This is a genomic window from Brenneria goodwinii, assembly GCF_002291445.1.
Lineage (GTDB): Bacteria > Pseudomonadota > Gammaproteobacteria > Enterobacterales > Enterobacteriaceae > Brenneria > Brenneria goodwinii.
Map to the genome: position 1 here is coordinate 403,573 of NZ_CP014137.1, position 115,343 is coordinate 518,915.

Sequence of the window (115,343 nt, forward strand, 5' to 3'; positions counted from 1 at the left end):
AAATTTATCATGATTTGAATAATCGTTAGTAATGCAATAATAGCAATCAAAAGCATTAATTTTAAATTAATATACCTATCTATATATCATCATAATGTTTATTTCTGGTACCGCAGTGCGGTTTCGGTATCAGATAGAATTCGTTCATAAGTATAGCTTGGGGAAATCCCTCTTTTCCATGCTATGAAATTATTAATGTGCTTTTTAACTTAATTGTTGCCGTAACGTTTATTGCGGCAGCATCAAAGATAACGTTGTTGATATGAATTATAGATATTACTGGTGTCGAAGGGAACTAAATTGAATAAATTTTCACTATATATAGGGCATAGTAAGAATCGTGTCATTATCCGTGTATATAGTCGGGTATAAGGTGAATCCCTTGTCTCTCATTGACGCTAAAATAGTTATGTTTGTTAATAATTATTAAATATTTCTAATGTAATGTTTGCATGTAAGTTGTTTCGTTAATAGCATAATGGTTTCATTTTGTCTTGCATATATTTGTGATGTTCATCAAATTTTAATAAAAACTTAACTCAAATTTATTGAGTTAAGTCCCGAATTTAGATTAGGATTCGCTTTGTCTTGAGAGGGTAACATAAGGGGAATTTCATTATTACCCTTGGGCATTAAGTATAAGCAAATAATCTGATCCGGCGCTCTGTTGAATTATTTACCCAGCGGTGCGGGTTGATTGTGTGCGGATATTTTTTAACTAATATTAATTTTTAAGGAATGAAAAATGATACGTAAATTATTTAAGTCATTAAAGAAGGATGAGCGCGGCGTATCGGCTCTGGAATATGCCATTCTGGCAGGTGTAGTTGTAGTTGTGGTTGTCGCTGCTCTTGGCAAGTTTGGGACCAAGCTTGAAACAGCATTCGATAATCTGGGTACTAAGGTTGTGACTCAGGTTAACGAAAAATAGTTTAATTGTTATTAATGCTTTTATTAAAGCTAATTATTACCGCGTTATTAATAGCCCTGTTCGGGCTATTAATGCGTGCCGATTTGACGCGACGATGTTTGCCTAACCGCTGGATAGGTTATTACGCTCTGTTATTTCCTATTTATGCCTGGATTCAGGAATTGAATTGGGTTCAATTTGCTATTCACGGTTTATTCGCCATCGTTATTTTTCTGCTGTTGCTGTTGCCTTTTTTACGCGGCGGCATCGGCGGTGGCGATGTCAAGTTGGGCGTGGTAGTGATGTTGTGGGCGGGGCCGCAGTCGGCGGCCTCCGTACTGGTGGCGATCGGTCTGGTGGGTGCGCTGCTGGGCATTGCCGGATGGCTGGCGGACCTGCTGGCGGATAGAACGCCGCAAGTTACGTCTGATATTCCAGCTACAAAACAGCCCTTGTCGCCTGGCTATGTTCTGTCGGCGCGGCGCGGGGTGCCTTATGGCGTCGCATTGGTGGCCGGAGGGATAACGGCGTTAATCAGCCATGGCTGGGGTTTAATGCCTTAGCCCATCTTCCATCCGACCGTAGGTTTTGTTAACGACAGGTCGCTTTCTTCAGCCATCTGATCATCAAGCCGGGAGTGGCCTGTTGATGTCTTCAGTATTGAAATTTGCCTTAATTCTGCTTGCGGCGGCAATGCTGGCCGCGGTTGCCCGCATCTGGTTTGTCAGTAGTCAGAATGCTGCCGCGCCGCAGGAAAAGCAGGTGCAAGTACGCGTTGCCGCTGCCGATTTGCCGGCCGGATTGCTGCTGCGCGAAGGGGATCTGAGCTGGAAAGCCTACTCCGAGGGAGAAGAGCCTAAAGGTGCGCTGCGTGAAGGCAGTACCAGCGCCAATCTCAATGGCGCGTTGGTGCGCAAGCCGTTGTCAACCGGCGCGCTGATTCTGGACAGCGATGTTATCCGCCCCGATGCCCCGGGTTTTCTGGCTGCGGTATTAAAGCCGGGCATGCGCGCCGTTTCCGTGCCGGTGGATGAGGTTTCCGGCAATGCCGGACTGATTCAGCCGGGGGATTTTGTCGATATTATTCTGACCCAGAAGCTGAACCAGCAGGAAAACAATCACAACAGCAATACGCGGCAGGTGGTGAGTGAAACGGTGGTGGAGCGGGTGCGCATCATCGCCGTGGGGTCGAGTATCCAGCGCCAGACTGAGGATAACGGTAAAGCCAACCGCGCCAGAACAGTAACCGTCGAGGTGGCGCCACGTGCCGCCGAAGCCGTTACCGTGGCGGCACAGTTGGGCAATCTCTCCATGGCGCTACGCAGTTTTGCGTTGAAAGATCGGGATGCGGGAGATCAGGATGATGCGCTGAACGCAACGGCCTCGGTCGTGGCGTGGGACAGTACTCGCGGTAAGGAAAGTCGTCCGGTTTGGGGCGGCGATGTTTCCCGCGCGTTAGGTGCCGGAGAACATGGGGCGCCAGCATCAGATTCGGAAGGGAAAATCACTCCGCCGCGATCACAACGGGTGATCATCATGCGCGGCAGTCAACGTCAGGAACAGGAGTTTGACACCTATGCTCGCTAGAATTTCATGGCATATGTTGGTGCTGGCGCTGGCCGGCTTATTATTGGGCGTGTCTGTTAAGACGCAAGCGATGACGCTGTCCGTTGGCGCGGGAGAATTGATTAACGTATCCGGCGATATGGCGTCGGTATTCGTGGCCGATCCGGATATCGCCGATGTTCAGTCGCCGACGCCCGGCTCGGTGCTGGTGTTGGGCAAACGAGTGGGCACCACATCGCTGTACATACTGGATAGCGCCGGTAAGCAACTGGCAAGGCGTACCATTGTGGTAAGGCATAATCTGTCTGAGGTACAAACCACATTACGCCAGCGTTTTCCGAAACTGCGTCTGACGCTGACCTCGTCGCCAGGTTCGATCATGGTGGCTGGCCAGGTGCCTAACGCTGAAACGGCTGAGGCGATTGCCCGTACCATTCGTCCCTATCTGAGTGAGAAAGATGAGCTGCTTAACCAGTTGGCGATCGCCAGCCCGGTGCAGGTGCATTTGCGGGTTCGGGTCACCGAAGTGTCGCGTTCGGTCACGCAACAACTGGGGGTGAACTGGGAAGTGCTTTCCAGTCCGGGGAACTTCCTGCTCGGATTGGGGGGATTAAGGGATTTTGCTTCAACCAACACAACTACAGGCGTAACGACCTATACTCGCGCCTCCAATAATTATGGTGTCATCGGCGGGTTCAAGTCGGGCAGTACTTCGGTTGAGGCCATGGTTGACGCGTTAGATCAAGAGGGACTGATCAGTATTCTGGCTGAGCCCAACCTGACCGCGGTTTCCGGTCAAACCGCCAGTTTCCTGGCCGGTGGGGAATTCCCGGTGCCGGTTAGACAGGAGTCGGATACCACCACCGTCGAATTCAAACCGTTTGGCGTCGCGCTCGATTTTACTCCCACAGTGTTGGGGGACGATCGCATCAGTCTCAAGGTTCGTCCTGAAATCAGCGAGATCGATACCAATAACAGCATTGTGGTGGATGGGCTGAGTGTTCCCGGCATCTCCGTGCGACGGGTGGAAACCACGGTTGAGCTGGCCAGCGGGCAGAGTTTCGCCATCGGCGGGTTATTACAGAACAACGTCAGCGATGTGCTTTCCAAAGTTCCCGGCCTGGGCTCTATTCCGGTGCTGGGCAAGTTGTTTTCCTCTTCGGATTATCAAAACAATAAAAGCGAACTGGTGGTTATTGTGACGCCGTATCTGGTGCGTCCGACCGCCGCCAACCAACTGGCGACACCGCTGGATAGCATGAGAGCCAATTCCGATATCGAATATATCGTGAATAAAAAGACCGGCGTCGATCCTTTGCAGAATAAGGTTCCCCGTTTGACGGGATCGGCCGGTTTTGTCTATTAGCGCTTCACTGTCGCAGATACCAAAGGGAGTATGAGGATGGTTATGTTTAGCGAACTGCGTCGATATCTCGTTTTACTGTTTATCGGCGGGGCGATAGGCGTGCTGGCCGGCTGTAGCTCATGGCAGCAGGATAATGACGGTATGCCGGATGTTTCCTCTATCAAGCTGCAACAGCGAGGTAAAGCGTGGGTGGCGGTTCCCCCGGATTGTCAGAGCATGCTGCAACCTAAGCGTGACTGGCGGGATAACGATCGCTGGCGGATCGCGTTTGGCTGCGCGACTTACACCAATCTGGCGGTTAGCCTGGCGCGTCCGCAGGATCTGGCGGCGCCGCGGCGGTATAGCGGTATGCAGGCGGATGCGGCGGCGCTGTCGGTAACACGCTATCGCGAAAATAAAGTTGAACCACTGCGGGAAACCGAGTCCACAGAGAAAACCAGCGATTAAAACGGATACGAACATATGAGTGTTCTGGGTGATAAAGAGCGTGGTGAACTGCGCGTAGTGAATTTTGCGGCCTTTGTGCTGGATGCGGACAGTAAAGAGGAATTAACTCGTTTTCTCAAAACCAGTACGGTAACCGATAGCCGGGTCGAGCGCGGCAATATTGACGATGCCATCGACTGGCTGAAGAAAATGGGCCGTTCGCCCCAGCGTCTGCTGGTGGATATATCCGGTTCCAGCGGACCGCTGGATGAACTGGATCGGCTGGCCAATGCCTGCGAGCCCTCAGTGCAGGTGTATGTGGTGGGGGATCGTAACGATATCGGGCTTTATCGCAATCTGTTGCAGCGCGGCGTGCAGGATTATCTGGTGAAACCACTGGGAACCGAATTGCTGCGCCGGGTGTTGGAGGAAAACGATCATAATCCGGTACGGCAGCGGCGGCTGGGCAAATCTATCGCGGTCGTCGGTACCCGTGGCGGCGTAGGTACGACCAGCGTTGCGGTGCATTTAGCCAGGCAGCTATCCGCCGGCGGCGCTCATCGGCGCGTGGTTTATATCGACCTCGATTTTTACGGTGGTTGCGGCATTAGCATGTTAGGCCTGGCGGGAGGAAACGCGCTGGTTGAGATCCTGGGAAATGTCAGTCGGCTGGATCTCCAGTATCTGGAACGAACGCTCAGCACCGCGGATAACCGCCTATACGCGCTGGGCGCCGAACTGGATTATATGGAACCCTATGAGGCGACGGAAGGGGTTTTGGGGGAATTGCTGACGACGCTGAGCCAGCATTTTCACTATGTCGTTCTGGATGTGCCGCAGCGGGGCGGAAGTCTGGCGTCAGAGGCTTTTTACCATGCCAGCTTGGCCTGTATCGTTGCGGAGCAGTCGGTCTATTCGGCCAGAACCCTGGTTCGGCTGGCGCGCCATATTGAGGCACACCCTAATCCGGCGACGGTCTACAACATTTTGAATCAGCCACAGCCGTTGAATCGCAATAAAGTTAATAACAACGATTTTATTAAGACGGTGGATCTGCCGGTTGCGGTACAGATCGGCTATGACGCCCAGTCCTTGTCGCTGGCGGAAAATCTGGCGGAAGACCTGCCGGAGCGCAGCGAGTTCGCCCAGGGAATAAAACAGCTTGCCAGCATCTTGACCGGCGAAGCGCAAGGTAAACCCAAAACGGCATGGTGGCCGTCTCTGAGTCTCAAGAGGTCTTCATGAGTTTTGGCCGTAAACCCGTAGAGCAGGTCAATGTATCGCCGCCAGATGAAATCATACCGGCAACGGATGTTCGCGAGCAGAGCAAACCAGCTAATGATGTTCTGACCGATCGGGAGACGCTGTTAGACAAGGAACCGCCGGTGGCGACTTACCGTTTGTCGGGCAATGCGGATACGGTGGTGCGCTCCGTACATTATGCCCAGATACGGCAGACCGTCTTTGCCACCATCGATGTCTCCAGCGCACTGCAACGTACCCGTGATGAGGTGCGGCTCGATGTGGAAACGATCATCGCGGAAACCGTGGTTGCGGAAGGTCTGGCGATGACACAAAGCGAACAGAAGCTAATGGGACAGGAGATCCTCAATGACATGTTCGGCGTCGGGCCGATTGAGCCATTGTTACAGGATGACACCATTTCCGACATTATGGTAAATGGTCCGGATCAAATTTATGTGGAGCGCTTTGGCAAACTGGAGCTGACGCCGCTGAAATTTCGCGATAACGCGCATGTGGTCAGCGTCGCCCAGCGTATTGCTTCATCGGTGGGGCGGCGGGTGGATGAAAGCAGCCCGATGGTGGATGCCCGTCTGGCTGACGGCAGCCGGGTCAACGTGATTTTACCGCCGTTGGCGATTGATGGCGCGTCGATCTCGATTCGTAAGTTTTCGCGTAAAAATCTGACGTTGCAACGGCTGGCGGCGAAAGGCAGCCTGTCCCCGGCGATGGCGCGGGTGTTGGAAATTGCGGCGGCCAGTCGGCTCAATATTCTGATTTCCGGCGGAACCGGGTCGGGGAAAACCACCTTGCTCAATGCGCTATCGCGTTTTATCTCGGTTTCCGAACGCATCATTACCGTGGAGGATGCGGCGGAACTCCAGTTGCAGCAGCCGCATGTATTACGGCTGGAAACGCGGCCGGCCAATCTGGAAGGCAGCGGCAAAATAACGCAGGGAGACCTGGTGCGTAATGCCCTGCGTATGCGGCCGGACAGAATCATTCTGGGGGAAACCCGCGGCGCCGAGGCGCTGGATGTGTTACAGGCGATGAACACCGGCCATGATGGTTCGATGACCACCCTGCACGCCAATAATCCGCGCGATGCCCTGATCCGTCTGGAAAGCATGGTGATGATGGCAAACGGCAATCTGCCGCTCTATTCCATCCGTCGCCAGATTGCCAGCGCGGTACATATGATTGTTCAGGTTGAGCGTATGCGCGACGGCACAAGGCGCATTACCAGTATTACCGAACTGGCGGGCATGGAGGGCGATGTTATCGTGATGCAGGAACTATTCCATTTCAGCTATGACGCCGGCGCTTACGACGATGAAGTCCGAGGCACTTATGATAGCAGCGGCATGCGGCCCATTTTTGCCGAGCGTGCCCGCTATTTCGGCATGGAAACGGCACTATTGGAGGCGATGCATCCATGAGCGTGGCCGATGTTATCACCCTATTATGCTTTGCCTTTGCTGTGCTGCTTGGGCTGGCGATAATGATATTGATGGATGTGCTGCACCGCCGATCCGCCGTGCGTATCCGCCAGAGATTGAAAGAGATCACGGGTTTATCGCGCCATGTTTCACGTCAGAAAATATTGCAGGATCTGGAACGAGCGCAGACGGAGGCGCGCCGCTATCGGCGGCGCAAGGCGATGGGAACCTTGGGTTACTATTTTAACCGGCTCGATACCGTTGGCGGGCATCAGGGTAGCCGGGTATTGTTTGGCGCCGTACTGGCGACGCTGTTGTTGATGATCCTGTTGTTATTTCTCGGTTTTATCCCTACCACATGGTGGAGCGTACCGGCCGTGCTGTTGCTGGCGCCGCTGGCGGTTGCCGTTTTCCTTTACCGTAGACAGGTGGCGCGTTTTCAGGTCAGGTTCCTTAGTCAACTGTCGGATGCCATGGATTCGATTACCCGCGCCAGTCAGGCCGGGATCCCGGTGGTGCAATCCATTCGCAACGTCGGAGAGCACTTCAATGCCCCGCTTGGGCCGGAGTTTCGCCGCATGGGTGATAGCCTGCTGCTGGGCAATGATATTCAAGAGGTCATGGATGATGCGGTGCTGCGTATTGAATTGCCTGATTTTGCTTTTTTCGCCGTTTGCCTTTCCCTACAGCGGGATACCGGCGGCTCGCTGGTAGAAGCGCTGGATAACTTATCCGGCATTATCCGCGCCCGGCGCGACCTGCGCTTGAAAACCAAGGCCATGACGGCCGAAGGGCGCTTATCCGGTATGGTTTTAACCATGCTGCCTTTCTTTATCGCCGGCGCTTTGTTCGTGCTTAATCCTAATTATATTAGTGTGTTATTCGAAACGCCGACAGGACAGAACCTGCTGTGGGCGGCGGTGATTATGCTATTGCTAGGGGTGATCTCGATTCGCAAGATTGCCAGCATGGAGGTCTGACATGATTCTGCTGCAACTGAGTTCCCTGCTGTTTGCCGCGTTAGGCGTTGGGTTGTATCTGTACGCCCGTACCAGTCGCCGGGCCAGACTCACGGAACGTATGCGTAGTGAAGTTATACGCAAGAGTACGCAGCAATCGGTATTGACGCCGGCAGGGCAGCGCCGACGGCTGGCCCAGCGTTTTATGAGCGCACTGAATTCGATCGGCCGGTCTGTCCCTCTGTTCAGCGCCGCCCAGCGCACGGAAATTGCCGGAAAACTGGTATCCGCCGGATTTCGTAACCCACAGGCGTTGATGGTAATGATTGCGTTGGCGCTGCTATCAACATTGGTATTGCTGACGTTGGTGGCGGTGTTTGTCTGGCCTTTGCTGGAGGAGCAGCGAATTTACGGCATATTGCTCTGCCTGGTGGCGGTCTACCTGGGCCTGCTGTTGCCGCGTGTGCTGCTGGACAAGATGGTGGTGCGGCGTCAGCGCATGATTCAGCAAGGGTTGCCGGATGCGCTCGACCTGTTGGTGATCTGCACCAATGCCGGGCTGGGGCTAAACAGCGCGATCCATCGGGTGGCGGTGGAAATCGAAGCCGTCTGTCCGGCGCTGGCGGATGAGTTGCGTTTAACCTCGGGCGAATTGCAGATCAGCAGTGATATCGAAACTGTACTGAAACGGCTGGCGCAACGCACGGGGCTGGAATCGATTCATACCCTGGTGAATACCTTGCTGCAATCCCGCCAGTACGGTACGGCGATCACCCAGGCGCTGCGTATTCTGGCTCGTACCGAACGTACCGCCAGGATGATGAGGCTGGAAGAGATTGCCGCCAAACTGGCGGTAAAAATTACCTTGCCGATGATGCTGTTTATTCTGCCCACGGTGTTGATTGTGGCGGCGGGACCGGCGGTATTGGGATTGATATCATTTTTTGCACAGCAACAATAATGAAAAAACAATGGAAAGGGGAATACCGATGGACGGTAAATACCGAACGGTGATGGTGCTGGTTTTAGTGACGTTGCTTACGGGGTGCTCGGCTTTTTACCAATCTGCACAGCGAATCGATAAGCGTGTTCAAAGCCAGTCTGAGTTGGAGTCCGGCGATTTGCGCATCGCTTCCAGCGCGTTGCAGAGCGGGGATTTTACTATGGCGATGTCGATTTATAGCCGTTTGGCGCAGAGCAATCCAGGCGTTGTCGCTGTCTGGATGGGGCTGGGGGATGCCCATTTCCTCCAGGGGGAATTTGGCGCGGCCAATAATGCCTATGTTAAAGCGCAACAGTTGGATCCGAAAAATATCGATGCCTGGTTAGGACCAGCTCGGATCTTGGTTCGGCAACGTAATCTGCCGGAAGCCATCGCCCGTTATCAGTCAATTCTCACGCGTTTTCCCAATAATTCCCGGGCGTTGTCCGGATTGGGGGTCAGTTACGATCTGACTGGCGAGCACAATCAGGCGCAGAGCACCTACCGACGAGGGCTACAGATTTATCCCGACGATACGGCGCTACGCAATAACCTGGGATTATCGCTGGCGCTTGATGGCAAACCGCGCGAAGCGATCAATGTCCTGTTGGGGACTAATGGTGTGTCCGGCAAGCTGCCGCAGGAGCGGGATAATCTGGCGCTGGCCTACGGCATGCTGGGACGGGATGACGCCGCCGAAGATATTCTGATGAGCAGCCAATCACAGGATAGGGTGCAGGATAATCTGGCGTTTTATCGCTACCTGCGCCAGAGCATGGGGCAATCCGGCGCGGTGGATAGCTATGAATAGCCTGCGTCAGTTACGCTCGCGTTTGCGTCGTAACCAGCAGGGCGTCACGGCGCTGGAGTACGCGCTGGCGGCGCCGCTGTTGCTTGCGGTAATCTTCGTCGCCATTGAGGTGGCGTTCATTATGCTGGCGGACGCGCATCTGGATGTGGCCGCCAATCGGGTGGCGCGTATGGGGCGCCTCGGTATCACTGGGGAGTGCCGGCAGGCGGTGCGTAAGGTGATGAAAGATACCCTGTCAGTCTGGGTCAGCAGCGACAGTGCGATGTACACCGATGTCAAGATCTATACCCCTGAGGGCGATAATTCGTTCAGCGATATTGATAGCGACAATTATACCCCGGAGTGCAATAGCGGGGGGCGGGGGGACATGGTGATCTACCGTCTGGGGTTCGATCGCCCCGGCCTGACCGGGTTTATTTCCTGGCTGGGGTTGAGCAAGGTGCGATTCGAGCGGGTCGTCCTGATCCAGAATGAGTGAGAAACTTAGTAATGAACATTTTTTCCCATTTTTGGCAATGTAGTATTCAACCGATAGTACGGCGTTTCCGGCGTGACAACCGGGGCGTAGTGGCGGTTGAGGCAGCATTACTTATTCCTATTGGGGTATTTGTCATTATCGCCTCATGGGAGTTGTACCAATATTTCAGAACCGCTGCGGTGGTGGACCGCACCGCATTTCTGGTGGCCAACAGCCTGTCCATGCAGCGTGAGCTACATGGCGGTACCGACTGCACGCTGGCAAATTCTGTGTGCACCTATAACACCATTGCTTCCGATTTAATGACGCCGCTCGATTATAAAAGAAACGGCGGCATAGTTATTAGCCTCTATGCGGTTGAAACCGATGACGAAGGTGATAATCCGGCATGGAAAACTAAGCCTGAGTGGCCTTCAAGAATCTATCGGGGGAGAGAGAATACACGCAACGTGGCTTCACTGCTTACGCCTCCGGCGGGGTTCCCTGCTCCTGCCGTTAACGATACGGTGATCGCGGTGGAGATTTTTTATGACTACACCCCGTTTGCCATCAGTTCGGCATTCTGGCAGGCGCTGGGCGGTGAAAAGCAAATTGTCAGCACGGTATTTTATCGTCCGCGTTTCAGTGCGTTGCGTGATCTGAAATGACGACGGAAGGGAGGGAACCATGATCATACTAAAGCGGTTTTTGCTTACCCTGCAACGGGATCAGCGCGGGGCGGCCGCCTTGACCTATCTGCTCTGTTTCCCGCTGATATTACTAGCGTTGCTGGGTTCTATCGACTTTATCCGCTATAGCATGGCGCAGGGTAAATTGCAGAACGCGTTGGATACGGCGGTGATTTCCGCCGGGCGTAATCTGGACACTTTTACGCCGTTTCCCACCGGTTCTGATGAAGAACTTAAGTGGCGCGCCGACGCCAAAAGTTACTTCTTTAGCAATATGCCGCAGGGCTTTCTCGGTAGTTCCATTACGGAAGATAATGTGGTCATCAACTACAGTGTGGAAACTGATGGATCAGGTAACGCCACTGGAGCACAACTTGTTTCGATGACCGCTACCGGCACCCTGCCTCTGCTGGTGACGGGGATGATTAAGAAAACCGCGTTTAACCTATCGGCGACCAATGGGGCGGTACGCCGTACCCGCAGCGATCTGGAGATGGTGCTGGCATTGGATAATACCGGGTCAATGGCGAATGAGAATCGTATCGCCACGCTGAAAACCTCCGCGGCGCAACTGGTGGATACCGTATTGGGCGCGGCGCAAGCTCAGGGGGGCAACAGCCAATCCTTTATTGGCATCGTTCCATTTGCCGACACCGTATATATCGGTCGGGAAAAAGTTCGTTGGTTGTCGTCTGATGCTCGGTCTCTTCCTTATATTGCCGCCGACGAGCTCTGGGGCGGTTGTGTGGTAGAACCTTATGTTAATAATACTTTTAAAGCCGAGTCAGGATTGCCGGGCAGTTTGGAGCCGTTGATGACCGTTGGGACATTAAGTGAGGCCAATGGGTTAAAGACAACCGCTTATCTAAAAAAGCTTGATGCGCCTGATGCCAAAGACTATCGAATTTTGCCAGGTTCAAAGCCAAAGATTAGCGGCAATCGCAGTATCAGCGCGGAGCTTGAAGATGAATCTGGCAATATTATCCCTAAGTTCGCCTTTAATTCGGAGTATCTACAATGGCAGTATGGTTTCGTCAGAAGTAATAACTGTCCGCAGAGCCGGGAGATGCTGTTCCTGTCTAATAACGTTGGCGAGTTAAAGAATAAAATCAATGCAATGACAGTGGATGGACGCACAATTATCCCGCTGGGATTATTGTGGTCGTGGCGCATGCTGGACCCCAGCTGGCGCGGCGCTGATGGCTGGGGAAATAACGACATGCCGCGCGATGCCGCGATTGGTCTCAATAAAGTGATTGTTCTGCTGACCGACGGCAATAACGGCCTCGATCCGATAACCAATAAAGCCAGTACCAGCGTCGGTGTGGTGATTGACGGCGAAAGGGATATACCGGTGGATTACACCATCAGCTATCAATACCAGTTTAAAAAATCGAAAAATAGCGCGTGGTCGACAGACTCTGCCAGTCACACCTTTCATATTGACAAACTGAATGACGATAATACCCCTTACTTTACCTGCGGGCCCATTTGTGCGTACGCCAACAGCTCTGACTTCAACTCACTTCGCGTCGGCGGCGAAACCGAGTTGAGCAACAGCAGTACGGAAATAAAACCCTATGGCAAACTGTTTCAGTCTGGGAGCGATTGGCAGGTAGGTAACACCACCCTGAATAATCTAACCGCTCAACTCTGCAACAATATCAGAGCCGGGGGGATTACCATCTACACGGTGGTGCTGGGCAGCGGCACCAATGCTAGCACGCAAACACTGATGCAGAATTGTTCCAGCGGTACTGGCAGCCATTATTTTAACGCCACTAATGTGAACAATTTGCCGGCGGCGTTTGCCGCCATCGCCGCGTCCCTCACCGAACTGCGGCTTACTGAATAAGTCATTAAAAGGAACGTTATCAAATTCAAGCCGCGTTCGCTCAGAAGGCGGCTTTTATCAGACGGCTGACAAAGTAGCCTTTGTAATACCGAATCCCAATCCGCCATTCCTGCGTAGGCAGGAATCAGTTAATGGCTGTTTACGGTTCCAGTAGGAGATCCCCGCCTACTGACGCGGGGATGACCGGATGGCGCGTCATTCCTGCATAGGCAGGAATCTCTTGTACATATACACCAAGTCGTCAGCAGACGCCGATTCCCGCCTACGCCGCGGGAATGACGGGGATCGTGCTGACAGAGGGATGCCGATGGAAGCGGGAGGTTTGTCAGTAACCTCCTTTTTACTTATCTCTCCCGCAGTGCTTCCGCTCTGGCGCGCAGGATCGGTTTTAGCAGGTAGCTGAGGATGGTTTTCTTGCCGGTGATGATGTCGACCGTTGCCACCATGCCCGGAATAATCAGCAGGGGTTTCTCTGCGCTGCCCAGATAGTTTTTATCGGTACGTAAGCGGATGATATAAAAACTGTTGCCATCTTTATCGGTTACCGTATCCGGACTAATTTGCTCCAGATGACCTTTTAACCCGCCATAGATGGTGTAATCGTATGCGGTGAGTTTAATAATGGCTTCCTGACCGGGATGCAGAAACGCGATGTCCTGCGGACGGATCCTGGCCTCGACCAGCAGCTTGTCATCCAGCGGAACGATCTCCACTAAATCGCTGCCTGGCTGAATAACGCCGCCAATGGTATTCACCAGAATTTGTTGCACGATACCGCGTACCGGTGAAACCACCAGCGTACGATTAACCCGGTCTTCCAACGCCTTGCCGGTGGCGGCAAGTTTGTTCAGGTTGGTCTGGGCCTCGTTCAACTGCGCTAATGCCTCGCTTTTATAACGTCCGCTGGTTTCCTGGATCTTGTTTTCGATCTCTTTGATGGCCGATTCGGCGCGGGGGATCGACAGCGTAACGGAGTCAAGCTGACCTTTGGTCTCTACTTCCGCACGGCGCAGGCGCAGCACCTCCACTTTGGAAATCGCGCCCTCGGCGATAAGTGGTTCCGACATCCTGATTTCTTGTTGCAGCAAATTGAGGCTGTTGCGGAACTGGATCTGTTTGGCCGAGAAATCCCGCAGTTCCTGCCGGCGCTGTATCAGCTGTTCTTCCAGCCCGGATATCTCATTGTGAAATTGTTGACGCCGGCTGTTATATAACTCTTGCTCACCCTTGGCCACTTCCGGCGAGCGGGCGGCAATGTTTGCGGACAAGGTTAAATCCCGATCGTTAATTTCGGCATTCAGGCGTTCAATCCTCAGGGTTAGCGCCAGACGGTCGGCTTCCGTTTCCCCTACGTTGGATGCAAAACGGGTATCGTCAAGCCGTAGCAAAGGATCGCCGGCCTGAACGATCTGACCTTCACGTATAAACAGTTCGGTAATGATACCGCCTTCAAGGTTCTGGACCTTTTGTAACCGGGATGAGGGTATCGCTTTGCCGTTACCTCGGGTGACTTCGTCAATGTTCGCAAATCCTGCCCATAAAATAAAAAACAGGAAAAAGGCGCCGATGCTCCACAGCGTGATGCGAATGATTCTGGGGGAGTCTTCCACTATGGCGCGGCTGACTTCAGGCATGGTATGAAGATTGTCTTCATCGCGTCCGACAAAATAACGCCTAACGCGTTTAGCATACTCAACGAGACGCATTGATCTGTCCCTTTTTTAAGGCATCCATCACGATGGCTTTCGGACCATCGGCAATAATTCGCCCTTTATCAACAATAATTAACCGATCGACTAACGCCAGCATCGATGCCCGATGCGTCACCAGCAACAGCGTTTTGTTGGCGATCACCGGAACGAGCGCCTTTTTCAGCCGATCTTCACTGGAGTTATCCATGGAGCTGGTTGGCTCATCAAAAATCAGAATCGGCGGATCAAGCAGTAAAGCCCTGGCGACAGCGACCGCCTGACGTTGACCTCCGGATAATTGCTGACCGCGTTCACCAACCTGAAGGTTATAACCATCAGGATGCAGACGGGCGAATTCATTAACGCCCGCAATTTCGGCCGCTTGCAGCATGCTTTCATCTTCAACGTAACGTGCGCCGATAATCAGGTTATCGCGCAGCGATCCGCTGAAAAGTTGAATATCCTGTGGCACATAGCCGATGTTATGCCGCAGATCGCCGACATCCAACTGGCGCACGTCTACGCCATCAATAAGGATATTGCCTGAATCGGCCTGGTAGAGATTAACGATCAGCTTCTGCAGCGAGCTCTTGCCCGATCCGCTTCGTCCGATAATGCCGACTTTTTCACCGGCGGCGATGGAAATATTTATTCCCTGCAGCGAGCTATTTTTCTGCTCGGGGTAATGAAACGTCACATCGCGAAACTCGATGCCGCCACGAATACTTTCCCGCTTTAACGGGTGTTCATTATCATTGCGCTCCTGAGGAAGCTGCATCATTTGCTCGGTCGTGGCCATTGTCAGACGGGCCTGCTGATAACGAGTAACCAATCCTGACAGTTGTCCCAGTGGGATGAGCGCCCGGCCGTTAAGCATATAGCAGGCGATTAATCCCCCCATACTGAGTTTGCCGTCAATCAGCATATATACGCCGACCACAATCATGGCGACACCGGCAAATTGCTGGATCCATTGGGTCAGATTGACCGCCAGCGATGACAAAGTTTTGGCCCGCATTTCCAACCGGCTGAGGCTGCCAATGGTTTGCTCCCACAGGTATTGCCGTTCGCTCTCTGCGTTGTTGACTTTTATTGCGTCCAGGCTACTTAGTGTTTCGATCAACGTTGCTTGCCGCTCGCTGGCCAGGTGCATCGTTTTTTCAATCGCCGCCGTTAGCGGTTTTTGTAACGCCCAACTGGCAAGCAAAGCAACAGGATAGGCGAGTATGGAAACCCAGACCAATGGCCCGCCGATAATCCCGATAACCAATAGCAGCAACAGAGTGAAAGGGAAATCAATAAGGGTGGTCAGCGTTAATGAAGAAAGAAAATCCCTGAGCGATTGAAACTCATGGATATTCTGGGCAAAGTTACCTACCCGCGCCGGGCGGGCTTTCATCGACATACCGGTGATACGTTCAAACAACGTGGCTGAAATAATCAGATCGGTTTTTTTGCCTGCAATATCAAGACAAATACCGCGCAGCGTCTTCAGTATCAAATCAAAGATAAACGCCCCGGTAATACCCGTCGCCAGTACCCATAGGGTTGCCGTTGCCTGATTGGGCACCACCCGGTCGTAGACATTCATGATAAACAGCGGGGTTGCCAGGGCGATGATATTAACCAGCAAGCTGGCGAGAACGGCATCCATGTAAAGAAAACGCGATAATTTAAGCGTATCTTTGAACCAGGATTTAGTGCGGGGAATGAGGGAGTCGGACTGAATATCAAACTGGTGGCGGGGTTGGGCAAACATCACCAGCCCCAGGTAGTTCTGTTGTAGCGTATGACGATCGACGGTAATTTCTCCGCCTTCCGTTTCGCTGGGCATGATGCGGGCATCGCCATCGGCATTCCAGCCCAGTAAAATTGCGGCTCTTCCCTCGCGCAATAACAACATCGCCGGGAGCGACATCGCAGCAATTTTGTCCAGTGGCCGCTTAAGCACTCTGCCTTGCAAGCCTGCGCGCGCCGCCGCTCTGGGGAGTAATTTCACCGACAGCCGTTGAGCGGCGAGCGGCAATCCGGCAGTCAGCGTTGACCTGCTGACCGATTTCCCCTGCAAAGAACAAAGAATCAGTAAGCTATCCAGCAGCGGATCGTCGTGACGGCTGCGAGGGTCGCTATGTTCCTGGACAACCGATTCGTCAGGATTATTAGTATCGTGAACAGAATGCAACTTCATTTAGCTGGGTTTTTCCTTTCGCAACGCTATCCCTGCAGCATGACAAAATTAATTGTGTAAGCAAACCGACAGTTCTCCGCCTGGCGCGGCGGAGAACCGGCATATCAACATGGCTTGTTAATTCAATTCAGGTAACTCTGCGTGAGTTGCCACGTTAGTCAGGCTATTGCCTGCCGCCGGTGCTGGAATTGATAAACTATTCAGTAAATCCCCCATGCGTGATTTTATCCGATATTCGGTAAATAGCGCGATAAATCGGACTTCCACCAGACGGCGCTGCGCGGTAAATAACTCATTTTCACTGTCCAGCAAATCCAGTAGCGTTCTTTCGCCCAGGCTGAACTGTTTCTGGTAAGCGGTACGCACTCGCATGCTGCGATCGGCATACTCTGCGGCAATAGGAAGTTGCTGACGAGCGTTATTTAACGCAGACCAGGCCAGACGAAGCTCTTCATTAAGCAGACGCAGGGCATTATTTCTTACGTCCTGCGCTTCTTTGATTTGATAAGCCTTCGATTCCACACTGTTTTTGCTGCTGCCGCCTTCGTACAGGTTATAACGCATTCTTAGCATTGCCTGCCATTCGTTGTTGTGACCGCGAACACCATCAATGTTGTTATCCATATTGCGTGCCAGCTCAATATCTACCCGCGGATAAAAGGAGGATTTTGCCGCTTCGTATTGCTTTTCAGTTGCTTCAATGTCGGATTCGGCGGATTTCAACGACGGGTTATTAGCCAGCATGATGCGCCGCGCTTCTTCCAGCGAAGCTGGCAGAGTAATAGTGGACGCGCCGGGAATAGTCAGGTTCTCCGGTTCCTTACCGATTACGCTGTAGTAATTGGTGCGGGCATCATCAAGATTGGTTTTTTCTGTCAATACATTATTGCGCGCCTGAGCCAAACGGGCTTCCGCCTGTTCCATATCGGCAAGGCGACCGACGCCTTGTTCGCTGCGCAGTTTTATCTGATCGTAAATACGTTCATGGCTGGCGAGATTAACTTCCGCAAGACGTACAAACTCCTGGCGCTGCAGCACATCAAGATAAACCTGCACGGCATTCAATGCGGTGCTTTCGCTGGCGGTTAATACTTTATAAGCGCGGGAATTGACCGTAGCGCGTTGCCGTCCGACCTCGCTAGGGGTGGCAAAACCGTCAAAAACCATCTGGTTTACGCTGATGCCGGATTCACTGCGATTCAGCTCGACGCGGTGATCTCCGCTGGCGCGAGTGGTGGCGCTGTCCGTTTGTTCGCGACCCGTCCCGGCGTTTAACGTTATAGAAGGGAGATAGCCCCCTTTGGCGGCGCTTAAGTCATGTTCTGCAGAGAAACGACTATTAATTGAGGCGCTGACTTCAGGGTGGGTGTTGAGCGAATGTTTAATTGCATCCTGAATAGTATCAGCATGGGCGTAATGACTAAAAACCGTAACGAAAAGAAAAGTAGATAATCTATATTTATTATAAGGCATGGCATTATTTTCCTGCGCAAATGTTGATTTGTGATTTTTCCTATCTTTACTAAAGATTAATTATATTTATAAGTCGATCGCCAATTAATAACAACGTGAATAATATCAATTGGTTATGATTTATGGGGAAATGAAAATCATTTTAAACATCTTGTTTAATCAATGTGAGTAAAGTTCTGGAAAGAATATGCCGGATTTTTTATTATATTGGTCATTGAGTCAAGAGATTGGCACATAAGAAAGTCAGTTTACGGATACTATAATCAATTCTACAGTATGCCTGTACAGCAAGATCAACGCATCAGGATGATGTCGCAATCTATTACTAAATTATTTGCATCATAAAATAATAACTAGATAGCAAGGGGAATTATTTTGAATAACGTAATCGGTATCATTAAATTCGTTATCGGTCAGGTTTTTGTCGTCGCTTTGGATGGCAGTCAACGGTTATTAGTTGCAGGTGAGCGTATCTACAGCGGTGAAGAAGTCGTTACGGGAGATAATGGCGCTGTTTCGATAACGTTACCTGATGGACGCACATTGGATTTAGGTCGCGACAGCAACTGGAGTGGCGTTGCTGGCGTGAATAATGAAAATACTACCTCGGCGAACAATAATAGTGACGTCGAGTCCTTGCAATCCGCCATTGCTCAAGGGGAAGACCCGACGCAAATATTAGAGCCAACGGCTGCCGGGAATAGCGATATTGGCGAGGCCGGAGACGGCGGCGGCAGCCATACGCCGGTGGTGTTGGAATTGACCGGTCAAATTGTTGATCCCCTCGTTGGTTATGATACCGCGGGACTGACTGCTGGCACGGCCTCATCCTCTGAGGAAAACAATCCCGCGGGCATGGCGTTAGCTGCGTCAAATGCAGAGACAACGGATAGCACGACATCACCTTCTGTGGCCATCACCATTAATGGTGATGGTACGGTTAGTTTTTCGTTTACCAAGCCTCCGGCGGGTTTCGATGGAAATGATATTACCGTTGCTAATGGAACGCTGAGTGCATTGACTCAGGATCCGAACGATCCTACTCATTGGTCGGCGGTACTGACGCCTCGTTCTGATTTTGAGGGCGAAGTTGTCATCAGTGTTCCTGATGGCAGCTACACAGATGAGAACGGAACGCCGGGCACTGGCGCCAGTAGTTCGATAACGGTTGATACATTGGCGCCAGATGCGGCGATTAGTATTGATCCTATCACCGCCGATAACGTGGTCAATGCCGACGAGTCTAATCAGACTATCAGCGTGACCGGTCAGGTGGGCGCGGACGTCCACGCGGGCGATATAGTCGCCGTCACTGTCGGCGGGCAGTCTTATCAGACTACCGTCAATGCCGATGGCAACACCTGGAGCGTCGATGTACCGGGCAGCGTACTGGCGGGCAATACGGCAATTAGCGCCAGCGTCACCACGTCCGATGCGGCGGGAAATTCGACCACCGCGCATGCGAGCCGGACCTACGGCGTTGATACGGTGGCACCGGAAGCCAGCATCACCATCGATCCAGTGACTACGGATAACGTCATCAATCAGGCAGAGTCGACCCAGCCGCAGACGATCACTGGCCGTGTCGGCAATGATGTGCAGGTGGGCGATACGGTCACTGTAACGGTCGGCGGCCACAGCTATCAAACGACGGTCACGGCGGCCGACGGCGGCAGCATGTGGAGCGTGAGTGTGCCGGGCAGCGTGCTGGCGGGTAACTCGCAGATCCACGCCGAAGTGATCACCAGCGATGAGGCGGGTAACTCGACTACCGCCACAGCAGACCATAACTACACGGTTGATGCCGTAGTGCCGCAAGCCAGCATCACCATCGATCCAATCACTGGCGATGACATCATTAATCTCGCTGAGTCCAACCAGCCGCAGAGCGTTACCGGCCGTGTCGGCAACGATGTGCAGGCAGGTGATACGGTGACCGTGACGGTAGGCGGTCAGTCTTATCAGACCACCGTGACCACGGCCGCGGACGGCAGCCATATCTGGAGCGTCAGCGTACCGGGCTCGGTGCTGGCCGGCAATTCGCAGATCCATGCGGAAGTCACTACATCGGATACGGCGGGTAATCCGACCACTGCAACCGCGGATCATAGCTATGCAGTCGACACCGTGGCACCAGAAGCGACTATCACTATCGATACCATCACCGCAGATAACGTGGTGAACGCTGCCGAGTCCAACCAGACGATCAACGTCACCGGTCAGGTGAGTGCGGACGTCCAAGCCGGTGATACGGTCATCGTGACGGTAGGCAACGAGACCTACCAGACCACGGTTAACACCGATGGCACGACCTGGAATGTCGGCGTGCCTGGCAGCGTGTTGGCAGGCAATAGCACCGTCAATGCCACAGTCACCACGGTGGATGCGGCGGGTAATACCGCCACGGCCAATACCAGCCACGGTTATGAAGTGGATGTCACTGCGCCGGAAGCGGCGATTAGCATCGACACCATTACCGCCGATAACGTGATTAATGCCGCCGAGTCTGGTCAGACGATTTCCGTCACTGGTCAGGTGGGCGCCAACGTTCAGGCCGGTGATACGGTCACCGTCACTGTAGGCGGTGAGTCTTATCAGACCACGGTTAACGCCGATGGCGGCACCTGGAGCGTGAATGTGCCCGGCAGCGTATTGGCGGGTAATAGCAGCGTCAATGCCACAGTCACCACGGCCGATACGGCAGGAAATACGGCTACCGCCAATGCCAGCCATGGTTATGAAGTGGATGTCACCGCGCCGGAAGCTAGTATCACTATCGATCCGGTGACTTCTGATAACACCATCAATCTGGTTGAGGCGAACCAGCCGCAGACGATCTCTGGGCATGTCGGTAACGACGTCCAGGTGGGCGATACGGTAACGGTGACGGTTGGCGGTCAGTCCTATCAAACCACCGTCACCGCAGCCGATGGTGGCAACATCTGGAGCGTAAGCGTGCCGGGTGATGTTTTGGCCGGTAATACGCAGATCCATGCGGAAGTTACTACGTCGGATGCAGCCGGTAACCCGACTACTGCAACAGCGGATCATAGCTACGCGGTTGATACCGTGGCACCGGAAGCTACCATTACTATCGATCCGGTGACCGCTGATAACACCATCAACCTGTCCGAGTCGAATCAGCCGCAGAATATCACTGGTCGCGTTGGTAACGACGTTCAGGCTGGCGATACGGTAACCGTGACGGTTGGCGGTCAGTCCTATCAGACCACCGTCACAGCCGCCTCCGATGGCAGCAACATCTGGAGCGTAAGCGTGCCGGGCGAGGTGCTGGCGGGTAACACGCAGATCCATGCGGAAGTTACTACGTCGGATAGCGCCGGTAACCCGACTACGGCAACAGCGGATCATAGCTACGCGGTTGATACCGTGGCACCGGAAGCTACCATTACTATCGATCCGGTGACCGCTGATAACACCATCAATCTGGCTGAGTCGAACCAGCCGCAGACTATCACTGGCCGTGTCGGTAGCGACGTCCAGGTGGGCGACACAGTGACGGTGACGGTCGGCAGCCAGTCCTATCAGACCACTGTTACCGCCGCCGATGGTGGCAATATCTGGAGCGTGAGCGTACCGGGCGAGGTGTTGGCGGGAAATACGCAGATCCATGCGGAAGTCACCACGTCGGACGCGGCCGGTAACCCGGCCACCGCAGCCGCGGATCACAGCTACGATGTCGACAGCGTGGCGCCGGAAGCGACTATCACCATCGACACTATTACCGTCGATAACGTGATCAATGCGGCCGAGTCCAACCAGACGATTAGCGTCACCGGTCAGGTGGGCGCCAATGTTCAGGCGGGGGATACCGTTACTGTTACGGTCGGTAATGAGACCTACCAGACCACGGTGAATGCCGATGGCACGACCTGGAGCGTGAATGTGCCCGGCAGCGTATTGGCGGGTAATAGCAGCGTCAATGCCACAGTCACCACGGCCGATACGGCAGGAAATACGGCTACCGCCAATGCCAGCCATGGTTATGAAGTGGATGTCACCGCGCCGGAAGCTAGTATCACTATCGATCCGGTGACTTCTGATAACACCATCAATCTGGTTGAGTCGAACCAGCCGCAGACGCTTTCTGGGCGGGTCGGCAACGACGTTCAGGCGGGTGATACGGTTACCGTCATGGTGGGCAATGAGACCTACCAGACCACGGTTAACGCCGACGGCAGCACTTGGAGCGTCAATGTGTCGGGCAGCGTGTTGGCAGGCAATAGTACCGTTAATGCCACGGTTACTACCTCGGATGCGGCGGGTAACCCGACTACGGCAACAGCGGATCACAGCTACGATGTCGACACGGTGGCACCAGAAGCGACAATCACCATCGATACCATCACCGCCGATAACGTGGTGAACGCTGCCGAGTCCAACCAGACGATCAGCATCACCGGTCAGGTGGGCGCCAATGTTCAGGCGGGCGATACGGTCATCGTCACTGTGGGCAGTGAGACCTATCAGACGACCGTCAATGCCGATGGTACAACCTGGAGCGTCAATGTGCCCGGCAGCGTGTTGGCAGGCAACAGCACCGTCAATGCCACAGTCACCACGGTGGATGCGGCGGGTAATACCGCCACGGCCAATACCAGCCACGGTTATGACGTGGATATCGCCGCGCCGGAAGCCAGCATCACTATCGATCCGGTAACCGCTGATAACACCATCAACTTGGCTGAGTCCAACCAGCCGCAGACTATCGCTGGTCGCGTTGGTAACGACGTCCAGGTGGGCGATACGGTAACGGTGACGGTCGGTGATCAAAGCTATCACACTACCGTCACAGCTGCTGACGACGGCAACATCTGGAGTGTAAGCGTACCGGGCGAGGTGCTGGCCGGTAATACGCAGATCCATGCGGAAGTCACCACGTCGGATATCGCCGGTAACCCGACTACTGCAACAGCGGATCACAGCTATGCGGTTGATACCGAGGCACCAGAAGCCGAGATCTCTATTGATACCATTACCGCCGATAACGTAATCAATGCTGCCGAGTCCAATCAGACAATCAACGTCACTGGTCAGGTAGGCGCCAATGTTCAGGCGGGCGATACGGTCACCGTGACGGTCGGTAATGAGACCTACCAGACTACGGTGAATGCCGACGGCAGCACTTGGAGCGTCAACGTACCCGGCAATGTACTGGCGGGTAATAGCAGCGTGAATGCCACGGTCACCACGGCCGATGCGGCAGGTAATACCGCATCGGCCAATACCAGCCGTGGTTATGACGTGGATATCGCCGCACCAGAAGCGACTATCTCCATCGATACCATCACCGCCGATAACGTAATCAATGCCGCCGAGTCAGGTCAGACGATCGCCGTGACCGGTCAGGTGGGCGCCAACGTCCAGGCCGGTGATACGGTCACCGTCACGGTGGGCAGTGAGACCTACCAGACCACCGTGAATGCTGATGGCAGCACTTGGAGCGTCAATGTGCCGGGCAACTTACTGGCGGGTAATAGTTCCGTGAATGCCACGGTTACCACCGCGGATGCAGCAGGTAATACCGCTACGGCCAATACCAGCCATGGTTACGACGTGGATGTCACCGCACCGGAAGCCAGCATTACTATCGATCCGGTAACTTCCGACAACACTATCAATCTGACTGAGTCCAACCAGCCGCAGACGATCTCTGGCCGCGTCGGTAACGACGTCCAGGTGGGCGACACAGTAACGGTGACGGTCGGTGACCAGTCCTATCAAACCACCGTCACCGTAGCCGATGGTGGCAATATCTGGAGTGTAAGCGTACCGGGTGAGGTGCTGGCCGGTAATACGCAGATCCATGCGGAAGTCACTACGTCGGACGCCGCCGGTAACCCGGCCACCGCAGCCGCAGATCACAGTTATGCGGTCGATACGGTAGCGCCGGAAGCCGAGATCACCATCGATACCATCACTGCGGATAACGTGATTAATGCCGCCGAGTCCGGCCAGACGATCAACGTCACCGGCCAGGTGGGCGCCAATGTCCAGGCGGGTGATACCGTTACCGTAACCGTTGGTGGTGAGTCTTATCAGACCACGGTTAACGCCGATGGCACGACCTGGAGCGTCGGCGTGCCGGGCAACGTGCTGGCGGGTAACAGTTCAGTTAACGCTACGGTGACTACGTCCGATGCGGCAGGGAATATGACGACCGCCGAGTCCAGTCGTGGTTATACAGTTGATACCGTGGCGCCAGAAGCCAGCATCACTATCGATCCGGTGACCGCTGATAACACCATCAACCTGTCCGAGTCCAACCAGTCGCAGATGATCTCTGGCCGTGTCGGTAACGACGTTCAGGTGGGCGATACGGTAATGGTGACGGTCGGTGATCAAAGCTATCAGACCACCGTTACCGCAGCCGATGGCGGCAACATCTGGAGCGTAAGCGTGCCGGGCGATGTGCTGGCCGGTAATAGTTCCGTGAATGCTATGGTGACTACGTCTGATGCAGCTGGCAACACGACCACTGCGGATGCAAACCGTCCGTATGGTGTGGATACGGTGGCACCGGAAGCGACTATCAGCATCGACACTATTACCGCCGATAACGTGATTAATGCTGCCGAGTCCGGCCAGACGATCAACGTCACCGGTCAGGTGGGTGCCAACGTGCAGGCCGGTGATACGGTCACCGTCACGGTTGGTAATGAAACCTACCAGACCACGGTTAACACCGATGGCACGACCTGGAGTGTGGGTGTGCCTGGTAGCGTACTGGCGGGTAATACCGCAGTCAATGCTACGGTGACGACTGCGGATGCGGCAGGCAACACGGCTACCGCAAATACCAGCCACGATTATGGAGTGGATGTTACCGCACCAGAAGCAGCAATCAGCATTGATACCATCACTGCCGATAATGTGGTGAATGCAGTCGAGTCCAACCAAAACATCAGCGTCACCGGTAAAGTGGGCTCGGACGTCCAGGCTGGCGATACGGTTACCGTGACGGTGGGCAGCGAAACTTACCAAACTACGGTCAATGCTGATGGCACTACCTGGAGTGTCAACGTGCCGGGCAGCGTGCTGGCGGGTAATAGCTCGGTGAATGCTACGGTGACAACTGCTGATGCGGCGGGAAATACGACCACGGCCGAAGCGAGCCGTCCGTATGATGTCGATACGGTAGCGCCGGAAGCAGCAATTAGCATTGATACCATCACTGCGGATAACGTGATTAATGCCGCTGAGTCGCAGCAGGATGTGGCTGTGACTGGTCAGGTGGGCGCCAACGTCCAGGCCGGTGATACGGTCACGGTAACCGTTGGTGGTGAGTCTTATCAGACCACGGTTAACGCCGATGGCATGACCTGGAGCGTCAATGTGCCGGGCAGCGTGTTGGCAGGCAATAGCACCGTAAATGCCACAGTCACTACGGCGGATGCGGCGGGTAACCCGACCACTGCAACAGCGGATCATAGCTACGCGGTGGATACCGTGGCACCGGAAGCCAGCATTACTATCGATCCGGTAACCGCCGATAACACTATCAATCTGGCTGAGTCGAACCAGTCGCAGACTGTCTCTGGCCGGGTCGGTAACGACGTTCAGGTGGGCGACACGGTAACCGTGACGGTCGGTGATCAAAGCTATCAGACCACCGTCACCGCAGCAGATGGCGGCAACATCTGGAGCGTCAATGTGCCGGGTAGCGTGTTGGCAGGTAATAGCGCTGTGAATGCTACAGTGACCACAACGGATGCAGCAGGAAATACGGCCTCCGCCAATGCTAGCCACGGTTATGAAGTGGATGTCACCGCACCAGAAGCGACGATTAGCATCGATACTATTACTGCGGATAACGTGATTAATGTGGCCGAGTCTGGTCAGACGATCTCCGTCACTGGTCAGGTAGGCGCCAATGTTCAGGCGGGTGATACCGTTACCGTAACCGTTGGTGGTGAGTCTTATCAGACCACGGTTAACGCCGATGGCACGACCTGGAGCGTCGGCGTGCCGGGCAACGTGCTGGCGGGTAACAGTTCAGTTAACGCTACGGTGACTACGTCCGATGCGGCAGGGAATATGACGACCGCCGAGTCCAGTCGTGGTTATACAGTTGATACCGTGGCACCGGAAGCTACCATTACTATCGATCCGGTAACCGCTGATAACACGATCAATCTGGCTGAGTCGAACCAGCCGCAGACTATCACTGGCCGGGTCGGTAACGACGTTCAGGTGGGCGACACCGTCACGGTGACGGTCGGTGGTCAGTCCTATCAAACCACCGTTACTGCCGACGCTGATGGCGGCAATATCTGGAGCGTAAACGTACCGGGCGCGATGCTGGCGGGTAATACGCAGATCCATGCGGAAGTCACTACGTCGGATGCGGCGGGTAACCCAACCACCGCAGCCGCAGATCATAGTTATGCGGTCGACACGGTAGCGCCAGAAGCGACTATCACCATTGATACCATCACCGCCGATAACGTGATTAATGCCGCCGAGTCCGGCCAGACGATCAACGTCACCGGTCAGGTGGGCGCTAATGTGCAGGCCGGTGATACGGTCACCGTCACGGTGGGCAGGGAGACCTACCAGACCACGGTGAATGCCGACGGCAGCACCTGGAGCGTCAATGTGCCGGGTAGCGTGTTGGCAGGCAATAGCGCTGTGAATGCTACAGTGACCACAACGGATGCAGCAGGAAATACGGTCTCCGCTAATGCTAGCCACGGTTATGAAGTGGATGTCACCGCACCAGAAGCGACGATTAGCATCGATACTATTACTGCGGATAACGTGATTAATGTCGCCGAGTCTGGTCAGACTATCTCCATCACTGGTCAGGTAGGCGCCAATGTTCAGGCGGGCGATACGGTTACCGTCACTGTGGGCAGTGATACCTACCAAACCACGGTGAATGCCGACGGCCGCACCTGGAGCGTCAATGTGCCCGGCAGCGTGTTGGCGGGTAACACGTCGGTCAATGCGACGGTGACCACCGCGGATGTGGCAGGCAACACGACCACTGCCGATGCGAGCCGTCCATATGGTGTAGATACGGTAGCGCCGGAAGCGACTATCACCATCGACACTATTACTGCCGATAACGTGGTGAATGCCGCTGAGTCGCAGCAGGATGTGACTGTGACCGGCCAGGTGGGTTCCAACGTGCAGGCCGGTGATGTCGTTACCGTGACGATAGGCAATGAGATTTACCAAACTACGGTGAATGCCGATGGCAGCACCTGGAGTGTCGGCGTGCCCGGCAGCGTGCTGGCGGGCAATAGCTCAGTCAATGCTACGGTGACGACTGCCGATGCAGCAGGCAACACGACCACTGCAAATGCCAGCCACGGTTATGAAGTGGATGTTACCGCACCAGAAGCGGCAATTAGCATTGATACCATCACTGCCGATAATGTGATTAGTGCCGCTGAGTCCAATCAAAACATCAGCGTCACCGGTAAAGTGGGCTCGGACGTCCAGGCCGGCGATACGGTCACTGTGACGGTAGGCAACGAAACTTACCAAACCACGGTCAATGCCGATAGCAGCACCTGGAGCGTCAACGTGCCGGGTAGCGTGCTGGCGGGCAATAACGCGGTGAATGCCTCAGTGACAACAGCCGATGCGGCAGGCAATACAACCACCGCCGATGCTAATCGTCCGTATGGTGTGGATACGGTAGCACCGGAAGCCGAGATCTCCATCAATATCATTACCGCCGATAACGTAATCAATGCCGCCGAGTCCGGTCAGACGATCTCCGTGACCGGTCAAGTGGGCGCCAATGTTCAGGCGGGGGATACCGTTACTGTTACGGTCGGTAATGAGACCTACCAGACCACTGTCAATTCCGATGGAAGTACCTGGAGTGTCAACGTACCGGGTAGCGTGCTGGCGGGTAACACGTCGGTCAATGCTACAGTGACCACCGCGGATGCAGCAGGGAATACGGCCACCGCCGAGTCCAGTCGTGGTTATACAGTTGATACCGTGGCGCCAGAAGCCAGCATCACTATCGATCCGGTGACCGCTGATAACACCATCAACCTGTCCGAGTCCAACCAGCCGCAGGCTATCACTGGTCGCGTTGGTAACGACGTTCAGGTGGGCGATACGGTCACCGTCACTGTAGGCAACGAGACTTATCAGACCACGGTGAATGCTGATGGCACGACCTGGAGCGTCGGCGTGCCCGGCGGCGTACTGGCAGGTAATAGCACTGTAAATGCGACAGTCACCACGGCGGATGCAGCCGGGAATACGACGACCGCCGATGCCAGCCGTGGTTATACGGTGGATGTCACCGCGCCGGAAGCGACGATTAGCATCGACACTATTACCGCCGATAACGTAATCAATGCTGCCGAGTCCAATCAGACAATCAACGTCACTGGTCAGGTAGGCGCCAATGTTCAGGCGGGCGATACGGTCACCGTGACGGTCGGTAATGAGACCTACCAGACTACGGTGAATGCCGACGGCAGCACTTGGAGCGTCAACGTACCCGGCAATGTACTGGCGGGTAATAGCAGCGTGAATGCCACGGTCACCACGGCCGATGCGGCAGGTAATACCGCATCGGCCAATACCAGCCGTGGTTATGACGTGGATATCGCCGCACCAGAAGCGACTATCTCCATCGATACCATCACCGCCGATAACGTAATCAATGCCGCCGAGTCAGGTCAGACGATCGCCGTGACCGGTCAGGTGGGCGCCAACGTCCAGGCCGGTGATACGGTCACCGTCACGGTGGGCAGTGAGACCTACCAGACCACCGTGAATGCTGATGGCAGCACTTGGAGCGTCAATGTGCCGGGCAACTTACTGGCGGGTAATAGTTCCGTGAATGCCACGGTTACCACCGCGGATGCAGCAGGTAATACCGCTACGGCCAATACCAGCCATGGTTACGACGTGGATGTCACCGCACCGGAAGCCAGCATTACTATCGATCCGGTAACTTCCGACAACACTATCAATCTGACTGAGTCCAACCAGCCGCAGACGATCTCTGGCCGCGTCGGTAACGACGTCCAGGTGGGCGACACAGTAACGGTGACGGTCGGTGACCAGTCCTATCAAACCACCGTCACCGTAGCCGATGGTGGCAATATCTGGAGTGTAAGCGTACCGGGTGAGGTGCTGGCCGGTAATACGCAGATCCATGCGGAAGTCACTACGTCGGACGCCGCCGGTAACCCGGCCACCGCAGCCGCAGATCACAGTTATGCGGTCGATACGGTAGCGCCGGAAGCCGAGATCACCATCGATACCATCACTGCGGATAACGTGATTAATGCCGCCGAGTCCGGCCAGACGATCAACGTCACCGGCCAGGTGGGCGCCAATGTCCAGGCGGGTGATACCGTTACCGTAACCGTTGGTGGTGAGTCTTATCAGACCACGGTTAACGCCGATGGCACGACCTGGAGCGTCGGCGTGCCGGGCAACGTGCTGGCGGGTAACAGTTCAGTTAACGCTACGGTGACTACGTCCGATGCGGCAGGGAATATGACGACCGCCGAGTCCAGTCGTGGTTATACAGTTGATACCGTGGCGCCAGAAGCCAGCATCACTATCGATCCGGTGACCGCTGATAACACCATCAACCTGTCCGAGTCGAATCAGCCGCAGACGATCTCTGGCCGGGTTGGTAACGACGTTCAGGTGGGCGACACGGTCACCGTGACGGTCGGTGATCAAAGCTATCAGACCACCGTCACCGCAGCCGATGGCGGCAACATCTGGAGCGTAAGCGTGCCGGGCGAGGTGCTGGCCGGTAATACGCAGATCCATGCGGAAGTTACTACGTCGGATGCGGCCGGTAACCCGACCACTGCAGCCGCGGATCATAGCTACGCGGTTGATACTGTGGCACCGGAAGCGACTATCACCATCGATACCATCACCGCCGATAACGTGATTAATGCCGCCGAATCTGGTCAGACGATCAACGTTACCGGTCAGGTGGGCGCTAATGTGCAGGCGGGTGATACGGTTACGGTAACTGTTGGTGGTGAGTCTTATCAGACCACGGTTAACGCCGATGGCACGACCTGGAGCGTCGGCGTGCCTGGCAGCGTGTTGGCAGGCAATAGCACAGTAAATGCCATAGTCACCACGGCGGATGCAGCGGGGAATACGACGACCGCTAATGCCAGCCACGGTTATGAAGTGGATATCACTGCACCAGAAGCGACAATCACCATCGATACCATTACCGCGGATAACGTGATCAATGCCGCCGAGTCTGGCCAGACGATCAACGTCACCGGCCAGGTGGGCGCTAATGTTCAGGCGGGCGATACGGTCACCGTCACGGTGGGCAGTGATACCTACCAAACCACGGTGAATGCCGACGGCCGCACCTGGAGCGTCAATGTGCCGGGCAGCGTGCTGGCGGGTAACACGTCGGTCAATGCGACGGTGACCACCACGGATGCGGCAGGTAATACCGCCACCGCCGATGCCAGCCACGGTTATGAAGTGGATGTCATCGCACCGGAAGCCAGCATTACTATCGATCCAGTAACTTCCGACAACACTATCAATCTGGTTGAGTCGAACCAGCCGCAGACGATTTCTGGCCGGGTTGGTAACGACGTTCAGGTGGGCGACATGGTAACGGTGACGGTCGGTGGTCAGTCCTATCAGACCACCGTCATTGCCGACGCCGATGGGAGTACTATCTGGAGCGTAAGCGTACCGGGCGAGGTGCTGGCCGGTAATACGCAGATCCATGCGGAAGTTACTACGTCGGACGCCGCCGGTAACCCGACCACGGCAGCCGCAGATCATAGCTACGCGGTTGATACCGTGGCGCCAGAAGCCAGCATCACTATCGATCCGGTGACTTCTGATAACACCATCAATCTGGCTGAGTCGAACCAGTCGCAGACTGTCTCTGGCCGTGTCGGTAATGACGTTCAGGCTGGTGATACGGTCACCGTGACGGTAGGCAGTGAGACTTACCAGACCACGGTGAATGCTGATGGCAGTACGTGGAGCATAAGCGTACCGGGTGAAGTGCTGGCGGGTAATACGCAAATCCATGCGGAAGTTACTACGTCGGATACCGCCGGTAACCCGAGCACCGCCGCCGCAGATCACAATTATGCGGTCGACACCGTGGCGCCGGAAGCCAGCATCACTATCGATTCGGTAACCGCTGATAACACCATCAACCTGGCTGAGTCGAATCAGCCGCAGAATATCACTGGTCGCGTTGGTAACGATGTTCAGGCTGGCGATACGGTCACCGTGACGGTTGGCGGTCAGTCCTATCAAACCACCGTCACCGCAGCCGATGGCGGCAACATCTGGAGCGTAAGCGTGCCGGGTGATGTTTTGGCCGGTAATACGCAGATCCATGCGGAAGTTACTACGTCGGATGCAGCCGGTAACCCGACTACGGCAACAGCGGATCACAGCTATGCGGTTGATACCGAGGCACCAGAAGCCGAGATCTCTATTGATACCATTACCGCGGATAACGTGATCAATGCCGCCGAGTCTAACCAAACGATCTCCGTCACTGGTCAGGTAGGCGCTAATGTACAGGTCGGTGATACGGTCACCGTGACGGTAGGCAACGAGACCTACCAGACCACGGTGAATGCCGATGGCACGACCTGGAGTGTCGGCGTGCCCGGCAGCGTGTTGGCAGGCAATAGCACCGTCAATGCCTCGGTGACTACGTCTGATGCAGCGGGGAATACGACGACCGCCGATGCGAGCCGTCCATATAGTGTGGATACGGTAGCGCCAGAAGCCACCATTACTATCGATGCCATCACCGCCGATAACGTGGTGAATGCCGCCGAGTCTGGTCAGACTATTTCCGTCACTGGTCAGGTGGGCGCCAACGTCCAGGCCGGTGATACGGTCACCGTCACGGTCGGTAATGAGACCTACCAGACCACGGTTAACACCGATGGCACGACCTGGAGCGTCAATGTACCGGGTAGCGTATTGGCGGGTAATAGTTCCGTGAATGCCACGGTCACCACCTCTGATGCGGCAGGCAATACGGCTACTGCAAATGCCAGCCACGGTTATGAAGTGGATGTTACCGCACCAGAAGCGGCAATTAGCATCGATACCATCACTGCCGATAATGTGATTAATGCCGCTGAGTCCAATCAAAACATCAGCGTCACCGGTAAAGTGGGCTCGGACGTCCAGGCCGGCGATACGGTCACTGTGACGGTAGGCAACGAAACTTACCAAACCACGGTCAATGCCGATAGCAGCACCTGGAGCGTCAACGTGCCGGGTAGCGTGCTGGCGGGCAATAACGCGGTGAATGCCTCAGTGACAACAGCCGATGCGGCAGGCAATACAACCACCGCCGATGCTAATCGTCCGTATGGTGTGGATACGGTAGCACCGGAAGCCGAGATCTCCATCAATATCATTACCGCCGATAACGTGATTAATGTCGCCGAGTCTGGTCAGACTATCTCCATCACTGGTCAGGTAGGCGCCAATGTTCAGGCGGGCGATACGGTTACCGTCACTGTGGGCAGTGATACCTACCAAACCACGGTGAATGCCGACGGCCGCACCTGGAGCGTCAATGTGCCCGGCAGCGTGTTGGCGGGTAACACGTCGGTCAATGCGACGGTGACCACCGCGGATGTGGCAGGTAATACCGCCACCGCCGATGCCAGCCACGGTTATGAAGTGGATGTCATCGCACCGGAAGCCAGTATCACTATCGATCCAGTAACTTCTGATAACACCATCAACCTGGCTGAGTCGAACCAGCCGCAGTCGATTTCTGGGCGTGTTGGTAACGATGTCCAGGCTGGCGATGTGGTTACCGTAACGGTAGGCAACGAGATTTACCAAACTACGGTGAATGCCGATGGCAGCACCTGGAGTGTCGGCGTGCCCGGCAGCGTACTGGCGGGTAATACCGCGGTAAATGCCACGGTTACCACTGCCGATGCGGCAGGCAATACCGCTACGGCCAATACCAGCCACGGTTATGAAGTGGATGTTAACGCACCAGAAGCTGAAATTTCTATCGATACCATTACCGCGGATAATGTGGTGAATGCCGCCGAGTCTGGTCAGACGATCAACGTCACCGGTCAGGTGGGCGCTAATGTGCAGTCTGGTGATACGGTCACCGTCACGGTCGGTAATGAGACCTACCAGACTACGGTGAATGCCGACGGCAGCACCTGGAGCGTCAATGTGCCGGGCGGCGTACTGGCGGGTAATACGTCGGTTAGTGCCAGTGTTACTACCGCTGACGAGGCAGGCAATACCGCCACGGCCAATACCAGCCATGGTTATGACGTGGATGTTACCGGGCCAGAAGCCAGCATCACTATCGATCCGGTGACCGCTGATAACACCATCAACCTGTCCGAGTCCAACCAGCCGCAGGCTATCACTGGTCGCGTTGGTAATGACGTTCAGGTGGGTGATACGGTAACGGTGACGGTTGGCGGTCAGTCCTATCAAACCAACGTCACCGCAGCCGATGGTGGCAACATCTGGAGCGTAAGCGTGCCGGGTGATGTTTTGGCCGGTAATACGCAGATCCATGCGGAAGTTACTACGTCGGATGCCGCCGGTAACCCGGCTACTGCAACAGCGGATCATAGCTACGCGGTTGATACCGTGGCACCGGAAGCTACCATTACTATCGATCCGGTAACCGCTGATAACACCATCAATCTGGCTGAGTCCAACCAGCCGCAAACGATCTCTGGCCGCGTTGGTAACGACGTTCAGGTGGGCGACACGGTCACCGTGACGGTCGGTGATCAGTCCTATCAAACCACCGTTACTGCCGACGCTGATGGCGGCAATATCTGGAGCGTAAGCGTGCCGGGTGAGGTGCTGGCCGGTAACACGCAGATCCATGCGGAAGTCACTACGTCGGACGCCGCCGGTAACCCGACTATGGCAACAGCGGATCATAGCTACGCGGTTGATACCGTGGCACCGGAAGCGACGATTAGCATCGACACTATTACCGCCGATAACGTAATCAATGCTGCCGAGTCCAATCAGACAATCAACGTCACTGGTCAGGTAGGCGCTAATGTACAGACCGGTGATGTGGTTACGGTAACAGTCGGTGGTGAGACCTACCAGACTACGGTGAATGCCGACGGCAGCACTTGGAGCGTCAACGTGCCCGGCAGCGTACTGGCGGGTAATACTTCGGTCAATGCCACGGTCACTACGGCGGATGCAGCAGGGAATACGACCACCGCCGATGCCAGCCGTGGTTATGACGTGGATGTCACTGCGCCGGAAGCCAGCATTACTATCGATCCGGTGACTTCTGATAACACCATCAATCTGGCTGAGTCGAACCAGCCGCAGACTATCACTGGCCGGGTCGGTAACGACGTTCAGGTGGGCGACACGGTCACGGTGACGGTCGGTGGTCAGTCCTATCAAACCACCGTTACTGCCGACGCTGATGGCGGCAATATCTGGAGCGTAAACGTGCCGGGTGAGGTGCTGGCCGGTAACACGCAGATCCATGCGGAAGTCACTACGTCGGACGCCGCCGGTAACCCGACTATGGCAACAGCGGATCATAGCTACGCGGTTGATACCGTGGCACCGGAAGCGACGATTAGCATCGACACTATTACCGCCGATAACGTAATCAATGCTGCCGAGTCCAATCAGACGATCAACGTCACTGGTCAGGTAGGCGCTAATGTTCAGGCGGGCGATACGGTCACCGTGACGGTCGGTAATGAGACCTACCAGACTACGGTGAATGCCGACGGCAGCACTTGGAGCGTCAACGTACCCGGCAATGTACTGGCGGGTAATAGCAGCGTGAATGCCACGGTCACCACGGCCGATGCGGCAGGTAATACCGCATCGGCCAATACCAGCCGTGGTTATGACGTGGATATCGCCGCACCAGAAGCGACTATCTCCATCGATACCATCACCGCCGATAACGTAATCAATGCCGCCGAGTCAGGTCAGACGATCGCCGTGACCGGTCAGGTGGGCGCCAACGTCCAGGCCGGTGATACGGTCACCGTCACGGTGGGCAGTGAGACCTACCAGACGACCGTGAATGCCGACGGCAGCACTTGGAGCGTCAACGTACCCGGCAATGTACTGGCGGGCAATAGTTCCGTGAATGCCACGGTTACCACCGCGGATGCAGCAGGTAATACCGCTACGGCCAATACCAGCCATGGTTATGACGTGGATGTCACCGCACCGGAAGCCAGCATTACTATCGATCCGGTAACTTCCGACAACACTATCAATCTGACTGAGTCCAACCAGCCGCAGACGATCTCTGGCCGGGTTGGTAACGACGTTCAGGTGGGCGACACGGTAACGGTGACGGTCGGTGATCAAAGCTATCAGACCACCGTTACCGCAGCCGATGGCGGCAACATCTGGAGCGTAAGCGTACCGGGCGTGGTGCTGGCGGGTAATACACAGATCCATGCGGAAGTTACTACGTCGGATGCGGCGGGTAACCCGACCACGGCAGCCGCAGATCATAGCTATGCGGTTGATACCGTGGCGCCAGAAGCCAGCATCACTATCGATCCGGTAACTGCTGATAACACCATCAACCTGGCTGAGTCGAATCAGCCGCAGAATATCACTGGTCGCGTTGGTAACGATGTTCAGGCGGGCGATACGGTCACCGTGACGGTCGGTAATGAGACCTACCAGACTACGGTGAATGCCGATGGCAGCACCTGGAGCGTGGGTGTGCCGGGCAGCGTGCTGGCAGGCAATAGTTCCGTCAATGCTACGGTTACCACTGCGGATGCAGCAGGCAACACGACCACTGCCGATGCGAGCCGTCCATATGGTGTGGATACGGTAGCGCCGGAAGCGACTATCACCATCGACACTATTACTGCGGATAACGTGATTAATGCCGCTGAGTCGCAGCAGGATGTGGCTGTGACTGGTCAGGTGGGCGCCAACGTCCAGGCCGGTGATACGGTCACGGTAACCGTTGGTGGTGAGACTTATCACACCACGGTGAATGCTGATGGCAACACCTGGAGCGTCAATGTGCCGGGTAACGTACTGGCGGGTAATAGTTCCGTGAATGCCACGGTCACCACTGCGGATGCAGCTGGGAATACGGCCACCGCTAATGCCAGCCACGGTTATGACGTGGATGTTACTGCACCGGAAGCGGCGATCTCTATCGATCCGGTGACCGCTGATAACGTGGTGAATGCCGCCGAGTCCGGCCAGACGATCAACGTCACTGGTCAGGTGGGCGCCAACGTCCAGGCCGGTGATGTGGTCACGGTAACCGTTGGTGGTGAGACTTATCACACCACGGTGAATGCTGATGGCACGACCTGGAGCGTCAATGTGCCGGGTATCGTATTGGCGGGTAATAGTTCCGTGAATGCCACGGTCACTACCGCGGATGCAGCAGGGAATACGGCCACCGCCGAGTCCAGTCGTGGTTATACAGTTGATACCGTGGCGCCAGAAGCCAGCATTACTATCGATCCGGTAACCGCTGATAACACTATCAATCTGACTGAGTCCAACCAGCCACAGACGATCACTGGGCGGGTCGGTAACGATGTTCAGGCGGGCGATACGGTAACAGTGACGGTTGGCGGTCAGTCCTATCAAACCACTGTCACCGCAGCCGATGGTGGCAGCACCTGGAGCGTAAGCGTGCCGGGTGAGGTGCTGGCCGGTAATACGCAGATCCATGCGGAAGTTACTACGTCGGATGCCGCCGGTAACCCGACTACGGCAACAGCGGATCACAGCTATGCGGTTGATACCGAAGCACCAGAAGCCGAGATCTCTATTGATACCATTACCGCGGATAACGTGATTAATGCCGCCGAATCTGGTCAGACGATCAACGTTACCGGTCAAGTGGGCGCTAATGTGCAGGCGGGTGATGTGGTTACGGTAACCGTTGGTGGCGAGTCTTATCAGACCACGGTTAACGCCGATGGCACGACCTGGAGCGTCAATGTGCCGGGCAACGTACTGGTGGGTAATAGTACCGTCAATGCCACGGTTACCACCGCGGATGCGGCAGGTAATACCGCCACGGCTAATGCTAGCCATGGTTATGACGTGGATGTCACTGCACCGGAAGCGGCGATCTCTATCGATACCATTACCGCGGATAATGTGGTGAATGCCGCCGAGTCCGGCCAGACGATTAGCGTCACCGGTCAGGTGGGCGCCAATGTTCAGGCGGGGGATACCGTTACTGTTACGGTCGGTAATGAGACCTACCAGACCACGGTGAATGCCGATGGCACGGCCTGGAGCGTGAATGTGCCCGGCAGCGTACTAGCGGGGAATAGTACCGTCAATGCGGCGGTCACCACTGCGGATGCAGCAGGCAACACGACCACTGCCGATGCGAGTCGTCCATATGGTGTGGATACGGTAGCGCCGGAAGCGACGATTAGCATCGACACCATTACCGCCGATAACGTGATTAATGCCGCCGAGTCCAACCAGACGATCGCCGTCACCGGTCAGGTGGGCGCTAACGTTCAGGCTGGCGATACCGTTACCGTCACAGTCGGTAATGAGACCTTCCAGACCACCGTTAATGCCGATGGCAGCACCTGGAGTGTGGGTGTGCCCGGTAGCGTACTGGCAGGTAATAGCACTGTAAATGCCACAGTCACTACGGCGGATGCGGCGGGGAATACGGCGACGGCCAATGCCAGCCACGGTTATGAGGTGGATGTCACTGCGCCAGAAGCCAGCATTACTATCGACTCGGTGACCGCTGATAACACCATTAATCTGGCTGAGTCGAACCAGCCGCAGACGATCTCTGGCCGCGTCGGTAACGACGTCCAGGTGGGCGACACAGTAACGGTGACGGTCGGTGACCAGTCCTATCAAACCACCGTCACCGTAGCCGATGGTGGCAGCACCTGGAGCGTAAGCGTGCCGGGTGAGGTGCTGGCCGGTAATACGCAGATCCATGCGGAAGTTACTACGTCGGATGCCGCCGGTAACCCGACTACGGCAACAGCGGATCACAGCTATGCGGTTGATACCGAGGCACCAGAAGCCGAGATCTCTATTGATACCATTACCGCGGATAACGTGATTAATGCCGCCGAATCTGGTCAGACGATCAACGTTACCGGCCAGGTGGGCGCTAATGTGCAGGCGGGTGATGTGGTTACGATAACCGTTGGTGGCGAGTCTTATCAGACCACGGTTAACGCCGATGGCACGACCTGGAGCGTCAATGTGCCGGGCAACGTACTGGCGGGTAATAGTACCGTCAATGCCACGGTTACCACCGCGGATGCGGCAGGTAATACCGCCACGGCTAATGCTAGCCACGGTTATGAAGTAGATGTCTCCGCGCCGGAAGCGACGATTAGCATCGACACTATTACCGCCGATAACGTGATCAATGCCGCCGAGTCTAACCAAACGATCAACGTGACCGGTCAGGTAGGTGCCAACGTTCAGGCGGGTGATACCGTTACCGTAACCGTTGGTGGTGAGTCTTATCAGACCACGGTTAACGCCGATGGCACGACCTGGAGCGTAAGCGTGCCGGGCGATGTGCTGGCCGGTAATAGTTCCGTGAATGCTATGGTGACTACGTCTGATGCAGCTGGCAACACGACCACTGCGGATGCAAACCGTCCGTATGGTGTGGATACGGTGGCACCGGAAGCGACTATCAGCATCGACACTATTACCGCCGATAACGTGATTAATGCTGCCGAGTCCGGCCAGACGATCAACGTCACCGGTCAGGTGGGTGCCAACGTGCAGGCCGGTGATACGGTCACGGTGACGGTAGGTAGTGAGACCTACCAGACCACGGTTAACACCGATGGCACGACCTGGAGCGTCAATGTGCCGGGTAGCATATTGGCAGGCAATAGCGCTGTGAATGCCACAGTGACCACAACGGATGCAGCAGGCAATACGGCTACGGCCAATGCTAGCCACGGTTATGAAGTAGATGTCTCCGCGCCGGAAGCCGCGATTTCCATAGACACCATCACCGCCGATAACGTGATTAATGCTGCCGAATCCGGCCAGACGATCAACGTCACTGGTCAGGTAGGCGCTAATGTACAGGCCGGTGATGTGGTTACGGTAACAGTCGGTGGTGAGACCTACCAGACCACGGTGAATGCCGATGGCACGACCTGGAATGTCGGCGTGCCCGGCAGCGTGTTGGCAGGCAATAGCACCGTAAATGCCACAGTTACCACGGTGGATGCGGCGGGTAATACGACGACCGCCAATGCCAGCCACGGTTATGAAGTGGATATCACCGCACCAGAAGCGACTATCTCCATCGATACCATCACCGCCGATAACGTAATCAATGCCGCCGAGTCAGGTCAGACGATCGCCGTGACCGGTCAGGTGGGCGCCAACGTCCAGGCCGGTGATACGGTCACCGTCACGGTGGGCAGTGAGACCTACCAGACGACCGTGAATGCCGATGGCAGCACCTGGAATGTCGGCGTGCCCGGCAGCGTGTTGGCAGGCAATAGCACCGTAAATGCCACGGTTACCACCGCGGATGCGGCAGGTAATACCGCCACCGCCAATGCCAGCAACGGTTATGCCGTGGATGTCACTGCACCGGAAGCCAGTATCACTATCGACTCGGTGACCGCTGATAACACTATCAATCTGGCTGAGTCGAACCAGCCGCAGACGATCTCTGGCCGGGTCGGTAACGACGTCCAGGTGGGCGATACGGTAATGGTGACGGTTGGTGATCAAAGCTATCAGACCACCGTCACCGCAGCCGATGGCGGCAACATCTGGAGCGTAAGCGTACCGGGCGCGGTGCTGGCGGGTAATACACAGATCCATGCGGAAGTTACTACGTCGGATGCGGCGGGTAACCCGACCACGGCAACAGCGGATCACAGCTATGCGGTCGATACGGTGGCACCAGAAGCCGAGATTTCTATCGATACCATCACCGCCGATAACGTGATCAATGCCGCCGAGTCCAACCAGACAATCAACGTCACCGGTCAGGTGGGCGCCAACGTCCAGGCCGGTGATACGGTCACCGTCACGGTAGGCAACGAGACTTACCAAACTACGGTGAATGCCGATGGCAACACCTGGAACGTCAATGTGCCCGGCAGCGTGTTGGCGGGTAATAGCAGCGTGAATGCCACGGTGACTACGTCCGATGCAGCGGGTAATAGCTCCACAGCCGATGCCAGCCGTCCATATGGTGTTGATACCCTAGCGCCGGACGTCGATATCACCCACTTTGCGGGTGACGATGGTTATATCAGTCAGTCTGAGCTGACCAATACGCTCATCAGCGGCACCAGCAGCGAGAATAGCGTCGATTTAGTGTTTACCGATGTGAATGGCAAGTCGGTCACGTTGAACGATGTGCCGGTCGTTGATGGTACATGGCAGACACAAACCGATCTTAGCTCGCTGGCCGAAGGGAAAATTACTGTCGATGCCACGGCAACCGATGCCGCGGGTAATCAGTCGCAGGATAGCAGTAACGCGGTGATGGATATTACGCCGCCGGTTACTCATGACGATACCGTAACCGGAACGGAAGATACGCCGCTGCATATTGGCTGGAGCGATCTCGGCGTCTCCGCCGATACCGCCAGTATTGTGATGTCGACTCTGCCGTCGGCCAGTGAAGGGACGCTGTATTTTAATGATGGCGGCAACTGGAAGGCCGTAACGGTCGGGCAGGAATTTACGGCGCAGAATCTCGATTTGAGATTTGAACCGGTAGGGAATGCCGCAGGCTCGCCGCTCAGCGAATTCTCATATCAGCCCGTTGATACGGCGGGAAATACCGGCGGCAATGCTTCGTTGAATATTGATATTACCCCGGTTGCGGATACCCCTAATGTAACCCTGAGCACCACCAGCGGTGAAACCACGTTGATACCGGAGACGATAAAGGTTAACGGCGGCAGCGAGAATGGCGGATTTGATGTTCAGGACGGCAAGATCGTTAAGATTGGCGATGGCGTCCGCGTCTGGCTCTCAGAGGGGGATCCGGTTCCCGAGGTGGTCGGCAGCGGTACGGTTGCTTACTATAGTCAGGGAAATACCAGCGGCAGCAGTAGCTACACCGATGTCTATGTGGTGCATGACGGTTCCGGCTATATCCAGGACGGCACTCTGCGCAACCTGAATGCCGTCACCGGCAACAATGGCTCGGAAACCAATACCTCGCCGGACTATATCTTCCTTCAGGATGGCGATTCATCCAAGTACAGCGTCAGTACGTCGACCAACAACAATGCCGCCAGCAATGTGAATACGTTCGACGGTGTGAACGTTACTTATGGCAGCAAACAGCTAATCAGCAGCGGCAACCAGTTGGAAGGCGTGATCTACGGCGACGGTACGTCGGTTCTGGCGGATAGCAAGGGCACCACGATCGAAGTGATCCCAGCCCAGAGCGGCTATCAGCAGCACACGATCAGCGTTTCGGCTTCATTGACGGATACTGACGGCAGCGAAACACTGTCTGGCATTACCTTGTCCGGTCTGCCGGAAGGTACGCAGATTGTCTCCGGCGATACGGTGCTTTATACCGTGGGCAGCGACGGGACTTACCTGATCCCGAATACCAATAATGCGCAGTCGTTCACTTCTGAAATTAACGTGTTGGTGCCGGTATCGGCGGGTAAGTTCGACGTAATTGCGCAGGCGACGTCAACCGAGCTAGCGAACCACGATTCGTCCACCGGTTACTCTTCGGATGAGGTTGAGCAGTACGGCGCCACCGTGGGTACCACCGGCGACGATACGCTGACCGGCACGCACAGTAACGATCTGATGGTGGGCGATGTCTCTGGTTTGCAGATCATGGAAGGGCAAAATTACAATATTGCATTCCTGGTGGACTCCTCCGGCAGTTTGTCGACGGACAGCATCAATAAGACGGTGGCTTCGCTGACCAACGTGTTCAATCACCTGGTCAAGAGCGCCTCCACTGATCATGCGGGATCGGTTAACGTCTTCCTGGCGGATTTCGATACCAACGTCGGTCAGAGCGTGTCTGTAAACCTGTCGGATGCGAATGCGCTATCTAAGCTGATAGACGTTCTGAATTCGCTGGCTTCCGGCGGCGGCACGAACTATGAGGACGTGTTTAAAACGGCGGCCAACTGGTTCCAGAGCGAGACCGTGACGCATAATGGCGGCTCTAATCTGACGTACTTCATCACCGACGGCGAGCCGACCTACTATCAGACCGGCGAGACGGATAGGGTGATGGTCGGCCGAACGAGTGCGTTGAATATCGACTCGTTTGATTACCAGCCTGGGCACGCCTACTACATGAACATTTCGGGGGTTAACCGTGAAGTCATCAGCAGCAGCGGTGATGTTTACTACTACTCCGTTTTCGGTACTAAATATGTGATTGGTCAGGTTCATGCCGAAGGCGACGGAACCTATGAGATCTCTCATCTGGCGGGAACGGGCTATAACTCCAACTCGGCGACAGCGTCCAACTCCGCTGAGGGCTACGCTTTGCTGCATCAGGTGTCGAACGTGGAAGCGATCGGCGTCGGAGACTCGCTGAATGCATCGAGCCTGAAAAACTATGACAGCGATGGCGTAGTGATGGATCATATCGATCCTAGCCAACTTTCCGAGGCGATTTTGGGATCGAATCAGCCGCTGGACGGCGGCAATGATACGCTGCTGGGCGGCAGCGGCGACGACATCCTGTTCGGCGATGCGATATCATTTGACGGCATTGACGGTAATGGGCTGCAGGCGTTGCAGCAGTATGTCGGCAACCAGTTGCATTTGAGCGCGGACACCACTGCTTCCGTGGAGCAGGTGCATAACTATATCACCGAGCATAGCGCCGAGTTCGACCTGTCTTCCTCCAACGGCGGCAATGACATTCTCAATGGCGGCGCGGGCAACGATATTCTCTTTGGGCAAGGCGGTAACGATACCCTGAAAGGCGGAGCCGGCAACGATCTGCTGTATGGCGGCAGTGGGGACGACCTGCTGATCGGCGGGGCAGGCAATAACGTGTTGACCGGAGGAAGCGGGGCCGACACCTTTAAATGGCAGGCCGGCGATGTCGGGCATGATGTCATCAAAGACTTCAACGCCAGCGAAGGCGACAGGATCGACTTAAGCGATCTGGTCGGCGAGTTGGAAGAAGGCACCGACATCAGCCACTATATCCGCGTGACGGAAAACAATGGCTCGCCGACGATTGAGGTCAGCACGGAAGGTAATTTCACCGGCGACAAAGGCGGTACGGTGGCGGTATCCATTACGCTTGAGCACTACAGCGGTGCTTTACCGTCTCTTGACAGTTTAATCAGTAAACCCGAAGACACCCATAGCTGACGGGTAATCACGTAGACGGGAACCTCTGGTAATGAGGTTCCTTTCTTTTATCAAGCATGATTAATAAGGTCTCTGCGTATGTTTTATATCCAGCGTGATAGTAATGGCCATCTAATCAGGGTTGAGGAACGGCCTTTTCCCGAAATGAGTGGTGAACTCGCTGACGACTCGACAGAGGCATTGGCGTGGTACGAAAGTCATAAAACGGCGGTGGCTGGCTTGCAACAGCTGCGTCAAAGCGACCTGGAAATGGTGCGGGTGCTTGAAGATTTGATTCAGGTATTAATCGATAAAGGCGTCATCAACATTACCGATTTCCCGACGGCGGCGCAGCTGAAACTGATTGGCCGGGCGCAGGCGCGTGAAGCCTTGAACGGCGGATTGAACAAGTTAATCAGTGATGACGACGATGCTATGTTCTGAGTATTGTCATAGCATGATGAGATTGGCCTTTGCCCGCATAGCGAGGGAGACGCTGGCGGGCGTCTCCCTCAACCATTATAACCTGTAACCCGTCACTTCGCGGCTGGCGCCGGCTCTCCCAATAAACGGCCCATTGCGCCTTGCAGCCCCATTTCCTGAAGCACGCTCAACTCGCCGACGGTTTCCACTCGTTCGGCGATAAGCGGCAGCGCAATGCTATTGGTTGCCCGGTACATGGCTTCAATAAACATTTTTTTGTCCGCTTCACGGTCGATATTGCGGATATAGCTACCGTCTACTTTTAAGTAAGCCAGACCCCACTGCGATAAGTTGCCGATCATATTGAAACGACCGCCGAAGTGCTGAAGCCCCAGCGCGCAGCCATATTCGTTCAGCAGTTTGATTAAGGCGTCAAACTGAATGGAATCCGGCAACTGATTCTCGTCTAATTCCACGATCAGGCGTTTGGCCAGATGCGGCTGATTTTTCAGCGGCGCCAGTAATTGAGCCATTAAGGGCAGGTCAAGGGCCGTGTCGTAGGAGAGGCTTAACGCCAGCGTCTCTTCGTGTTGACGTAAATAATTCAATACCTGTTTCAATATCACCCGATCCAGCCGGGTATTCCAGCCGAAGCGCTGCACCCAGGGAAGAAAGTGGCCTGCGGCAATGCTGTTTCCCTGTTCATCTTCAATTCTAGCCAGCACCTTGTGATGCAGAATCTTATTCGGATTAAGGCACTCCACTACCGGTTGTAGAAAAAGTTGTAGTTGCTCCTGCTCCAGTATGGACTCCAGCCGGCTAAACCACATGTGCCGGTCGGTTTCTACCTGTTCCGCTGGCGACTGGAGGAGATCGACGGTCGTTTTGTCGGAATGACGTTCGGCGCTGGTCAGCGCCTGGTCGCCATGTATCAGCAGCGATTGTGTGCTGTCGCCGGGGCGGAATGGCACCATACAAAATCTGGCGACCGGGGATACGTCGGTTTCACCGGTTAAATACAGGCTTTCAATGTTGCGTGTCAGTTCGTCTATCAGGACAAAGGCTTCCTTCTCTACCAGTCCGGGGCAAAGTAGGGCGAACTCGCCGCCGCGAATACGGGCGGACAGGCTTTCCGTGTTGACATGTTGCTTCTGTATATTGCGGATGATCTGTCCGATGGAGGCCAACAGCGCATCGGTGCGTTGCCCTCCCAGCCGCTGATTCATACCGGATAGATCCTGGACGCGGATCATAAGCAGAAAGCCCGGCGAGGTTTCATCATCGGCGAGTTTGTCTTGAAATTGGATATCGAAAGCGCGGCGATTAGCCAGACCGGTCTGCGCATCCTGGTAGGCATCCTGACGTAAACGTTCGCTTCGTTCGGCCTCTTCCTCAAATAATGTTTTGAGCTTGCTGACCATCAGGTTCATCGCCTGCGCCACCCGGCGGAACTCCGGCGTGCTGGGTAAATCGGGCTGGCTGAGAAACTCGCGGCGGGTAATGGCCAAAGACTGTTCCACGATATAATTCAGCGGGCGCAACTGGCGGCGCAGCAATATCGCACCGAGCAAGACCCCGAGCGTAGCGCAACCCAGCAGCCAGATCAGCGTGGCGAAACTGCTTTTCCACAAGCGGGTGATGGCGAACATGGGATGGCTGACCACCTCCACCTTTGCCGCCTGTTCCCAGCCGCGCATGACGATGGCCTCGCCCGCGCCGGGCTGAAGGTTGACCAGCCGGACGAACCAGGTCGGGACATCGGGCACTTCCGGTGACGCCATACGCTCCAACGTGATGTGATTGGTTTTTAAATCGCGCACGCGAATGCTGTAAAAGTAGCCGCTGTCAAAGATGGAACTGACCATCAGTTCCACCATCGCCGGATCGTCAATATTCGGCGTCAGGGACAGGCCGAGCGCGGTCGCCGCATCCTGTGCATGGGAACGAAGCTGGTTATTATATTGCTCGCGAGAGTTTTCCAGGCTGACGAAAAAACTTCCGCTGAAAATAATCAGCACGAACAGGCAGATGGCTATCAGTAATTGTTTGTATAGAGACATAGCCTCATCCTACTCCTCAATTGAAAATCCCTCGGCACGCATTTTGGTTAATAAATCCTGCCAGCGTGAAAGTCGTTTGCTGTCGCCCACTCGCTTGTTGCCGCTTGCCCCCGGTAGCCATAATCCCTCCCCATTAAAGGAGTAAACCGGCAGCAAGTCGGTGCGTTGGGTCGCAGGTTGAATGTTGTTCTTCAGGTTATCCAGCACCAGCGGGATTGAAGTCGGCGTTGGATAATAGGTAAGCACCATGTGGGCTTTATTGAGACGCAGCGCCTTTACGTAAGTGATGCGCAGTTTGTCGCTCGCCACGCCTAAATGGCGTAAAGTAAAGTATTTGGCGATAGCGTAATCTTCGCAATCCGCCGCGCCTTTGCGCAGCGCTTCTATAGGGCTGGCCCAGTAATCATCCTGATTCCATATGACGATATCATCGCGAAACAGCAAACGGTCATTAAAAAAACGATTCACCGCCTCCAGCTGTTTTTGTTCATCCGCATTACGCTGGATAGTCAGCAACTCCTGCCATTCATTAATTCGACGCCTGGCTTCTGGCGAAGCGGGGCCGTAAAGCTGTTCCGTCCGCTGAGCAATAAGAGGAAAATCCCAATCTGCACGCAGGTAACCCGCCAGCAGTAGCAACAGACAGCAGATAAGGAAAAGCTTGTAATAGGATGCCTTAGGCAAGTGGTATTGCACGAATGTTTCTCTGTTTGCCCGTCGGGCACGCTTCGCCAGCCTGGAAACGAATCAATTAGATATTAGATTATATAGGGTTGCGGAATATCTTACATTCATAATGGTAAAAAACGATTACTATGGCGGCAGGGCGACGTGAGGGAAAACAGGAATAACGCGAATGATACTTTGTCAGCATTCCCACCCGCTAAAATATCGTCTTTATTTACTAAAGTATTTACTACAGCGCACTGAGGAGTGATGTTTTGAGTGACAAGCCAGACCTGCGCATTGTGTTTTTTGATTTAGACGGCACATTGCATCGGCAGGACATGTTTGGTAGTTTTCTGCGCTTTCTGCTTAGGCGGTTACCGCTTAACCTTATTGTTGTCCTTCCTTTATTGCCGGTTATCGGCTTGGGTTTATTGGTGCGTGGCCGCGCCGCCCGCTGGCCGATGAGCTGGTTGCTGTGGGCCATTACCTTTGGCCGCCATGAGGAACATCTTGTCCAACTGGAAAAGCAGTTTGTGAATGCTTTTCGCCGCCAGGTGACGCCTTTTCCACAGGTGCATCAGCGTTTAAACGAGTACTTACAGGATACCCATACTCAAGTTTGGTTGGTAACCGGCTCTCCTCAGCGTTTGGTGGAGCAGGTTTATTCTGATTCTGCTTTTTTGCCTGGCGTCCGGCTGATGGGAAGTCAGATAACGCGGCGCGGCGGCGGATGGGTGTTGGCATTGCGCTGCCTGGGACAGGAAAAAGTCATTCAGTTGGAACGCCGCCTGGGCACGCCATTAAGGCTTTATAGCGGCTACAGCGACAGCAAGCAGGATAACCCGCTGCTCTATTTTTGCGAGCATCGCTGGCGCGTGATGCCGAACGGCAGCCTGCAACAGTTGGAGTAATTCTTGTTCTGGCGAGCGTCAGGGGAGCCAACACGCCGGCAACTTGATATATAATGCCCGCCGCAAAAATTACTGATGAAATAGCGCAAGAGGATATCGTGAGCCGCGAATTGGATGATGAATATTGGATGCGTCATGCTTTGACGCTGGCCCGGCGCGCTCAGGATGAAGGCGAAGTGCCGGTTGGCGCGGTGCTGGTTCAGGAGGGACAGGCGATAGGTGAAGGTTGGAATCGACCGATTGGTCATCACGATCCTACCGCGCATGCTGAAATCATGGCGCTGCGCCAAGGGGGGGCGGTGTTACAGAACTACCGCCTGTTGAACACTACCCTGTATGTAACGCTGGAGCCCTGCATTATGTGCGCCGGTGCGATGATCCACAGTCGTATTGGCCGGCTGGTTTACGGCGCGGCGGATGAAAAAACCGGCGCGGCCGGCTCGCTGGTGGATATTTTGCGTCATCCCGGAATGAATCATCAGATAATCATTGATTCCGGCGTGCTGGCCGCGGAGTGTTCCGCCATGCTGAGCGCCTTTTTCCGTCTGCGGCGCGAGCAGCATAAAGCGAGGCGCGCGGCGGGGAAAAACGCCGCGGACTAAGCGCCGCGTTGCTTATTCCGGCACCCTATTGGGCGGAACGACCGGATAAGCCTGCGCCGATAACAATTTCAGTTTTGCCCTGGCTTCTTTTTCCAGCAAATATCCCTCAAGGCTCACCATATAGCGGCGAATGTTCTCCACATAGTTATAGGCCTGCTGTCCGCGCGCATAACCGTATGTGGTCTGCGCGTAGTAACGCTTCTGGCTAAGCATCGGCAGACGTATCTTCACATCAACCCAGCTATCAGGATTGCCGTTCTGTTTTGCGGTCAGTTTACGGGCGTCCAGCAAATGCGCGTATCCCATATTATAAGCCGCCAGCGCAAACCAGATTTTCTCATCCTCAGGGATGGTATCCGGCATTTTCTGCATCATATGGAACATATATTGCGCGCCGCCACGGATACTTTGCTCGGGATCGAGGCGATCGGTAACCGCCAGGCTTTCCGCGGTATTGCGGGTAAGCATCATCAGCCCACGCACGCCGGTCGGCGAGGTCGCCAGCGGATTCCAGTGTGACTCCTGGTAGGAAATGGCAGCCAGGAGTTTCCAATCAATATCGGTCGCATGTTTTTCAAATAGCGGCCGAAAATCGGGTAATATTTCGTCAATGGCGCTGAGAAATGTGGTGGTGTCAACGTAATCAAATTCGCCGACATGACCCAGATATTTTTCTTCCAAACGGGCGAGGGTGCCATCTTCAACGACACGACTGAAAAAATCCAGTAACGCCGCCGACAGGCTATCATCGTGCGAACGTTTCATGTACCAGGTGACCGGCTCTTCATCACTGAGATCGAAGGCGACGGCAAGCTGCGGATGAATCCGCTGCATTAAGCCAACAGTGACCGAGTCCCCCAGCGTATAGTCGAGTTTGCCGTCAGCGACCTGTTTCAGCAGTTCCTGAGTGGTTAGATCGGAGGCTGACTCCCAATTCAGTTGCGGATACTTATCCGCTTTCAGATCGCGTAATGTGGCGATATACGCCGAGCCTGACGTCACCGCCAGGCGGCCGCTTAATTTTTCCATCGTTTTGGGGCGGGTATTGCCCAGGCGGTATACCAACTGCTGTGAGACGGAATAGTAGGTTGGCCCGGCGCGAAAGCGTTCAAGACGCTCGTGATTGTAAATCAGTCCGGCAGCCAGTATGTCCGCGTCGTTGTTATCCAGATCGTCAAACAGCTCGTCAAGATTCTTACGTGACGACACCACCAGCTTGACGCCGAGATAATCGGCGAAACGTTTTGCCAGTTCATAATCAAGACCTACCGGGGAGCCGTTGCTGGTCGTGTAAGTCAATGGCGAATTGACGGTACTGATACGCAACTCGCCGCGTGCGAGGATCTGTCTGAGCTGAACGTCCTGACTACTGCGCCAGGGGATATTTGGCCATAAGGCCAGCGCCAGCAGTAACGTGATAACCCCAATGAAAAAATAATTTAATTTTAAACGCTTCAAATAATAGTCTCTCGGCGGCTTGCCAACTTGTCTTTGTTGCGGCCTTTTTTTATGGTGAGCTATCCTTGCCCGTCACCCTTACGGGCCGCCGCAAGCGGCGTTGAAAATCGCTCCCGACGATTTTTTATACGAAAAGTCCCGGAGTCGGGGCATTTTGCGTAACAAAACCGCAGTGTGCAACTTTTATTGATTTGCTTAATGATCAATCAGTGCCGTAATGTGATGTTCAACAATAGCAACGCAAACGGTTTCGTCCGGAGGAAGGATTCTCTATAATGACGCGCGTTTCCCCCCTGTAGCGCCCAACGACTGCACAACAGTCAGTGCATCGAAGACGAGAGAACTTTAGATTATGGAAATACTGCGTGGTTCACCTGCTTTGTCGGCTTTTCGTATTAATAAACTGCTTGTCCGGTGCAAAGAGCACTTTTTGCCGATTAGCGATATCTATGCCGAATACGTGCATTTTGCCGATGTCAACGCACCACTGAACAACGATGAACTGGCCAAACTGACACGTTTGCTGAAGTATGGTCCTTCTCTCGCTGAACATGAGCCGCAAGGCCGTTTGCTGTTGGTGACTCCCCGTCCCGGTACGATTTCCCCCTGGTCTTCCAAAGCGACCGATATCGCGCGTAACTGCGGGTTGAACAAGGTGTTACGCCTGGAACGCGGCCTGGCTTTTTATATTCATGCGCCGACGTTGAGCGATGAACAGTGGCGGCAACTGGGGGCGTTGCTGCATGACCGCATGATGGAAAGCGTTTTTGACGAAATGCAGCAGGCGGAGCAACTCTTCTCCCATCAGCAGCCGGCGCCGTTAAAACGCATCGAGATCTTGTTACGCGGCCGTCAGGCGCTGGAGGAAGCGAATATCCGGTTGGGGCTGGCGTTGGCGGAAGACGAAATCGATTATCTGCTGGCGGCGTTCAATAAGTTGGGACGTAACCCAACGGATATCGAGCTTTACATGTTCGCGCAGGCGAACTCCGAACACTGCCGTCATAAAATCTTTAACGCCGACTGGGTGATTGATGGCGTTGAACAGCCGAAGTCGCTGTTTAAGATGATTAAAAACACCTTCGTCCATACGCCGGATCATGTGTTATCGGCCTATAAAGATAACGCCGCAGTCATGGAAGGCTCCGCCGTTGGGCGTTTCTATGCCGATACGCAGGGGAACTATGATTATCATCAGGGAGATGCGCATATCCTGATGAAAGTGGAAACCCACAACCATCCGACCGCGATTTCACCCTGGCCGGGCGCGGCAACCGGCTCCGGCGGCGAGATTCGTGATGAGGGCGCCACCGGCCGTGGTTCTAAACCCAAGGCGGGCCTGGTCGGCTTCTCCGTTTCCAACCTGCGTATCCCCGGTTTTGAACAGCCGTGGGAAGAAGATTTCGGCAAGCCCGATCGTATCGTCAGCGCGCTGGACATCATGATTGAAGGCCCATTGGGCGGCGCGGCGTTTAATAATGAATTCGGGCGCCCTGCGCTGACCGGCTATTTCCGGACTTATGAAGAGCGGGTGGACAGCCACAACGGCGCCGAGCTGCGTGGCTATCACAAACCTATCATGCTGGCGGGCGGTATCGGCAACATCCGCGCCGACCACGTGCAAAAAGGCGAAATCAGCATCGGCGCCAAATTGATCGTGCTGGGCGGCCCGGCCATGAATATCGGACTGGGGGGCGGGGCGGCGTCGTCAATGGCTTCCGGCCAGTCTGACGCCGACCTGGATTTTGCCTCCGTTCAGCGTGATAACCCGGAAATGGAGCGCCGTTGTCAGGAAGTGATCGATCGCTGCTGGCAGTTGGGCGAACAGAATCCGATTTTGTTTATTCACGACGTGGGCGCAGGCGGCTTGTCCAATGCGATGCCGGAACTGGTTAGTGACGGCGGCCGCGGCGGCCGTTTTGAGCTGCGCGACATTTTAAATGACGAACCGGGCATGAGCCCGCTGGAAGTCTGGTGCAACGAGTCGCAAGAGCGTTATGTGCTGGCGGTCGCGCCGGAGCAACTGGCGCTGTTTGATGAAATCTGCCGTCGTGAACGCGCGCCCTACGCGGTGATTGGCGAGGCGACGGAAGAACAGCACCTGACGTTGAACGACCGCCATTTCAATAATCAGCCAATCGATCTGCCGCTGGATGTTTTGCTGGGTAAAACGCCGAAAATGTTGCGTGACGTTGAACGCAAACAGGTGGAAGGCGCCCCGTTAAAACGTGATGACATTTATCTGGCTGAAGCCGTCGAGCGCGTGCTGCATTTGCCGGTGGTGGCGGAAAAGACCTTCCTGATTACCATTGGCGACCGTTCGGTTACCGGTATGGTCGCCCGCGATCAAATGGTCGGCCCATGGCAGGTGCCGGTTGCCGATTGCGCGGTAACGACGGCGAGCCTGGATAGCTACTACGGCGAGGCGATGTCGATTGGCGAACGCGCGCCCGTGGCGTTGCGTAATTTCGCCGCGTCCGCGCGCTTGGCGGTTGGTGAAGCGTTGACCAACATTGCCGCGACCCACATCGGTCCTCTGACTCGCGTTAAGCTCTCGGCAAACTGGATGGCGGCGGCAGGGCATCCTGGGGAAGACGCCGGGCTTTACGATGCGGTGAAAGCGATTGGCGAAGAGCTTTGTCCGGCGCTGGGGTTAACGATTCCCGTCGGCAAGGACTCCATGTCGATGAAAACCCGCTGGCAGGAAAACGGGGAAGAACGCGCTATTACCTCGCCGATGTCACTGGTGATTTCTGCTTTTGCCCGCGTCGAAGACGTCCGCAATACGGTGACGCCGCAGTTGCGTATCGATCAGGACAACGCCCTGTTGCTGATCGACCTGGGCGCCGGGCACAAAGCGCTGGGCGCTACGGCACTGGCTCAGGTTTACCGTCAGTTAGGCCAAAAAACCGCGGATGTTCACAATGCGCAGCAATTGGCGGGCTTCTTTAATGCGCTGCAACAGCTGGTGGCCGATAAGGCATTGCTGGCGTATCACGACCGTTCGGATGGCGGCCTATTGGTCACGCTGGCTGAAATGGCATTCGCCGGGCACTGTGGCGTGAAGGTTGATATTTCCACGCAGGGCGAAGATACGCTGGCGACGCTGTTCAATGAAGAGCTGGGGGCGGTTATTCAGATTCCGGCCTCGCGCCGGGCGGAAGTGGAAGGCGTACTGGCCCAGCATGGTTTGGCGGACTGTGTCCATTATCTCGGCCGTGCTGAAGAGGGCGCCCGCTTTATTATTACGCGTGGCGAGGAAGTGATTTACCGCGAAAGCCGCAACACCATGCGTACCTGGTGGGCGGAAACCACCTGGCAGATGCAGCGACTGCGCGATAATCCACAGTGCGCCGATCAAGAGCATACCGCCAAGCAGGATGACAACGATCCCGGTCTGAATGTGGTGCTCACCTTTGAGCCGCAGGAAGATATTGCCGCGCCTTATATCGCCAAACAGGCTCGCCCGAAAGTGGCGGTGTTGCGTGAACAAGGCGTCAACTCTCATATTGAAATGGCGGCGGCTTTTCATCGAGCCGGTTTTGACGCCGTCGACGTGCATATGAGCGACCTGCTGGCTGGGCGGCGGGATCTGCAAGATTTCCATACGCTGGTTGCCTGCGGCGGTTTCTCTTATGGCGACGTACTGGGCGCGGGTGAAGGCTGGGCGAAGTCCATTCTCTTCAACTCCCGGGTACGCGATGAGTTTGCGGCGTTCTTCCAGCGTCCGCAGACGCTGGCGCTGGGGGTATGTAACGGTTGCCAGATGATGTCGAATCTGAGAGAGCTGATTCCAGGAGCCGAACTCTGGCCGCGTTTCGTCAAGAATAAATCGGAGCGTTTTGAAGCTCGCTTTAGTCTGGTGACGGTCGAGAAGAGCCCATCGTTGTTTATGAATGACATGGCGGGTTCTCGCATGCCCATCGCGGTTTCACACGGCGAAGGTCTGGTTGAAGTCCGTGATGGCGCTCATCTGGCCGCGCTGGAGCAGCATAATCTGGTGGCGTTGCGCTATGTGAATCACCATGGTCAGACGACGGAAAATTATCCGGCTAACCCGAATGGCTCGCCAAACGGCATCACTGCGGTGACCAGCGCCAGCGGCCGGGCGACGGTCATGATGCCGCACCCTGAGCGCGTATTCCGTACCGTCAGCAACTCCTGGCACCCGGAAGCCTGGGGCGAGGATAGCCCATGGATGCGTATGTTCCGCAACGCGCGTAAGCAGTTGGGATAATTTCGGCTTGAGTAAAACTGTAAGGGGCTTTGGCCCCTTAGGTCTGCCGGCAAACCAGCCTTATGGTTGTCACTTTTACTGCTGCATCGATCCATTATCCCGGCTAATGATTCGTCACCCCTGCTACTCCTCGTCATGCCTGTGGTGGTAGGCGGGGATCGCCTACTGAAACCGGCAGCAGGCATGGGTTGATGCCCGCCTTCTCAGGCATGACAAATCTTTACAAATAGCCAGGTCTTATCTTCACTGTCGTGTTTTTACGACAATCAGCTAGTTAAATGTCTCTAATAGGAGACATTTAACTAGCTGATTTATATGCACTGGCCCCGGCGTTAGGAAAAGTGTCTGTTTTTGACGACATATAATGGATGTTCACTCTATTGATCGAATTTTTAGCGCGGCTGGGTAAGTGAATAATCAATATTAATTTGTTATAAATTAATGATTTATGTTTTATCTATTAGAGTTGGCATGAAAGGTGCAAGATAACTGTCGTTGCTCATTCAACTGGTTATGATTGCGCTGCTGATTGGCAGAGACTTTCGCTCATAACACCTGGAATGACGCCAAAAGAAAAGGTGCCTATCGTCCAGCAGAACGATAACAGTATGCGCAAGCCGACTTTATCAAACATCGGGCGACACGTTGAGTGAGGCACCACCTATTCAGTTCCGCGGTCGGAAGAACCTCTTTTCCGATCGCGGAATGTCAATCTCCAGCCCGTATTTCTCTCCTGTTGATGATCACCTTCGTTTATCCTGTGTCTTTTGGCTTTTGGGCCGTCGCAATGCGGCGTATAAAAACGTTCCCGACATTTCTATAATCCTCAGTTGGCATCAGAGCGGAGCGATAGGTAGCGAGATGATTTCCCTGAAACGATGGCGTTTATTCCCGCGTTCTTTACGGCAGTTGGTCATTATGGCGTTTTTGCTGGTGCTGTTGCCGTTATTGGTACTGGCTTATCAGGCGTATCAAAGCCTGGATACGCTCAGCGAACAGGCCGCGGAGATCAACCGGACGACGTCAAGAGATGCCCGGCGAAGTGAGGCCATGACCAGCGTAGCGTTAGCCATGGAACGTAGCTATCGTCAGTATTGTGTGCTGGATGATCAAACGCTGGCGACGCTCTACCAGAATCAGCGTAATCAGTATTCTCAAATGCTGGACTCGCACGCTTCCGTCCTGCCCGATCAGCGTTATTATCAAACGCTGCGTCAGTATCTAACCCAGCTTACGGAATTACACTGCCACAATAGCGGTCCTGACCAGGCGGCATCCGCGCTATTGGAGAATTTCTCCCGCGCAAACGGACAAATGATCCAGATGACTCGCGAAGTGGTGTTTTCTCGTGGGCAACAGTTGCAACAGGCGATTGCTGAGCGCGGTCAGTTTTTTGGCTGGCAGTCGTTACTGTTGTTTCTGGTGAGTCTGATACTGGTCGTTCTGTTTACCCGTATGATTATCGGCCCGGTCAATGGCGTCGAGCGCATGATCAATCGCCTAGGAGAAGGGCGATCGTTGGGAAATACCAGTACCTTTAAAGGACCGCGCGAAATTCGTTCGCTGGCGCAACGCATTATCTGGTTGAGCGAGCGGCTTTCCTGGCTGGAGTCGCAACGGCATGAGTTTCTCCGACATATTTCCCATGAGTTGAAAACGCCGCTGGCGAGCCTGCGTGAAGGTACGGAACTGCTGGCTGATGAGGTGGCGGGGCCGTTGACCGCCGATCAGAAAGAAGTGGTGTCCATTCTGGACAGCAGCAGCCGGCATCTGCTGCAATTGATAGATCAGCTACTGGACTATAACCGTAAACTGGCGGATGCGCCGACGGAGTTGGAACGAGTCGACATTGAAGAAATCGTCGATATCGTCGTGTCGTCCCATAGTTTGCCAGCCCGAACCAAAATGATTCATACCGATATCGAACTGGAGTCTGAATACTGTTGGGCAGAGACGACGCTATTGATGCGGGTCATCGACAATCTCTATTCCAATGCGGTGCACTATGGCGAGGAATCCGGTAACATTTGGATCCAGAGTCGTCTGACGGGAAATCGGGTTCAGATCGATGTCGCCAATAGCGGCATACCGATTCCCGACGCGGAGCATAGCATGATTTTTGAACCCTTTTACCAGGGGAGCCATCAGCGTAAAGGCGCGGTAAAAGGCAGCGGACTGGGGCTGAGTATCGCTCGTGATTGTATCCGTCGCATGCATGGCGAATTAAGCCTGATATCTGTTGATTACGCTGACGTCTGTTTTCGTATTGAATTGCCATTAACTTCCGAGAATGAATAGATAATGAACGTATGGTTCGCCCGTCTTTGCCCGCTGCATATTCCGTCCGCCATCTTCGATGTGTCTTTCAGCCGCGTGTTAAAGGCCGTGGCGATGCCATCCCTGCCGTTATTGGCGATAGGGTTATTGACCGCCTGTAGCAATAATGTAGGCGGCCACATATCGCCGCAAGACGTGGAGAACTTAACGCCGAAAGAGCAGGTGACCGATTATCGGGTGGCGCAGTGTGAACACCTTTGGCAAGTGAGCGATCGGGATGCGATGGACAATGCGCTGTACTGGCTGCGAGCGATGGATTGCGCCGGCCGGTTGACCCAGAATCAGGCGCGCGAGGAAGCTCAGCTAGTGGCCGGCGGCGATTGGGAGAACGCGTTCAAACAGGGCATTTTGCTGGATAACGCCGGCATCTCGCAGGCAGAGCGGCGGCAGATGCTGGAAAGAATCAATTTGTTTCGCCTCGACTTTCCCGCCGCATTGCGTCCGTTGATGCAGACCTGGCGCGACAGGCAGACGCTGTTTCTGGCGTTATCCGATGAACGCTTACGCTATAAGCGGCTGCAGGAGTCGACGGATAAACAGCTGGAGTCACTGCAAACCGAGCAAAAGCAATTACAATATCAGCTTGAAACCACCAGGCAGAAGCTGGAAAACCTAACGGATATCGAACGTCAGCTTTCGACCCGTAAGCAGCTATCTGGGGAAATGCCGGATAACGATCCCGATCATCGCAATAATGCGGGCGCGGGGCGTGATAACTCGACGACCAAGGAGCCGAAAAACCAATGACAGTCCGCAAAGCGGCGAATTTGTTACTGGTGGACGACGACCCCAGCCTGTTAAAGCTATTAGGGATGCGTCTGACCAGTGAAGGTTTCAGCGTGATGACGGCGGAAAGCGGTCAGGAAGCGTTGCGCCTACTAACCAAAGAACAGTTCGATCTGGTGATTAGCGATCTTCGCATGGATGAGATGGACGGCATGGCGCTCTTTTCTGAAATACAGCGCTACCAGCCGGGGATGCCGGTGATTATTCTGACGGCCCATGGTTCTATTCCTGACGCCGTGGCGGCAACGCAGCAAGGGGTATTCAGTTTTCTGACCAAACCGGTCGATCGCGACGCCTTGTACAAAGCCATTGATGAAGCCTTGGCCTTATCCGCGCCGGTTGGCGATGAAAGCTGGCGTGAAACCATTGTGACCCGCAGTCCGTTGATGCTGCGCCTGCTGGAACAGGCCAAGATGGTTGCTCAGTCGGATGTCAGCGTTTTGATTAATGGTCAAAGCGGTACCGGGAAAGAGGTATTGGCTCAGGCGATCCATGCCGCCAGTCCGCGGGCGAAAAAAGCGTTTATCGCCATTAATTGCGGCGCTTTACCCGAACCCTTGTTGGAGTCTGAATTATTTGGTCACGCCAAAGGGGCGTTTACCGGCGCCGTCAGCAGCCGGGAAGGGCTGTTTCAAGCCGCGGAAGGCGGTACGCTGTTTTTAGATGAAATCGGCGATATGCCGATTTCGTTGCAGGTCAAGCTGTTGCGGGTTTTACAGGAGCGCAAGGTGCGCCCGCTGGGCAGCAACCGCGATCTGGACATTAATGTGCGGATTATTTCCGCCACCCACCGTGATTTACCGAAAGCCATGGAAAAAGGCGAGTTCCGCGAAGATCTCTATTATCGGCTGAACGTCGTCAATATGAAGCTGCCCGCTCTGCACGAACGAGCGGAAGACATCCCGCTATTGGCTAATCATCTGCTGCGGGAATCGGCCGCCAGACATAAGCCTTTTGTGCGATCTTTCTCAACCGATGCCATGAAACGGTTGATGACGGCAAGCTGGCCGGGTAACGTCCGGCAACTGGTTAATGTGATTGAACAGTGCGTTGCGCTGACCAGCGCCCCGGTGATCGGCGAGGCGCTGGTCGTACAGGCGCTGGAAGGTGAAAATACCGCGTTACCGACGTTTGTTGAGGCCCGCCATCAGTTCGAATTGAACTACCTGCGTAAACTGTTACAGATAGCCAAAGGCAATGTCACGCAGGCCGCGCGTATGGCGGGACGTAACCGGACTGAATTCTATAAACTGTTGGGGCGTCATGATTTGGACGCCAACGATTTTAAGGAATAATGCTAATAGATTGTAGGACTGGATTCTGACAATCTTTTTATTCTCGCTAATGCCCGGCTCTGGCCGCAACATAGGTATTACTAAGGTTCTTCGATGAAAAAAATTGATGCGATTATTAAGCCGTTCAAACTGGACGATGTACGTGAGGCGTTAGCTGAAGTGGGCATCACTGGGATGACGGTAACGGAAGTGAAAGGGTTTGGTCGCCAGAAAGGCCACACCGAGCTTTATCGTGGCGCTGAGTATATGGTCGACTTTCTGCCCAAGGTGAAGATTGAGATCATCGTAGGTGATGATATTGTCGACACCTGCGTGGAAACGATCATGCATACGGCGCAGACCGGTAAAATCGGCGACGGTAAAATTTTCGTCTTTGATGTCGCCCGCGTCGTGCGTATCCGTACCGGCGAAGAAGATGAAGAGGCGATCTGACGGCGCCCCATTTCCGTCATCCCCGCGTCAGTAGGCGGGGATCTGCTTCTGCTGGTCGTTCGGCGCCACTGGAGATGCCCGCCTTTGCGGGCATGACGGGTTGTAGGTTAAGACTTTATTATGGCCGCCGCTTTCCTTATATAATCAGCAAGATGCGCGCATAGCGGATGCTTGGGATTATTTTTTGCTCTTGACGACCAGTTTATCTGCCAATGTTTTTAACTCCGGCGTCTTGCGAATCGCATCCGCGACGATTGCGGAAACGGCGATGGCGCCTCGTTGCTGAAAATGCACGGGATCCGGTTTAGTCAGGCTGCCGGTCTGATTACGGTAAAAAGGGTAACGCGCGGGATCGACCGCCAGCCAGTACTGCTTCCAATGATTGCTATTCCCCTGATTGGCCAGCGCGATCGTCGCAGGTTCGATGTCCAGCAAAATGACCTTATTGGCTGTGGCGGTGTTTTTGATGGTCTGGCTGTAGTCGCCGATAAATGCATATCCGCCTTCGGCATTCTGTGTTGTAAAGTGATTATGTACGACGGGCGTGCCGATTTTACCGTCTGCCGTACGGACACGGGTTGTCGGCGTGAGCAGTACCGGCGTTAACTGATGTTGGCGGGCGAAATTGACATAACGTTCCAGCGACGTTTGAAACGACATGTCGGACTTCCCCGGAGGGGATTGGGTTTTGCCCGTTGCGTCATTGGGATAGGTGCACAGATTGGCGACATCGGCGGTGCCGCGCTCTGGTCTGGCGCTGTTGCAATTCTGATCATTGTTCCCCATCTGGATGAAGAGAAAATCGCCCGCTTTCATCAGCGGCTGCATCTGGCGAAACCAGCCTTCGTAGAAATAATCGCGTGAACCGCGGCCGGCGCGGGCGCCATTGACGACTTTTACTCCGCTATCGGTACGGAACTGCTGTTCAAAAACCTGACCCCATCCCATCCGCGGCAAGCGGGCTTTTTCGTAAGCCGCCGCGGTAGAATCCCCTACCAGAAAAATCCGCGTCTGCGCTTTTTGGATCGCGTCCAGATGCTGACGGGCGAAGTGATAATCCAGCGGTTCATAGGCTCCCTGGCCGTATAGGCCCACGATTGGTCGAAAAACGCTGTCGGTCAGCACGGTATGTCCCGAGTAGCCGGTGTTATTGTCGTAATTACGGTTGTGGTTAATCACATTGATAATTTTGGTGACGGCGTCCTGCTGGGCGGCGGGATAGGTGAGGGGATCAAAACGTGCGGGTGAGGTAATACCGGTTTGTTTTAATGCGGAATTGAATCCCGCGTGGAATGCGGCATAAGCCTTTTTCAAGGCGGCGTTATCCAGCGTCGGCGACGCGGAATAGTCAGTCAATTGTTGGGGGCCGATATAACCCGCGGCGACGGCGACGTCGGAGACGATACGGTCGGTCAGCGGGTTAATATTGACAATATTCTCATGACCGGATTGCAACGAAGGCGCCAGCGCATTCAGACAGATTGCCCGCGGAACGTTGTCGAGCTGGCAATTGGTGCCGCCGGACTCAATGGCTAGAAGACGCAGCGGTGATGACAGTCCTGAAATATCAAGATGATAGTTACCTTGCTCATCGGTTTGTCCTTGCCTGCGCTGGCCTAGCTGATCGCGGATGATAATGGTTGCCGGCAGATGAATCTCACGGTGCGTCACGCGGCCTGTCAGGGTTGTTTTCTCTCCCAGCTTGATGCTGGTTAATGTTTCGATAGCGCTTTGTTGTTTTGTTTTTTGCGCAGCGACGGATGATTCTGCATGTGCCGGTAACCAGGGAACGGAAAATAATATTGCGAAAGCCACACTATCAGAACAACGTTTCAACATGATTGGACATATCCTTTGTTACAAGAATCAAAAAACACTTTTTGCAAGTTCTACACGTCGCTAAAGGTCTTGCCGGATTAGCTTCGTTAAAAGGCTGAGGCTTTTTATTATGCACCTAATTTTGCCCGGGATGATGTCTAAATTCCGTAGAAATATGGCGTTTTTATTCATCTGCAATAAAATCCGATTTTCATTGCCGTGGGTTCTTTTTATGACCGATATCGTTATGAACGGTATCGGGAGGGCGATGCTTATCGAGGTGTGATCTCCATCGTTAGCGGCCCTATTTATGCTGCGGTTGTGGTATCAACATGAAGAAAAAACAGGTTGGAAATGAAGAAAACTCCGCTTTCCCTTCAATGAGGAAAACCCGCTCAGCCCTTGCGCTGTCTGTAGCTAATCGTTTGCGTAAAAACCTCTGTCAAGACCTATCTTCATTAGGGAGAAACGGTTTACACTATAGGCCAGTGCCCGAACGGGTGATTATTTTTTAATCTATTTAAGTTAGCTGAGTCAGGAGATGCGGATGTTAAAGCGTGAAATGAACATTGCCGATTATGATGCTGAGCTGTGGCAAGCAATGCAGCAAGAAGTCGTGCGTCAGGAAGAGCATATTGAACTGATTGCATCGGAAAACTATACCAGTCCGCGTGTCATGCAGGCGCAGGGTTCTCAGCTAACGAACAAATATGCTGAAGGTTATCCGGGAAAACGTTATTACGGCGGCTGTGAATACGTCGATGTGGTTGAGCAACTGGCTATTGATCGCGCTAAAGCGCTGTTCGGCGCAGATTACGCCAACGTACAGCCGCACTCAGGCTCTCAGGCTAACTTCGCCGTTTATACCGCGCTGCTGCAGCCGGGCGATACCATTCTGGGTATGAACCTGGCGCACGGCGGTCACCTGACTCATGGATCGCCGGTAAACCTGTCCGGTAAACTTTATAACGTCATCCCTTACGGTATCGACGAAAACGGCAAGATCGATTACGACGAGATGGCGGAACTGGCCCGCACGCACAAGCCCAAAATGATTGTTGGCGGTTTCTCTGCCTATTCCGGCGTGGTTGACTGGGCGAAAATGCGTGAAATCGCAGATAGCATCGGCGCTTATCTGTTTGTCGATATGGCGCACGTAGCCGGTTTGATTGCCGCCGATGTTTATCCGTCTCCGATTCCGCATGCCCATATCGTGACGACCACTACGCACAAAACGCTGGCAGGCCCGCGCGGTGGTTTGATTCTGGCGAAAGGCGGCGACGAAGATCTGTACAAGAAACTGAATTCCGCTGTCTTCCCTGGCGGACAGGGCGGCCCGCTGATGCACGTTATCGCGGGTAAAGCCGTTGCGCTGAAAGAAGCGATGGAGCCTGAATTCAAGATCTATCAACAGCAGGTGGCGAAGAACGCCAAAGCCATGGTTGAGGTGTTCCTGTCCCGTGGTTACGACGTGGTTTCCGGTGGAACAAGCAACCACCTGTTTTTGCTGGATTTAGTGAGCAAAAATATCACGGGTAAAGAGGCCGATGCCGCGTTGGGCCGCGCCAATATCACGGTTAACAAAAACAGCGTGCCGAACGATCCCAAGAGCCCGTTCGTGACTTCCGGTGTGCGTATCGGTACGCCGGCGGCGACCCGCCGTGGTTTTAAAGAAGCTGAAGTCCGCGAGCTGGCCGGTTGGATTTGTGATGTGCTGGACAACATCAATGACAAAGCCGTTATTGAGCGTACGAAGCAGAAAGTTCTGGATATCTGCGCCCGCTTCCCGGTTTACGCATAATCCACGGATTTTCCTCTGATAACTTCTGTCGGGGGAGATCTTCAAACGCCAGCCTTGTGCTGGCGTTTTAGTTTGATGACAAACACCTGGTCTATAAATCTGTTATTCTCAAATAGGCGGGAATCTGATTTTAATCAAATGGTTAACCATTAAGAAGATCCCCGCATTATTCGTTCCGTTCCTGGGACCGGCCTTCCGGCCGCCGCAAACGACGTTAAAAATCGCGCCCGGCGCATTGCGCCGACCTCCGCACTCTGACAGAGTAGCCAGCCAAAGAGGGAGAACCCATGGTACTGCAATCAACTCGCTGGCTGGCGCTAAGCTACTTCACTTACTTTTTCTGTTATGGCATTTTTCTGCCGTTCTGGGGCGGTTGGTTAAAAGGCGAGGGGCTTTCCGCCGAATCCATCGGGCTATTGCTGGGCATCGGTCTGGTCGCCCGTTTCGTCGGCAGCCTGGTGATTACGCCCAGCGTTAAGGATCCGTCGAAACTGATTCTGGTCTTGCGGATATTAGGACTGCTGGCGCTGGGGCTATCTGTTGGTTTCTGGTTAGGCAATGCCTGGCTGTGGCTTATGTTGGTGATGATCGGTTTTAATCTGTTTTTTGCTCCATTGGTGCCATTGACGGATGCATTGGCGGCTATCTGGCAACGGCAGATTGCCATGGATTATGGCAAGGTGCGGGTCTGGGGATCGATCGCTTTTGTCATTGGTTCCGCCGTAACCGGCCAACTGGCGGCCGTCTGGGGGCATTCGGCGATTCTGGCGATCCTGAGCGCCGGGTTGGTCGCCATGTTTCTATGTATGTTATTTCGGCCCAGCGTGATGCCGGAAGCCGCCGCATCGGCAGCGCAGTCTGTGACGGTCACGCCCTGGAAAACCTTGTTTCGGGAACCTTCGGTGTGGCGTTTTCTACTCTGCGTGTCCCTGTTACAGGGGGCGCATGCGGCATACTACGGTTTCAGTGTGATTTACTGGCAGAATGCGGGGTATTCCGCGGCGACCGTCGGTTATCTCTGGTCGTTGGGCGTCGTGGCTGAAATTATCATTTTCACCTTTAGCCAACGTCTGTTCCGGCGCTGGAGCGCCAGAAATCTACTCTTGCTTTCCGCCGTTTGCGGGGTGGTGCGTTGGGCGCTGATGGGGTCGACAGTGGCGCTTCCGTGGTTGATTGTGATACAGATATTGCACTGCGGAACCTTCACCGTTTGTCATCTGGCGGCGATGCGATTTATTGCGGCCCGTACCGGTGGCGAAGTCTTACGTTTGCAGGCCGTTTATTCAGCGTTGGCGATGGGCGGAAGCATTGCGTTGATGACGGTGGTGTCCGGCTTCTTGTTCGAACATTTACAGAACGGAACCTTTTGGGTGATGGCGATGCTGGCTGTTCCGGCGCTGTTTGTCCGTCCTTCCGTCAGCCGGCGGGCTGCCTGAAACGCATGAGGACTGAATGTTACATTATAATCGGTTAATTCGCTGGTGCAGACGAATCACGCTGTTGACGGCAAGCGTGGCGCTTGGCAGCCAGCCTGCATTTGCTCATCCACATAGCTTTATTGATATGCAAACAACCATCGAAAGTCAGAACGAACAGATTACCGGTTTGCGGATGCAGTGGACCATGGATCCCATTACGTCGGCCGATCTGTTGTACGATGCCGGCGAGGCGGAAAAAGAGTCCGAAATATGGAAGAAACTGGCTGCGGAAGTGATGGCGAATGTGTTGGGACAGCATTACTTCACCGATATTTATCGAGATAGCCAACCGGTGAAATATGCGCCGATGCCGACGGAGTATCACCTTTCCCGTAAAGGTAATCAGGCCGTGCTGGAGTTTGTCTTGCCGCTGGCCCATCCGCAGCCCTTGGCGGGGAAACCGCTGCTGATCTCTACGTATGACCCCACCTATTTTGTCGATATGTCTTATGAGAATGATAAGGCGATAAAGCTGGCGCCTTCCTTAGCTTCGCGTTGTAAAACAACGCTGGAGACGCCAAAACCGGATGCTGATTTGCAGTCTTACGCCCTGTCTCTGGATAAAGCCGATGCGCCGGATGAAGATATGGAACTCGGAAAACAGTTTGCCCAGCGAGTGACGTTGCAATGTCATTGAATGTGAGCGATACCCTACGCCGAAAATCATCCGCCGGCCGCTTGATCGGCCTGTGGCCGCTGTGGCTATTTATACTCCTGCTCGCTCTGGCTTTACACTGGGCGGTTGCCTATTGGTCGCATATCCTGTTGCAAAGCGCCGTCTGGCAAAAGTCGCTGCATCAGCAGATGTCGCACCTATTACAGATGGTTGCGGCAGAACCGCATCGGGCCGGGCTGGGTTTGATGGCGTTCAGTCTGGTGTATGGCGTGTTGCATGCCGTCGGGCCCGGACATGGCAAAGTGGTCATTATGACCTATCTTGCCACTCATCCTTCGAAGTTGAAAAGCAGTCTTAAACTTACCTGCGCCGCCTCTCTGGTTCAGGGCATGGTGGCCGTGCTGCTGGTGACGGTGGTGCTGGGAGTGTTACAGCTATCCAGCCGGACGTTGCATAGCAGCAGTTTCTGGATGGAGAAGGGGAGCTTTATCCTGATCGCCGTGCTGGGGGCGGTACTCTGTTTCCGGGCGCTGCAACGGTTATCGTCCACGCTTCATCGCAGAGCGAAACCTGTCGCTATTTTACGTTTAACGCCGCTAGGCCAGCATGATTCACAACTGAAAATCCCTGTTGGCGTTAGCGCGATGAACCTCGGGCATCGTGCTGATATCTGTCAACATAATGGGTGTGGATGCGGTCATCGCCATCTTCCCAGCCAGGAGGAGCTTAATCAGGATGGCAACTGGCGCACGCGTTTGACGATCGTGTTAGCCATGGGATTGCGGCCATGCTCCGGGGCGATACTGGTATTGCTATTTTCTAAGGTGATAGGCGTATTTCTCTGGGGGATCGCCTCTGCGCTGGTCATGGCTTTGGGAACGGCGCTAACCATTTCTACGCTGGCGCTGCTGGTATTTTACTGCCGCCGGATGATCGAACGGTTAGGCGGTAAGGGTACGCCATCTCTCTGGCGGCGCGTTGCCGGATCGCTGCTGTCGTTGGCCGGAGGGCTTATCTTGCTCGGAAGCGGCATTCTGCTGTATCTGAGCGCACAGCCGGTAATGATGGGAGGGATTCGTCCGTTCTCCGGTTGAGATCAGGATACCGGCCGCTGTTTGCCGCCGGTATCCCTGTGACTAACTATCCGGTTCGTTCACCAGGCCGTCGATAATCACCTGCGGAATGCCTTGCGAACAGCGCTCGATACGGCCTTTCACCCCATAGACCGCGGCCAGGCTTTCCGGACTGATCACATCGGCGGGGACGCCATCCGCGATCAGATTGCCGTTTTGCAGCATTAGCGCATGATCGCCATGGCGTAGCGCGATATTGATATCGTGCACCACGACCACTGTGGTAATGTCCCGCTTGCGCGTCTCTCTGCGGACTAAATCCATGACATGAAACTGATAGTTCAAATCCAGCGCGCTTAGGGGTTCGTCCAGCAATAACAGCGAAGGCTGCCGAATTAACGACTGCGCCAGCCCGACCAGCTGTTTTTGCCCGCCGGAAAGCTGATCGAGATAGCTTAACGCCAGATGTTCAATACCAAGCTGCTTCAGCAGCGTCATCACTTCAGCCTGGCTTTCGGCGTTATGGTGGCCGCCGGATGCCCGTTGGGCGACGATAATGGATTCGAGCACATGCAGGTGCACGCCCGCCGGCAGCGACTGCGGCAGGTAAACCACTTTCTCCGCCCGTTTGGCGAACGGCAATTGCATTAGGTCGCTGTTATCCAGCCACAGTTCTCCCTCGGAACGATTCAATCCGGCCATGGCCCGTAACAGCGTGGACTTGCCGCTACCGTTGGGACCAAGCAGTACGGTGATCTTGCCGCGGGGCAATAAAGGCACGGACAGATCGCGAATTACCTGCCGTTTAGGATAACCGGTACGAAAATGGGAAATGCGTAATCCTGATGATATCTGCTGGCTCATACATTCCCCCGATGGCGCAGAATGATGCTGAGGAAGAACGGAACGCCAACCAACGAGGTGACGATCCCGACAGGGATAATCACGCCGGGGATCATATTTTTCGAGGCGACGGAGGCGAGCGAAAGCACCAATGCGCCGAACAGCGCGCTGGCCGGCAGATAGAAACGGTGATCTTCGCCGAATACCAAGCGGGCGATATGCGGCGCGACCAAGCCAATAAAGCCGATGGGGCCGACAAAGGCGACGGACACCGCAGAGAGAATACTGATGCGCAGCAGCGTCGCCAGACGCAGACGGCGAACGTTGATGCCAAAGCTGACGGCGCGATCTTCTCCGAGCCGCAAGGCCGTCAGTTTCCAGGAACTCATCAGCGATAGCGGCATCACCACGATCAGGATAAGCAACAGAATGCCCAGTTTCTCCCAGGATGCCCGCGCCAGGCTGCCCATTGTCCAGAAAACCAACCCTTGCAGCGTGTCTTCGTTGGCGACGAACTGCAACATGGAAACCAGCGCGTTAAAGGTAAACACCAGCGCGATGCCAAACAGCACAACGCCGGACGTGGCGACCTGCGTCCAGCGCGTGATGCCGTCCAGCAACAGGGCGGCCAATAGGGCGAAAAGAAACGCGTTGGCGGAGATGAACCACTGAGCCGGAATACCGGGAATGCCGATACCCAGCACGATGGCGAGAGCGGCACCAAACGCGGCGGCGGAAGATACCCCCAGCGTAAAGGGGCTGGCCAGCGGGTTATTCAGAATGGTTTGCATCTCGGCGCCGGCCAGCCCGAGGGCCAGCCCGACGACGATCGCCATCAGGGCGTAAGGCAGACGAATATCCCAGACGATCACCCGGGTGCCCGCATCGGCGCTGGCGGGATGCATCAGCGTTTGCCATAACACGTCGAGCGTCAGCCCCGAAGGACCCATGGTGAAATCCAGCAGTAAGGAGCCGATAATTGCCGCAATCAGCAGCGTGATGGCGGTCACCCGGCGGCGAATGATATGGCGATAGCCGCTCATCACGTTATTGCTGGACACAGTATTTCCAGCAATAACCTGTTCGGCTACGCGAGGCGTGTCGGCTATTTTAGGGTCAGTTGTTACGCTCATAAACGCTTACTCAGACGGTTTCCAAAAATAGATGAAATCGCTGCCGGGCAACGCAGTGAAATGACGCATGACATAGCGGTAGTTCTCATCCGGGTTCAGCGCAGAAAATTGCTGCGGGTAAATCGCCTTTGCCAGATATTCCATGCCAATAATATTGAACGGATTATTATAGAACTGATGATAGATACCGTATGCCCGTTTTTGCCGCACGGCCGGAATCTGGCTAACCCCGTCGCGGTTTAGCAATATGACGGCCTGCTTATCAATACTTTTTCCGTCGGCGCCGAGACCAAACGGCAGCGGATTCACGCTGTTGCCGTCGTTGTTATTACCACGTTTGGCGCCGGTCATGACGTAAACATCGGGTTGCATACTGATGAGTTTCTCTAATGAGACATAGCCATTGGCGCCTGGCAGTATATCGGAACCGATATTTCGTGCGCCGATGGCTTCCACCAGCCCTCCCCAGCCGTTGTGGGCATGGCTGAAGCAGCAGGAGTCCGAACGCCCGGCCCAGGCTTCGACAAATACGTTTGCCTTGGCGGGCAGGGCCGCCGTCTGTTTTTGTATCTCCGTGAGATGCTGGCGATAAAAATCAGTATAGGCTTTAGCATTGTCTTCCTTGTTTAACACTTTTCCCAGCAGATCAATACTGGACGCCGTATTTTTAACCGGATTGACTTCATAATCGACAAACACCACCGGGATGTTAAGCGCTTGCAGTTTGTCGATAACGCCGCTGCCCGTCAGAGTCGGTTTGGAACGCAACTGGGCGATCATCAGATCCGGTTGCTTCGACAGCACGCTCTCCAGTTCAACTTCCCCCATGTCGCCAAGGCCCATATCCATAATCGCGTCGGCTTCCGGCCATTTGTCTGTCATCAGCGCCCAGGTCGCTTTATCCGATTTTCTCGGCTGGTTATTCCAGGCCACCAGGCGTTGAAACGGATTCTCTCTGTCGAGCAGCGCCAGCGACATGATGTCGCGGCCGTCCTGTAGGACGATGCGTTTGGGCTCCTGTTCGATTTCGATCTTCCGTCCGTCCATATCCGTAACGGTAAGCGGATATTGCGTGGCGTAGCTGGTGAAGGGGAGGGTGAGCGCCGTGGTCAGCAAAAGACCACACAGTGTTTCCTTGTGCATTGCCATTGTCCTAATGTTGTCTGTTGTTGAAGAGTAATGATTTTAATAACCATTATCATATATTCACGGAATTATCGTGCGGATGGAAGAGCAAACGGAGCAGAAATAACTAAAAAAAGCATGCCAGCACGGGGCTGGCATGGAACATTCAGCGGTAGGCGAGCTATCAGCGCTTTAACGCATCGCTTAATTCGTCGCGGATGGTTGCCAGTATGGATTTGACCACGCGTGGATTGCCCGCAACCAGATTACCGGAAGAGAGGTAATTGTGACCGCCAACGAAATCGGTCACGACACCGCCGGCTTCACGAACCAGCAGTTCGCCGCCGGCGAAATCCCAGGGTTTCAGGCCGATTTCAAAGAATCCGTCGACACGGCCGGCGGCAACATAGGCCAGATCCAGCGCGGCGGAACCCGTGCGGCGAAAATCCGCGCATTGGGTAAATAGCGTTTCGATGATTTTAATGTAGCTTTTGGCGTGTTGTTTGCTTTTGAACGGGAAACCGGTAGCCAGTACCGTGCCATCCAGATCGCGGGCATTGCTGCTGCGCAGACGGTAACCGTTTAACTGCGCGCCCTGACCGCGGGTGGCGGTGAACAGTTCGTTACGCATGGGGTCGTAAACAACGGCGACTTCAGTGCGGCCTTTGATGCGAACCGCGATGGATACCGCGAAGTGCGGCAGGCGTTTGATAAAATTGGTGGTGCCATCCAGTGGATCGATTACCCATTGCACATCTTGATCTTCGCCCGTCAACTCGCCGCATTCTTCACCAATGATGGTGTGCTGCGGATAAGACTTGCGGATGACTTCAACGATCAGGCGTTCAGCATCCCGGTCAACGTTGGTGACAAAATCATTGCTGCCTTTTTGACTGGCTTCTACAGCGTCAGGAGTTTCGTAATTCTTAGCAATTAAATTACCGCCTTTACGCGCAGCGCGTATAGCGATATTGAGCATCGGATGCATGGTATCGTCCACTAGAATGTTAAAGAACAGAAAGCGGCGCGTATTATAGCAGGAGAAAATGAAAATATCTAAGTTTGTGTTAGAATCTCCCGATTTCCTCTTCGTATTATCGAGTCCGCATGTTACACAATATTCGCGTTGTTCTGGTTGAAACGTCCCACACCGGCAATATGGGATCGGTGGCCAGGGCGATGAAAACCATGGGGTTAAGTAAGCTCTATCTGGTTAATCCGCTGGTCAAACCCGATTCACAAGCGATTGCCTTATCCGCCGGCGCCAGCGATGTGATCGGCAATGCCACCCTGGTTGAAACGCTCGATCAGGCTCTTGAGGGGTGCAGCCTGGTCATCGGCACCAGCGCGCGTTCACGCACTTTACCCTGGCCGATGCTGGAGCCGCGCGAATGCGGCGTTCGCAGCGCGCAGGAAGCGGAACATGCGCCCGTCGCCCTGGTTTTTGGCCGGGAACGCGTAGGGTTGACCAACGATGAATTACAGAAGTGCCATTATCATGTTGCCATCCCCGCCAACCCGGAGTATAGCTCGCTGAATCTGGCGATGGCCGTACAGATCCTGGCGTACGAAGTGCGCGTCGCTCATCTGGATCGCTTGCAGGCAGGCGAGGAAGAGCATAGCGAAACGCCTTATCCGCTGGTGGACGATCTGGAGCGTTTTTACCAGCATCTGGAGCAGACATTGCTGCAAACGGGTTTTATTCGGCAGGCTCATCAAGGGCAGGTGATGAATAAGCTGCGTCGGCTGTTTACCCGGGCTCGGCCGGAAAGTCAGGAGTTGAATATCCTGCGCGGTATCCTGAGTTCGATTCAGAAAAATAACGGCTAACGGCCGTCTGAATAATACTTGAGTGAATCGCTAGGTTAAATAGTTGACTAAAATACTCGGGAATGTCAGACTCAAATTCTGTTTCGCCAATACATGTTTTAATAATACATGTTTTATCTACAGGTACCACTATCATGAGACTGACATCTAAAGGCCGTTATGCCGTTACCGCCATGCTTGATGTGGCGCTGCATTCCAAAGAAGGCCCGGTTCCGCTGGCGGATATCTCGGAACGCCAGGGCATTTCGCTCTCTTACCTGGAACAACTATTTTCTCGCTTGCGTAAAAACGGGCTGGTTGCCAGCGTCCGCGGTCCGGGCGGCGGCTATCTGCTGGGTAAACATGCCAGCGAGATCGCTGTCGGCACCGTCATTTCCGCCGTAGACGAATCGGTGGACGCCACGCGTTGTCAGGGGCGCGAAACTTGTCAGGGCGGGGAGCGCTGCCTGACGCATACCTTATGGCGCGATCTGAGCGATCGCATCACCGACTTTCTGAACAACATTACGTTGGATGAGTTAGTCAATAACAAAGAAGTGTTGGACGTGGCGGATCGTCAGGAAACGGATACGCGCCGTGCCGCCAACGGACGTCCGCAAGATACGATTAACGTCAATCTGCGCGCTTAGAATACCTGGAGTAAACAACCGGGAACGTTTTTTAACGTCGTATGATGACGGGCGATGATGGCCCGTCATAAAAGTTTTTAACAACGCATCGCGTTGGCTCGAAAAAAATATACGGGCGCAACAGCCCGTTATAAAACAAGACGCTTTGCACGTTTTGATGTGATGTACGGAGTTTATGAGCAATGAAGTTACCGATTTATCTGGACTATTCAGCCACCACGCCGGTTGATCCGCGAGTGGCTGAAAAAATGATGCAGTTTTTGACCCTGGACGGTACTTTTGGCAACCCGGCTTCTCGCTCCCACCGTTTTGGCTGGCAGGCGGAAGAAGCTGTCGATATCGCCCGTAATCAAATTGCAGAGTTGGTAGGCGCGGATCCGCGCGAGATTGTATTTACATCCGGTGCGACAGAGTCGGACAACCTGGCGATCAAGGGTGCCGCTAATTTCTATCAGAAGAAAGGCAAGCACATCATCACCAGCAAAACGGAACATAAAGCCGTGCTGGATACCTGCCGTCAGTTGGAGCGCGAAGGGTTTGAAGTCACCTATCTGGCGCCGCAGCGTAACGGCATTATCGATCTGAAAACGCTGGAAGCCGCGGTGCGTGATGACACTATTCTGGTTTCCATCATGCATGTGAATAATGAAATTGGCGTGGTGCAGGACATTGCGACGATCGGCGAAATGTGCCGTAGCCGCGGCATCGTGTTCCACGTCGACGCCACCCAGAGCGTGGGCAAACTACCCATCGATCTGAGCCAGTTAAAAGTGGATCTGATGTCGTTCTCCGGCCATAAGATTTATGGGCCGAAAGGGATCGGCGCGCTGTATGTCCGCCGTAAACCCCGTATTCGCATTGAAGCGCAGATGCACGGCGGCGGTCATGAACGCGGCATGCGTTCCGGCACATTGCCGGTACACCAGATTGTCGGCATGGGCGAAGCGTATCGTATCGCTAAAGAAGAGATGGATACCGATGTCGCTCGTTTGCGCGCATTGCGCGATCGTCTGTGGAACGGCATCAAAGATATCGAAGAAGTCTATCTGAACGGCGATCTTGAACAGGGCGCGCCCAACATCCTTAACGTCAGCTTTAATTATGTTGAAGGTGAATCGCTGATCATGGCGCTGAAGGATCTGGCGGTATCGTCCGGTTCCGCCTGCACCTCCGCCAGTCTGGAACCCTCCTACGTATTACGTGCGCTGGGTATGAATGATGAGCTGGCACACAGTTCGATTCGTTTCTCTCTCGGGCGTTTTACCACCGAAGAAGAGATCGACTACACCATTGAACTGGTGCGTAAATCTATCGGCCGCCTGCGCGAGCTTTCTCCGCTGTGGGAAATGTTCAAGCAGGGCGTGGATATCAGCAGCATCGAATGGGCGCATCATTAATTCGCAGGATAGGGGGCGACGATTATGGCTTACAGCGAAAAAGTAATTGATCATTATGAAAATCCGCGCAACGTAGGATCTTTTGATAATGCGGATCCGAGCATCGGCAGCGGTATGGTTGGCGCGCCGGCCTGCGGTGATGTCATGAAGTTGCAGATCAAAGTCAACGATGAGGGCATCATTGAAGATGCGCGCTTCAAGACTTATGGCTGCGGTTCCGCCATTGCGTCCAGCTCACTGGTGACTGAGTGGGTGAAGGGGAAATCGCTCAACGAAGCCGAGTCGATTAAAAATACGCAGATTGCCGAAGAACTTGAGCTGCCGCCGGTAAAAATCCACTGCTCTATTCTGGCGGAAGATGCCATCAAGGCCGCGATTGCGGATTATAAAAGTAAACGTGAAGCCAAGTAGCTTACTGAGGTTGTTGTATGTCGATTTCTTTGAGCGACAGCGCGGCGCAACGAGTAAACGCCTTTTTGGTTAACCGGGGCAAAGGCATTGGTCTGCGCCTTGGCGTTCGGACATCAGGCTGTTCCGGTATGGCGTATGTGCTGGAGTTTGTTGATGACGTGAATGCGGATGACGTGGTGTTCGAAGACAAAGGCGTCAAGGTTATTGTCGATGGTAAAAGCCTGGTTTATCTCGACGGCACCGAACTGGACTTCGTCAAGGAAGGGCTGAACGAAGGCTTTAAGTTCAATAACCCTAACGTTGCCAGCGAATGCGGTTGCGGCGAAAGTTTTAACGTTTAACCACTTCCCCGGGTGATGATCATCTCTCCCTGTTTCTTCCGGCTGGTGGCCGGGAGAAATAGCGGCATAATGACGGAGTCACCCAGAACCCTCAGAGCACGCTATGGATTACTTTACTTTGTTCGGGCTGCCGATTCGCTATGATGTGGATGGCAGCCTGCTTGCTTCCCGTTTTCAGGAACTGCAACGGCAGTTTCACCCCGATCGTTTCGCGGCTAGCCCGGAAAGGGACCGTATGCTGGCATTGCAGCAGGCCGCAACGATCAATAATGCTTATCAGGCGCTGAAACATCCGCTGAAACGCGCGGAGTATATGCTATCTTTGCACGGTTTCGATTTAAGTAACGAACAGCATACGTTACGTGATACCGCGTTTCTGATGGAACAGCTCGAATTACGCGAGGAGCTGGAGGCCATTGAGCACCGTTCCGATGCCGAAGCGGCGCTGGCTGAATTCGCCGGGCGGCTGCAGGCCATGCTGGTTGAACGCAGCGGGCAAATGCGCGACGAACTGGATCGGCAAGCGTGGCAGCATGCCGCGGATACCGTGCGTAAACTGCGTTTTTTAGACAAGCTCCAGCAGCAGGTTGAACAACTCGAAGAACAATTGCTGGATAGGTAAGTTTTAGTTCGGTAGGGAAGACGGTCGTGTTAACGCAAGGCGCGTTATTTTCCCGCCGGCCAATTGATGGAAGCTCAATATGGCCTTATTACAAATTAGCGAGCCGGGCCTCAGCGCGGCGCCGCATCTGCGGCGTCTGGCTGTCGGCATTGATTTAGGCACCACCAATTCCCTGGTCGCCGCCGTGCGCAGCGGTGAGGCGCAAACGCTGACAGACCGCGAGGGCCGGGACCTTCTGCCATCCATTGTCTATTATCATGCCGAAGGGCATGAGGTCGGCTGGGCCGCCTGCGAAAAGGCGGCCGGCGATCCCGCCAATACCGTCAGTTCGGTAAAACGCATGATGGGGCGTTCTTTGGCGGATATCCAGCAACGTTATCCTCATTTACCCTATCAATACCAGGTCAGCGATAATGGTCTGCCGTTAATCCAAACGTCGGCGGGGAATCGGAATCCGATTCAGGTTTCAGCGGATATTCTGTCCGCGCTGGCTCAGCGTGCGCAGAAAGCGTTAGGCGGCGCGCCGGACGGCGTAGTGATCACCGTTCCCGCCTATTTTGATGATGCGCAGCGTCAGGGAACGAAAGATGCCGCCCGTTTAGCCGGGCTGCATGTTTTGCGCCTGCTTAATGAACCTACCGCCGCTGCTATCGCCTACGGATTGGATTCGGGCAAAGAAGGCGTGATAGCCGTTTATGATCTGGGCGGCGGAACCTTTGATATTTCTGTTCTGCGTTTAAGCCGCGGCGTGTTTGAAGTCTTGGCGACCGGCGGCGATTCCGCGCTGGGCGGCGATGATTTCGACAATCTTTTAGTGGAATGGCTGCGCGAGCAGGCGGAGATAACCTCCCGTGACGATCGCCATTTGCAGCATGCGCTGCGCGAAGCCGCCATTCAGGCCAAGATCGCATTAAGCTCGGCGGAATCGGTGCACGTCGATGTGGCGGGTTGGCAAGGCGACGTTACGCGCGCCCAGTTTAACGCGCTGATCGCCCCGTTGGTTAAGCGTACGCTGTTGTCCTGTCGTCGAACCCTGAAGGATGCGGGCGTTACGCCGGATGAGGTACAGGAAGTGGTGATGGTCGGCGGCTCAACCCGCGTGCCGCTGGTTCGTGAACGGGTCGGCGAATTCTTTGATCGCCCTCCGTTGACGTCCATCGATCCCGATAAAGTGGTGGCGATTGGCGCCGCCATTCAGGCCGATATTCTAGTGGGTAACAAGCCGGATAGCGAAATGCTGCTGCTGGATGTCATTCCGCTGTCGCTGGGTCTGGAGACGATGGGCGGTCTGGTGGAGAAGATCATACCGAGAAACACCACCATCCCGGTCGCCAGGGCGCAGGAATTCACCACTTTCAAAGACGGCCAGAGCGGGATGATGATCCACGTTTTACAGGGTGAACGAGAACTGGTTCAGGATTGTCGCTCGCTTGGGCGTTTTACTTTGCGTGGTTTACCGCCGTTGCCCGCCGGTGGCGCGCATATTCGCGTTACCTTTCAGGTCGATGCCGATGGACTGTTGAGCGTGACGGCCATGGAGAAATCGACGGGCGTGGAAGCCTCTATTCAGGTCAAACCGTCTTATGGCCTGAATGATACGGAAATCGCCGCCATGATTAAGAACTCCATGCTGAACGCGCAAGGGGATGTGGGCGCCCGGATGCTGGCCGAGCAAAAAGTTGAGGCGGTCAGGGTGTTGGAGAGCCTCCGCGGCGCGTTGGCCGCCGATGCCGATTTGCTGGCCGATGATGAAAAAGCCGCTATCGTTTCGGCATCTGAACATTTACGGCAGACGATGTCCGGAACGGATGCGCAGGCGATTGAAGCCGCAATAAAAATAGTCGATCAACAAACCCAGGGGTTTGCCGCTCGTCGCATGGATTCGTCTATTCGGCGCGCATTGGCGGGGCACTCTGTGGACGAGGTTTAAACATGCCTAAGATTGTCTTTCTGCCTCATCAGGATTTGTGTCCTGAAGGGGTGGTTTTGGAAGCAGAACGCGGGGAAACTATTTTGGATGTGGCCCTGCGTAACGGAGTTGAAATTGAGCATGCCTGTGAGAAATCCTGCGCTTGCACCACCTGTCATTGTATTGTCCGAGAAGGCTTTGATTCTTTAGCGGAAAGCACGGAAGACGAAGATGACATGCTGGATAAAGCCTGGGGGCTTGAGCCTGAAAGCCGGTTAGGTTGTCAGGCGCGTGTGGCGGATGAAGATTTGGTGGTTGAAATCCCCCGCTACACTATTAATCATGCTCGTGAACACTAACAGACAGGAGTGGCTATGGGATTGAAATGGACGGACAGTCGCGCAATTGGCGAAGCGCTTTACGATCAATATCCTGATGTCGATCCGAAAACCGTCCGCTTTACCGATATGCACCAATGGATTTGCGAGCTGGAGGAGTTTGACGATCTTCCCGAGGCATCCAATGAAAAAATTCTGGAAGCGATCCTGCTGGTTTGGTTAGATGAAGCGGATTAATTGACCATGCGGGCTGCCTGACGGCGGCCCGTTATTTTTGTGCGATGGCGCAAAGGTAGTCTATACCCAATAGATTTCGAGTTGCAGGAAGGCGGCAAGCGAGTGAATCCCCAGGAGCTTAGATAACTAAGTGACTGGGGTGAATGAGGGCAGCCAACGCACCCGCAACTTGAAAGATGAAGGGTATAAAGAACAATCTGGAGCAGAATTATGACAAGCGAAGCTATGCTGGTATCACTCTCCAACCAACCCGCTGATGCGCGCTGGGGAGAGAAAGCGCCGTTAAGCGCGAACGATCAGGGGTTTACTATCCATCTGAACGGGACGTCGCCGTTAGCGACTATCCAACGTGCGGCCCGTAAAATAGACGGACAAGGCATCAAACATGTCGAATTGTCCGGCGAGGGCTGGGATCTGGAAAGCAGTTGGGCGTTCTGGCAGGGATTCCGCGGGCCAAAAGGGAAACAGACGGTTGAATGGGCCGAACTGAACGACGCCGACAAGAAAGAGCTGGACGATCGCCTCAAGATCGTGGATTGGGTACGCGATACGATCAACCTGCCGGCGGAAGATCTGGGGCCGGAACAGCTGGCAACCCGGGCGATCGATCTGTTGTGCGATGTCGCAGGCGACGCCATCAGCTATCGGATCACCAAAGGCGACGATCTGCGCGAACAGAACTACGCCGGTATTCATACCGTGGGCCGTGGATCCGACCGTTCTCCGGTGCTGCTGGCGCTGGATTATAACCCTACGGGTAGCCCGGATGCGCCGGTGTTTGCCTGTCTGGTTGGGAAAGGCATTACCTTTGACACCGGCGGTTACAGCCTGAAGCCCAGCAGCTTTATGGACTCCATGAAGTCGGACATGGGCGGGGCGGCGACGGTAACCGGCGCGCTGGCGCTGGCCATTGCCCGCGGGTTGAAACAGCGGGTTAAGATGTACCTGTGCTGCGCCGATAATATGGTCAGCGGCAATGCGTTTAAGCTGGGCGATATTATCCGCTATCGCAACGGCAAGAGCGTTGAGGTCATGAATACCGATGCGGAAGGGCGTTTAGTCCTGGCTGATGGCCTGATTGATGCTTCCGAACAGAATCCGCAACTGATCGTTGACTGCGCAACCCTGACCGGCGCGGCTAAAACGGCGCTGGGTAATGATTATCACGCCTTGTTTAGTTTCGACGATGAGCTGGTCGATGCCTTACAGCAAAGCGCCAGACAGGAAAGCGAACCGTTCTGGCGTTTGCCGTTGGAAGAGTTTCACCGCAGCCATTTGCCTTCAAATTTCGCGGATTTAAACAACATAGCCGGTGCGGCCCACAGTGCGGGCGCCAGCACGGCGGCGGCGTTTCTGTCTCACTTTGTGAAGAATTATCAGCAGGGCTGGTTGCACATTGACTGCTCCGCCACCTATCGCAAGGGCGCGGTAGAACAGTGGGCGACCGGCGCAACCGGGGTGGGCGTGCGGACGCTGGCGAATCTGCTGCTGAGCAAATCCAAGTAATTCAGGCGTCAGCAAGCATAATGTACCGATAAACGAAACCGGGTTGATGCCCGGTTTTTAATGTCAACGATGAGTTGAGGATCGATATGGAGTTTTCACCGCAAAATAAACTGGAAGAGATTCTGGTTCTGGCGGCCACCGAGCCAGCACACCGACCGGAGTTTTTCAAGGAACTGATGGATGCCACGGTATTTATACTCGGGCAGACTGACGACCTCGCTGAGGGAGAGAACAACGTTTTGCATGCAGGGAGTAACGTCCAGATTCAGCACTGGGAAAAAGCCGATGGCTCTTCAGCCATTCCTTTTTTCTCTTCGTTGGAAGCCTTACAACTGGCGATCACCCAGGAAGCGTCATTCCTGGCGTTACCCGTGCGCTCGCTGTTTGAGTTGACGCTGGGCGCTACGTTGTTTCTCAACCCGAATCTGCCCTATGGCAAAGAATTCCTGCCGCAGGAAGTGGAACATATGCTTTCCGGCGAAGGCCATGGGTTTGTGCAGCAGCGGGTGGTCGAAGAAGAGACCGAAGTATTGCTTGGCCAGCCAGCCGAGATGCCGGTACAGATGATCGATTCGCTGACGCAGCTATTTACCAAATACCGCAATGTCCGCCGGGCGTTTCTGGCCCAGATTCACGAAGCCGGCGAACAGGAACCGCATTTATTAATCGGCCTGGATGTCGATACCGATGATGTGGATGAGGTTATTCGCGCCGCCGGCAGCGTCGCCAGCGATACCGTAGCGGATGAGCGTCCTATCGATTTATGTCTGGTGAAGGAAGGCGAGCCAGGCGTTAGCCATTATATGATAAAACATACCACGCCTTTCTATGAGCGTAAGTGGGGCAGCTTTCTACGTGATTTTAAAGGCACGGGAAGCGCCTGAGAAGAACGCCGCCGCGATGGGTTATCGATCCACCGCGGTGGCCAGTGATGATAATAGAACGGTATAATCAGATCGGATGCAAACGAACCGATCACCTTCCCTTCCGCCGCATCAATGGCCGCGATCGACTCATCATTTGCTGCGCCAGTTCGCGGAGCGTTATTCTTCCCACCTGGGTTTAATCCAGCGTAATAGGAAGATCGTCCCGGCTGCCCCATTCGCTCCATGAGCCATCATACAGCGTGACATTCCGCACGTTCAGCAGCGTCAATGCCAGAACGACCACGGCGGCGGTAACGCCGGAACCGCAGCTGGCGACGGCAGGCCGGTTTAGATCCACGCCATGGCTGCGCAAGATGGCCTCCAGCTCGTCGTTGGGTTTCAGCGCGCCGTCGGCGACCAAATCGCTCCAGGGAACGTTAAGGCTGCCCGGAATATGACCGCGGTGCAGGCCCGGACGCGGTTCGTCGACTTCCCCGTTGAAACGGGCCGCCGGGCGGGCGTCGATAATTTGCGCGGAGGCGTTGCCGATTATCGCCAACACGTCGTCACGCTGGCGGATGACCGACGTATCCAGCCGGGCAGTGAAAGTCTGCGGTGAGCGTTCAACGTTTCCCTGCTCCAGCGGCAGGCGTTGATTTTTCCAGCCGGCCAACCCGCCGCTCAGAATCGAAATCCGCTTAACGCCGCAAATATGCAGCATCCACCAGGCGCGAGGGGCGGAAAACAGGTTGCCCTCATCATAAATGACGATATGTTGCCGATCGCTGATGCCGAGTTTGCCCATCGCGAGGGAAAAGTCTTCGCCGGCGGGCATCATATGAGGCAGATCGGTACGATGATCGGATAAGGTTTCAATATCAAAAAAGACCGCTCCCGGTAAATGTCCGGCGCGGTATTCGGCATGAATGTCGCGAGTGGTTTCGCCCGGCGGCAACATGCGGGCATCAATGAGTGTGATATTGCTATCGTCAAGGTGTTCGGCTAGCCAGGCGGCAGAAACAAACAATTCGGAAGAAGATGCTGACATAAAGCCCCCGCGCAGGGGATGATGAATCATCCCCAGTGTGAAATGATAGGGGCATTGTCAGCGATTTCACCTGTCCCGACAAGTGTGGACTTACCGGACGGCTCCGCGCTTATATGCTTGTTTTAACTGCGGCCTGCGCGCGCGGTTAGCCGCGATCATTTCTTCAACCGTGGCGTTGGCGTGTTGCCGGGGCGACACGGTACGGTTAGGTAGGCGATAAGATAATATTTTTTTAATAAATTGTTATTTCTCTGGTAGGCAAGCGGTTCCTGCCACCCTATAATCTGCGCCACTTTTATTGGCCAGAATTATTAATCTTTCAATCCGGCCGCCATCTGACAGTTATTGAATGAGGTTAATATGACGATAGAACGTACCTTTTCCATCGTGAAACCGAATGCGGTGGCAAAGAACGCCATCGGTGCGATTTATGCGCGTTTTGAAAGCGCGGGCTTTAAAATTGTGGCAGCCAAAATGCTGCATTTGACCCGCGAACAGGCTGAAGGCTTTTATGCCGAGCATCAGGGCAAGCCGTTTTTTGACGGACTGATATCGTTCATGATTTCGGGTCCGGTCATGGTGCAGGTGCTGGAAGGCGAAAACGCGGTTCAACGTAACCGCGACATCATGGGCGCAACGAATCCGGCTAACGCGTTGGCGGGTACGCTGCGAGCCGACTATGCCGATAGCCTGACGGAAAATGCGGTACACGGTTCGGATTCCACTGAATCCGCGCAACGCGAAATCGCGTATTTCTTCAGCGCTGACGAAATCTGCCCGCGCAATAGCTAATCCCGCCCATCATAAAAAATCGCCGGGAGCGATTTTAAACGTCGCTTGCGACGGCCCGAAGGGTGATGGGCAGGAAGCCCATCATAAAAAATGCGGCGGGAGTAGCTTAGCTGTTTTAAACTTTGTACAATGCGGCGCCCCGGTGAGCCTGCGCTTGTCCGGGGCGTTTCTTTATACCCTGCAGCATGAAATCTATTGGGTATACTATTTCTTATCGCGCCATAACGTGTAACAACGAGGCCAAGAGTTCCTATGTCTGAACAAATCGTGTCTGAACAAACCGTATCCGAATTTTCACCGGCGTCCGCCGCGACTCCCCAATCCGCCAAAACCGGGGGAGAAAAAGTCAACCTGCTGGATCTTAATCGTTCGCAAATGCGGGAATTTTTCACTTCATTGGGAGAGAAACCCTTCCGCGCCGATCAGGTGATGAAGTGGATCTATCACTATTGCTGTGATGACTTCTCTCAGATGACGGATATTAACAAAGTATTTCGCAGCAAATTACAGCAGGTCGCCGAGATTCGCGCGCCGCAAGTGGTGGATGAACAGCGCTCTTCCGATGGCACCATCAAATGGGCGATTCTGGTTGGCGGCCAGCGCGTGGAAACCGTCTATATCCCGGAAGAAGACAGAGCGACGCTGTGCGTATCTTCACAAGTCGGCTGCGCGCTGGAATGCAAATTTTGTTCAACCGCGCAGCAAGGGTTTAACCGTAACCTGCGCGTGTCTGAAATTATCGGTCAGGTGTGGCGCGCGGCGAAAATTATCGGCGCGTATAAAGTCACCGGCCAACGTCCGATTACCAACGTGGTGATGATGGGCATGGGCGAACCTCTGCTCAATTTGACCAACGTGGTGCCCGCGATGGAAATCATGCTGGATGACTTCGGCTTCGGGCTGTCGAAACGTCGCGTCACGCTGTCGACGTCCGGCGTGGTGCCCGCGCTGGATAAGCTGGGCGATATGATCGATGTGGCTCTGGCTATCTCCCTGCATGCGCCAAATGATGAAATCCGCAATGAAATCATGCCGCTTAATAAGAAATATAATATTGAAACGTTCCTGGGCGCGGTGCGGCGTTATCTGGAGAAATCCAATGCCAATCAAGGTCGTGTAACGGTGGAGTACGTGATGCTGGACCATATTAACGATGGTACGGAGCACGCCCACCAGTTGGCTGAATGTTTGAAAGACACGCCGTGCAAGATTAACCTGATCCCCTGGAACCCGTTTCCCGGCGCGCCTTATGGACGCAGCTCCAATAGCCGTGTCGATCGTTTCTCCAAAGTGCTTATGGAATATGGTTTTACCACGATCGTGCGTAAAACGCGCGGCGACGATATTGACGCCGCCTGCGGTCAACTTGCCGGTGAGGTGGTGGACAGAACCAAACGTACGCTGAAGAAAAAGATGGCGGGTGAACCTATCACGGTTAAAACGGTCTGATACCTGATAGTCTGTATTGAAAGCGATAATATTTTTACCAGCTTAATCATCGCCGCCCCACTCATGGACGGCTGCGACTCTGCGCAGATTCAGGTAACATAACCGCCGGTAATGTGGCTAGGACGACAAGGGAAGGACGTCAGGCGTGACACGACAGTTAAGACAGGGAAAAAATAGGCGGCTACTGGTTTTCGTCGCCGTATTGTTGGCAGGATGCAGTCATTCGCCCCGTGAAAAGGGCAATCCGGCGGCGGCGCAAACCCGCTTGCAGTTGGGGTTGGAGTATTTGGCGCGCAATAATCTTGACGCGGCCCGTCAGAATCTTGAAAAAGCGTTGGAAGCGGCGCCGCAAGATTATCGTACCCAGTTGGGTATGGCGCTTTACGAGCAGCGGGTAGGAGAAAATCAGGCTGCGGAAAAACGTTATCGGCTGGCGTTGAAGCAGGCGCCGGAAAACGGCAGCGTGATGAATAATTACGGTGCGTTTCTGTGTGGTTTAGGGCAGTATGTAGCGGCGCAGCAACAGTTTAGTGCGGCTGCCCAACTCCCCGATTACCATCAGGTTGCCGATGCATTGGAGAATGCAGGATATTGTTTCTTCAAAGCTGGGCAGAATGATAATGCGCGCAGCGTATTAAGCCGGGCACTGAAGTATGATCCTGCGAAAGGCGTCATGCTGTTAACAGAGGCGGATAAACAGTTCTCTGCCGGAAAATACGAGCAGGCTCAATTGCTTCTGGATGTTTATCAGCATATTCTCCCGGCCAGTGCCGAGAGTTTATGGTTACAGATTCGTTTCGCCGCGTTGGCGGGTCATGATGGAGACATTGATCGTTATGGCAGATCGCTGGCGCGAAGTTTTCCACAATCTAAACAGTACCAGCAATTCTTAGCTAATGAATACTGAAGCCACTCAAGATAATACAGCATCAACCATTCCCGGCGAACGTCTTCGTCAGGCGCGTGAACGCCTGGGATTAACTCAGCAGATCGTTGCCGATCGCCTGTGTCTTAAGCTTTCGATTGTTCGTCAGATTGAAGAAGGTAATGTGTCAGCTAATCTGGCGCCGACTTTTTTACGCGGTTATATCCGTTCTTATGCGAAGCTGGTTCATGTGCCGGAAGACGAATTGTTACCCATACTGGACAAGCATGTGGTTCCCAAAGCCTACAACGTTGCGCCTATGCAGAGCTTTTCCCTGGGGAAAAGCCGCAAGAAACGCGATGGCTGGTTAATGACTTTCACCTGGCTGGTGGTCATCATCGTTCTGGGGTTAACCGGCGCATGGTGGTGGCAAAATCATCAGGCGCAGCAGCAGGAAATCAACAGCATGGTCGATCATGCCACCTCGATGCAGGCTTCGAGCGAGGGGCAAGAGGTGCCGTTGATGGATAATACGGAATCGGCGGATCCGGCCCCTGCCGACGTTGCGCCTGCCGCGCCGACGGATGTGCCGTTGAACACGGAAAATTCAGCGCCTGAACTTGCTGCATCCGCGCCTTCTTCGTCCGCAGCGCCTGCGGCATCCGCACCCTCCACGCCCGCACCCTCCATACCCGCACAGCCGGCGACGGGCGATATGAGCCAGAGCGCGATGGTGCCGGCTACCCCTGCCGAGCAGTCTCCGATTGCCGAATCGCAAGCGCTGGTGATGCGCTTTAATGCCGATTGCTGGCTGGAAGTGACGGATGCCAGCGGCAAAAAACTGTTCAGCGGGCTGCAACATAACGGCGGCTCTCTGAATTTGAGCGGTCAGGCTCCTTACAGTCTGAAAATTGGCGCGCCTGCCGCGGTACAGATTCAATTTCAAGGTAAGCCGGTTGATTTAAGCCGGTTTGTAAGAAGCAATCAGGTTGCACGTCTGACGTTGGCGGCGGAATAACCCAATCGCTACCTGTGATGTTGCAATTTTGGAGAAGAAGTAATGCATAACGCAGCACCCATCACCCGTCGGAAATCAAAACGGATTTACGTCGGTAAGGTGCCTGTTGGTGATGGCGCGCCGATTGCGGTGCAGTCCATGACCAATACCCGGACCACTGATGTTGAAGCGACGGTTAATCAAATCAAATCACTGGAACGCGTCGGTGTTGATATTGTGCGTGTTTCCGTTCCAACCATGGATGCGGCGGAAGCGTTCAAGCTTATTAAACAGCAGGTCGATGTTCCGCTGGTGGCCGATATCCATTTTGACTACCGCATTGCGTTGAAAGTGGCGGAATACGGCGTCGATTGTCTGCGTATCAACCCAGGTAACATCGGGAATGAAGAACGCATCCGCGCCGTTGTCGATTGCGCGCGTGATAAAAATATTCCGATACGAATCGGCGTTAACGGCGGGTCGTTGGAAAAGGACTTGCAGGAAAAGTATGGCGAGCCAACGCCGGAGGCGCTGCTGGAGTCCGCCATGCGCCATGTCGATATTCTCGACCGTCTCAATTTCGATCAGTTTAAGGTCAGCGTAAAAGCATCCGATGTTTTTCTGGCCGTGCAGTCTTACCGGCTGTTGGCCGCGCGTATCGATCAGCCGTTGCATCTGGGGATTACCGAAGCCGGCGGCGCGCGCAGCGGGGCGGTTAAATCGGCTATTGGCCTTGGTATGCTGTTGTCCGAAGGGATCGGCGATACCCTGCGTATTTCTCTTGCCGCCAATCCGATAGAAGAAGTGAAAGTCGGCTTTGATATTCTGAAGTCGTTGCGTATTCGCTCGCGCGGCATCAATTTTATCGCTTGTCCGACTTGCTCACGGCAGGAGTTTGATGTCATCGGCACCGTGAATGCGTTGGAACAGCGTCTGGAAGACATTATCACGCCAATGGATGTATCGATTATTGGCTGCGTGGTTAACGGACCGGGCGAGGCATTGGTTTCCACTATCGGCGTGACCGGCGGACACAATAAGAGCGGTTTTTATGAAGATGGCGTTCGTCAGCGTGAACGTTTCGATAATGAGCAGATGATCGACCAACTGGAAGCCAAAATTCGTGCTAAGGCTTCCATGATGGATGAAAGCCAACGCATTACGGTAAATCTGATTGATAAATAACCGTACCGGCGCTGGCCTGGAGCCGACATCCGCAGAAAGACGATTCTTGAACCCGATGGGGAGCCTTCGCATTGAAGATGCAGTGCCAATCCCCCTATAATCGGGTTTATTTTTTGAAAAATGCATAGAGAACAGACGTGGCAAAAAATATTCAAGCCATCCGCGGTATGAACGATTACCTGCCAGCCGATACGGCGTTGTGGCAGCGTATTGAAAACAGCCTGAAACAGGTGCTTAGCAGTTACGGCTACAGTGAAATCCGTACCCCTATCGTTGAGCAGACCTCATTGTTTAAACGCGCCATCGGTGAAGTGACCGATGTGGTCGAAAAAGAGATGTATACCTTTGAAGACCGCAACGGCGACAGCCTGACGCTGCGCCCTGAGAATACGGCGAGTTGTGTTCGCGCCGGTATTGAACACGGCATTCTCTACAACCAGGAACAGCGTCTGTGGTATTGCGGGCCGATGTTTCGCCATGAACGTCCGCAGAAGGGGCGCTATCGCCAGTTTCATCAAATGGGCTGTGAAGTCTTTGGCTTGCAGGGGCCGGATATTGACGCCGAGCTGATCCTGCTAACGGCTCGCTGGTGGCGGGTGCTGGGTATTTCGCAGCATGTTAACCTGGAACTGAATTCGATTGGTTCGCTGGAAGCGCGCGCCATCTATCGTGAAGCATTGATTGCGTTCCTTGAGCAACATAAAGATCAGCTTGATGAAGATTGTCGGCGTCGCATGTATACCAATCCGCTGCGGGTGCTGGACTCTAAAAACGCCCAGGTGCAGACGCTGCTGAATGACGCGCCGGTTCTGACCGATTATCTTGACGATGAGTCTCGCATCCACTTTGAATCATTGTGTGAACTTTTAACGCAGGCAGGTATCCCATATACCGTTAATCCGCGTTTGGTTCGCGGCTTGGATTATTACAACCGCACCGTTTTTGAGTGGGTGACCAACAGTTTGGGCGCGCAGGGTACGGTCTGCGCCGGCGGCCGTTATGACGGTATGGTTGAACAACTGGGCGGACATGCTACGCCGTCCGTGGGGTTTGCGATGGGCCTGGAGCGTTTGGTTCTGCTGGTGCAGTCCATCAATCCGGAGTTTAAAGCACTTCCCGTGGTTGACGTTTATCTGATTTCGTCGGGAGACGGCACGCAGATTGCCGCAATGAAGCTGGCTGAGACATTACGTGATGCGTTGCCGCAATTGAAACTGATGACCAACTATGGCGGCGGCAATTTTAAAAAGCAATTTGCCCGGGCCGATAAATGGGGCGCGCGCATCGCGCTGGTACTCGGTGAAAACGAAGTCGCCGCAGGTCAGGTGGTGATAAAAAACCTGAGTAATGGCGAACAGGATACATTGGCACAGGCTGACGTTGCGGCACGACTAGCAACGTTACTGGATTGAGGAGAGAGACACCGTGGAAGTCTATAGCACAGAGAATGAGCAGGTTGATGCGTTACGTCGCTTCTTCATAGAAAATGGAAAAGCGTTGGCTGTGGGTGTTGTGCTTGGTGTCGGCGCGCTGATCGGTTGGCGTTTCTGGCTGAATCACCAGAGCAACAGCGCGATGCAGTCATCTGCGTTATATCAGCAAATCAGCGATCGCCTGGCGGAAGGTAAAACTGAAGACGTCGCATCGGCGGAGAAATTTTCCGCTGAGAATAAAAATAGCTATGGTGTGCTGGCATCGCTGGAGCTGGCCCGTCACTATGTGGATCAAAAGGATTTTGCCAAAGCGGAACAACAGCTGGTGCAGGCTCAATCCCAAACCAAAGATGCCGATCTGCTCTCTCTGGTGAACTTACGTTTGGCGCGAGTTCAACTGCAGGAGAACAAAGTGGATGACGCGCTGAAGACGCTGGATGCCATCAAGCTAGATGGTTGGGTGGCTCTGGCCGCGGAAGTTCGTGGCGACGCTCTGGTTAGCAAAGGGGATAACCAGGCTGCGCGTGAGGCTTATAACAAAGGTCTGGACGCTAATCCACCGCAGGCGCTGCAAGCATTCCTGCGTATGAAACTGAACAACCTGTCCAGCTAAGAGGAATTCCATGCAATTGCGTAAAACACTTCTGGTAGGACTGGTTTCTGTTGCCCTGCTGAGCGGATGTTCGCTGTTTAACAGCGAGGAAGATGTCGTCACCATGTCTCCACTGCCGACGGTGGAAAATCAGTTCACGCCGACCAAGGTGTGGAGCCGTTCCGTAGGTAGCGGCGTTGGCTCATTTTACTCTAATCTGCAGCCGGCCTGGCAGGATAACCGCGTATTTGCCGCCGATCGCAAAGGAACAGTAAAAGCGCTGGATCTCAACAACGGTACGGAAATTTGGCATACAGACCTGTCTGAAAAAGCCGGATTTTTCTCGCGGACGCCTGCTTTATTGTCCGGCGGCGTAGCGGTAGCCGGAAATCATATTTATATCGGCAGTGAAAAAGCCCGTGTGTTTGCGCTGAACGCTGAAGATGGTACGCCGGTATGGCAGACCAACGTGGCTGGTGAGGTGCTTTCACGTCCGGTGAGCAGCGACGGTGTGGTGCTGATTCATACCAGCAACGGCATGTTGCAGGCGTTGGATGAAACCGACGGCGCAATTAAATGGACGGTTAACCTGGATATGCCGACGCTGTCGCTGCGCGGCGAATCTGCGCCGGTCACTGCATACGGCGCGGCTATCGTCGGCGGCGACAATGGGCGTGTCAATGCCGTGCTGATTAATCAAGGGCAGTTAATCTGGCAACAGCGTATTTCGCAGCCGAGCGGGGCGACGGAAATCGATCGCCTGAACGATGTTGATACCACGCCGGTTGTCGCGGGCGAGCTGGTTTATGCCCTGGGCTATAACGGCAACATGACCGCGCTGGATCTTCGTTCCGGTCAGATCCTGTGGAAACGGGAACTGGGTTCGGTGCACGATTTCATCGTTGATGGCGATCGTATCTATCTGGTTGATCAGAATGACCGTGTCGTGGCATTGAATACCAATGGCGGTGTGAACCTGTGGCGCCAGAGCGATCTGCTGCACCGTAACCTGACGGCGCCGGTGCTGTATAATGGTTATCTGGTGGTGGGTGACGCTGAAGGGTATTTGCACTGGTTGAATACGGCGGATGGTCGTTTTGTTGCTCAGCAGAAAGTGGATAGCTCCGGTTTTCTGAGCAAGCCGGTGATTGCCAGCGATAAGCTGCTCATCCAGGCGAAAAACGGTGAAGTTTACGCATTTACCCGTTAGTTAAAAGCAGAACGTTTGGATCGCCTGCCGTTTGGCAGATTCTGATCCCCCAACGGCTCCTGACAGCATCAGGAGCCGTTTCGTCTTTTTATCGTCAGCAAGGATCTTGCTGTAACGTATTGAAACATAAGTAATGAGGTTGTAACAATGATACCTGTCGTCGCGCTGGTCGGACGTCCGAATGTGGGGAAATCCACACTGTTTAACCGTCTAACGCGTACGCGTGATGCTTTGGTGGCGGACTTCCCTGGGCTGACACGTGACCGCAAGTATGGCCGTGCGGAAGTGGAAGGCCATGAATTTATCATCATCGATACCGGCGGGATTGAAGGCACCGAAGACGGTGTGGAAACACGCATGGCCGGTCAATCTCTGGTGGCGATTGAAGAAGCCGATATCGTGTTGTTTATGGTGGATGCCCGTGCCGGGCTGATGCCTGCCGATCAGAGTATCGCCCAACATTTGCGTAGCCGGCAGAAAGCCACGTTTCTGGTGGCCAATAAAACGGATGGTATCGATCCTGATACCGTCATCGGCGATTTCTACTCCCTGGGACTGGGGGAAATTTATCCGATAGCCGCTTCTCACGGGCGCGGCGTAACGTCTTTGCTGGAAAAAGTTTTACTGCCGTTTGCCGAGGAAGATGAATCGGAGCCCGTTGAGCTGACGGAAGAAGAAGAGAATGCCGCCTACTGGGCGGAACAGCTTGCGGATGAACAAGCGGCGGATGACGCTGAAGCTGAAGAGGATGATTTCGATCCGGAGACGCTGCCGATCAAACTGGCGATTGTCGGCCGTCCCAACGTGGGTAAGTCCACACTGACCAACCGTATTCTGGGTGAAGAACGCGTGGTGGTTTACGATATGCCGGGCACCACGCGCGACAGTATTTATATCCCAATGGTGCGAGATGAACGTGAGTACGTGCTGATCGATACCGCCGGGGTGCGTAAACGCGGCAAGGTAACCGATACCGTTGAAAAGTTCTCTGTGATTAAAACGCTACAGGCGATTGAAAACGCCAACGTTGTGATGCTGGTCATTGATGCCCGGGAAGGGATCTCCGATCAGGATCTCTCTCTGTTGGGCTTTATCCTCAATAGTGGGCGCTCACTGGTGATTGTGGTCAACAAGTGGGATGGTTTGTCGCAGGAGGTGCGCGATCAGGTTAAGGAAACGCTGGATTTACGTCTCGGTTTTATCGATTTCGCCCGCGTTCATTTTATCTCCGCACTGCATGGCAGCGGCGTGGGCAACCTGTTCGAATCGGTGCTTGAAGCCTATACCTGCGCGACTCGCCGGGTGGGAACCTCCATGCTGACCCGTATCATGCAAATGGCTGCCGATGACCATCAGCCGCCGCTGGTTCGCGGCCGACGGGTGAAGCTGAAATATGCGCATGCGGGCGGTTACAATCCACCGATTGTGGTGATCCACGGTAATCAGGTGAAAGATCTGCCTGACTCTTATAAACGCTATCTGATGAACTACTATCGCCGTTCGTTACAGGTCATGGGAACGCCAATCCGCATTCAGTTCAAAGAGGGAGAAAATCCCTTCGCCGATAAACGTAATACTTTGACGCCCAATCAGTTACGCAAGCGTAAGCGTCTGATGAAGCATATTAAAAAGAGCAAATAACTCACACGAGGATGAACTCGCGCGGGGCAGGGTAGGCGGTACGCCCCGGCATTGCTGAGTCACAAGGGAACCTATGTCTTGGGAAAACTGGAGTTTTGCATTTAACGTTACGGTGCCTAACCTACTGATGCTTTTGCTCGGGGTTGGGCTGCGTAAACTGAAAATACTGAATGACGATTTTTGCGACTCGGCGATGCGCTTGGTTTTTAATGTCTCGCTACCTTGTCTGCTGTTTTTCAGCGTCGCCGCCAATCATCAGTCGATTATGGAACAGCTGCCGCTGGTGATTTATGGCGTTATCGGTACGCTGCTGACCTATTTATTGTTGGAGTTCGCGGCTGTTTATGTCGTCAAAGAGCCGACCGAGCGCGGTATTTTCGTGCAGGGCGGGTTTCGTTCCAATACCGGCATCATGGGGCTGGCATTCGCCATGAGCGCCTATGGCAACGAAGGCGTCGCTGTTGGCTCCATGTATCTGTTGGTCACCGTGATTATGTTTAATGTGCTGTCGGTTATTACGCTGACGCGCAGTTTAAAGCGGACAACTGACGGGCGCGGGATCGGCACTCTCGCGTTGCTGAAGAGTATCGTCACGAACCCATTGATTATCAGCTTGCTGGCGGGATTGTGTTATTCGAAAAGCGGTTGGCCCGTCCCCCCGGTGATTCAACAGACCGGGAGCTTCATTGCCGCGTTGTCGCTGCCGTTGGCGCTGTTGTGCGCCGGCGTCAGTCTCGACTGGCGCATGATTTTTCGTTCATCCAACGTGGCTGCGCTCTCTTCATTGGCTAAATTGCTGGTCGTGCCGGGCATTCTGACGCTGGGCGGCTGGCTGGTGGGTTTCCGAGGCGTCACGCTTGGGGTGATTTTTTTGTTTTCCGCCACGCCTACGGCCGCAGGCAGCTATGCCATGACCCGGGCTATGGGCGGTAACCCGACGCTGGCGGCCAATATTATTGGCTTAACCACCGCCGGTTCGTTCTTTGTGATCGCGCTGGGCGTCTATTTCCTACGTTCGCTTGACGTGATTTAGCTAATCGCAGGAGGAAAAGTGGAAGTCGTCTGCCCGCGCTGTCATGGTGCAATGAACTGGAAAAATGATAATCGTTTCTATTGCCCGAACTGTCAGCAGGACTATCTGCGCGAAGCGCGATGTCCTGAATGTCAGCAACCGCTGCAGGAGTTAAAAGCCTGCGGTGCCGTAGATTATTTTTGTCAGCGCGGGCACGGATTGATTTCAAAGAAACGCGTGGTATTTTCGTTGCACAAACGATAGGCGGAGAAATGAATAGTCATGCATTGCTTCAATATGTGCTTTTATCTTTCGAGGCTTTTTTTCTGCTTTCCCTCCATTGATAGGTTATTTTAGCAATCCTTTTACTTCGACAAAAATAGACGAAAAGATAAAATGATGGTGAATTCATCAGCTTGAAAGCGGTATATAGTAAAAATATAATAATAATAGGAATGATAATGTGTGAGATTAACCCTTTATGAATATAAATGTTAATGTTATAGATGCAGCTTGCAACACCCAGAAATAAAGATGTAATGTAAAGTTTCTCTAATGTTACCAATCCAATATTGTGACCTCGTGGAATGTAATGCGTGATCATAATAAGAGGTGTTATATAATAAAAAATGAGTGTGACAAAAGTGAAGCCGAAATGAAGTCCATGATTGTTTTTATCACTAACAAATAGATCTGATAGCATTGTTGTATTTATTACTGCAACAGGAAGTAATAAAAAAACGGACAGTACTACTGTTAACGGTGTTACTGGCGGAAGCGCATTTTTTTCTTCAAGGAAAAAATTTTCTAATTTTTTTCCTGAGCGTCTGTAGAGAGCAGGATTCTTATCTCTAATTTCCTTTTCAATATCCCTGCCGTGACTGATTAATTCATTAAAATTCTTTCCTAGTTTTATCTTCATTATTTTAATACCGGAATGGATTGAATGACGCTAACCGCATAATTAGTGCTTTTTAACAGATTGTTCGGATTCCTTATGGTGCCACTTAAAGCGCTTCCAGCGAAAGCAGCGGTTCCTGTCAATGCATCATTAAGTTGTTTTTTCAATGTACTTTAAATGTCTGAACTTGGGAATCTTTTAGGGAAAATGCCCATCTTTATTGCTGTTTTTATTTGTGCATCTGTCATTCTTGGATTTTCTATTTTTATTAACTCAAATGTCAACCTCGCCCTGTCCTGACGTGGAATCAATTTTAGCCATTCTCTGGCCTCTAGTGAAGATACTGCTCTTATTTTACGATACATACTTATAGTTTGTTTGATTGCTGCACTAGCACTGATGAGCGAAACAACATCCAGAACAGTAGATATGGTAATATACCAACCTTCTGAATCGAGCCAGGTAACATTCTGTCCCGCATTAAAAGTAATGTCATAAAGACGTATTAGCCCATTACCACACTGCATTGCAGTTGCAATAGTACCAGCATAGCCAAGTGCAATAATACCAATGCTGGTTCCTCCAGTTAAAGGAACACTCGCAGCACCACTGAACATGCTAAAAACTGCTATGGACATAGCACCACACGATAACATCGTTGAGCTGACTTCCGCCGCGATGGAAGGTGACGCGATAGCGTTGCCCAGACTTTTCTCTATCGAATACTGGTTTAATTGAGGTACTTTAGTCACAATTATATGAGTGACAATACTTTCATTATTATTTGCATATCGTTTTGAAGGACGTACCAAATAGCGCTGGCGGCCGTCAGCATAAATAATTCCTGCCTGATTAAAGTTTCTTGTACAGTCCAGGGTATTCGCCAATGCGCGAAAATCGAAATCAGCGCCTGACTGATTACCTATCCAGCGGGAAAAGTCATAGTCCGGCAAGCCACGTTGGGCGAGGGAAGAGGTCAACGGCATTTTTATGCTCCTTCATATTAAATAAATGCCAACAACTCGAAATTTATTGAGTATATAATCGTTAAAAAACAGGTAATTGCTTTCTTGGGTGTTTAATGGGTAAACAATAGCGCGCCAGATGACATGTAAGCAACAAGAAATTTAACGGTGTTATTTGCCTTCGCGCCATAGGGTGGTGAGTTCCGGCGGCGCCAGATCTTCCGGAATCAAAAATTCTTGTTCAGTATGGTGTGTTTTCCCTGCGGAAGAAAAATAGATATGAATCCGGTAATAAAACTGATCGCCGCGTCCGGGGGAATCAGGTTTTCCGGGGTCGCGCGCTTGCGGCAGGGCATGGCGGATAGCGGCGCAGATGCGTTCCCGCTCTGACTCCGGCAGGTTGGCCAGGGCAAAACGCCGCAGCCCGGCCAACTTGGGTATCCACGCAATACCGCCTTCACGCGCCAGTTCGACAATGGCGTCATTGGTGAGCGTCGGCAAATTTTTCATAATCCTCCCAGTGAGGACACCACGCCTACTTTTTCCCAGGACTGTTTAACAATGTCAGCGACGGATTGGTCAAAACGCCGTTCGGCGTGCTGGATGGTATATCGGGCGAATACGTCAAAATCGGCGTTCTGCGGCAGCGATTTATCACACAGCGTGTCGTACCATATTCTGCCCGCTTTTTCCCAGGAGTAGCCGCCCAATTCGGTGGCCGCCAGATAGAATGCCCGATTTGGTATGCCTGAGTTGAGGTGTACGCCGCCATTATCTTCACGAGTGTTGATATAGCCGTCCATATGGGATGGTTGCGGATCCCTGCCTAACAACAGATCGTCATACGCGCTTCCCGGTTGAGACATTGAGCGCAGGCCGCTACCGTGGATCCCTTCCGCCAGCAGCTCATCTCCGATCATCCAGTCAGCCTGTTCCACGGTTTGTCCGCGGTGAAATTGTTTCACCATTGAGCCAAAAACGTCGGATAACGATTCGTTCAGCGCGCCGGATTGTCTTAAATAAATAAGCCCGGCTTCGCTCTCAATCACGCCATGTGACAATTCATGCGCCACAATATCGATGGCGATGGTGAAACGATTGAAGATTTTGCCGTCGCCATCGCCAAAAACCATCTGCTGTCCATTCCAGAACGCGTTTTGATACTCTTGACCGTAATGGACGGTTCCCGCCAGCGTTAACCCTTGATTATCGAGGGAGTTGCGTTGGAAGACTTGCCAGAAGAAATCATAGGTGACGCCAAGAAAGTCATAGGCTTCATCGGTAGCGATATCACCGTTGCTGCTCTGGCCCTCTTTACGTACCAGGTTACCCGGCAGCAGCTGTTGGTTTTCCGCATCATAAATTTCGCGATAGGCCTGTCCGGTGGAAGCCAGTTCGTGAGGCGCGGGTCTGGAGTGAGCGCTAACCATCAGCGATTGAACATGCATCAGAGTTTGTTGGGCGCAGCGACGCTGATCCTCGGAACCATTGGCGATAATGCGATGCAGGATGTAGGGCGGGATCACGCTGTGAATCGGTCTGGACCTCATACCTCTGTCTCCTTGATAAAGGTGGCTACTGGCAATTCAGACGATCGAAAGGGGTGGCAGTTAATAATTTACCAAAGTAAGTATAGCTTAGTGGTGTATTACTATATTTTGCGTCGTTTGACTATTGATGTTGTCGCTTTTTCCGGTATCAGCGCGGTAACCTGACTTTCTACCCAGCCATCCTGCAGACGGGTCTTAAGCGTTTCACCCGGCGCGGCTTGGGCGATATTTTTCAGCACCCGGCCATCTGGCGTGGTTGTCACGTTGTAACCCCGCGCCAGCGTCGCCAGCGGGCTTACGCCTTCCAGATGCGAGCAGGCCTCGCCCAGTCTTTGCTTATGCTGACCGAGCTGGCGTTCAAGGGCACGCTGCATCTGGTACTGCAACTGTTGTAAACGTTGTTGCGCGCGATGGATCTTCGGTTGTGGCTGCTGCTGTATCAGCCGTTGTTGTAAACGTTCGCTTCGGCGTGACAACTGTTTGAGCTGTAACTGCATTCCTTCGTCCAGCCGCTGGCGCAGTTTGACCAGTTGAGTCTGCTGACGCGCCAGCCGCAGCTGTGGATGCTGCTGCTGTAAGCGGTGATGCAGGCGGGTGAATTCTCGACTGCGCTGGGCAAGGTAATAATCCATCGCCATTTCTAACCTCTGGCGTTGAGATTGTAGCTGGCGAATTAGTTCGAGTTGGTTACGGCTGACCAGTTCCGCGGCGGCTGACGGCGTAGGGGCGCGTAAATCACCGACGAAATCGGCGATGGTGACATCGGTTTCATGGCCGACCGCGCTGACGATGGGAATACGACTGGCGAAAATAGCCCGGGCGACCCGTTCATCGTTAAAGCTCCATAGGTCTTCTAGCGAACCGCCGCCGCGGCCCACAATCAAGACGTCACATTCGTCGCGCAGATTCGCCAGTTCGATCGCGCGCACAATCTGTAGCGGCGCTTCAGCGCCCTGCACCGCGGTGGGGTAAACCACCACCGGCAGCGACGGATCCCGGCGTTGCAAGACCTGTAAGATATCGTGCAAGGCGGCGCCGCTGGCTGAAGTGATCACCCCAACCTGTTTGGCCGGGCTGGGCAATACCTGCTTAAACTGCTGATCGAAAATCCCTTCCGCGGCAAGGCGTTGCTTTAATTGTTCAAACTGCTGTTGCAACAGGCCATCGCCGGCCGGCTGCATACTTTCCGCCAGCAGTTGGTAATCACCGCGTGGTTCATACAGCGTAATCGACGCGCGTATCAGCACCTGCTGGCCGTTTTGCGGGCGGAAGGTGACGCGGCGGTTACTGTTGCGAAACATGGCGCAGCGTACCTGCGCGCGCTCATCTTTCAGCGTGAAATACCAGTGGCCGGAGGAAGGTTGAGAAAGGTTGGAGATTTCACCGGAAAGCCATATCTGACCCATTTCCATTTCCAGCAGCTGCCGAACCGTCTGATTCAGGCGGCTAACGGTGAAAATTGCAGAAGAGGGAAACTGAGACATTGTGAGCCAGATCAAATATTAAAACAGTGACTTAATTGATCGATACTACCTGCATGTGAAAGGTAATCAAGCATTTTTTAAAAAAACACTGGAGACAAGTGGTTACGCTCTGTATAATGCCACGGCAATATTTTATCTGTTCTTCACATCCACCTTGGTGAGATATTGCCCATGTTACGTATCGCTAAAGAAGCACTGACGTTTGACGACGTCCTCCTTATTCCCGCTCATTCCACTGTCCTGCCTAATACGGCTGATTTAACGACTCAACTGACGAAAACCATTCGTCTGAATATTCCTATGCTGTCCGCCGCCATGGATACCGTAACGGAATCCCGTCTGGCGATCGCGCTGGCGCAGGAAGGCGGTCTTGGCTTTATTCATAAAAATATGTCCATTGAACGTCAGGCTGAAGAAGTTAGCCGCGTAAAAAGACATGAAAGCGGCGTCGTTGTCGATCCGCAGACCGTTACGCCAACCACCACGTTGCGTCAGGTAAAAGCGCTGACCGAACGTAACGGCTTTGCCGGTTATCCGGTGGTTGCCGAAGGCAATGAGCTGGTTGGTATCATTACCGGTCGTGACGTGCGTTTCGTCACCGATTTGGATCTGCCGGTCAGCGCGGTGATGACGCCGAAAGAGCGTTTGGTAACGGTAAAAGCCGACGAAGCCCGTGAAGTGGTGCTGCACAGAATGCATGAGAAGCGCATTGAAAAAGCGCTGGTGGTGGATGATGCATTCCATCTGATCGGCATGATCACTGTAAAAGATTTCCAGAAGGCGGAACGTAAGCCTAACGCTTGTAAAGATGAACATGGCCGTCTGCGCGTTGGCGCGGCTGTCGGTGCCGGCGAAGGCAACGAAGAACGTATTGATGCGCTGGTTGCGGCCGGTGTCGATGTGCTGCTGATTGACTCCTCACACGGTCATTCCGAAGGCGTATTACAGCGCATCCGCGACGCTCGCGCCAAATATCCGAACCTGCCGATTATCGGCGGCAACGTGGCGACTGCCGCTGGCGCAAAAGCGTTGGCGGAAGCCGGCGTTAGCGCGGTTAAAGTGGGTATCGGTCCTGGTTCTATTTGTACTACCCGTATTGTTACCGGTGTCGGCGTTCCGCAGATCACCGCCATTTCCGATGCGGTTGACGCGCTGGAAGGCACCGGCATTCCGGTTATCGCCGACGGCGGTATTCGTTTCTCCGGCGACATCGCCAAAGCGATCGCCGCGGGCGCAGCCTGTGTGATGGTCGGCTCCATGCTGGCCGGTACGGAAGAATCTCCCGGCGAGATCGAACTGTATCAGGGGCGTTCTTTCAAATCCTACCGCGGTATGGGTTCGCTGGGCGCGATGTCCAAAGGGTCTTCCGACCGTTACTTCCAGAGCGACAATGCGGCGGACAAACTGGTGCCGGAAGGTATCGAAGGCCGCGTGGCGTACAAAGGCCGCCTGAAAGAAATCGTCCATCAGCAGATGGGCGGGCTGCGTTCCTGCATGGGCCTGACCGGTTGCGGAACAATAGACGCGCTGCGCACTCAGGCTGAGTTCGTACGCATCAGCGGCGCGGGTATTCAGGAAAGTCATGTTCACGACGTTACCATTACCAAGGAATCACCGAATTACCGTATGGGCTCATAAGGTGATTTGCAGGCTGATTTAAATAGTTAAACCCGGTAATATTCGCCGGGTTTACTTACTTTTTGTTTCTACCCAATAGATTTCAAGGCGCAGGAAGTCAGCGATGCCTGCAACGTGGAAGATGAAGGGTAATTCGTATTTTGGAATACGCCTCTTATGACAGATAACATTCATCAACACCGCATTCTTATCTTGGATTTCGGCTCGCAATACACACAGCTGGTTGCTCGACGTATTCGTGAACTGGGCGTTTATTGCGAACTTTGGGCATGGGATGTCACCGAAGCGCAGATCCGTGAATTCAATCCGAACGGGATTATCCTTTCCGGCGGTCCGGAAAGCACCACCGAGTTTAACAGCCCGCGCGCGCCCGAGTATGTATTCCAGGCTGGCGTGCCGGTGTTGGGTATTTGCTACGGCATGCAGACCATGGCGATGCAACTGGGCGGCCACGTGGAAGGCTCCAGTGAACGTGAATTCGGCTATGCGCAGGTTGAAGTGAAAACCGACAGTATGCTGGTGAAGGATATCCAGGATGCGTTGAGCGCGGCTGGCGCGCCGCTGCTGGATGTCTGGATGAGTCACGGCGATAAGGTAACCGCCATTCCCGCTGATTTTGTCACGGTCGCCAGTACCGATACCTGTCCGTTCGCCATTATGGCTAACGAAGAAAAACGTTTTTACGGCGTACAGTTCCACCCTGAAGTGACGCATACCCGTCAGGGATTGCGCTTGCTTGAGCGTTTTGTGCGCGATATCTGCCAGTGTGAAGCCTTATGGACGCCGGCGAAAATTATCGACGATGCGGTGGCGCGCATTCGCCGGCAGGTTGGCGACGACAAGGTGCTGCTTGCCCTGTCCGGCGGGGTGGATTCTTCCGTTACCGCGATGCTGCTGCAACGCGCGATCGGCGACCGCCTGACCTGCGTTTTCGTTGATAACGGACTGCTGCGCCTTAACGAAGCCGAGCAGGTGATGGAGATGTTCGGCGACCACTTCGGACTGAATATTGTGCATATCGAAGCGGAAGAGCGCTTCCTGAGCGCCCTGGCCGGCATCGACGATCCGGAAGCGAAGCGTAAGATCATCGGCCGCGTTTTCGTTGAGGTATTTGATGAAGAAGCCATCAAGCTGACCGACGTTAAATGGCTGGCGCAGGGCACTATCTACCCGGATGTGATCGAATCCGCCGCATCCGCAACCGGTAAGGCGCACGTCATTAAATCTCACCATAACGTCGGCGGTTTGCCGAAAGAGATGAAGATGAGCTTGGTCGAACCGCTGAAAGAGCTGTTTAAAGACGAAGTGCGTAAGATCGGGCTGGAGCTGGGCCTGCCGTACAACATGCTTTACCGCCATCCGTTCCCGGGGCCGGGCCTTGGCGTACGCGTGCTGGGCGAAGTGAAGAAAGAGTACTGCGACCTGCTGCGCCGCGCCGATGCGATCTTCATTGAAGAACTGCATAAGGCCGATCTGTATAACAAGGTCAGCCAGGCGTTTACCGTCTTTCTGCCGGTGCGTTCCGTTGGCGTAATGGGCGACGGCCGTAAATATGATTGGGTTGTTTCACTGCGCGCGGTGGAAACCATCGACTTTATGACCGCTCACTGGGCGCATCTGCCGTACGACTTCCTCGGCCGGGTTTCCAACCGCATCATCAACGAAGTGGACGGCATCTCCCGCGTGGTTTACGACGTTTCCGGTAAGCCGCCGGCGACGATCGAGTGGGAGTGATTTAACGTCTGGCATTAGCCTGCACGTAAAAGCAGTAAAACACCTCTAATCCCGCGTAAATGCGGGTTTTTTTTGAATGAACCTGGCACTTCCTGATAAATTTTTTATCACCAGACGCACTGGTAACCATCCCGTAAATAGTGATCTCTTCCCTTTGTTCAGTACCGATATTGGGAGGAGAGCACAACAGAAAATGCTAAAAAGTAGATTATCGCAGAGGGAAAGGTTGTCTACTTTATAACCACATATTGGTCTGCACCAACGGAATACTGGTATGGTATGCCCCCTGTGATAGAAAAATCCTCATTAGGGGGATTTATGCCATTCAAAGCAAGAAAATGAATTAGGTAAGTTCCTGAATTTTCTATACTATGCACGAATGTGAGCTCATAGCTCTCACCGGCTCCAACATTAACAAATTGTAGTGGTATACGGGTGAGAGTTCCTGCATAGCGACCAGAAAGGAGGTTGATCGATTTCTGGTAGATTGGCTTCCCATCAGAAAAGGCAATGGGCACCAGAGTCAAGGCATCATCGTCCAGGGTAACTTTGCTTTCTTTATTGCCAAGATTAGACAGAATGACCTTAACCTGAAGCAGATTCTGACCATTATCGAGTGGCTGAATCGTTGATTCGACCTTTGCCTGGATATGTGGTTTTTGTGTGGTCTTCTGATCTAACTCTTTTAATGTATATTCTGTGACTTCCTTTTCCTTCTTCACATATACAGTGGAGTAGTATCCCCATACTCCGACTACGATTGCTGCGATGATCGTTGTGGCTTGGGCGAGGATTTGAAATCCGAGATGGATTTTTTCGATTTTGCTGAGCGAATTATCTGGCATTCTTGGTTCCTTGTTAAATTGTTAAAATAGCCGCGGGATTGTATGTAATTAGGCACAATGCTTTCTATGCCACAGGCTCTACACCCGACTCCGGGCATCTAATCGCTGCGCCTTAAGAGCCTGGCAATAATGCTGCTATGTGGTGCCTTTCTTCGATGTTCATGCCTGATTTTCGAGCCACCGGTGACATGTTTCCGACATGGCGCCGGCTTTCGCCATATTCATACGACTCATTTGGCTACTATGTCCAATTCAGCATAATTTTTTATGTTGGAAAAAGAATTACAATTGTGACTCATAGTCCGTGGTCTTACGGATGAAAAAAGGTGATTTTATCCGCAGGAAAATCGAAAACGGTATTTTGAGACGTGGAGTACAAGGAATGAATCACAATGACTGGCATCCGGCGGATATTATTGCGGGTTTAAGAAAGCAGGGAACAACGATGGCGGCGATTTCCCGAGGGGCGGGGCTGGCGTCGTCCACGCTGGCGAATGCATTAACGCGACACTGGCCGAAAGGCGAACGCCTGATCGCCGAAGCGCTAAATAAACGCCCCGAAGAGATCTGGCCTTCGCGCTACCAAAATATCGGGAGCGGGCAGGGCGGGGTGGTAGGGAAATCAGAGTAAAAAAAGCCAATAGAGATTTACGAAATTTTGTGTTTTGCATAGGTAGATTTCGGCGCTCCTAAATGGATTTCCATTCCATAGAAATCCGTTTGGGAGCCAATAAGCGCAGTGCGCTTGGTACGGGAAAGTTGGCGCGCTGCATTATCGCTGCCGCAAGCTGCATTCTGTCCGTAAAGCTACCGCTTTGCCGTTATCCGCCTACGCGCTGATGCGTATTCATATATCAAATATTGCAACTTTCCGGTAAAAAAATTAGGTATCCGGGTATATTAAACGGCTGAAAGGAGAAGGGGGAAGCGGATATGCAACCAATGCGGCGAATGGGTGATGGATATGAACCGCACGTCGATCAGTTTGGCGAGCGGTTGACCTACTCGCTGCCTGTCGACTCGGGGGTTGTCAGCTTCAGCTTCTCGTTTGAGATTCGCCAGGCCGATCTGGACGTCCTGCTTTCCGATGACTACCGGCGTGCCGTTCTCGAAGTCACCGCGCATACGTTGCTACAGCGTTCGACGCTGAAGGGAAATAACCGCTTTACCCAAAGCGACTTCGATAGCCTTGTCATGGATACGCTTCACTCCGGGGGCGATTTTCTCCAGGCGTTCATTGCGCGGGTGAGCCGGGAAAATAACATTGCTATTGATCACTATGTGAAAGAAGTCATGAACCGGCGCTCCGCTGCAAGCTGAGCCTGCTATGACAAGATCCGTTCAGCTGAAAATTTTAGCCAGCAATGCGTCATCGACCGTTTGCCGCATGATACTGAGTAAACGATCGTCATCGGCATCATGTAGGGTTACAAAAGCGATAAAATCCGCATGTTGATTAAAGCGGGCAAGCGCCGTCTGCGCCTGCCTAATCGCCCCGGCAGCGCAGGATACGATCTCTTTTTCGACCACGGATTGATAATATTGCTGATAAAACTCGGCGCCTTTTTCATCATACAATGCGCCCAACTGGTCCATGATTTCGCCGAGCGCCTGACCGAGCCCGTCATCATCGTCATCCAGCTCGTCCAGATGATACGAAAAGTTGCCCGAATTATATTTGATGCCACTGACGCTATTGATATCCAGCGCGCTGTGCCGATTCTCTTGCTGGCGATACTCTGCCAGCGTGGCGTCGTAAGCTTCTTGCGTATTCCAGGAGACTCGACACCCGCCGTTTTCAATATCTAAATCCAGGCAGAAAGCATAAACCTCTCGGTTTTCTGCATGCGAGGAGAATACCGAAGCCGCACGTTCAATTTGACGAACAAAACATGACGCCACCCGGTCAATATTTAAATTAATCATTCTGCTTCCATCATTTTCAGTCGCGGCTCCAATCATCAGCAAACCCGTTAACTCGACTTCTCTCTACGAATATGATGGCGTGCTAGAAGCGACGCCAGAAGCCCGACACCATAGCATACGTGCCGTCATCGCCGAGCAAAAAATAATCAACCAAATCGTTGAGGACTTCAACGAATTCAACACGCATCAATCCGCTCCTAAAACAATTTCTAAATCAGTTGTGACGTTACCTGCACGAAAAATAAACCAGGATGTGGGAATGCATTTAACGATGATGCCCACTGGCCTCAGTCAACCATCCCATAAATGCTTTCAGGTTTGCTGTGAACTTCTTTGCTTCATCTTCTGGAGCATAGCTCTCACGCAAAAAATATCTGATTTCATTCTCCCGGGATGGATATTTTTTACAAATCTTGATACATACTCATCAAGCGTATCAGGCCAGTCTGTATCCCTGCGCGCCAAGGCGCTTGGGTTGGCGTTTATTGCCGATGGTCTTTTATTGACCGCTATTGTTGCCGTCGGCGGCATCATGGTGCTCAACATATTCAACGATCAATCCATCAAGATGGCGAAAGCGCGTTTTGCGCCCTATCGGCGTTTTTTGAATCGGGTCCAACTGGCTTGCGCCCTGAGCCAGAAGGTTATCAATCGTTGGTTGCAAAACATCGACGCGCAAAGTCAGGGCCGTTGATTCAAAAGGCTGACGCAATTCGGCGGGGCCGGCGATAATGAGCATGGACAGTTTCGGTGAAACCACTGAAGCAAGTTCCAGCCCCTTTTCCGGGTAGCTGAAATGAATACCATCGCTGCCGTTCAATAGGGTTCGATAAAATGCTCTTGTTTTATTGAACGCCTCGGTCTCAACAAACACACGGATGTAAGACTCCAGAATCATAGTCGATCTCCCCAACGGTGGATTTTCGTTAAGTATATCGACATTTTTCCACTGGCAGTCATGTTACTGGCTATAACTCTTCCCATTCGGGCTCTTCAATTACGTTGGTTGGTTATGTTGGACGCTATAAACCAGTCAGGCGACTTAATGCCAATTGCGCTAGCAAGGATAGATTATAAGGTAAATAGCCTGATGAGGAGCAGTTAACGCAAGCGGGTTTTGTAAAAACCTCATTGGTTACTCGTTGTCCATACCCTGACGGACGATAATAGTCAATGCCCGATAGGAAGCAATAAGCCGGGCGATTGAACGAATGAATTCCAGTGGATGAGATATCACGCACATTTCTGAAGAGGGAATTATTAATTCCCCTATTTTTATCTTTCAGTTGGGTTATTAATACCAAAGAGATTTACGCAAGGGGGAAGAACAACATGAACAAAACAGAATTCTCTCAACGCATTGCTCAATTGGATAATCTGACGGAAACGGATAAACGCATTGTTGCTTATTTTGATAAGCATTTTCTGTCGATACCTTACAGTAAAGTTATTGATATTTGTAAGGAAATAAACATCGCAAAATCAACGCTGGGGCGTTTTATGATAAAAATCGGGTTTAATGGCTTTCAGGATTTTAAACAGTCCACGATTAAACCTGAGCTTCGCAGAAATATTTCTCCAATAGAAAGATTTAATAGAGAAAACAACATCAACAGCGGGGCGGAGTATATCGAAGGATATTTCGGTAAAATATCTGAAAACATTAACAATACATTGGAGAAAATCAATAAAAAGGATCTGGAAAAAGCCGTTGATCTAATCTGCGATCCGCAAAAAAGATTGTATGTTATCGGGAGCGCCACCGCACATGCGCTAGCGGAATATTTTTATCTGCTGGGGAGGTATATCAAAAGAGATATCGTTTTACTGGATGCGAATATTGCTAATTTGCCGCATAAGCTGGTCGATTCGCGCAAGGGCGATGTCTTGTTGGCAATATCATACTATCGGTTCTCCAGTGTGACTACGCGCTTGGTCAGGTGGTTTCATCAGAACCGGGGAGATACGGTGGTGATCACCAACCGTGATGTGAATCCGTTCAGCCATTTCGCCACCGCATTGCTCCTTATGGATAGTCAACATGGCGGGCTGTTTAATAGCCGAAGTTCCGGGTTTGTTCTTGTTGAAGCGTTGGTTAATTATATGGGAGAAGTAACAGGAAATGAACTCGGTAATAACTTTGACGTCATGGAATCATTATTTGAGGAGTTTAATGTCTTTAATAAATAGTGATTAAGTATTTTAAAAGTAAACTTCTGGTTTAATTTCTATCTATGAGTGTCTATCTATAGATGCTCATCTATTGTCACTGCAATAAACATAGCAGATAAATCTTTGCTGTTTTCTATCAAAAGAGGTTTGAATTATGAGTGATGGAAATAAAAAAATAGTACCGGCTTGCCCTGAAGAACAGATTATTACCACGTCTCAGGGGAAATTATCATTCCGCTCTTCCGGGGATGGCGAAGTTATTATTTTTTTACACGGTCTTTTGGGAAGTTCCAAAGCATGGCCATTCCAGTTTGCCGAGTTGTCTCCTGCTTATAACGTGATTGCATGGGATGCGCCGGGCTACGGCGACTCCACTCTGGTTGAGGCGGATATCGGAGCTTACGAACAAGCGTTACATGAACTTATTCAGCATTGCGGCGAGAAAAAAATCTCCATCGTGGGGCACTCGATGGGCGGGACGGTTGCCAGCCGATATGTCGCCAGACATCCTGATAAGGTAAAGCGCCTGGTGTTATCCTGTACCCATCCGGGTTATGGGGCTCCCGAAACCGCGCCGGCCTCAGAAAAACTGGAAAAACGTCTTCAGGAACTCGCTAAGATTGGTCCTGAGGCTTATGGCTGGAACCGGGCGCATGATTTATTACCTTTCCCTGACATCCCCGAGTCGATTTTGTCATACGCGGCAAGCATTGCCTCTGAAACTAATCCGGAAGGTCTCAGGCGAGCCTCGCGCATGTTGCAGCTTGCCGATAATCGCCCGTTGCTGCCCAAAATAGCCGTCCCGACACTCATATTAACCGGGGAAAAAGACCATGTCGTTCAGCCGAAGTTAAAAGCGGAACTGCTTTCTTTAGTTCCTTTTACGCAACATATTGAAATGGCGGGTCTGGCGCATGCGCCTTATTTCCAGGCACCAGAATATTATAGCTCTCTGATTCGGGATTTTATATCCAATAACTAAATACCATAGGGGGATGAGATGGCTGGATTTATAATAGGAATATTGATTACAATATTTGCCGCTTATTTTATTATAAAAAATTATCAACCACAAACTGTGTTGCTTTTAGCCGGATTAAGTTTATTGCTAATTACGGTAATCTTTTTTCCTGAACAATCTATATTGTACGGTAAGGCTAAATCAATTGGTTGGGTTGGCGGGGATATTTTCGCGTTTGTCAAAGAGTCTTTAACAACGCAGGTGGCGGGCATTGGTTTGATCATTATGGCGGCGGGCGGATTTGCCGATTATATGGATCACATCAAAGCCTCTAATTCAATGGTTAATATGTGTATCAAACCCTTACGGATGATAAAGGCTCCCTACGTCATTCTCTCAATAGGGTACATATTATCCCAGTTGCTTCATGTCGCGATATCCAGTGCGGCAGGGCTTGCCATGCTGCTGCTGGTCACTTTTTTCCCGGTGCTGGTGAAGTTAGGCGTCAGTAAGGCGGCGGCCGCATCAATGATCGGCATGTCCGCGTTTATGGATCTCGGTCCGGCGGTGGGAACGGCTAACCTGGCGGCAAAACACGCCGGTATGGAAACCGCGGTGTATTTTGCCCACTATCAGATGCCGGTGGCTATCGGTGTCATGCTGACCGTCGCGATACTGACATTTTTCACCGCGCGCTATTTTGATGCGAAAGATGGACACGTGGTGATTCAGCAATCTCACGAGCAGCCAAAAAGTGAAGACGAGGTCAGGGTTCCGGCGTTTTATGCTTTTTTGCCTGTATTTCCGGTTGTTCTGGTTATTGTCTTCAGCCCGCTGGTGGTCAGCACCATAAAGATTGATGTTGTCACCGCGATGATTATCGGCACCCTGCTGGCGTTTTTTTGCGAGCTGTTATTGAAGCGCGACTTTAAAGCGGCGTGTAAAGGCATTCAGGTCTTTTTCAAAGGCATGGGATCGATGTTTGCCAGCATTGTATCGCTGCTGGTCTGTGCCGATGTTTTTGCTCAGGGATTACAAATTATAGGCGCCGTGGATTTCATCATACAGACGGTGCAGACCGCAGGATTTGGTTTCGGCAGTATGACCGTCGTCATGGCGATTTTGGTCTGCGTCACGGCCGCTCTAACGGGATCTGGCGTTGCGGCGTTTTTCTCGTTTTCAGGTCTTGCGCCAGGCATTGCCGGCAAATTTGGTGAAAGCGCGGTGAATATGATTCTGCCTATGCAGTTGATGGCTGGAATGGGCCGATCCATCTCGCCGGTGGCGGGGGTGATCATTGCCGTCAGCAAAGCCGGGGAGTGTTCGCCATTTATGATTGTCCGCAGAACGCTTATTCCCGCGCTTGGCGGTATGGTGACGATGTTAATTATTAATGGCTTTCTTAATTAAGGGGTGAACCGATTATAAAAAATAAAGAATAGAATAAGCCTATTTATTAATACGCACCCGATCTCAGGGTAATAAATCCTGCGTTTTTAAACGGGATGCTTAACTATGATGAGAATAATAACTTTCTTTAAAAATAACACAATTATCGATGTTGTATGAGGTATGTTATTTACCAATGACAGGATAATATAATGAAAAAATATATTGTTTTTTATTCCTCTGTACTCTTTTTTATTACCACCTCTGTTCATGCAGTAACCGTATATAACAATAAAGATACGCGACTGGATATTTATGGCCGAGTTGAAGCGCAAATTGGCAATGGATGGACGAACGATAATACCAACGCCGCCAACCTGACCGGGCGACTGGGTTTTGAGGCACAGCAAAAGCTGGATGAATCCTTTAACCTGTTCGGGAAACTGGAATGGCAGGTTACCACGCAAAAGAATGACACCAAAAATACGGAGGATAATTGGGATGTTCGCTACGCTTATACCGGCGTTGGCAGCAAGGACTATGGCAGGATCATGGTCGGTCGTACCCGCAATCCAATGTATCAGTGGATGGGGCTGACCGATCGGTATATGAATTATACCGCCAATGTCTATTCAAACTGGGTGGGTAGCCGCATTGATTCATCCTGGCAATGGAACCGGCAGGACGGCACGATCCAGTATGAATATGAGAATAAAGGGGTAGATGTCCGCCTTGCGTATGTGATGGGAAATGGCGCCGCAGACAGCACGATTGATAATGGGTATATGGCCAGTTTGGGTTATTCCTTTGATATTCAAATCGCCGGAAAACCATTAAAGATAAAGCCGGTGATTGCCTGGCAGTCACTGACCAAAGATCCTAAAAACACAACGCTCAGCGGTAATTATACCGACTATAGTCAAAAAGGCGCGGGTATCCGATTGAATTATGACAAAGCCCTGCTTGCCTTGAATATCGGCAGGCAAAGCTATGAGCGTCAGGGGCGGCCGGATATTGATTATGACGTGTTCGATTCTTTAGCCGAGTATTGGTTTACCAATAAAATCGCGTTACGCGGTGGTTATTCTCAGCTAATTGAAACAAAGAGTAACTATGTGCATCGCCGGCAGTGGGTGACTGAAGCTGAATATCGGCTGAAAAGGAATATCCACTTCTCCGTAACCTGGATTTATGATGAACGGGAAAGTTACGACTCCGCTGAAAATCTGTGGATAGCCGGATTGCGTTACGATTTCTAATCCATGAGTGAAGGAATAAAAAATGAAAAACAAAGCTGGCTGGATTATTTTTCTGACCCTGATAATGAATTTTGCTTACGGCGCGGAATTACCGGCGGAAAGCGGCAGTTTCAGCGTTGAATTACCGCAGAACGGCAACAAAATGGAGGTGTTTAGTTACAAGCCCGCGGGCGCCACTAAAGATACGCCGATTGTATTTGTTCTCACCGGTTTAAATCGTAATGCGGCTGAATATCGCGATTCATGGATCGAGAATGCCAGAAAAAATAAATTAATTGTTATCGCGCCACTTTTCTCAACAGCCGATTATCCCGGAGTTGACGGTTACAATATGGGGAATATGGAAAATAAACAGACGAATACCCTCAATCCCCGGGAGGCGTGGGCATTCAGCGTCATCGATCGGCTGTTTGCCGATATGCAAAAGCAGGGGATTACCCAGCAGAAAAGCTATTATCTGTTTGGTAACAGCGCGGGTTGTCAGTTTGTCCATCGGATGATGACATTTGTTCCGGAGGCGAAAGTAAAAGCCGCAATTTGCGCCGCCGCAGGCTGGTGGACTATGCCTGATGTGGAAAATCCCTGGCCCTACGGTTTGGATCAGGCACCGGTTAAGGTAACGCAAAAACAACTGACGGACTATTTTGCCAAGCCCGTGTTGATCACGGTAGGCGCTAAGGATAACGATCCGTATCATCCATTGCTGCGTCGCTCTTATCAGGCAATGGCGCAAGGCGATAGCCGGCTTGAACGGGCGCAAACCTACTATCTCACGGGCCAGCAGAAGGCTAAACGCTATAAAGTTGATTTCAACTGGCAGTTCACGACGCTGCCGGATGTTGGTCATAGCGGAAGCAAGATGTCAGCCTACGGCGCTGAACAGTTTGCTTGGTTTGAGCAGCATGGCGTGTTTAACGTGCAGCCGTAGCGGAAGTTATTAGGAAACCATATTCAGCTATTTATTTCCGGCGGGCATAAAGATGCCCGCTAGCTTTAGCCTCAAGCAACTATCCCATAAATGCCTTCACAACATATTCAACGATCAGCCCATTAAGATGAAGATGGCGAAAGCGCGTTTTGCATCCTACGGCGTTTTTTGAATCGGCTCCAACTGGCTTGCGTTCTGAACCAGAGGGTTATCAATCGCATTTTCCAAGGCGGTTTGGCTAAACTATGGGCCGACGCAGAGCGTCATCCGCTTAATTGTATGCAATAGACGATGCCTTGATTTTATGTCACTCTTTTACCTGATGTTTTTTGTCCCCATAAATGCGACGACTTCACCTATGTTCAAACGTATCCTGTCCGCCCTGCGCGGCAAAAAAAATAGTGCGCATGCCGCCGTTTCCGAGCACGCCAATGAGGCGGAACCCGCGGCCGCTAATGACGAACCGATTGTCGCCTATGACGCTTACGGGCGGGAAATGCATATTACTCGCGACGAGTGGCACGACAAGATCTTCCTGCCGACTTTACAGCAAAAGTGGGACAACGCTGGCGAGCTCTATAATGCGATCCTATCAGGCTTGAACGACGGTTTTGCCGCCGATTTGATACCGGCCGCCGAACGTCTCGTTGAGATTGACGATATTCCCGAGCGCAGCCATGTCATCCTGGGTATTGTGCTGATGAAAAATGGCCGCCTTGATGACGCCGAGCGCGCGCTGCGTGCGGGCATTGAAAAATCAGGCGCGACTGGAACCCTGTTGACGAATTTGGCTAAGGTATTTGCCGAGCGTGGTGAAGACGCTCGCGCGGATGAAACGCTTTGGCAGGCGATGCAGGCCGATCCGAATCAAGACAATGGATTGCTCTGGTGGGCGGCCATTCAACAGGAGCGCGAAGGCGAAGCAGGCTATCTAACGGCCCTGCGCACGGTAGCGGCTTTGCCCGGCAGTTGGCGAGCGCAACTGTGGCTGGCGCGCCATCACCTGGAACACAAGGACGTTGGGGCAGCCCGGGCTTTATATGCCGAAGTGCTGACCGGCGGTATGTTTGACGATAGCGCGTTGATGATGATTTCCGGCGACCTCGGCAATAATGGCCAGATTCCGCTGATCGTCGAACTTGTCGCGCCGGTTTACGACGAGCACCGGCATGACCCTATGACTGGTATCAACGTGCTGCGCGCCTACCAGGAGCTCGGCAACGCCGAGGAAGGCGAAAAGCTGCTTGCACGCATGTATTCGCTGGGGTTCGCTCCAATCAAACAGCATCTTGATGGGTTCGCTCAGGTCTTTCAGGAGATGCGTAACCAGGCCGAACAGGGGATTCCAACCGATCCGGACAAGCTGAAGATCAGTACGTTGGCGCTAACCCAGCCGATCTGGCATTACGGCTTGCGTAAGGCCGATTGGTTGTTTAAACAAAAGCCTGAGAGCGCGCCAAAAATAGGTTTCTTTGCGCTTTCAAAAATTGCGGACGGCGCACCACGCTCCGAATCGCAGCGTGAAGACGATCTTGGTCGTCTGACGCGCGCTATTCCTCTCTATATTGCCGAAGCGGCCCACTATTGGAGTGAGCACGCGACAAATTGCTATATCTCAGTCGCAGAGGGCGTCGGTCCGGTGGTATCGGCAGGCGAAGTCGATGGCAACGCGCTTTTCGATATAGTGCCGCCGGAGATGACCTATTTTGTCACCGGTGAAATTGGCTGTACTGGTGAAGACGATCGGCGGCAATGGCAAATATCGTTAAGTCTCTGGAACTGCGCCAGCCGAACAAAACAGGCGTCGGAAAGCGGCAACGCAATCCATTCAGAGCTTGGCGATTTGGTGCTGAACCTTGAGCAACGCTTGCTCGCCCACATTGGCCTGACCCGTGAACAGCCCTTGGATGCGTTCTACTTGCGTCCCTCCGTCGAGGCGATGCCAATTTATCTGACGGCATTGGGTCAGGCTTTCATGCTGACGCTGGCCGCCAATAAACGGATATCCCGCTCCTCAATGTGGGGTGAAAGGGCGATGCTGGATTGGCCGCTTAATATGGCTTTACATTGGCCTCAGGCGGAAGTGCCTAAGCTGATGTACCTCTCCGGGCTGGGTAAAGCTTTCGACTATCAGTCTGATGCGCTTGCCGAATATAAGGAGCGAAGCCTGGGGCTGTTGCGCGAAGCCGAGGGGGCGAACAGCGCCGCGACCCGACTGGCGCCGCTCATATGGAAAATCTTCGCTATGCACGAAGAGTTCAATGCTCATCGTCAGAGTTTGCCGGCTGATTCAAGCTCGGCATATCTAGCGTGGCTGGCGCGCGTGGCGGAAAAATAAAAACGCCAGGATTGTAGCTCTGTAAGAGCGACTAACCAATACTACACAGTTATGGCAGAACTGAGTAAATGGAGCGCACTCACGGAAATAGAGTTACACGGCAACCTGTATGATGTTCAGAAATTCTTCAAGCCGCTGTAGCGCGGGGGCTGGGGCTCTGTTATCCGTCACCAGATGATCCAGTTCGTTCCATTCGCTGAATTTGAACAGGCCCGCAATATCAAATTTGGTACTGTCGCTGACAACCACTCTGACTTTGGCGCAGTCAACCATTGCCTTTTTCAATTCGGCTTCTTCGTAGGATACGGTACAAGGGCCTGTCGTGCCGGAGAATCCGTCTGTTCCCAGAAAAGCAACGTCTGCTCGTATGCTGTTGATCCCGCTGACTCCCCAGGTTCCTACCGCGCCCATACTGGTGCTTCTTAATTTGCCACCCAGCAGATAGACGTCGTTGCTGCTGGAAGCCAAAATCTGCGCGCTGGTTAGCGAATTGGTGAAGATCTTCAGCGCAAGCAGTCGGGCAAGGCTGTATACGGTACTGCCCGTGTCCAACACCACCACGCCGCTTTCGGGAACAAGTTCCAGTGCTGCCTGGGCCAGCTTGTTCTTTATTTCCGTATTTTCATTATTTTTTTTATCAAACGGTCGTTCTATATCCAGAAAATTGCTGATGGGAATCGCCCGCCCATGATTTTTTTTGACAATCCCTTGCTTCTCCAGCTCGATTAGATCCTTGCGGATGGTTTCCGTTGACACGTTAAAGCGCTCGGCCAGAACGCCAACGCGGACACTGCCTTCCGTGATCAGCACTTCAGCCAGATGATTACGTCTTTCCTGGGCGGAACTTAGCGGCATGCCGATATTCCTTATTCCTATTCTCTGCAAATACTCGATGGCATGCAGACCTCTGGGTTTCGGCCCGGATTTGCCTTTCTGTCCACCATGATAATCAACCATACCGTTCCGCCGCTACCCGTCGCCAGGTAATCATTGGCGTTCACCCCAGGTTTGTGATCCTGTCCGGATTTTGTATTTTGGAATTTGACAACCATAATCGCAATAAATATGTTGTGATTGTGCTGATATTCGCAATTAATAATATTGTAAATATCAAAATATCGCAAAAAATGTTCAAGTAAATGAGAATACAACTGGCATTGGATGATATTTCACGGAATGACGCGCTGGCGTTGCTGGATAACGTTCACCCGTACATCGATATCGTTGAGGTGGGGACGCCTTTCATTATTCAGGAACAAATTACTCGGGATGGTCTCAGCAAGACCTTACAGCCTTATACGGGGCTGTCCGCAGCGCACCCGTTACTGAAGTTGAGTGAATATAGTTATGCCGAACTCAAAAGTGATGCCTGATGGCGTTTACCACAGGAGGAAAAATGGCGCGGATCGCGGTCGATATGGATGAAGTCATCGCAGACTTCAATGTGAAGATGGTGGCGGTTTTTAATCGTCGTTTCGGTGAAACATTAACGTTGGAACAGCTGAAGGGTCATACTATTCAACAACTACGGCCGGATCTGCACGAAGAAATTAACCAGATGATCGGAGAGCCCGATTTCTTCGGTGATTTGCCGGTAATACAAGGTAGTCAGGAAACGCTTAGGCTACTGGTTCTGAAACATGATGTTTTCATCACAACGGCAGCGATGGAATTTCCTTGGTCATTTAATGCGAAATTCCACTGGCTCAGAGAGCACTTTCCTTTTGTTGATCCCCTACACATTGTTTTTTGCGGCTACAAGGGAATTTTACACGCGGATTATCTGATAGATGATAATGCCCGGCATTTCGTCGATTTTACCGGGGAAGGTATTTTATTTTCCGCCCCGCACAATATTTATGTAACGGGATGTCGGCGCGTGAATAACTGGAATGATGTCGCTGAACTGTTTTTGTAATGGCAATTAATCAGTTAATCATGCTCACGCTATGGAGCGGCTTTTTGGACCGTAAGGCGCTGGCTGAAAATAACGGGCAGAAATGTTATGCGGATTAGAATGCGCGTCCCCGTACGCTCTTCGAAATAACGGCCGAAAGGCAAGATTGCAGCAACAAGCCCGGCGCGTATTCGCGCAGGCGCTTGACTAGCGGGGGTTGGCACCCCGCCAGCATCGCATAGTCGTTGGCGAGAATGCGGCAGGCGCGCGTGCTGGCGGCGGGATCAAAAGCATCGAGTGGGGCGAAGGTTCAGGCAAGTTCGTCGAGCAATTTTAGCTGATGCTTTACCGGTTGCCTCAATGTTTCACGGCGCCGACGCCAAGCGTCGGGCGGCCTCGACGACGGAGGCGCGGCGCCTGGTATGTTCTTCAGCATCGTCGCGGCCAGTGAACATCCGCGCCACTTGCGGCACCGCCGACCACCAACCCGCCAAGGCCAGTATCAGAAACGCCAGGTGATCCGGTTCCAGCGCGTGCGTGACCGTTCCCTGGCGTTGCCCGTCAGCCACGGCCTGGATCTTATAGCCGTAGTACTCGCGCCGTAGCGCTTCATCGGGCACCTCGCCATCGAAGGTCAAACCTTCCCAGCGCATTAGCCGGCTCAGTTCGGGATGTTCGCAATGATAGTCGTAAACGCGGCCAGCGTATTCACCGATGTCCTCGGCGGAGAAGGATGTGACCGGCACCGCCTGTGCGACCTTCGCCAGTTCGCTGCGCAGCACGGTGGTAAACAGTTCACGCTTGTCGCCGAAGTAGTTGTAGATACGCTCCTTGTTCGCCCCTGCCGACTTGGCGATCTTCTCGACCGTGGTGCCATCGGGTCCAAGGCGGGCGAACTCGATCACCGCGGCTTCCAGAATCCTGCGTTTCGTCCCTTCGGTATCCCAGGCCATCGTCTGCGTCTTTTCCTCACTGGTTCTTGGTTGTACTTACCGATGAATCATACTATAGTAAATTCCAACCATGCAGTTGGAGTTAATGGAATCTGATGATGAAGCACACCATTCTCATTTGCGGCCACGGCCCTGGCATCTCGCATACGGTCGCCCGCCGCCCCGGAAATCGTCCGCATGCCCGCATCCGGCGATCGCATGGCGGCACTGGACTGGGTGTGGCGTCGTCTTTATGACAGCAACGCGCAGCCGTGAGCTTCAAGAACAACGTCGACAGGGGAGAACGGCTGCTTCCGCTCTCTATTCGGGGTTATGCCGTGCGCCGCGACCAGGCGGCGAGAATTATCCGCTCCGACTGGTCGAGGTAGCTCGCCAGCGCGTCGGCGGATTCCGCAGCTTTATCCGATTCAATCAGCGTCAGAATATGGGCGTTCATTTCGATGTAGGGCACATGCAGGTGTTCGGGGTCGTCCAGCAGGTCGAACGCCAATCGCAGCTCGGCGGAGACATGGCGGTAGAAGGTGTTGAGCCGCTGGCTGTCGGCCAATTCGACGATGGCGGTGTGAAACGCCATGTTGGCGGTGCCGATGCCCATCCAGTCGCGGCGTTGACGGCAGACGCGCGCCTGTTCCACCGCCTGGCGCATTTTTTCCACCGCCGGATGCATGGGATAAGACCGGGCCAGCGCCTGGCACTCCACCAGACGTCGCACCCGGTAGATATCCACGATGGTGGCCATGTCCGGCGTGGCGACAAATACCCCGCGGTTCGGCTCATGTTTCAGCAATGAAGATCTCTATTTCTCGCTGCTGGAGTTTTTCCAGAAGAAATCGGGCAGGCCGCTCGGCGACCGTGGTTTACGGCCTGGTCAAATCGTGCCGGAAATCGTCAAAAGCGAAGGAGATGTGTCGGTCTGCGTCGCTGTCCGGCCGCTAACCACCGCCTTTTTTGACGGCGCCGACCAGTCGATCGATAAGGCGGTTGAACCGCCCGCGGCGCGGCAGATCGTACAACTGCTGGCCGAGATCGGCGGGGAAGCGTTCCATGCCCGCTCACGATCGGGCCGGGTGTCGTCGGCGCGCTATATCGCCGGCAGTGACGCCGCGGTCATGATTAGCGGCGGTCAGCATCCGAACGAAACAACCGGCATCGTTGGCGCAATTCGCGCCGCCCGCAAACTGGCGGAAAAACCCGGCGCGCATTTCACCATCTCGCCGCTTGAGAATCCGGATGGATATGCGCTGCATCAGCGCCTGCGCATCGATAATCCGCGCCATATGCACCACGCCGCCCGTTATACGGCTCTCGGCGACGATTTGGAGTACCGCACCCGCGAGAATGCCGGCGTCTATCTCAACGAGAAGGAAATACGTTTCAAGGCGCAGGCATTGAGCGGCGCGAAGCTGCATGTCAATCTGCACGGCTATCCCTCGCACGAATGGACGCGTCCGCTATCAGGTTATGTGCCGCACAATTTCGCCATGTGGACCCTGCCTAAGGGCTTCTTTTTGGTCGTTCGGCACCACCAGGGGTGGGAACAGCAGGCTGAAATGCTATTGGACCGTTTGACGCGTCATCTGAGCGCGATCCCCGGACTTCTCGACTACAATAATCGG

Annotated in this window: 85 protein-coding genes (2 of these 85 only partly in view); 62 read left to right on the plus strand and 23 right to left on the minus strand. The window is 53.5% G+C overall.

Annotated elements, in window-relative coordinates; genetic code table 11:
- The 14 genes from ACN28R_RS01940 to ACN28R_RS02005 all read left to right on the plus strand — a co-directional run.
- A protein-coding gene (locus ACN28R_RS01940; RefSeq protein WP_095833406.1) for a sensor domain-containing protein crosses the window boundary here: on the plus strand, positions 1 to 29 show its final stretch. 1,486 nt of this gene lie to the left of the window's left edge; the window shows 29 of its 1,515 coding nt (coding positions 1,487-1,515); the start codon falls outside the window, past its left edge; its stop codon occupies positions 27 to 29.
- 716 nt (positions 30 to 745) lie between these two features.
- Entirely contained in the window at positions 746 to 931 is a 186-nt protein-coding gene (locus ACN28R_RS01945; protein ID WP_222103763.1) for a Flp family type IVb pilin, read from the plus strand.
- Between the two features lie 14 nt (positions 932 to 945).
- Positions 946 to 1,473 (plus strand): A24 family peptidase, encoded by a 528-nt coding sequence (locus ACN28R_RS01950; protein WP_095833407.1) that lies wholly within the window; start codon positions 946 to 948, stop codon positions 1,471 to 1,473.
- A gap of 85 nt (positions 1,474 to 1,558) precedes the next feature.
- Positions 1,559 to 2,497 carry a Flp pilus assembly protein CpaB gene (cpaB, locus tag ACN28R_RS01955; protein WP_095833408.1) on the plus strand — a complete coding sequence of 313 codons (939 nt, stop codon included), beginning with the start codon at positions 1,559 to 1,561 and terminating at the stop codon, positions 2,495 to 2,497.
- Positions 2,487 to 3,842 carry a type II and III secretion system protein family protein gene (locus tag ACN28R_RS01960; RefSeq protein ID WP_220701789.1) on the plus strand — a complete coding sequence of 452 codons (1,356 nt, stop codon included), beginning with the start codon at positions 2,487 to 2,489 and terminating at the stop codon, positions 3,840 to 3,842. The genes cpaB and ACN28R_RS01960 overlap by 11 nt, the downstream gene beginning before the upstream one ends.
- Positions 3,843 to 3,884: 42 nt before the next feature.
- Positions 3,885 to 4,289 (plus strand): CpaD family pilus assembly lipoprotein, encoded by a 405-nt coding sequence (locus ACN28R_RS01965; protein ID WP_072065945.1) that lies wholly within the window; start codon positions 3,885 to 3,887, stop codon positions 4,287 to 4,289.
- A 15-nt stretch (positions 4,290 to 4,304) separates the two neighbouring features.
- A complete protein-coding gene (locus ACN28R_RS01970) occupies positions 4,305 to 5,513 on the plus strand; it encodes a CpaE/TadZ family protein (protein ID WP_095833410.1) in 1,209 nt (402 codons plus the stop codon).
- The gene (locus ACN28R_RS01975) at positions 5,510 to 6,949 is read left to right on the plus strand and encodes a CpaF family protein (RefSeq protein WP_236840173.1); all 1,440 of its coding nucleotides are present in this window, start codon (positions 5,510 to 5,512) and stop codon (positions 6,947 to 6,949) included. The genes ACN28R_RS01970 and ACN28R_RS01975 overlap by 4 nt, the downstream gene beginning before the upstream one ends.
- A complete protein-coding gene (locus ACN28R_RS01980) occupies positions 6,946 to 7,929 on the plus strand; it encodes a type II secretion system F family protein (protein WP_095833412.1) in 984 nt (327 codons plus the stop codon). The genes ACN28R_RS01975 and ACN28R_RS01980 overlap by 4 nt, the downstream gene beginning before the upstream one ends.
- 1 nt (position 7,930) lies before the next feature.
- Entirely contained in the window at positions 7,931 to 8,869 is a 939-nt protein-coding gene (locus ACN28R_RS01985; RefSeq protein ID WP_095833413.1) for a type II secretion system F family protein, read from the plus strand.
- Between the two features lie 28 nt (positions 8,870 to 8,897).
- Positions 8,898 to 9,701, plus strand: coding sequence for a tetratricopeptide repeat protein (locus ACN28R_RS01990; RefSeq protein ID WP_183096836.1), 804 nt, complete (start codon positions 8,898 to 8,900; stop codon positions 9,699 to 9,701).
- Positions 9,694 to 10,179: a TadE/TadG family type IV pilus assembly protein gene (locus ACN28R_RS01995; RefSeq protein WP_095833415.1), complete on the plus strand. Its 486-nt coding sequence runs from the start codon at positions 9,694 to 9,696 to the stop codon at positions 10,177 to 10,179. Before ACN28R_RS01990 ends, ACN28R_RS01995 begins: the two co-directional genes overlap by 8 nt.
- A gap of 11 nt (positions 10,180 to 10,190) precedes the next feature.
- Complete coding sequence (locus tag ACN28R_RS02000) at positions 10,191 to 10,826, plus strand: TadE/TadG family type IV pilus assembly protein (protein ID WP_145957953.1); 636 nt, start codon at positions 10,191 to 10,193, stop codon at positions 10,824 to 10,826.
- Positions 10,827 to 10,845: 19 nt separating this feature from the next.
- Positions 10,846 to 12,702, plus strand: a complete 1,857-nt coding sequence (locus ACN28R_RS02005; RefSeq protein ID WP_095833417.1) for a TadE/TadG family type IV pilus assembly protein — start codon at positions 10,846 to 10,848, stop codon at positions 12,700 to 12,702.
- Between the two features lie 344 nt (positions 12,703 to 13,046).
- Here ACN28R_RS02005 and ACN28R_RS02010 read toward each other — a convergent pair whose 3' ends face one another.
- From ACN28R_RS02010 to ACN28R_RS02020, 3 genes are all read right to left on the minus strand, one after another.
- Entirely contained in the window at positions 13,047 to 14,408 is a 1,362-nt protein-coding gene (locus tag ACN28R_RS02010; protein WP_095833418.1) for an HlyD family type I secretion periplasmic adaptor subunit, read from the minus strand.
- On the minus strand, positions 14,395 to 16,581 hold the full coding sequence (locus ACN28R_RS02015) for a type I secretion system permease/ATPase (RefSeq protein ID WP_095833419.1): 2,187 nt from the start codon (positions 16,579 to 16,581) through the stop codon (positions 14,395 to 14,397). Before ACN28R_RS02015 ends, ACN28R_RS02010 begins: the two co-directional genes overlap by 14 nt.
- Before the next feature lie 117 nt (positions 16,582 to 16,698).
- Complete coding sequence (locus tag ACN28R_RS02020; protein ID WP_095833420.1) at positions 16,699 to 18,054, minus strand: TolC family outer membrane protein; 1,356 nt, start codon at positions 18,052 to 18,054, stop codon at positions 16,699 to 16,701.
- Positions 18,055 to 18,429: 375 nt separating this feature from the next.
- On the opposite strand from ACN28R_RS02020, the gene ACN28R_RS02025 reads away from it, so the two are divergent.
- Both ACN28R_RS02025 and ACN28R_RS02030 read left to right on the plus strand, forming a co-directional pair.
- Entirely contained in the window at positions 18,430 to 43,401 is a 24,972-nt protein-coding gene (locus ACN28R_RS02025; RefSeq protein ID WP_095833421.1) for an Ig-like domain-containing protein, read from the plus strand.
- Between the two features lie 78 nt (positions 43,402 to 43,479).
- Positions 43,480 to 43,824, plus strand: a complete 345-nt coding sequence (locus tag ACN28R_RS02030; protein ID WP_048637855.1) for a hypothetical protein — start codon at positions 43,480 to 43,482, stop codon at positions 43,822 to 43,824.
- A gap of 92 nt (positions 43,825 to 43,916) precedes the next feature.
- Here ACN28R_RS02030 and lapD read toward each other — a convergent pair whose 3' ends face one another.
- On the minus strand, positions 43,917 to 45,863 hold the full coding sequence (lapD, locus tag ACN28R_RS02035; RefSeq protein WP_095833422.1) for a cyclic di-GMP receptor LapD: 1,947 nt from the start codon (positions 45,861 to 45,863) through the stop codon (positions 43,917 to 43,919).
- Positions 45,864 to 45,872: 9 nt separating this feature from the next.
- Positions 45,873 to 46,559: a cysteine protease LapG gene (gene lapG / locus ACN28R_RS02040; protein WP_095833423.1), complete on the minus strand. Its 687-nt coding sequence runs from the start codon at positions 46,557 to 46,559 to the stop codon at positions 45,873 to 45,875.
- Positions 46,560 to 46,804: 245 nt separating this feature from the next.
- Between lapG and yfhb the strand changes: the two genes are divergently transcribed.
- On the plus strand, positions 46,805 to 47,443 hold the full coding sequence (gene yfhb, locus ACN28R_RS02045; protein WP_048637858.1) for a phosphatidylglycerophosphatase C: 639 nt from the start codon (positions 46,805 to 46,807) through the stop codon (positions 47,441 to 47,443).
- A gap of 53 nt (positions 47,444 to 47,496) precedes the next feature.
- Positions 47,497 to 48,045: a tRNA adenosine(34) deaminase TadA gene (gene tadA / locus ACN28R_RS02050; RefSeq protein ID WP_048637859.1), complete on the plus strand. Its 549-nt coding sequence runs from the start codon at positions 47,497 to 47,499 to the stop codon at positions 48,043 to 48,045.
- A 12-nt stretch (positions 48,046 to 48,057) separates the two neighbouring features.
- On the opposite strand, the gene mltF is transcribed toward tadA, so the two are convergent.
- Positions 48,058 to 49,503: a membrane-bound lytic murein transglycosylase MltF gene (gene mltF, locus ACN28R_RS02055; protein ID WP_095833424.1), complete on the minus strand. Its 1,446-nt coding sequence runs from the start codon at positions 49,501 to 49,503 to the stop codon at positions 48,058 to 48,060.
- A 352-nt stretch (positions 49,504 to 49,855) separates the two neighbouring features.
- Between mltF and purL the strand changes: the two genes are divergently transcribed.
- From purL to glnB, 5 genes are all read left to right on the plus strand, one after another.
- Positions 49,856 to 53,740: a phosphoribosylformylglycinamidine synthase gene (purL, locus tag ACN28R_RS02060; protein ID WP_095833425.1), complete on the plus strand. Its 3,885-nt coding sequence runs from the start codon at positions 49,856 to 49,858 to the stop codon at positions 53,738 to 53,740.
- Between the two features lie 861 nt (positions 53,741 to 54,601).
- Positions 54,602 to 56,038 (plus strand): sensor histidine kinase, encoded by a 1,437-nt coding sequence (locus ACN28R_RS02065; RefSeq protein ID WP_095833426.1) that lies wholly within the window; start codon positions 54,602 to 54,604, stop codon positions 56,036 to 56,038.
- Between the two features lie 3 nt (positions 56,039 to 56,041).
- The gene (gene qseG / locus ACN28R_RS02070; RefSeq protein ID WP_095833427.1) at positions 56,042 to 56,824 is read left to right on the plus strand and encodes a two-component system QseEF-associated lipoprotein QseG; all 783 of its coding nucleotides are present in this window, start codon (positions 56,042 to 56,044) and stop codon (positions 56,822 to 56,824) included.
- A complete protein-coding gene (gene glrR / locus ACN28R_RS02075; RefSeq protein ID WP_095833428.1) occupies positions 56,821 to 58,158 on the plus strand; it encodes a two-component system response regulator GlrR in 1,338 nt (445 codons plus the stop codon). The genes qseG and glrR overlap by 4 nt, the downstream gene beginning before the upstream one ends.
- Before the next feature lie 93 nt (positions 58,159 to 58,251).
- Positions 58,252 to 58,590: a nitrogen regulatory protein P-II gene (gene glnB / locus ACN28R_RS02080; RefSeq protein WP_048637865.1), complete on the plus strand. Its 339-nt coding sequence runs from the start codon at positions 58,252 to 58,254 to the stop codon at positions 58,588 to 58,590.
- 177 nt (positions 58,591 to 58,767) lie between these two features.
- Here the strand turns inward: glnB and paeY are convergent, their stop codons facing one another.
- Positions 58,768 to 60,429, minus strand: coding sequence for a pectin acetylesterase PaeY (gene paeY / locus ACN28R_RS02085; protein ID WP_095833429.1), 1,662 nt, complete (start codon positions 60,427 to 60,429; stop codon positions 58,768 to 58,770).
- A gap of 526 nt (positions 60,430 to 60,955) precedes the next feature.
- Here paeY and glyA point away from each other — a divergent pair.
- The 4 genes from glyA (at position 60,956) to ACN28R_RS02105 (ending at position 65,397) form a co-directional block, all read left to right on the plus strand.
- On the plus strand, positions 60,956 to 62,209 hold the full coding sequence (gene glyA / locus ACN28R_RS02090; RefSeq protein WP_095833430.1) for a serine hydroxymethyltransferase: 1,254 nt from the start codon (positions 60,956 to 60,958) through the stop codon (positions 62,207 to 62,209).
- A gap of 287 nt (positions 62,210 to 62,496) precedes the next feature.
- The gene (locus ACN28R_RS02095) at positions 62,497 to 63,645 is read left to right on the plus strand and encodes a 3-phenylpropionate MFS transporter (RefSeq protein WP_095833431.1); all 1,149 of its coding nucleotides are present in this window, start codon (positions 62,497 to 62,499) and stop codon (positions 63,643 to 63,645) included.
- Positions 63,646 to 63,661: 16 nt separating this feature from the next.
- Complete coding sequence (locus ACN28R_RS02100; RefSeq protein WP_095833432.1) at positions 63,662 to 64,324, plus strand: DUF1007 family protein; 663 nt, start codon at positions 63,662 to 63,664, stop codon at positions 64,322 to 64,324.
- Complete coding sequence (locus tag ACN28R_RS02105) at positions 64,315 to 65,397, plus strand: nickel/cobalt transporter (RefSeq protein WP_048637870.1); 1,083 nt, start codon at positions 64,315 to 64,317, stop codon at positions 65,395 to 65,397. The genes ACN28R_RS02100 and ACN28R_RS02105 overlap by 10 nt, the downstream gene beginning before the upstream one ends.
- Before the next feature lie 42 nt (positions 65,398 to 65,439).
- Here the strand turns inward: ACN28R_RS02105 and ACN28R_RS02110 are convergent, their stop codons facing one another.
- The 4 genes from ACN28R_RS02110 to suhB form a co-directional block, all read right to left on the minus strand.
- Positions 65,440 to 66,228, minus strand: a complete 789-nt coding sequence (locus ACN28R_RS02110; RefSeq protein ID WP_048639833.1) for an ABC transporter ATP-binding protein — start codon at positions 66,226 to 66,228, stop codon at positions 65,440 to 65,442.
- An 8-nt stretch (positions 66,229 to 66,236) separates the two neighbouring features.
- Positions 66,237 to 67,262: a FecCD family ABC transporter permease gene (locus tag ACN28R_RS02115; RefSeq protein ID WP_372490526.1), complete on the minus strand. Its 1,026-nt coding sequence runs from the start codon at positions 67,260 to 67,262 to the stop codon at positions 66,237 to 66,239.
- Between the two features lie 96 nt (positions 67,263 to 67,358).
- The gene (locus ACN28R_RS02120) at positions 67,359 to 68,495 is read right to left on the minus strand and encodes an ABC transporter substrate-binding protein (RefSeq protein WP_095833433.1); all 1,137 of its coding nucleotides are present in this window, start codon (positions 68,493 to 68,495) and stop codon (positions 67,359 to 67,361) included.
- A 166-nt stretch (positions 68,496 to 68,661) separates the two neighbouring features.
- Positions 68,662 to 69,465, minus strand: a complete 804-nt coding sequence (suhB, locus tag ACN28R_RS02125) for an inositol-1-monophosphatase (protein ID WP_048637873.1) — start codon at positions 69,463 to 69,465, stop codon at positions 68,662 to 68,664.
- A 119-nt stretch (positions 69,466 to 69,584) separates the two neighbouring features.
- On the opposite strand from suhB, the gene trmJ reads away from it, so the two are divergent.
- The 11 genes from trmJ to sseB all read left to right on the plus strand — a co-directional run bounded on the left by trmJ (position 69,585) and on the right by sseB (position 78,581).
- Positions 69,585 to 70,307, plus strand: a complete 723-nt coding sequence (gene trmJ, locus ACN28R_RS02130; RefSeq protein WP_048637874.1) for a tRNA (cytosine(32)/uridine(32)-2'-O)-methyltransferase TrmJ — start codon at positions 69,585 to 69,587, stop codon at positions 70,305 to 70,307.
- 134 nt (positions 70,308 to 70,441) lie between these two features.
- Positions 70,442 to 70,936, plus strand: a complete 495-nt coding sequence (gene iscR, locus ACN28R_RS02135) for a Fe-S cluster assembly transcriptional regulator IscR (protein ID WP_048637875.1) — start codon at positions 70,442 to 70,444, stop codon at positions 70,934 to 70,936.
- 182 nt (positions 70,937 to 71,118) lie between these two features.
- Positions 71,119 to 72,333 carry a cysteine desulfurase gene (gene iscS / locus ACN28R_RS02140; protein ID WP_095833434.1) on the plus strand — a complete coding sequence of 405 codons (1,215 nt, stop codon included), beginning with the start codon at positions 71,119 to 71,121 and terminating at the stop codon, positions 72,331 to 72,333.
- A gap of 24 nt (positions 72,334 to 72,357) precedes the next feature.
- A complete protein-coding gene (gene iscU / locus ACN28R_RS02145) occupies positions 72,358 to 72,744 on the plus strand; it encodes a Fe-S cluster assembly scaffold IscU (RefSeq protein WP_048637877.1) in 387 nt (128 codons plus the stop codon).
- A gap of 17 nt (positions 72,745 to 72,761) precedes the next feature.
- Positions 72,762 to 73,085 carry an iron-sulfur cluster assembly protein IscA gene (iscA, locus tag ACN28R_RS02150; RefSeq protein WP_048637878.1) on the plus strand — a complete coding sequence of 108 codons (324 nt, stop codon included), beginning with the start codon at positions 72,762 to 72,764 and terminating at the stop codon, positions 73,083 to 73,085.
- 103 nt (positions 73,086 to 73,188) lie between these two features.
- Entirely contained in the window at positions 73,189 to 73,707 is a 519-nt protein-coding gene (hscB, locus tag ACN28R_RS02155; protein WP_048637879.1) for a co-chaperone HscB, read from the plus strand.
- Positions 73,708 to 73,786: 79 nt separating this feature from the next.
- Positions 73,787 to 75,637 (plus strand): Fe-S protein assembly chaperone HscA, encoded by a 1,851-nt coding sequence (gene hscA, locus ACN28R_RS02160; protein WP_095833435.1) that lies wholly within the window; start codon positions 73,787 to 73,789, stop codon positions 75,635 to 75,637.
- 2 nt (positions 75,638 to 75,639) lie between these two features.
- Positions 75,640 to 75,975 carry an ISC system 2Fe-2S type ferredoxin gene (gene fdx / locus ACN28R_RS02165; protein WP_048637881.1) on the plus strand — a complete coding sequence of 112 codons (336 nt, stop codon included), beginning with the start codon at positions 75,640 to 75,642 and terminating at the stop codon, positions 75,973 to 75,975.
- A 15-nt stretch (positions 75,976 to 75,990) separates the two neighbouring features.
- Positions 75,991 to 76,191 carry a Fe-S cluster assembly protein IscX gene (gene iscX, locus ACN28R_RS02170; RefSeq protein ID WP_048637882.1) on the plus strand — a complete coding sequence of 67 codons (201 nt, stop codon included), beginning with the start codon at positions 75,991 to 75,993 and terminating at the stop codon, positions 76,189 to 76,191.
- Positions 76,192 to 76,401: 210 nt separating this feature from the next.
- Positions 76,402 to 77,697, plus strand: a complete 1,296-nt coding sequence (gene pepB, locus ACN28R_RS02175; RefSeq protein WP_095833436.1) for an aminopeptidase PepB — start codon at positions 76,402 to 76,404, stop codon at positions 77,695 to 77,697.
- 86 nt (positions 77,698 to 77,783) lie between these two features.
- Positions 77,784 to 78,581, plus strand: coding sequence for an enhanced serine sensitivity protein SseB (gene sseB / locus ACN28R_RS02180; RefSeq protein WP_095833437.1), 798 nt, complete (start codon positions 77,784 to 77,786; stop codon positions 78,579 to 78,581).
- A 178-nt stretch (positions 78,582 to 78,759) separates the two neighbouring features.
- On the opposite strand, the gene sseA is transcribed toward sseB, so the two are convergent.
- Positions 78,760 to 79,611 (minus strand): 3-mercaptopyruvate sulfurtransferase, encoded by an 852-nt coding sequence (gene sseA / locus ACN28R_RS02185; RefSeq protein WP_095833438.1) that lies wholly within the window; start codon positions 79,609 to 79,611, stop codon positions 78,760 to 78,762.
- A gap of 360 nt (positions 79,612 to 79,971) precedes the next feature.
- Here sseA and ndk point away from each other — a divergent pair, with 360 nt between their 5' ends.
- The 11 genes from ndk to ACN28R_RS02240 all read left to right on the plus strand — a co-directional run bounded on the left by ndk (position 79,972) and on the right by ACN28R_RS02240 (position 91,051).
- The gene (ndk, locus tag ACN28R_RS02190) at positions 79,972 to 80,403 is read left to right on the plus strand and encodes a nucleoside-diphosphate kinase (protein ID WP_048637886.1); all 432 of its coding nucleotides are present in this window, start codon (positions 79,972 to 79,974) and stop codon (positions 80,401 to 80,403) included.
- Positions 80,404 to 80,655: 252 nt separating this feature from the next.
- The gene (gene rlmN, locus ACN28R_RS02195; RefSeq protein ID WP_048637887.1) at positions 80,656 to 81,852 is read left to right on the plus strand and encodes a dual-specificity RNA methyltransferase RlmN; all 1,197 of its coding nucleotides are present in this window, start codon (positions 80,656 to 80,658) and stop codon (positions 81,850 to 81,852) included.
- 145 nt (positions 81,853 to 81,997) lie between these two features.
- Positions 81,998 to 82,759 carry a type IV pilus biogenesis/stability protein PilW gene (pilW, locus tag ACN28R_RS02200; protein WP_095833439.1) on the plus strand — a complete coding sequence of 254 codons (762 nt, stop codon included), beginning with the start codon at positions 81,998 to 82,000 and terminating at the stop codon, positions 82,757 to 82,759.
- Complete coding sequence (gene rodZ / locus ACN28R_RS02205; protein WP_095833440.1) at positions 82,749 to 83,735, plus strand: cytoskeleton protein RodZ; 987 nt, start codon at positions 82,749 to 82,751, stop codon at positions 83,733 to 83,735. Before pilW ends, rodZ begins: the two co-directional genes overlap by 11 nt.
- Positions 83,736 to 83,777: 42 nt before the next feature.
- Positions 83,778 to 84,899 carry a flavodoxin-dependent (E)-4-hydroxy-3-methylbut-2-enyl-diphosphate synthase gene (gene ispG / locus ACN28R_RS02210; RefSeq protein ID WP_048637890.1) on the plus strand — a complete coding sequence of 374 codons (1,122 nt, stop codon included), beginning with the start codon at positions 83,778 to 83,780 and terminating at the stop codon, positions 84,897 to 84,899.
- Between the two features lie 137 nt (positions 84,900 to 85,036).
- Positions 85,037 to 86,311 (plus strand): histidine--tRNA ligase, encoded by a 1,275-nt coding sequence (hisS, locus tag ACN28R_RS02215; protein WP_048637891.1) that lies wholly within the window; start codon positions 85,037 to 85,039, stop codon positions 86,309 to 86,311.
- A 13-nt stretch (positions 86,312 to 86,324) separates the two neighbouring features.
- Positions 86,325 to 86,945: a YfgM family protein gene (locus ACN28R_RS02220; RefSeq protein ID WP_095833441.1), complete on the plus strand. Its 621-nt coding sequence runs from the start codon at positions 86,325 to 86,327 to the stop codon at positions 86,943 to 86,945.
- A 10-nt stretch (positions 86,946 to 86,955) separates the two neighbouring features.
- Complete coding sequence (bamB, locus tag ACN28R_RS02225; protein WP_095833442.1) at positions 86,956 to 88,134, plus strand: outer membrane protein assembly factor BamB; 1,179 nt, start codon at positions 86,956 to 86,958, stop codon at positions 88,132 to 88,134.
- Between the two features lie 147 nt (positions 88,135 to 88,281).
- Complete coding sequence (gene der / locus ACN28R_RS02230) at positions 88,282 to 89,775, plus strand: ribosome biogenesis GTPase Der (protein WP_095833443.1); 1,494 nt, start codon at positions 88,282 to 88,284, stop codon at positions 89,773 to 89,775.
- Positions 89,776 to 89,848: 73 nt separating this feature from the next.
- Positions 89,849 to 90,808: an AEC family transporter gene (locus tag ACN28R_RS02235; protein ID WP_048637895.1), complete on the plus strand. Its 960-nt coding sequence runs from the start codon at positions 89,849 to 89,851 to the stop codon at positions 90,806 to 90,808.
- Positions 90,809 to 90,826: 18 nt separating this feature from the next.
- Complete coding sequence (locus ACN28R_RS02240; protein ID WP_095833444.1) at positions 90,827 to 91,051, plus strand: zinc ribbon domain-containing protein; 225 nt, start codon at positions 90,827 to 90,829, stop codon at positions 91,049 to 91,051.
- A gap of 28 nt (positions 91,052 to 91,079) precedes the next feature.
- On the opposite strand, the gene ACN28R_RS02245 is transcribed toward ACN28R_RS02240, so the two are convergent.
- From ACN28R_RS02245 to xseA, 5 genes are all read right to left on the minus strand, one after another.
- A complete protein-coding gene (locus tag ACN28R_RS02245; RefSeq protein ID WP_095833445.1) occupies positions 91,080 to 91,709 on the minus strand; it encodes a hypothetical protein in 630 nt (209 codons plus the stop codon).
- 152 nt (positions 91,710 to 91,861) lie between these two features.
- A complete protein-coding gene (locus ACN28R_RS02250; protein ID WP_095833446.1) occupies positions 91,862 to 92,674 on the minus strand; it encodes a hypothetical protein in 813 nt (270 codons plus the stop codon).
- Between the two features lie 150 nt (positions 92,675 to 92,824).
- The gene (locus ACN28R_RS02255) at positions 92,825 to 93,163 is read right to left on the minus strand and encodes a protealysin inhibitor emfourin (RefSeq protein WP_095833447.1); all 339 of its coding nucleotides are present in this window, start codon (positions 93,161 to 93,163) and stop codon (positions 92,825 to 92,827) included.
- Positions 93,160 to 94,203, minus strand: coding sequence for a M4 family metallopeptidase (locus ACN28R_RS02260; RefSeq protein ID WP_095833448.1), 1,044 nt, complete (start codon positions 94,201 to 94,203; stop codon positions 93,160 to 93,162). The genes ACN28R_RS02255 and ACN28R_RS02260 overlap by 4 nt, the downstream gene beginning before the upstream one ends.
- A gap of 101 nt (positions 94,204 to 94,304) precedes the next feature.
- Positions 94,305 to 95,687 carry an exodeoxyribonuclease VII large subunit gene (gene xseA, locus ACN28R_RS02265; protein ID WP_095833449.1) on the minus strand — a complete coding sequence of 461 codons (1,383 nt, stop codon included), beginning with the start codon at positions 95,685 to 95,687 and terminating at the stop codon, positions 94,305 to 94,307.
- Between the two features lie 171 nt (positions 95,688 to 95,858).
- On the opposite strand from xseA, the gene guaB reads away from it, so the two are divergent.
- Positions 95,859 to 97,325 carry an IMP dehydrogenase gene (gene guaB / locus ACN28R_RS02270; RefSeq protein WP_095833450.1) on the plus strand — a complete coding sequence of 489 codons (1,467 nt, stop codon included), beginning with the start codon at positions 95,859 to 95,861 and terminating at the stop codon, positions 97,323 to 97,325.
- Between the two features lie 156 nt (positions 97,326 to 97,481).
- Entirely contained in the window at positions 97,482 to 99,059 is a 1,578-nt protein-coding gene (guaA, locus tag ACN28R_RS02275) for a glutamine-hydrolyzing GMP synthase (RefSeq protein ID WP_095833451.1), read from the plus strand.
- 230 nt (positions 99,060 to 99,289) lie between these two features.
- Here guaA and ACN28R_RS02280 read toward each other — a convergent pair whose 3' ends face one another.
- Entirely contained in the window at positions 99,290 to 99,904 is a 615-nt protein-coding gene (locus tag ACN28R_RS02280) for a hypothetical protein (protein WP_095833452.1), read from the minus strand.
- A 382-nt stretch (positions 99,905 to 100,286) separates the two neighbouring features.
- Here ACN28R_RS02280 and ACN28R_RS02285 point away from each other — a divergent pair, with 382 nt between their 5' ends.
- Together ACN28R_RS02285 and ACN28R_RS02290 are read left to right on the plus strand one after the other, a co-directional pair.
- Positions 100,287 to 100,535, plus strand: a complete 249-nt coding sequence (locus ACN28R_RS02285) for a helix-turn-helix domain-containing protein (RefSeq protein WP_095833453.1) — start codon at positions 100,287 to 100,289, stop codon at positions 100,533 to 100,535.
- Positions 100,536 to 100,837: 302 nt separating this feature from the next.
- Positions 100,838 to 101,224: a hypothetical protein gene (locus tag ACN28R_RS02290; RefSeq protein ID WP_095833454.1), complete on the plus strand. Its 387-nt coding sequence runs from the start codon at positions 100,838 to 100,840 to the stop codon at positions 101,222 to 101,224.
- A 21-nt stretch (positions 101,225 to 101,245) separates the two neighbouring features.
- Here ACN28R_RS02290 and ACN28R_RS02295 read toward each other — a convergent pair whose 3' ends face one another.
- Positions 101,246 to 101,830: a DUF4303 domain-containing protein gene (locus ACN28R_RS02295; protein ID WP_183096846.1), complete on the minus strand. Its 585-nt coding sequence runs from the start codon at positions 101,828 to 101,830 to the stop codon at positions 101,246 to 101,248.
- Positions 101,831 to 102,329: 499 nt separating this feature from the next.
- Complete coding sequence (locus ACN28R_RS02300; RefSeq protein ID WP_095833456.1) at positions 102,330 to 102,728, minus strand: VOC family protein; 399 nt, start codon at positions 102,726 to 102,728, stop codon at positions 102,330 to 102,332.
- Positions 102,729 to 103,162: 434 nt separating this feature from the next.
- On the opposite strand from ACN28R_RS02300, the gene ACN28R_RS02305 reads away from it, so the two are divergent.
- The 6 genes from ACN28R_RS02305 to ACN28R_RS02330 all read left to right on the plus strand — a co-directional run bounded on the left by ACN28R_RS02305 (position 103,163) and on the right by ACN28R_RS02330 (position 110,877).
- Positions 103,163 to 104,020, plus strand: coding sequence for a MurR/RpiR family transcriptional regulator (locus ACN28R_RS02305; protein WP_095833457.1), 858 nt, complete (start codon positions 103,163 to 103,165; stop codon positions 104,018 to 104,020).
- 136 nt (positions 104,021 to 104,156) lie between these two features.
- The gene (locus tag ACN28R_RS02310; protein WP_095833458.1) at positions 104,157 to 104,984 is read left to right on the plus strand and encodes an alpha/beta fold hydrolase; all 828 of its coding nucleotides are present in this window, start codon (positions 104,157 to 104,159) and stop codon (positions 104,982 to 104,984) included.
- An 18-nt stretch (positions 104,985 to 105,002) separates the two neighbouring features.
- On the plus strand, positions 105,003 to 106,373 hold the full coding sequence (dcuC, locus tag ACN28R_RS02315) for a C4-dicarboxylate transporter DcuC (protein ID WP_095833459.1): 1,371 nt from the start codon (positions 105,003 to 105,005) through the stop codon (positions 106,371 to 106,373).
- Positions 106,374 to 106,564: 191 nt separating this feature from the next.
- Positions 106,565 to 107,611 carry a porin gene (locus tag ACN28R_RS02320; RefSeq protein ID WP_095833460.1) on the plus strand — a complete coding sequence of 349 codons (1,047 nt, stop codon included), beginning with the start codon at positions 106,565 to 106,567 and terminating at the stop codon, positions 107,609 to 107,611.
- Positions 107,612 to 107,633: 22 nt separating this feature from the next.
- Positions 107,634 to 108,539 (plus strand): hypothetical protein, encoded by a 906-nt coding sequence (locus tag ACN28R_RS02325; protein ID WP_095833461.1) that lies wholly within the window; start codon positions 107,634 to 107,636, stop codon positions 108,537 to 108,539.
- A 358-nt stretch (positions 108,540 to 108,897) separates the two neighbouring features.
- Positions 108,898 to 110,877: a tetratricopeptide repeat protein gene (locus tag ACN28R_RS02330; protein ID WP_095833462.1), complete on the plus strand. Its 1,980-nt coding sequence runs from the start codon at positions 108,898 to 108,900 to the stop codon at positions 110,875 to 110,877.
- Between the two features lie 93 nt (positions 110,878 to 110,970).
- On the opposite strand, the gene ACN28R_RS02335 is transcribed toward ACN28R_RS02330, so the two are convergent.
- Complete coding sequence (locus ACN28R_RS02335; RefSeq protein WP_095833463.1) at positions 110,971 to 111,834, minus strand: DeoR/GlpR family DNA-binding transcription regulator; 864 nt, start codon at positions 111,832 to 111,834, stop codon at positions 110,971 to 110,973.
- A gap of 182 nt (positions 111,835 to 112,016) precedes the next feature.
- Between ACN28R_RS02335 and ACN28R_RS02340 the strand changes: the two genes are divergently transcribed.
- The gene (locus tag ACN28R_RS02340) at positions 112,017 to 112,250 is read left to right on the plus strand and encodes an orotidine 5'-phosphate decarboxylase / HUMPS family protein (protein WP_095833464.1); all 234 of its coding nucleotides are present in this window, start codon (positions 112,017 to 112,019) and stop codon (positions 112,248 to 112,250) included.
- Entirely contained in the window at positions 112,250 to 112,795 is a 546-nt protein-coding gene (locus tag ACN28R_RS02345; RefSeq protein WP_310794040.1) for a 5' nucleotidase, NT5C type, read from the plus strand. The genes ACN28R_RS02340 and ACN28R_RS02345 overlap by 1 nt, the downstream gene beginning before the upstream one ends.
- A 344-nt stretch (positions 112,796 to 113,139) precedes the next feature.
- Here the strand turns inward: ACN28R_RS02345 and ACN28R_RS02350 are convergent, their stop codons facing one another.
- Positions 113,140 to 113,727 carry a TetR/AcrR family transcriptional regulator gene (locus tag ACN28R_RS02350; RefSeq protein ID WP_095833466.1) on the minus strand — a complete coding sequence of 196 codons (588 nt, stop codon included), beginning with the start codon at positions 113,725 to 113,727 and terminating at the stop codon, positions 113,140 to 113,142.
- Positions 113,728 to 114,037: 310 nt separating this feature from the next.
- Positions 114,038 to 114,466 (minus strand): FCD domain-containing protein, encoded by a 429-nt coding sequence (locus ACN28R_RS02355; RefSeq protein WP_095833467.1) that lies wholly within the window; start codon positions 114,464 to 114,466, stop codon positions 114,038 to 114,040.
- Here ACN28R_RS02355 and ACN28R_RS02360 point away from each other — a divergent pair.
- Positions 114,456 to 115,343 carry the 5' portion of a M14 family metallopeptidase gene (locus ACN28R_RS02360; protein WP_220701791.1) on the plus strand. Its footprint extends 231 nt past the window's final position, so 888 of the gene's 1,119 nt are visible here — the first part of the coding sequence; its start codon is at positions 114,456 to 114,458; its stop codon lies off the right edge, out of view. The genes ACN28R_RS02355 and ACN28R_RS02360 overlap by 11 nt on opposite strands.

Coding starts and splice junctions, on each gene's coding strand:
- trmJ (WP_048637874.1), top strand. CDS start 69,585: ATGTTACACAATATTCGCGTTGTTCTGGTTGAAACGTCCCACACCGGC.
- ACN28R_RS01960 (WP_220701789.1), top strand. CDS start 2,487: ATGCTCGCTAGAATTTCATGGCATATGTTGGTGCTGGCGCTGGCCGGC.
- guaB (WP_095833450.1), top strand. CDS start 95,859: ATGTTACGTATCGCTAAAGAAGCACTGACGTTTGACGACGTCCTCCTT.
- hscB (WP_048637879.1), top strand. CDS start 73,189: ATGGATTACTTTACTTTGTTCGGGCTGCCGATTCGCTATGATGTGGAT.
- ACN28R_RS02290 (WP_095833454.1), top strand. CDS start 100,838: ATGCAACCAATGCGGCGAATGGGTGATGGATATGAACCGCACGTCGAT.
- ACN28R_RS02300 (WP_095833456.1), bottom strand. CDS start 102,728: ATGATTCTGGAGTCTTACATCCGTGTGTTTGTTGAGACCGAGGCGTTC.
- ACN28R_RS02330 (WP_095833462.1), top strand. CDS start 108,898: ATGTTCAAACGTATCCTGTCCGCCCTGCGCGGCAAAAAAAATAGTGCG.
- der (WP_095833443.1), top strand. CDS start 88,282: ATGATACCTGTCGTCGCGCTGGTCGGACGTCCGAATGTGGGGAAATCC.
- sseA (WP_095833438.1), bottom strand. CDS start 79,611: ATGTCAGCATCTTCTTCCGAATTGTTTGTTTCTGCCGCCTGGCTAGCC.
- iscX (WP_048637882.1), top strand. CDS start 75,991: ATGGGATTGAAATGGACGGACAGTCGCGCAATTGGCGAAGCGCTTTAC.
- ACN28R_RS02260 (WP_095833448.1), bottom strand. CDS start 94,203: ATGAGGTCCAGACCGATTCACAGCGTGATCCCGCCCTACATCCTGCAT.
- ACN28R_RS01970 (WP_095833410.1), top strand. CDS start 4,305: ATGAGTGTTCTGGGTGATAAAGAGCGTGGTGAACTGCGCGTAGTGAAT.
- ACN28R_RS01990 (WP_183096836.1), top strand. CDS start 8,898: ATGGACGGTAAATACCGAACGGTGATGGTGCTGGTTTTAGTGACGTTG.
- ACN28R_RS02340 (WP_095833464.1), top strand. CDS start 112,017: ATGAGAATACAACTGGCATTGGATGATATTTCACGGAATGACGCGCTG.
- ACN28R_RS02335 (WP_095833463.1), bottom strand. CDS start 111,834: ATGGTTGATTATCATGGTGGACAGAAAGGCAAATCCGGGCCGAAACCC.
- ACN28R_RS02245 (WP_095833445.1), bottom strand. CDS start 91,709: ATGAAGATAAAACTAGGAAAGAATTTTAATGAATTAATCAGTCACGGC.
- bamB (WP_095833442.1), top strand. CDS start 86,956: ATGCAATTGCGTAAAACACTTCTGGTAGGACTGGTTTCTGTTGCCCTG.
- ACN28R_RS02280 (WP_095833452.1), bottom strand. CDS start 99,904: ATGCCAGATAATTCGCTCAGCAAAATCGAAAAAATCCATCTCGGATTT.
- iscR (WP_048637875.1), top strand. CDS start 70,442: ATGAGACTGACATCTAAAGGCCGTTATGCCGTTACCGCCATGCTTGAT.
- ACN28R_RS01945 (WP_222103763.1), top strand. CDS start 746: ATGATACGTAAATTATTTAAGTCATTAAAGAAGGATGAGCGCGGCGTA.
- sseB (WP_095833437.1), top strand. CDS start 77,784: ATGGAGTTTTCACCGCAAAATAAACTGGAAGAGATTCTGGTTCTGGCG.
- guaA (WP_095833451.1), top strand. CDS start 97,482: ATGACAGATAACATTCATCAACACCGCATTCTTATCTTGGATTTCGGC.
- hscA (WP_095833435.1), top strand. CDS start 73,787: ATGGCCTTATTACAAATTAGCGAGCCGGGCCTCAGCGCGGCGCCGCAT.
- ACN28R_RS01995 (WP_095833415.1), top strand. CDS start 9,694: ATGAATAGCCTGCGTCAGTTACGCTCGCGTTTGCGTCGTAACCAGCAG.
- paeY (WP_095833429.1), bottom strand. CDS start 60,429: ATGTTGAAACGTTGTTCTGATAGTGTGGCTTTCGCAATATTATTTTCC.
- lapD (WP_095833422.1), bottom strand. CDS start 45,863: ATGTCTCTATACAAACAATTACTGATAGCCATCTGCCTGTTCGTGCTG.
- ACN28R_RS02095 (WP_095833431.1), top strand. CDS start 62,497: ATGGTACTGCAATCAACTCGCTGGCTGGCGCTAAGCTACTTCACTTAC.
- iscU (WP_048637877.1), top strand. CDS start 72,358: ATGGCTTACAGCGAAAAAGTAATTGATCATTATGAAAATCCGCGCAAC.
- glrR (WP_095833428.1), top strand. CDS start 56,821: ATGACAGTCCGCAAAGCGGCGAATTTGTTACTGGTGGACGACGACCCC.
- ACN28R_RS02005 (WP_095833417.1), top strand. CDS start 10,846: ATGATCATACTAAAGCGGTTTTTGCTTACCCTGCAACGGGATCAGCGC.
- qseG (WP_095833427.1), top strand. CDS start 56,042: ATGAACGTATGGTTCGCCCGTCTTTGCCCGCTGCATATTCCGTCCGCC.
- ACN28R_RS02345 (WP_310794040.1), top strand. CDS start 112,250: ATGGCGTTTACCACAGGAGGAAAAATGGCGCGGATCGCGGTCGATATG.
- ACN28R_RS02285 (WP_095833453.1), top strand. CDS start 100,287: ATGAATCACAATGACTGGCATCCGGCGGATATTATTGCGGGTTTAAGA.
- pepB (WP_095833436.1), top strand. CDS start 76,402: ATGACAAGCGAAGCTATGCTGGTATCACTCTCCAACCAACCCGCTGAT.
- ACN28R_RS02100 (WP_095833432.1), top strand. CDS start 63,662: ATGTTACATTATAATCGGTTAATTCGCTGGTGCAGACGAATCACGCTG.
- iscA (WP_048637878.1), top strand. CDS start 72,762: ATGTCGATTTCTTTGAGCGACAGCGCGGCGCAACGAGTAAACGCCTTT.
- ACN28R_RS02320 (WP_095833460.1), top strand. CDS start 106,565: ATGAAAAAATATATTGTTTTTTATTCCTCTGTACTCTTTTTTATTACC.
- purL (WP_095833425.1), top strand. CDS start 49,856: ATGGAAATACTGCGTGGTTCACCTGCTTTGTCGGCTTTTCGTATTAAT.
- ACN28R_RS01980 (WP_095833412.1), top strand. CDS start 6,946: ATGAGCGTGGCCGATGTTATCACCCTATTATGCTTTGCCTTTGCTGTG.
- ACN28R_RS02115 (WP_372490526.1), bottom strand. CDS start 67,262: ATGAGCGGCTATCGCCATATCATTCGCCGCCGGGTGACCGCCATCACG.
- ACN28R_RS02120 (WP_095833433.1), bottom strand. CDS start 68,495: ATGCACAAGGAAACACTGTGTGGTCTTTTGCTGACCACGGCGCTCACC.
- ACN28R_RS02355 (WP_095833467.1), bottom strand. CDS start 114,466: ATGGCCACCATCGTGGATATCTACCGGGTGCGACGTCTGGTGGAGTGC.
- tadA (WP_048637859.1), top strand. CDS start 47,497: ATGCCCGCCGCAAAAATTACTGATGAAATAGCGCAAGAGGATATCGTG.
- ACN28R_RS01965 (WP_072065945.1), top strand. CDS start 3,885: ATGTTTAGCGAACTGCGTCGATATCTCGTTTTACTGTTTATCGGCGGG.
- ACN28R_RS02065 (WP_095833426.1), top strand. CDS start 54,602: ATGATTTCCCTGAAACGATGGCGTTTATTCCCGCGTTCTTTACGGCAG.
- rodZ (WP_095833440.1), top strand. CDS start 82,749: ATGAATACTGAAGCCACTCAAGATAATACAGCATCAACCATTCCCGGC.
- ACN28R_RS02295 (WP_183096846.1), bottom strand. CDS start 101,830: ATGATTAATTTAAATATTGACCGGGTGGCGTCATGTTTTGTTCGTCAA.
- fdx (WP_048637881.1), top strand. CDS start 75,640: ATGCCTAAGATTGTCTTTCTGCCTCATCAGGATTTGTGTCCTGAAGGG.
- ACN28R_RS02255 (WP_095833447.1), bottom strand. CDS start 93,163: ATGAAAAATTTGCCGACGCTCACCAATGACGCCATTGTCGAACTGGCG.
- ACN28R_RS01950 (WP_095833407.1), top strand. CDS start 946: ATGCTTTTATTAAAGCTAATTATTACCGCGTTATTAATAGCCCTGTTC.
- ACN28R_RS02030 (WP_048637855.1), top strand. CDS start 43,480: ATGTTTTATATCCAGCGTGATAGTAATGGCCATCTAATCAGGGTTGAG.
- ACN28R_RS01985 (WP_095833413.1), top strand. CDS start 7,931: ATGATTCTGCTGCAACTGAGTTCCCTGCTGTTTGCCGCGTTAGGCGTT.
- cpaB (WP_095833408.1), top strand. CDS start 1,559: ATGTCTTCAGTATTGAAATTTGCCTTAATTCTGCTTGCGGCGGCAATG.
- iscS (WP_095833434.1), top strand. CDS start 71,119: ATGAAGTTACCGATTTATCTGGACTATTCAGCCACCACGCCGGTTGAT.
- ACN28R_RS02350 (WP_095833466.1), bottom strand. CDS start 113,727: ATGGCCTGGGATACCGAAGGGACGAAACGCAGGATTCTGGAAGCCGCG.
- ACN28R_RS02305 (WP_095833457.1), top strand. CDS start 103,163: ATGAACAAAACAGAATTCTCTCAACGCATTGCTCAATTGGATAATCTG.
- glyA (WP_095833430.1), top strand. CDS start 60,956: ATGTTAAAGCGTGAAATGAACATTGCCGATTATGATGCTGAGCTGTGG.
- ispG (WP_048637890.1), top strand. CDS start 83,778: ATGCATAACGCAGCACCCATCACCCGTCGGAAATCAAAACGGATTTAC.
- rlmN (WP_048637887.1), top strand. CDS start 80,656: ATGTCTGAACAAATCGTGTCTGAACAAACCGTATCCGAATTTTCACCG.
- ACN28R_RS02310 (WP_095833458.1), top strand. CDS start 104,157: ATGAGTGATGGAAATAAAAAAATAGTACCGGCTTGCCCTGAAGAACAG.
- ACN28R_RS02000 (WP_145957953.1), top strand. CDS start 10,191: ATGAACATTTTTTCCCATTTTTGGCAATGTAGTATTCAACCGATAGTA.
- suhB (WP_048637873.1), bottom strand. CDS start 69,465: ATGCATCCGATGCTCAATATCGCTATACGCGCTGCGCGTAAAGGCGGT.
- glnB (WP_048637865.1), top strand. CDS start 58,252: ATGAAAAAAATTGATGCGATTATTAAGCCGTTCAAACTGGACGATGTA.
- ACN28R_RS02105 (WP_048637870.1), top strand. CDS start 64,315: ATGTCATTGAATGTGAGCGATACCCTACGCCGAAAATCATCCGCCGGC.
- ACN28R_RS02020 (WP_095833420.1), bottom strand. CDS start 18,054: ATGCCTTATAATAAATATAGATTATCTACTTTTCTTTTCGTTACGGTT.
- ndk (WP_048637886.1), top strand. CDS start 79,972: ATGACGATAGAACGTACCTTTTCCATCGTGAAACCGAATGCGGTGGCA.
- xseA (WP_095833449.1), bottom strand. CDS start 95,687: ATGTCTCAGTTTCCCTCTTCTGCAATTTTCACCGTTAGCCGCCTGAAT.
- ACN28R_RS02015 (WP_095833419.1), bottom strand. CDS start 16,581: ATGAAGTTGCATTCTGTTCACGATACTAATAATCCTGACGAATCGGTT.
- ACN28R_RS01975 (WP_236840173.1), top strand. CDS start 5,510: ATGAGTTTTGGCCGTAAACCCGTAGAGCAGGTCAATGTATCGCCGCCA.
- ACN28R_RS02235 (WP_048637895.1), top strand. CDS start 89,849: ATGTCTTGGGAAAACTGGAGTTTTGCATTTAACGTTACGGTGCCTAAC.
- dcuC (WP_095833459.1), top strand. CDS start 105,003: ATGGCTGGATTTATAATAGGAATATTGATTACAATATTTGCCGCTTAT.
- ACN28R_RS02250 (WP_095833446.1), bottom strand. CDS start 92,674: ATGCCGTTGACCTCTTCCCTCGCCCAACGTGGCTTGCCGGACTATGAC.
- ACN28R_RS02010 (WP_095833418.1), bottom strand. CDS start 14,408: ATGCGTCTCGTTGAGTATGCTAAACGCGTTAGGCGTTATTTTGTCGGA.
- ACN28R_RS02325 (WP_095833461.1), top strand. CDS start 107,634: ATGAAAAACAAAGCTGGCTGGATTATTTTTCTGACCCTGATAATGAAT.